The following is a 111,125-nucleotide window of genomic DNA, read 5'->3' as shown; positions in this document are numbered from 1 at the left end:
GGCTCGGGCCTCAGCGGCGCCGACCTGGCGGCCATCAGGCAACATCTGCCTCCGGCGGGCTGTCCCTTTCCTGAGGTTCCCCGGCTGCGGGAGCGCTTCGGCGGCGATCCGGGGCCGGTGGTCTGGGTGGAGCCCCGGCTGACGGTGCGGGTGGCCTTCACGGAATGGACGGAGGAAGGCCGGCTGCGGGACCCGGTGGTGGTCGGGTTCAGCGCGGAACCCCCTGCGGCGGCGGTGATGCCGTGAGTGACGCTCGAAGGAGGGAGACCCTATGACGGAGCAGGAGGGGCAGATGGAGCACGGCCCGGCGGAGCCGCTGTCTCAGGATCCGGGGGCAGCGGCCCGGGTGCACGGGGGGTACGCGCCGCCCCGGGATTTCGTCGTCGCCTGGTTTGCCGATGAGGGCGCGGCGCGCGGCTGCGCCCGCAGTCTGACGGCCCGCGGCGTGGAGGTCGCGCTGACCGGCCTCGCCGGGGCCCCCGACGACGACGCCCACGGCCGGGACGCAGGCGACGCCGGTTCCCCGCAGGAACGGGGCATGGGGAGCGGCGCCGTGGTCGGCGCCACGGTGGGGGCCACCGCAGGACTCCTGGCGGCGTCGTATCTGGTTCCGCCTGCGGGCGGTTCCATGGCCACGGGCGCCATGCTGACCACGCTGGCGGGAGCCGGCCTGGGCAGCTTCCTCGGCGGCCTGGCGGACCAGGCGCCGGAACCGGCCGGTAGCGATGGCGGCCCGACCGCAGCCCCTGGCCGGGCGGAAGTGCGGCTGGAGGCCCGGGTGGAGGCGGCGCGGGCGGATGAGGTCCTGGCTGTGATCGCCGCCTGGGGGCCCCGGGAAGTGAGGCGGGTGCCGGCCGGGGGTGCAGCGCCAGGTGCCGGGGATGAGGCCGCGGGCGGCGCGGAGGCCACCGGGGATGAGGCCGGGGGAACCTGGGAAGTGACGGACGCCCGGTGAGCAGAACGCAGAAACGGTGGGTGCGGGTGGCGGGCCGGGAACTGGCCGTGACCAACCTGGAAAAGCCCATGTGGCCCGGCGACGGGCTGACCAAGGGCGACCTGATCGCCTACTACGTGTCTGTGGCCCCGTACCTCTTGCCGCATCTGCGGGGCAGGCCCATCGTGCTGACCCGGTACCCGCACGGCATCGGCGGGGAGTGGTTCTACCAGAAGGATGCCCCGCCCGGCCTGCCCGACTGGGTTCCCACCTGGGAGGACCGGGCCGAGGACGGGCGCGTCCTGCGCTACCTGCGCATCGAGGAGCCCGCCGCCCTGGCCTACGTGGCGAACCTCGGGGCCATTGAGATCCACCCCTGGCTGTCGTCCTGCGCCGCCCCCGAGCAACCGGACTGGGCGGTGATCGACCTGGATCCCGCGGAAGGGGCCACCTTCGCGGACGTGCTGCTCGTCGCCCGGCTGGTGCGGCGAATCCTGGAGGAGGTGGGGGTGCAGGGCTTTCCCAAGCTCTCGGGGGCCACGGGCATCCACATCTTCTGCCGGGCGGAACCGGGCATGACCTACGCCGAGACGGCGGCCTTCTGTGAACTGGTGGGCCAGGTCCTGCTCCGGGCCTACCCGGAGAAGGTCACGCTGGAGCGCACGGTCGCCAGGAGGGCCGGCAAGGTCTACGTGGACTACCTGCAGAACCGGCGGGGCCAGACCATCACCAGCGTCTACGGGGTGCGGCCGCTGCCGGGCGCGCCGGTCTCGGCGCCGGTCACCTGGGAGGAGATCGAGGGGGAGCCGCCCCGCTTCACGATGCGCTCGCTGCCCGCCCGGCTGGAAGCGGTGGGCGACCTGTTCGCCCCCATGCTCAGCGCCCCGCAGGACCTGCGGGGCGCGGCGGAGCGGCTCAGGCGGTTTCTGGAAGGCGAATGAAAGGGCCGGTGCGTCCGCACCGGCTCCACGCATTTCGGGAGGGGGGTATCAGATCAGCGAACGGGCCTGCGCCTTCTCCAGGTACTCGCGCATGCCGTGCATGAAGTAGTCCACGAGCCCCTTGGCGAGGGAGGGCAGGAGCTTCTGCGCGCCGCGGAACTCGATGTCCCCCTCCCAGGTGACCAGGGTGCCCTCGCCGTCGGGATGGAAAAACAGGTCAGCCTCTGCTTCAGCCGTGCCGTTGTGGGTTTCGGCCGCGATGCGCAGGTGGAACCGCTCGTTCGGAACCCGGTCGGTGATCTCCAGGGTCCCGTGGTAGATCAGGGCGAACCCGCCGATGCCTACTTTCAGGGTCGCAGCCCAGCGGTCAGGGGCGATCTCTTCCAGTGACTGCAGGCCGATGGTGGCGTTGAGGAGCGCTTCCTTGTTGGTGAAGAGCTTGTACATGATCTCAGGCGGCGCCTTGAAGCGAAACTGACCGGCAACCCGCATCGTGCATGACCTCCTTCCGCCGCGCCGTGGGCGGGCGCTGCGGCCCGCCTCGTGCTCGTCCTGCTGCTCGGTGGTGTGCGAGACGGGGGCTGTGGGCATCGGCCGAAAGCACCTGTTGTCTGATTCGGCGCGGAAGCCGTACGTTCCTGCGGTATCCAGACGGCCAGGATCCCGGCGCGCAGCCGCCGGGGCGCCGCGGTCTCCGGTTCGACCGCACGTCGAGACGGCCCTGCAGGCATCCACAGCCAGCAACCCCCGAATGACGGCCGCGTGCCACGACCGGTATAATCTAACGCGAACATTACGCCTGTAAATATGTCGGGGGTGGACCTGTGGACCGGCGGGGGTGGAGGCTCTGGATCGCGCTGCTGATGATGGGCTTGCTGGTGGCGGGGACCCCGGCGGCGGGCTCGCCCCGCCTGCCGGCGGGTGCGCTGCCCGCCCCCGCGGCCCTGCAGTCTGCAGAACGGTGGGTGCTGCCCGACCTGGCCGGCGACGGCTGGGTGGTGCTGACGCCCGAGGAGCCGCCGGCCGAGTTGCCGCCCGGGGAAGAGCCAGGACCGGTCGTGGTGGCCTACTACGCCGAGGACTGGCAGGGCGACACGCGCGCGCTCGCCGCGCTGCGCGAGGCCGGCGCACACGTGGACCGGGTCGTGAACTTTGCCCTGCAGCTGCACGCGGACGGCTCCATCACCACCCGGTCGTACCCCGAGCTCGCCGAGGCCGCCGAGGCGCTGGGCATCCCCGTCTACGGCCTGGTCCACAACATGGAGAACGGCATGTTCAGCGCGGAAATCGCCCGGTCGGTTCTCTCCGATCCGGCGCGGCGGAGCCGGGCGGTGGCCGACATGCTTGCGATCGCGCAGGCGCATGGCCTGGCGGGCATCGACATCGACATCGAGAATGTGCCGGGCGACCTGCGGCCCCACTACACCGCCCTGGCGACCGAGGCGGCCGCGGTCCTGAAGCCCCACGGCATCCGCCTCACGCTCTCTGTGCCGGCGAAGACCTGGGATGACCGGACGTCCAACTGGGGCGGGGCCTTCGACTACGCCGCGCTGGGCGAGGCGGCCGACCAGGTGGCGATCATGGCCTACGACGAGCACACCTACGGCCTGCCGGCCGGTCCCGTGGCCTCCCTGCCCTGGGTGGAGCGGGTGGCCGCTTACGCCGTGACGCAGATTCCGCCGGAGAAGATCCTGCTGGGCATCCCCGCGTACGGGTATGCCTGGGTCTCAGGGACCCGGCACGTGGTGAAGGGCTTGTCCACCGCCGGGGCGTACCAGCTCGCCGCCCGGCACGGGGCCGAGGTCCGGTGGGATGCCGAAGCGCAGGTGCCCTACTTCACGTACACCGAGGGCGGCGTCTCCCACGTCGTCTACTTCGAGAACGGCCAGTCCGCCGCGGCGAAGCTGGAGGTGGTGACCCGGTACGGGCTCGGGGGCATCGCCATCTGGCGGCTGGGCCTCAACGAACCGGCCCTCTGGGAAGCCGTCGCGGACGCATTCCAGGCGCGCTAGAGCTTCAAGGCGGCGAGGGAGGCCTGCAGTTCCTCCGCCATCGTCCGGAGCTCGTCTGCGGCGGCGGCGACCTCTTCCACCGACGCCGTCAGCTGTTCCAGGAAGCCGGACACCTCCTGGGCGGCCCGCTCGTTGGCGCGGGCCGTCTCGTCTACCTGTTCCATGGCGCCCGAGACCTGCGCGGTGGAAGCGTCCATCTCCTCGGTGGCGGCGGTGTACTCCTCAGAGAGCGCCGCGACCGTCTGGAACGCCTCCGCCAGCCGGTCGATGCCGGTCTCGATGGACCGCACGCTGCGGGCGATCTCCTGCACGTCCGCGGCCGCAGCCTGCACGCCGCCGAGGATCTCCCGGAGGGCCTCGCCTGCGGCGGCGGCCCGGGCGCTGCCATCCTCCACCTGCTGCATGGCCGTCTCCATGGCGGCCGCGGCCTCCGCGGTGCCCGACTGGATGCTGCCGATGCGGGCCGCGATGTCCCCCGCCGCGGCGGCGGAACGCTCGGCAAGGCTGCGGATCTCCTCGGCCACCACGGCGAAGCCCCGGCCCTGCTCACCGGCCCGGGCGGCCTCGATGGCTGCGTTGAGGGCGAGGAGGTTCGTCTGGCCCGCGATGGCGCCGATGACCGCCGTGATCTCGCCGATCTGGGCGGACAGCGCCTCCAGGTTGCGCATGCGGCCGGCGGAGTCCGCCACCGCCGCCTGAATCCGGTGCATGGCGGCCAGGGACTCCTCCACGACCCGTGCGCCTTCCCGGGCCACCTGCTCCGTGCGCGTCGTCTGCGCGGAGATCTCGCCGGCCCGGGCGGCGACGGCCGCGGCCGCCCGCGCCGAATCGGCAAGCAGATCGCCGGCGCGCGCCATCTCCACGGCGGTCGTCTGGGCGCCCTGGGCGATCTGGTGGCTGGTCTGCTGGAACTCCCCCATGATCTGGCGCACGTCGCCCGCCGCGGCGGTGAGCGCCGTCGCGCGGGATGAGATCTGCGCGGCCATTTCCGCCGCGTTCTGGGCCCCGCTGGCCGACTGGGCCGCCGCAGCGGCCAGCCCCCGGGCCGAGTCCATCACCGAGGCGGTCACGTCCTGCACGCGGGCGACCAGCGCGCGGAACCGCTCCACCATCCGCTGCATCGAGCGGGCCATATCACCCAGTTCGTCGTGGCCGGCCCGGATGGCCCCGTGGCGGAGGTCGCCCGCGGCGATGCGCTCCGCGGCGGCCGCCACATCGTGCACGGTGCGGGCCACCCCGCCGGACACGCGGAGCGCGGCGATGAGCCCCAGCGCCGCTGCAACGGCGCTGACGGCGAGGACGATGGACACCGACTGGTCTGCCCGGCTGCGGGCCAGCAGAGTCTGGTCGCCCACCAGAAGATCGGTCTGCTCCTTCACGGCGGCCGCAGCCGCAACGACGTCGGCGCGCAGCGGCTTGAGCTGCTGCGACAGAATCCAGCTGGCTTCCTCCTGGCCGTAGTGCGCCCGCTTCAGCAGGTTGCGGGAGACGGTTTCGTAGGCCTGTACCCGGGCGCGCAGTTCGTCCACGAGTTCCGCCGTCTCTCCGGCCGCGAGCGCGGCGAGTTCGTCCAGCGCAGAAGCCACCTGCGCCGAGGCCGTCTCGAACTCCTCAGCGTAGGCGGCTTCCCCGGTCAGGAGGTAGCTGGCGATCGCGCGGGCCTCGTCCTGGACGCCCGTTTCAATCTCGCGGGCCCGCATGGCACTGGCGTCGACCCGGTGGACCACGTCATCGTAGCGGGCCGTGGTGTCGTGCAGGCTGGTGACGCCGGCGTAGGCCACCACGCCGAGCAGGACCACGACGCTGCCGAATCCTGCCATGAGCCTGTGACGTACTGTGATTCGCATAGGCTGCCTCCGAAGATGAGAGTATCGCGGTGGGCTGCTGGAACCGATCGAAAGCCGCCGGTGCAGAGCGGGTCAACCATCGCGCACTTCATCCATTATACAGAACTTGGGCGTTTTTTCCAATCAGTCAATGAACCCATAGACCCATATAGGTGCGCGTGGGGATCCGTTCACTCGCCGTCTTCGTGTTGCGCATGGCCGGGCAGCAGGGGCTCCGGCGACAGCATCTCGCTCAGGGTGACCAGCCGGTAGCCCCGGCTCTGCAGCAGGTCGATGGCCTGCTCCAGCACCTTCACGGTGTTGGGCTTCGGGTGCATGAGGATCAGGTCGCCCGCCTTGGCCTTGCGGAACGTCTCCAGGATGCGCTCGGGCGTGGCATACTGTTCGTTCCAGTCCACCGTGTCGAGGCTGTAGAGGACCGTGCGCAGGTTGAGGTCGGCCGCTGTCTGCAGGATCGCCTGATCGACCTCCGCCTTGTGCGGCGCGTAGTACTTCACCGTCTGGCCGGTGATCTCCTCGATGACCTTGACCGACTGCGCGATGTCGTCTTTCAGCCGGCCCGCCCGGGCCAGGGCCTTGGGCCCGTGGGTCAGGTTGTGGCCGTGGGTGGCCACCTCGTGGCCGTCGGCGGCGATGAGCCGGGTCAGGTTGGCGTTCTGCTCGGCCCAGCGGCCCGAGAGGAAAAAGGTCGCCCGGGCATCCTTGCGCTTCAGGATCGGCAGCATGCGCGCCAGCTCGTCGGTGCCCCAGTCGACGTTGATGAGAAGGGCCACCGCCTGCTTCTCGCTGTTGCCCTGGCGGATGGCGCTCAGGGGCAGGTCGGCCATGCGGGTGGGCGCGGGCTCCACCCGCACGGCCGGCTCCACGGCCGTTCCCGGCGGCGCCGTGGCCAGCCGGAGCCACGTGCCCTCCACGTCGAGCTCGTACCCGTTGAGCTCGGGCACGGTGTAGGGGATGCCCTCCGCGGACTCGAACCGGCGCGCGGACACCGGCAGTGCGCGGTAGCCGGTGGCCAGCTCCTCCAGCCGCTCCCTGGCCTCGCGCTCGGACATCCCTGAGAAGTCGAACCCCAGCAGGGTCACGCCCTGAGCGACCCGCAGCCCGCCCCTGTCCGCGGCGCGCCCGGGCAGGCCCCAGGGGAGGGCCAGGACGGCCAGGAGCAGCGCCGCCAGGCCGGCCGCCCACCAGCGGTTGACCCGCACGACGATGAACTGCGCCCGAGAGGACCGGTACATCGTTACCACCCCACATCTGGCTTCGCTTCACGGTATGTCCTGCATGTCCGCACTATGCGAAACCGCCCGCAAAGGCGTGGTTCGGCGCAGGGAAACCGGTCCCCGGCGCCGAAAGGTGTCACATGCCCCACCAGGGTCGTTCAGGAGGGATCGTTACGTGAAGATGATCGTGGCCGTGGTGCGCGACGAGTACGCCGGACCGCTGACGGACGCGCTCACCCGCAAGGGGCTGGGTGCGACCAAGCTGTCCTCCACTGGCGGCTTCCTGAAGGCTGGCAACACCACCTTCCTCATCGGCGTCCGGGACGATCAGCTGGAGGAAGCGCTCGATGCCATCCGCGGCGTCTGTCCCGGTGTGCAGGTGGGTCAGGGAAGTCCGAAAGCCGGCAAGACCACGACGCAGCACACCGCGACGGTTTTCATCCTCGGCGTGGAGCGCATGCTGCGGGTGTAGCGCCAGGCAGACTGCGGGGCGTCCCCGGCGGATGGGGGACGCCCCTTTGCGCGCCCTTGTCCGCGGACGAGGGCTGAATTTGTCCCACCCGGCATATGCATCGCGGGCGGGGGGGTTGCAGCCGCATGATGAACCTGGTCTGGCTCGGTCTCATCCTGGCCGGTGTGGCCGTGGCGGCCGCAAGCGGCAGGGCCTCGGAGGTGACCGACGCGGCGTTTGCAGGGGGGAAGCTGGCCGTCGAGACGGCCATCGGACTCGCGGGACTGATGGCCCTGTGGATGGGCATCATGAAGATCGCGGAACGGAGCGGACTGATGGAGGGGCTGGCGATGCTGCTCAGGCCCGTGGTGCGCTGGCTGTTCCCGAGCGTGCCCCGCGATCATCCGGCGATCGGCGCCATGTTAATGAACATCTCGGCCAACATGCTCGGGCTGGGTTCCGCCGCCACCCCCTTCGGGCTGAAAGCCATGCAGGAGCTCCAGAAACTGAACAAGGACCCGGAGACCGCCTCCGAAGCCATGTGCACGTTCCTGGCGCTGAACACCGCATCCATCACGCTGGTGCCCGGCACCATCATCGCGCTGCGGGCCACGTACGGGTCGGTGAACCCGGCGGAGATTGTGGTGGCGACGCTGATCGCCTCGGTGGCCGCGGGCGTGTTCTCGGTCGGGCTGGACTGGGCGGTGCGCACGGCGCTGCGCGCACGGAGGAGGTAGGCGCGATGTCGCTCTTGAACTCGCTCTCGCTCTGGGCCGTGCCGGGGATGCTCGCGCTGATCCCGCTCTGGGGGGCCATCCGCCGGGTGCCGGTGTACGATGCGTTCATCGAGGGCGCGGAAGAGGGGCTCTCGATCGCGGTGAAGATCATCCCCTTTCTGGTGGGGATGCTCATGGCCCTGTCCATCTTCCGCGCCTCCGGCGCGATGGAGCTCCTGGCGGAGGCCCTGAGCGGCATCACCGGGGCGCTGGGCTTCCCCCCGGAAGTGCTCCCGCTGATGATCGTGCGGCCGCTGTCGGGCGCAGGCGCGCTGGCGGTGACCGCAGACCTGCTCAAGACCCACGGGCCCGACTCGTTCATCGGGCGGCTGGCCTCCATCATGCAGGGCTCGACGGACACCACCTTCTACGTGCTGACGGTGTACTTCGGCTCCGTGGGGGTCCGGCGGGTGCGGTACGCGGCCGCCGTGGGGCTGGCGGCCGATCTGATTGGTTTTCTGGCCGCGCTTTACGTGTGCCAGTGGTTTTTTCGGTGAGCTTATGGTAAAAATAGAGCGGATCGAACCCATCGGAGGAGGCACTCGCAGCACATGAGCGCAGAACAGAGGTTGCAGGAACTGGGCATCACCATTCCGGAGGCGCCGAAGCCGGTCGCGGCTTACGTCCCCTTTGTCCGCAGCGGTGACCTGGTCTTCACCAGCGGCCAGATCGCGGTGGAGGGCGGTCAGCTGAAGTACAAGGGCAAGGTCGGCAAGGATCTGACGCCCGAGGAGGGCTACCAGGCGGCGCGCCTGTGCGCGATCAACACCCTGGCCGTGCTGAAGGCGGCCGTGGGCTCGCTGGACAAGGTGGCGCAGATCGTGAAGGTGGTCGTCTTCGTCAACAGCGCCGACGGCTTCACGGGACAGCCGGCGGTGGCCAACGGGGCTTCGGAGCTGTACCAGCAGGTCTTCGGCGACGCCGGCCTCCACGCTCGTTCCGCCGTGGGCGTATCGGAGCTGCCCATGGACACCGCGGTCGAAGTCGAGGTTATCGCCCGCATCTCCGAATAGGCGGCGCGCACCGGCGGCAGGCTGCTCGAGAGCAGCCTGTTCTTTCATCCGTCGCCCAGGAGCCGGGTGACGTCAACGATGTACCGTCCGGGGGCGACGCATTCCAGCCGCACCCGGGGGTCGTCCAGCGCGAACTCCTTCGGCGGGCTGCCCTCCCGCAGCAGGCGGGCGGCGGCAGACTCGGCCAGGTCGGAGAGCTGGAGGAAGCGGTTGGTGCGGATGCCCCAGATGACGGGGCCCTCCGGGGGGACCGCCACGGGGGTCAGCAGCGCCTGGCGGGCGCCGTTCCGGCCGATGCTGGCCGCCTCCAGGTCGACCTGGCAGAGGTGCGTGCGGCCTGTGGCGGCCAGCCGGGCGCCTGCGCCGATGGTGATCCGCAGGTGGTACTCATCCCGCCCCAGGGAGCGGCGGACGCTGCCGGCCGCGGTGGCGATCCAGGTCTCGAAGAACGTGCCCAGGTTCAGCTGGACCGGACGGCGGGCGGTGAGCTCCATCCCGAGTTTCACGGCAGGCTTCCCTCCCCGGACGCGGCGGAACCGCGGCGGCCATCCTGATGAAGTACCCCATCCTATGACTCGCGGCAGAGCATGGTGAGGTGTATCCCATGGCAGATCAGCACCGCAAACCGGGGCGCAGCGCCAGCCCCGGCGGCAGGCGGGAAGGGAAGGCCGGGACCCGGGCCCTCGGCGTGTCCGGCGGCCGTTTCGCTTCGGTGGACGAGCAGCTGCGCTACCGGCTGGAAAGGGGGCTGCTCTCCCGCCGGCCCCGGCGCAAGCTGAAGCCCGCGGCGGGCGGAGGCCCGAAGCCGGGCGCAGGCCGCCCGTTCACCGCGGCGGAGGCCGAGGTAGCCGAGCGGCTGCAGAAGGTGATGGCCCGCGCCGGCGTGGCGTCGCGCCGGCACAGCGAGGCCCTGATTCAGGCCGGCCGGGTGACCGTAAACGGGCGTGTGGTCACGGAACTCGGTACGAAAGTGGTGCCGGGCCGGGATGTGATCGAGGTGGACGGCCGTCCGCTCGGGCGGCCGGAGAAGAAGGTTTACGTGCTGCTCAACAAGCCGAAGGGCTACGTGACGACCCTGTACGACCCGCAGGGGCGGCCGAAGGTGACCGACCTGCTGGAAGGCGAGGTGGCCGAACGGGTGTACCCGGTCGGGCGGCTCGACTACGACACCGAGGGGCTCCTGCTCCTCACCAACGACGGCGACCTGGCCCATGGCCTCATGCACCCGGCGCGCATGGTGAAGAAGACCTACATCGCCAAGGTGCGCGGGGTGCCCGGCCCGGGCAAGATCCGGGCCCTGCGGGAGGGCATCGAGCTGGACGACGGGCCGACGGCGCCGGCGGACGTGAAGGTGCTGGAGGTGCGGGCGCCCAACAGCGCCACCATCGCGCTGCGCATCCACGAGGGGCGCAACCGGCAGGTGCGCCGGATGTTCGCGGCGCTGGGCCATGAGGTGATCCACCTGCGGCGCACCACCCTGGGGCCCCTGAAGCTGGGCGACCTTCCCGTGGGCGAGTGGCGCTACCTGACGAGCCAGGAGGTGGCCGACCTGTACAAGGCGGCAGGCCTCAGGCTGGGCGGCAAGCCCCGGGGCAGGAAGGCGGGGCGCCGCTGAACCGGCCCGTGAACGGCTTCCCCGTCCCACAAGAGGAAATGGCAGGGCGCTCCCCGAATGTGGATAGCGGGAGCGCTTTCCTGCGTCATCCGCAAAGAGGAGGTAACGCGTTGGCCTACACCTTGCAGACGTTCATCCACCGCAAGGTCTTCGGCAACTACCTGTCCAAGTGCCGGCCGCTCACGTACCGCAAGGACGACTGGCTGCAGCTCACCCGCGGGCGGGAGCGCAGCGTGCGGCTGATCATCCGCGCAATGCTGGGCGTGCCCAGCGCGCACCTCGGTCCGAACGAGCACGCCATGTGGTGTTTCCAGCTGCCGAGGGGTTCGCTGATCACCGTCTACCTGCACCGGGGGACGGTGGCGGAGATCAGCACCTACGAGGCGGACCGGGCCGAGCTGGAGGAGGCCGTGGACTATCTGCTGGAAGAGGTCGCCGCCAGGCTCCGGCAGCTCTGAACGCGCCGGGGCCGCCCGCCTTCATGGGAGGAGGATCGATTTGCACTGGTGGGAGGAGACGGAGGCGCGCATCCACCGGACGGCATCGGCTGCGACGCTGGGCCAGGCGCTCTGGCAGCGGCTCGTCCAGGCGGGCATCGAGCCGGATGCGGCCTACCTGACCGGCTACGATCTGGCCGCGCTGCAGCTGCTCTGCGCCGATCTGGTCAAGCTGGTGGACAGCCTCCTGCAGGTGGCCGACGGCGACACGCCGGCCTTTCGGCGGCACGCCCTGGCGCTCCTGCGCTGGACCCGCACCGCGGAGTCCTGGACCCGGGAGACGGCCGGGGCGTTCAACCGGCTGCTGGACAGCCTGGACCTGGAGCCCGCGACGCTGGCCGACCGGGAGGAGGTTGAGGCGGATCTGCCGGCCGGCGCGCGCTCTCCCGAGGAGGAGGCGAAGCTGGACGGCCGCTACCGCCACTGGCACCTGCTGTACGAGCGGCTGGACCTGAAGCTGGCCAGCATGGGGCTGGACGCCCAGGTGCAGCGGGGGCTGGCCAGGGCGCTGGCGCGCCTTTACGAGGAGGCGGTGGTGACCTTCCGCCTGCTTTCAGGGTTGAGCCGGGACAGCGCGCCGCGCTACGGCAGGACGGCGGACCTGCTGCTGCAGGTCAACACCACCTGGCATTTCGACCTGGGCCCGTACCTCCTGGGGCCGGGCCAGGCGCGCCCGGACGGGCGGAGCACGCTGGGGCTGGCCACCTGGCTGCTGCTGGCGTCCCGGGATCCGGACATGCACATCCCTTAATGCGCAATTCTCTTAACCTTGACAGAAAGCGCCCGGCGGGTTATCATCAAGAGAGGTCCGCCCTCTGTGTGCGAGCCATTGGTTGTACGATAGATGTGCTGTTACCCAGGCCAGTTGGTAACCACGGGCATCTGCCCCGTGTTTTGCTATAGAAATGTCTCCTAAGGGACTGCTGTACCTGCTGTACCTTAGGGTTTGTCATGACAGGCAAAACCGATCTGGTCGACAACCCGCGCGCCGGCCGCAGGGACGGCGTGTGCTGTATATGGCGAGCACGGAGTACGGACCGGTCTGTGGTCCGTTTTTCGTTTTCCTCAGACGGCGAAACTTGAACACGCAGACGGACAGGAGGTGAAGGCAATTCTCTATGCACTTGTTGGTGTCATCGCGCTGATCATCGGCGCCGCCATCGGCGCGGTCGCCGGGTACCAGTGGTTTCAGCGTGAGTCCCGGATGAGGCTGAACTCCGCCGACGCGCGTGCCCGCCAGATCCTGGACGAGGCCCTGCGCGAGGCGGAAGCTAAGAAGAAGGAAGCGATCCTCGAAGCCAAGGAAGAGGTTCACAGGCTCCGGACCGAGGCCGAGCGGGAACTCAAGGAGCGGCGCGCGGAGCTCCAGCGGCTGGAGCGCCGGGTACTGCAGAAGGAGGAGCAGCTCGACCGGAAGGTGGAGCAGCTGGAGCGGAAGGAAGAGTCTCTGAGCCGCAAGGAACGGGAGCTCGACCGCAAGAACCAGCAGGCGCAGGAGCTGGTGAACAGGCAGCTGGCCGAGCTGGAGCGTATCTCGCAGCTGACGATGGAGGAGGCGCGCCAGCTGTTCCTGAAGCAGGTGGAACAGGAGGCCCGCGCCGACGCCGCGAAGCTGATGCGGGAGATCGACGCCGAGGCCCGGGAGAACGCCGAGAAGCGGGCCCGGGAGCTGGTCGGCCTCGCCGTGCAGCGGGTGGCCGCCGACCATTCGTCGGAGCTGACCGTCACGGTGGTCTCGCTGCCCAACGACGAGATGAAGGGCCGCATCATCGGCCGGGAAGGGCGGAACATCCGCACCCTGGAGACGCTCACCGGAGTGGATCTCATCATCGACGATACCCCCGAGGCGGTGGTGCTCTCCGGGTTCGACCCGGTGCGGCGTGAGGTCGCGAAGATCGCCCTGCAGAAGCTGATCCAGGACGGCCGCATCCACCCGGCCCGCATCGAGGAGATGGTGGAGAAGGCGCAGAAGGAAGTGGAGGCCCGCATCCGCGAGGAGGGCGACGCCGCCTGCTTCGAACTGGGCATCCACAACCTGCACCCGGAGCTGGTGAAGCTCCTGGGGCGGCTGAAGTTCCGCACATCCTACGGCCAGAACGTGCTGAAGCACTCCGTCGAGGTGGCTCACCTGGCGGGCATCATGGCTGCCGAGCTCGGCGTCAACGTGGAGGTCGCCAAGCGGGCCGGCCTCCTGCACGACATCGGCAAGGCGGTGGACCACGAGATTGAAGGTTCGCACGTGGCCATCGGCGTGAGCCTGCTCCGCAAGTACAAGGAGCACCCCGACGTCATCCATGCGATGGAATGCCACCACGGCGACGTGGAGCCGCGCTCGGTGGAGGCCCACCTGGTGACCGCGGCGGACGCCATCTCGGCGGCCCGGCCCGGCGCCCGGCGGGAGACGCTGGAGACGTACATCAAGCGGTTGGAGAAGCTGGAGGCGCTGGCGGACAGCTTCGACGGCGTCGAGAAGTCCTACGCCATCCAGGCGGGGCGCGAGATCCGGGTGATGGTGAAGCCCGAGAAGATCGACGACTATGCAGCGCTGAAGCTCACCAAGGAGATCGCGCGGAAGATCGAGGACGAACTGGAGTACCCCGGCCAGATCCGGGTCGTGGTGGTCCGGGAGACGCGCGCGGTGGAGTACGCCCGCTGAGGCCGAACCTTTCCCACGCCTCAGACGTCATACATGAGGGAGCGCGCACTGCGCCGACACTCGCCAAGAGGTGTCGGCGCAGCGTTCCTCGGGCAGCAGCTCGTTCGGGGACACTCGCTTCCCCGGTGAAGGAGGCATGATGGGGTGATCAAGCGCAGGGGGGACGAGCCCTCGGCTCGCACCATTCAGCTGCTGATCAGCTATGCCATTCGCTACCCCGAAATCGCCACGGTGCGGTACGATCCGGAGCGCCAGGCCCTGCGTCTCTCCTTCCTGGTGAAGGGCCCGCTGACGGATGACGAGTTCTCGGCAGCCGCAGGCCGCATTCGGGAGACGCTGGAGGTCTACCACAAGATGAACCAGCGGGTGGCAGACCTCATCGACGTCCGGCAGACGGCGTTCGGCGAGCTGAACACCATCGCCGTCGAACGGGACGTGCAGAGCCTCAGCCCCGAGGAGCTCTACACCGTGGTGGCGGTGATGCGGAGCCTCTTCCCGCAGCGGCTCCTCACGGAACCCGCGGAGTACTTCGGCGAGGAGGAGCTGATGGCGCAGGACGAGCTGATCGAGGAGGTCATGGCCTCGCTCAGCAACCAGCGGCAGCAGCCCAACCTCATCGCCATCCGGGAGAACGGCAGACTGATGATCTTCCACAAGTAGCCGCGCGGCACGCTGCTGCGCGCACACGGCGGGCCGGCCGCCGCCTCGCAGGAGGCGCGGGCCGGCCCGCTGGCTACTTCAATAGATGGGCGCCGGCGAGTCGCCACGCCATAACTTTCTTGTGGGAGTTGCGAACTTTTGTGCTGCCGCATGCGTATAGATTGGTGAGCGCACGATGCAGATTCCAGTCACGCCCAGACCTGACCGGTCGGGTATAATAGACATATCGCGACCGTGGGAAAAGTGGGCGAAAGACTGGAGGCGCTGCGCTTTGCGCATTCTGTTTTTTGGTGACGTGTACGGGCGAGTGGGGCGGGAGGTGGTAGCGCGGCGGCTGTCCCCGCTGGTGAAGGAGACCGGCGCGGATGCGGTGATCGTCAACGGTGAGAACGCCGCAGGCGGCAAGGGCATCAGCCCGCAGATCTGCCGGGAACTGTTCTCGCTGGGGGTCGACGTGATCACGCTCGGGAATCACGCCTTCGACAAGCGGGAGATTGCCACGTACATCGATGAAGAGCCGCGCCTGATCCGGCCGCTGAACTATCCGCCCGGAACCCCCGGGGCCGGCTCGCACATCATCCGCCGCGGCGGGGATGCCGTGCTGGCCGTGGTGCAGGTCCAGGGGAGGGTGTACTCTCCCCAGCTGCTGGAGGACCCGTTCCGGGCGGTGGAGGAGGAAGTGGAGCGGCTCAGGCAGGCAACGCCGGCGATCCTTGTCGACTGTCATGCGGAAGCCACGTCTGAGAAGCAGGCGCTGGGTTGGTTCCTGGACGGTCGGGTAAGTGCCGTCATCGGTACGCACACCCACGTGCAGACCGCGGATGAGGTCATTCTGCCGGGGGGTACGGCCTACGTGACGGACGTGGGCATGTGCGGTCCCTGGGTATCGGTGATCGGCGCCGACCGCGAGCTGGTGCTGGAGCGCTTCCTGACGCAGCGGCCCGTACGGCTGGAGGCCGCCAGGGGCCCTGCGATTCTGTCGGCGGTGGTCGTGGACGTGGACGAGTCCACCGGCAGGGCGACCAGCATCCAGCGGATATTGGAAAGAGAAGTGGCGACAGAACCACTTGCTAGTCTCTTTGGAAGATGGTAGGATATTAGCAACTCATCAACCACCAAATACCAGTGGAGGGGACATTGGTTATGGAAGTGCTAAAGGTATCGGCGAAGTCGAGCCCGAACGCGGTGGCGGGCGCTCTCGCGGGCTGTCTGCGTGAGCGTGGCTCGGCCGAGATCCAGGCAATTGGTGCAGGAGCGCTCAACCAGGCGGTCAAGGCGGTGGCGATCGCCCGCGGGTTTGTGGCACCCAGCGGCGTTGATCTGATCTGCATCCCGGCGTTTACCGATCTGAAGATTGATGGCGAGGAGCGCACCGCCATCAAGCTGATTGTCGAGCCGCGCTAAGCCGATTTACCGGAGGCCGTAACCGAGGGTGAGTGAGTGAGAGGCACATAAGCCGCCCGGCCCGAGAGGGCCGGGCGGTACTGCTTCCGGGGCGATTTCCCGCCGGGGGGAGGGGTTTCGCCCAGGAAGATGGAAACACTCCTAACGGCAACTCGCGCAGGAGGGAACGCACATGGGGCACCTGGAGGAGGCAGCAGCGCTGCACCGCCGCTGCCCGGTGGTTGACGGGCACGCGGATTCGATTCTGATGGTCCTGGCCGGCGAACGGACCCTGACGCAACGGTCGGAGAAGGGGCACATCGACTGGCCCCGGGCCCGTGAGGGCGGCCTGACCTGCACGGTCCAGGCTGTCTGGGTCGACCCGGTCTACTATCCGGTGGCGCCGCGCCGGGCGCACGAGGGCATCGACGGGCTGCTGACCCAGATCGCCGGGGCCGAGGGCGTGCGGCTCGTCCTCCGGGCCGACGACGTGAGCGCGGCCCACGCGGCGGGCGAGGTGGCGGTCCTGATCAACATCGAGGGGGCGGAGGCGCTGCAGGGCTCGCTGGCCCTGCTCCGCAACTACTACCGCCTCGGCGTGCGGATGATGGGGCTCGTCTGGAACCACCGCAACGAGGTCGCCGAGGGCGTGGGCGAACCCGAGTCCGGGGGCGGCCTGACGCGCTTTGGCCGGGAGGTCGTGCGCGAGATGAACCGGCTGGGCATGCTGATCGATCTGGCGCACATCACACCGGCGGGCTTCTTCCAGGTGCTGGAGCTGTCGGAGGACCCGGTCCTGTTCACCCACGGCAACTGCCACGCGCTGTATCCCCATCCTCGCAACCTCACCGACGAGCAGATCCGGGCCCTGGCCGACCGGGGCGGCGTCTTCGGCGTATCGTTCGTGGCCAGCTTCATGGGGAAGGAGACCGCCACGGTGGAGACGGTCGCCGACCACATCGACCACGCATGCCAGCTGCTGGGCAACGCCGACCACGTGGGCCTGGGGTCGGACTTCGACGGGGCGTCGACGCCGCCCGGGCTGGAGGACGTGACCTGTCTGCCCCGCCTGACCGCGGCACTCATGCGCAGGGGGTACGGCGAGGAGGACCTGGCGAAGATCCTGGGCGGCAATTACCTGCGGGTGTTCCGGCAGGTGCTGGGGTAGCCTTTCCCGCGCGAGACCACTCACCGGAGGAGGCATGAAGATGAAGGTCGAGGTTTCCGGTCAGTCCCTTACCGAGATCACAGTGGACGTGCTGATTCTGCCTCTCACGGAGGGAACGGCGGCCCCCGCTGAGGTGAACGAGGCCCTGGGCGGGCTGTGCGCGCAGGTGGTGGGCGCGGACTTCAGGGGCGAGATGGGCCAGACCGCCCTGCTGTACACCGGCGGCCGGATGCCGGCGCGCAAGGTGCTGCTCCTGGGGCTCGGCAAGGCGGCGAAGGTGAACAACCGGTCGCTGCGGCGCGCCGCCGGTATCGGGGCCCGGAAGGCCCGGGAGAGCGGCGCCCGTTCGATCGCCTTCGCCCAGCCGAGCGCCGTGGACATGGAAGCCGGGGCTGCGGCCCGCTTCATGACGGAGGGGGCGCTGCACGGCCTGTACCGGCTGCCTGACTGGAAGAGCGAGAAGAAGGAGAAGCCGGAGGTCGAGGCGGTCTACATGCTGGGCGGCGATGAGATCGCCGCCGCCGTCGAGCACGGGCGGGCGGTTGCCGAGGCCGTCAACCTCGCCCGCGCCCTGGCCTGGACGCCGGGCAACCACCTGACGGCGACGAAGCTCGCCGAGCGGGCGGCCGAGATGTGCCGGGAAAACGGCATCGAGGTGGAGATCTACGATCGGAAGGGCTGCGAGGAACTGGGCCTGGGCCTCCTGCTGGCGGTCAACCGGGGCTCCCGGGAGGAGCCGCGCTTCATCGTGATGCGGTACAAGGGGGCCGGCGGCCAGGGGCCGTGGCTGGGCCTGGTGGGCAAGGGGCTCACCTTCGATTCGGGCGGCATCTCCATCAAGCCGACCGAAGGCATGTGGAACATGAAGATGGACATGGGCGGCGCCGCGGCCGTGATCGGCGCGATGCAGGCCATCGCCCGCCTGAAGATCAAGGCCGATGTGATGGCGGTCATCCCCTCCACCGACAATATGCCGGACGGCGGCTCGTACAAGCCGGGCGACGTGATCGCGGGGCTGTCGGGCAAGACGGTGGAGATCCGGTCCACCGATGCGGAAGGGCGCCTGATCCTCGCCGACGGCCTGGCGTACGCGGCGAAGCAGGGCTGCCAGAAGATCATCACGGCCTCGACGCTCACCGGCGCGTGCAACATCGCGCTGGGGCCGATCCGGTTCGGCATGGTGGCCAACGACGACGCCTGGGAGGAGGAGGTCTTCCAGGCGGCGGAGGCGGCCGGCGAGCGGGGCTGGAAGCTGCCCCACGACGAGGAGTACTACGAGCTGATCAAGTCCCCGATCGCGGACATGATCAACGGCACGAAGAACCGGGCGGCGGGCACCGTGGCGGGCGGCCTCTTCCTCATGCGGCATGTGGGCGACACCCCCTGCGTGCACATGGACATCGCCGCCGTCGCCTGGAAGCAGAGCGGCGACGCGTACGAGGATGAGGGCGCCACCGGTGCCGGGACCCGCACCTTCGTCGAGGCGGCGCGCCGCTTCGCCGAGGGCCGGCGGTAGATGGTGCGGGTTCCGATGCCGCCGCCGGCCGGGCGCGCCGACCTGCACAACCACACCCGCGCTTCCGACGGGACGCTCAGCCCGGCGGAACAGGTGAAATGGGCGGCCAGCCAGGGGCTGGCCGCCGTGGGCATCACCGACCACGACACCATCGCCGGGTGGGCGGAGGCCCGGGCCGCGGCGGAAGAGGCCGGGATCGAGTTCGTCCCCGGGGTCGAGCTCTCCACCGAGGTGGGGAAGACGGAGGTGCACATCCTGGCCTACTACTTCGACCCGGAGGAACCGGCGATGGCCGAGCTGCTCCGGCGGATGCGGGGCGGCCGGCGGAAGCGGGTCGAGGCGGCGGTGGCGAGGCTGCACGAGCTGGGGTACAAGGACGTGTCGCTGGAGCGCATCCTCGCCCGGGGCGGGGAGTCGGTCGGCCGGCCGCACATCGCGGCGGAGCTGGTGGACCTGGGCGTGGTGCGCACCATCGCCGAGGCGTTCGAGCGCTTCCTCGCCCAGGGCCGTCCGGCGTACGTGCCCCGGCCCAAGCTGGAGCCGGCCGAGGCCATCGCCGTCGTGAAAGCGGCCGGCGGGGTGCCGGTGCTGGCGCATCCGGGGCTGATCGGCGACGACCGGTGGGTGCGGGAGGCGATCGCCGCCGGCGTCATGGGCATCGAGGCGTACCACACCGACCACAGCGAGCTGCAGCGCCAGTTCTACGCGCGCTGGGGCCTCGACGCCGGCCTGGTCGTGACCGGCGGCACCGACAGCCACGGTCCGCAGGGCACCCGCACAGTGGTGCCGGGATCGGTGAACGTCGGTCTGGAGGTCGTGGAGCAGCTGAAGGCGCTCTCCCCCTGGTACCGGAAAACGGGCGGGTCGCTGGCATAATGTCTCTCCGCAGGCGGTAAACTACCCTGGAGCACACCGTTCCAGGGGGGGCGAACGTGGGGTACGACGAGGTGCAGGCCTTGCGCGAGCGCATCCGCGTGCTGGAGGAGCGGGTGCGGGGGCTCCGCACGAGCCGCCGGATCCTGATGAACCTGCTGGCCGCACAGGAGCGCGAGCGGCGGGCGCTCATCGCCCGCCTGGAGGCGGAGAACGGCCGCCTGCAGCGGAAGAGCGCCCGGTTCGCCCGGGCGGTGCTGGAGCGGAACATCCGCATCGTGCGCCTGGAGGAATCGCTGCGCCGGCGGACCGACGCCTCCTCCGGCTAGAGGAACGGTCCATGCCCGTCTGCTGCGGCCGGCAGACACAGCAGGGCGCCCCCGGGGCCATCCCGGGGGCGCCGCCCTTTATGTCTTTCGACGTTTCGTTTGCTTCACAACGCCGAAGCGAATCTGCCTGTCGGGACGAGGGGGTTCGGGGCGGGATTCCCAGTCAAAGAAGGGATCGCCGACGAAGGCCGGGGGTTCATCCCGCCAGCCGTGAGGAACGACTTCCTTCAGGCTCAGGACGGAGCCGCCGTTCCGGGACTGCTTGCGCTTCACGGTCACCAGCTCCACCTCCTGTTCGCTCCTTCTGAGGTCATTGTACCAAGCCCCGTGCATCAAGTGAAGGTTCCAGGTGAAACCAGCTTGCGGTGTTAGTCTTCACTTTCCCTGAACGGTTCATGCTGCCGTCACGTCCTTTGGAATAAGCACAGGAACGGCTACGGTCAGGAGGCAGCGAGATGGAGCAGATGGCACAGGTGGCGGCACGCATCCGCGCCAACATGGAGAAGGTGCTGGTAGGCAAGGGCGAGGTCATCGAACTGGTGCTGGTGGCCCTGGCGGCCGGCGGGCACGTGCTCATCGAGGACGTGCCGGGAACGGGCAAGACGCTGCTGGCGAAATCGCTGGCGCGGTCGCTGGATCTGTCGTTCCGGCGCATTCAGTTCACCCCGGACCTGCTGCCTTCCGACGTGACTGGCCTCTCCTACTTCAACCAGAAGACCGGCGAGTTCGAGTTCCGCCCGGGCCCGGTGTTCGCCCAGGTGCTGCTCGCCGACGAGATCAACCGGGCGACCCCCCGCACCCAGTCTGCCCTGCTGGAGTGCATGGAGGAGCGGCAGGTGACGGTGGAGGGCGTGACCCGGCCGCTGGCGCGCCCCTTCCTGGTCCTGGCGACGCAGAACCCGGTGGAGCAGGAGGGCACGTTCCCCCTGCCCGAGGCGCAGCTGGACCGCTTCCTCCTCAGGCTGCCGGCCGGGTACCCGACGGCGGACGAGGAGATGGCGATGCTGGACCGGTTCCGGAGCGGCGACCCCTTCCAGGAGCTGGCGCCCGTGGCCGGCGCGGAGGAGATCCTCGCGCTGCAGCAGGCCGTGCCGCAGGTGCACGTGGCGCGGCCGGTGCAGCAGTACATCGTGGACCTGGCGCGCGCCACCCGCAGCGCGGAGGGGATCGAACTGGGGGTGAGCCCCCGGGGTACCCTGGCGCTCCTGCGCGCAGCGCAGGCCCTGGCGGCGGTGCGCGGGCGGGACTACGTCCTGCCCGATGACGTGCAGCACCTGGCCCGGCCGGTGCTGGCCCACCGGCTGGTGGCCTCGACCCGGCTCCGGCTGCGGGGGCGGGGCGCGCAAGAGGCGCTCGACGCCATCCTGGCCGCCACCCCCGTGCCCGCGGAACCCCTGCCGAAGGGGGCGGTGTAGGTGCGTCCCGGCGGGTCAGAGCTCCGCTGGCTGGCGGCGGCCGCCCTGCTGCTGGCGGCGCTGAAGCTGCAGAGCGCCGTGCTGCTCCTCGCCGCGTGCCTGGTTGCCCTGGTGCTGGGAGTGGTGGCCCTCTGGAGCCGGTTCGGGCTTAGCCGGCTGACCTACGAGCGCCGCTTCGCGGAGACGCGCTGCTTTGCCGGCGAGGCGGTCACACTGGTGACCGCCGTGACCAACCGGAAGGTGCTGCCCCTCACCTACGTCGTCGTGGACGAATCGGTCCCCGTGGCCCTGCAGGTGGAAGCCCGCCGCCTGCATTTTCAGAGCCGGAGCCGGGAGCGGCTGCGGCTGCGCTTCAGCCTGGGCGGATACCAGCGGGTGGAGCGCCGCTTCACGCTCCGGGCCGTGCGGCGCGGCGCCTACCGTCTGGGTCCGGCGGTGGTCAGCACCGGGGACCCGTTCGGCTGGGCGGAGCAGCGCATGGAGGTCGGCCCGTCGGACCTGCTCCTGGTCTACCCGCGGGTGCTGCCGCTGGAGGAGGTCGGGCTGCCGGCCCGGCGGCCCTTCGGTGACCTGGCCTCCCGCGACCGGCTCTTCGCGGATCCGCTCCGGTTCGCCGGGGTGCGGGAGTACCGGCCGGGGGACCCGCTCAACCAGGTCCACTGGAAGGCCACCGCCGCGGCCGGAGAGCTCCAGGTGAAGCTGCTGGACCCCTCGGCCAGCCTGGGCCTCGCCGTCTTCCTGAACACGTGGTCGTACACCCACTTCTGGGAGGGCGACGACGCGGACGCGCTGGAAGCGGGGGTGACGCTGGCCGCCTCCGTCGTGAACTGGGCCCACGAGCACGGCCTTCCGGTCGGCCTCTACGCCAACGGCCTGGTCTACGAGTGGGGCTTCAGCCTCCGCCTGCCGCCTGCCCGGGGCGATGCCGTCCTGGTGCAGGCCCTGGAGGGGCTGGCGCGGCTGCAGACGGGTTCGCCGCAGCCGCTCTGGGAACTGATGGCGGCAGAAGTGCCTGCCCTGCCCTACGGCACGTCGCTGGTGGTCATCACCCGGCAGGTGGGCGCCGACCTGGGCGGTGCCATTCTGCGCGCCCATCGCTCCGGGCGGCCGGTGACGCTGGTGCTCACCGGCGCTGACCCGGTGGACCTGCCGGACCTGCCGGGCGTGCGGGTTTACCGCACAGGCGGAGAGGAGGGGCTGCACGGTGCGGTTCTGGCCCAGTAGGGGGATGTGGCTCCGCTGGCTTCTCGCCGGCCTGGTCGAGATGGCGGCGGTGCTGCCCTGGATGCTGCTCCTCTACGCCGCAGATGGCGGCGAGGCGTGGCTGGAGGCGGTGCCCGGCGCCTGGCTGCCGCTGGCTGTCTTCCTCGTCGCCGCCCTGTGGACTTCGGGCAGCCGCGCCGAGTCGCGCCTGTCCCGGATCGGCGCCCTGCTGGCCGGCACGTTCCTCGCCTACCTGCTGGCCTACGCCGTTCTGCCCGCCCCGCTGCAGTCCGGGCTGCTGCGGCCGAACCCGGCGCTGGCCTTCGTGCCGCCCGGCGCCTACCTGTGGTACGCGGGCGCCCGTTCTGCGCTGGAAGGGCTGGAGTACGGCCGCCTCTTCGGGCGCGCCTGGGTTCCCTTCGGCGCGCAGTTGGTCGGCATCATCCTGCTGCTCGTGCTGGGGGAGGGCGGGTCGGGCCCGGTGCAGCTGATGCTGGCGTGGGCCGTGGTGCTCCTCTTCGGGGCCGGCCTGTCGCTCCTCATCCTCACGCGGGAGCGGGCCCTGCTGGGCGATGCCGACGCGGACGAACAGGTCGCCGAGCCCGTCTCGCCCGCCGTGACCGGGTTCGTGCTCGCCCTGGTCGCGGGCACGGTGGCCGCTTCCTCGGTCCTGACCGTCGACCGGGTGGCCGCGGCCCTGCGCGGGGTCGGCCGGGCGCTGGCGCCGGCGTACCTTCTGTTTGCCGAGGCGGTGGCCGCCGTCGCCATGGCGATCGCGCGGCTGGTGGAGCCGCTGTTCCAGGTCTTGCGAGGCCTGGCCGCACGGGTGGAGCCGGGTCAGCAGGGCGGTGGGGAGGAGCTGGAGCTGGGGCGGCCGGATCTGCCCGCGCCCTCAGGCCCCGGCCTGGACCTGGAACCCCTGCTGCGGGCCGGGCTGATCCTTCTGGTGCTGGCTGTGCTGGCCCTGTGGCTGTGGCGTGCCAGTGGCGTGCGCCGGCGCACGGCGGAGGTGGACGAGGAACGGACCAGCCTGGGGTTCTGGGCATCCCTCTGGCAGGATCTGCGGTCGCTGCTGCAGGCCCGGCGGGGCACGAAGGGGGAGGGGCAGGCGGCAGGCGAGGAGCCGGTGCCGGCCGGAAGCGCCCGCGACCTGTACCGGCGGCTGCAGCGGTGGGGAGCGGCGAAAGGGCGCCCGCGCCGGCCGTCAGAGACCCCGAACGCGTACAGGTCGGCCCTTTCGGCCGCGCAGCCGCACGCCGCAGAGGCCGTGGCCGCCGTGACGGCCGTGTACAACCAGGAGCGCTACGGGTCCGGCCCGCCGGAGGCGGAGGCCGTCGACGCAGCCGCGGCGCTCATGAAGGCAAAATGCGGTGAAGACTTCTCTCTGTAGGCCCCTTAACCTATAATGAATGGGAAGGCTACCGCGGCCTTCCCATTCTTCGTGTGAATCGGACTGCCCCGGGCAGCGAGAGCCGACCGGGAGGGGGAGTTACATGCTGCTTCAGCACCTGTGCACGTTCTGCCGCGTGGTGGAGGAAGGGTCGTTCACCCGCGCCGCGCAGATGTTGAACCTGACGCAGCCTTCCGTGACGAAGCAGGTGGGCGCCCTGGAAGACTACCTGCAGGTGCAGCTGTTCACCCGCCAGGGAAAGCGGGTGCACCTGACCCCCGTGGGCGAGCTGGTCTACGACTATGCCCGTCAGGTCATCCACCTGGTGGCCCAGTGCGAGGCGGCGGTGCAGGAGTACCGCTCGCCGGGCAGCGGGAGTGTGACGGTGGGGTGCGTGCATACCATCGGTCTGTTCACCCTGCCGGACCTGCTGGCAGCCTATGTGCGGCAGCACCCGCGGGTGAAGATCAACGTCAAGACCGGCAACAACCGCGAGACGGTGCAGATGCTGCTGCACGGCGAGGTGGACGTGGGCCTGGTGACCACGCCGCAGGTGCACGAGCGCATCGACGTGGTGCCGCTGTTTGAGGATCCGCTGGTGGTGGTGGCCGGGCCGAGCTTTGCCGCGGACCTGCCGCCGGTGATCAGCGACGCCGAGCTGGCGCAGCTGCCGTTCATCGGCTACGTGCGGGGGGCGCGGTTCCGGATGACCACGGACCAGGTGCTGGAGGAGATGGGCATCCAGCCCAAGGTCGTGATGGAGTTCGACAACCACGAGGCCATCAAGACCATGGTGGCCCTGGGCTTCGGCATTGCCCTGGAACCGGTCTCGGCCGTGCAGCGGGAGCTGATCTCCGGCCAGCTGGTGCGGCTGAACGTGCCGGGACTGCCCCGTTCCAGCCGCACGACGTCGCTCATCCTGCGGCGGGGCGAACGGCGCAGCGACGCCGTGAGGGCCTTCCTGGCGCTGCTGGAGGAGCGCTACGGCGTCATCATCCCGGAGTGATCGGGGGGGCCTCCGGGTCCGCCGCCCGGCCGGGGATGGGGAAACCGGCGCCCACGGGGTTGCCCCCTGTGGCGACGTTGTGCCGGAGGAAGTGGATCAGGTCGCGGAACTGCCAGGACCGGTGGTGAAGCCCGTCGTCGAACTGGTAGAGGCGGGTCCTGCCGTTCGGGTCGGTGACCTCCAGCTCGAACAGGGTGTGGGCGTCGCGGCCGGTGGGACCGTTCAGCACTTCGGCGTCCCAGTTGACCTGCGCATAGCGAGCCTTCAGCTGCGCACGGTCGGGCTCGGAGAGCCGGCCGTGCGCACCTGCCACGGCCCGGCTCCGGTAGTGCCAGTTTCCGTCGCCGTCCACGGAAAGCTCGAAAAGGGGTACGCCGGTGACCGCCCCGCGGGCCCTGAGCGTCAAGTGCACGTCTGTCAGACCTCCTGTCGCGCGAAGATCGCGTCATGTAGTCTTCGCCGCCGGCGGCGGTGTTATGTCGCGCCGCGCAGGGAAGACTACGGCAGGAGGAGGTGTGCATATGCCGGGCAACAAGATCGGCAAGCTAAAAGCGGGGCAGGGGTTGCGGCGGATTCTCGCCCAACGGAGGGGCGGCTGGCGCGACGCAGAAGCCAAGTCCAGCTACGAGGTCGGATCCGAGCTGGAGCCCGGTGCGGGAAGCCCGGGAAGGCCAAGTCGGGCAGGCCGCTGGGGCGATCCGCACCGCTGAGGCAAAACAAATGTAAAACAGGGGTTGCATTTTCCGCCGAAAAGGCGTACCCTGTCATTGGTTAGCGGCTTGGTGAGCGGTGCGCTGGTTTGCCGAACTACGGGCGAATTCCTCGCGTCTCCCTCCCGAACGCGAATCCAAAAATCCTGAGACGATGGGAGAGAGAATGCGAATGACGAAGACCCTGTACTTCGGCAACCTTCCGTGGGCCGTCACGCCGGAGGACCTTCACAACGCCGTGTCGCAGCATGCAGAGGTGCTCGGCGCCCGCATCGCGACCGACCGGGAGACCGGCCGCAGCCGCGGCTTCGGTTTCGTTGAGGTCCCGGCCGACCAGGCCCAGGCCGTCATCGACGCCCTGAACGGCGCCGAGTGGGCTGGCCGTGCGCTCACCGTGAACGAGGCCCAGCCTCGTCCGGAGCGCGGCAATCGCCGCTAGACAGCGGAGCAGAGAAGGGCGCCCGGTGCATGAGCACCGGGCGCTTTCATCTGTTTTGGGTCCCCTTGCCAGGGCGTTCGTCAAGGGATAGAATGGCGGTTGTCAGAACAGCGACGCAAGTCAGCTGTCGGTTGCGGCTGTTCGTCTCGGATGATCCGTACTCGGCGGTTCACAGCCGTGGCGGGTCCTTTCGGCGGCTGTTGATCGGGCTGCGCCGCCGCGGTAGAATGGCGATTGGTTGTCGGAATGGTGGGAGAAATGCGCGGTCAGGATGCACAGGTGACGATGGAGGGGGCCCAAATGTCGGTGGAAACGGTGTCGCCGCAGAAAGCGGAACCCAGGCGCTCTACCCGGAGGGTGCTCACGGTGCTGGGGGTCGCCGCCGCGCTGGTCGCGCTGGCGGCGGGGAGCCTGGTCTTCAGCGTGTACCTGCACCCTCCGCTGCGTTTCGGCTTCTCGCCGGTAGCCCGGACGGGAGAGGCCGGCGAGTGGACGACCGCGGCGTGGCAGCTGCTCAACGATGGACGCTTTGCCGTGCGGATCCGGGAGGTCCGGTTCGACCTGTACCCGGACCAGCCGGCGATCCCCGTGTGGGTGATGGGCGGCATCAGCCCCCACGGCCGGCTGGTGGCCGGGAGCCTGTCGGACAACCCGACCGACGACGGCATTATCCTGGTCCCCATCGGCGATTTCGTCATTCCGCCCGGGCACCGGTACCGGATGGAGGTCACGCCGGAATCCAGAACGTTCGGCACCCCCGACCACTACGGGCTGATCGCCCGCTATTCCTTCCGGGAGAGCGGGAAGAGCCCCATGGGCCGGCTCACCGTTCGCTACACGTACTTGGGGCTGCCGCTTACCCTGCAGGGCGAGTTCCGGGATGACGACTGAGCAGCCTGATGCGGCGGAGAAAGGAGATCAACCATGCGCGCCTTGCTGGTTCAGCAGTACAAGTACGGCGGCAGGAAGCACTACAGCTATCCCGTGCACCTCATCGAAGAGCGGCCGGACGTCATCATCGTCCACGGCCCGTACGGCCGGCCCCTCACCCATCCCGGGCGGGGGTGGGTGGACTGGCCCGTGCCCAACGAGTCCATCGAGTTTCACTTCACCGCCCGGCCATACACGATTAGTGCCGGCTGGAACGGCGACGGCTCCTTCCGGCACTACTACTGCAATGTGAACACGCCCGCCACGCTCCAGGACGGTGTGCTCTCCAGCGTCGATCTGGACCTCGACCTGCTGGTGACGGCGGACCTCTCCTGGCGGGTGGAGGATGAAGACGAGTTCGAGGCGCACCGCCGGGAGTGGGAGTACCCCGCTGAGATCGTGGAGCTGGCCACGACCGCGCTGGCGGAGCTGATCCGGATGGTTGAGGAGCGGAGCTTCCCCTTCGACAGAGCGGCTCTCCGCCTGCGGGCGCAGCTGTCCCGGTAGCGGGCCTGGTCCGAGCGGGGCCGGTCACAGGCTGAGGGCGATGCGCTTGGCCACCGCCATCGCCTGGCCGCCGGCCATGACCAGGCTCTGGTAGGCGGGCGGGGTGCAGACGTCGCCCGCCGCGAAGACGCCCGGGACCGAGGTCTGGCCGTACCGATCGGTGACGATGTAGCCCTGGGGGTCCAGCTCCACCTGTCCCGCCACCAGCTGGCTGTTGGGCTGGTTGCCGATGTAGATGCAGACGGCGTCGACCTCCAGCTCCCACCGCCGCTCCCCCTGAACGACCTCCAGCGTGACGGCCTCGCGCCGGGGCAGGAAGCGGGCGACTCTGGCCCCCTCGTGGTGGGCCACCTTCTCGCTGGCCAGCACGGGGGCCGACAGGTCCGGGCGGGCCCTGAGCGGACTCCGGCTCAGGAGATGGACCCGGCGGGCGACGGGCAGGAGGAGGCCGGCATTCTCGACCGCCCGGTCGCCGCCGCCGATCACGGCCACGCGCCGCCCGCGGAACCAGGGGAGGTCATGCGACGGGCGGCGGACCCATCCGCCCGCGTAGAGCTCCTGCTCGCCCTCCACCTCGAGCCGGCGGGCCCTGAGGCCGGTCGCGATGACCAGGGCGCGGCCCTCCACCGGTCCCTCGGAGGTGGTACAGGTGCGCGTCGCCGCCGACACGGCGGTGACCGGCAGCCCCAGCCGCACCGCCGCGCCGGCTTCCGCCGCCTGGCGGAGCAGCCGTTCCGTCAGGGCCTGCCCGCTGGGCAGGTCGAGGCCGGGGTAGTCGAAGATCCGCCCGCCGATCTGGTTGAGCTGGCCGCCGGCCCGGTGCTCCCGCTCCAGCACCAGCGGCTCCAGCCCCAGGCGTCGGGCCCAGATCGCCGTCGCCAGCCCCGCCATCCCGGCTCCGACGATGACCACGTCCCAGCGGCGATCGCCTGCCATCCTCGGCACACCCCCTCCCGGCGCCCACTTGGGCGCCGGTTTCTGTGCGTTAGTCAAAGAGCTTCCGGAACTCGCCGTACCCTTCCTTCTCGAGGTCCTCCTTCGGGATGAACCGCAGGGCCGCGGAGTTGATGCAGTACCGGAGCCCCGTCGGCGTCGGGCCGTCGGGGAACACGTGGCCCAGGTGGGAGTCGGCGCCCCGGCTGCGCACCTCGGTGCGGACCATGCCGTGGCTGAGGTCCAGCCGCTCCACGATGTTCTCCGGCACCAGCGGCCGGGTGAAGCTGGGCCAGCCGCAGCCGGCGTCGAACTTGTCCCTGGAGCTGAAGAGCGGCTCGCCGGACACCACGTCGACGTAGATGCCCTCCTCGAAGTGGTTCCCGTACTCGCCGGTGAAGGGCCGCTCCGTGGCGCCCAGCTGCGTCACCTCGTACTGGATGGGCGTGAGCCGCTGTCGCAGTTCCGCGTCCCGCTTCGGGTCCCGCCAGTGGCGGCGGATGAAGTCGTCCCGGCCCGAGGCGGCGCGGTAGCGCTGGTAGTGGGTCGGGTTCTTGCGGTGGAAGTCCTGGTGGTACTCCTCGGCGGGGTAGAAGGGGCCGGCGGGGAGGATCAGCGTGGCGATGGGCTTGTCAAACCGCCCGCTGGCCTCCAGGTCCGCCTTGGACTTCTCCGCCAGGCGGCGCTGCTCCTCGTTGTGGTAGAAGATCGCCGTGCGGTACTGCGGCCCCCTGTCGTGGAACTGCCCCCCTGGATCGGTGGGGTCGATCTGCCGCCAGAAGAGGTCGAGCAGCCGCTGGTACGGGAACACCTCCGGGTCGAAGGTGATCTGCACCGCCTCGAAGTGGCCGGTGGTGCCGGCGCAGACTTCCTCGTAGGTGGGGTTCTCCTTGTGGCCCCCGGTGTATCCAGAGACCACCTTGTGGATGCCGGGCTGCTCCTCGAAGGGGCTGACCATGCACCAGAAACAGCCGCCGGCGAAGGTGGCCAGTTCAAGACCCACGTCGACATCCCTCCCTGCTCTTCTGGACGAAGCCTGCGGTCTGTGCGGTACTGCAGGTCAGTCTGCCCAAAGGTACGGGCGGCCCGCACGGATTCGCCGGCCGGGGCCCCGCGGCGGATTCCCTTTTGGGCAGCCGCCGACTTGTGGTACACTACACTAGATGCACATTCCGTAGATCACTGCCCCAAAGGGGGATCCATACATGACGCTCAAGGACCATAGGGCAGAAGACCTTAACGCTATTCTCGACCGCGTGGAACAGATGATGAAGGAAGGCACGCTGGAGGAGCTGCCGATGGCCGCGCCCGGCGCAGGCGACGACCTCACGCCCGGCGGCTTCGACCACCTGGAGCCGGGCGGCGTGGCCCGGATGGAGATCGACCCCGAGGCCGGCCGGCGCATCCACGGCAAGCCGGAGCCCCGGGTGCACATCGAGACCTTCGGCTGCCAGATGAACGAGCACGACAGCGAGATCATGTACGGCATCCTCGCCCAGATGGGCTACGTGAAGGCCCGGGGACCCGAGGACGCCGACCTGCTCCTCTTCAACACCTGCGCCGTGCGGGAGTCGGCGGTGGAGCACGCCTTCGGCCGCATCGGCCAGCTCAAGCCGCTGAAGTACACCAACCCCGACCTGATCATCGGGGTGTGCGGCTGCGTGCCCCAGGTGGAGGGACAGGTGGAGCGCATGAAGCGCATCTTCCCCTACCTGGACCTGATCTTCGGCACCCACAACATCCACCGGCTGCCCGAGCTGGTGGAGCGGGCCCGCAGCGAGCGGGAGACCGTGGTGGACGTGTGGGAGTCCATGGGCGACGACTTCCCGGACATCCTGCCGGCGGCCCGGGAGGGCGACCTGAAGGCCTGGGTCACGATCATGTACGGCTGCGACAAGCACTGCACGTACTGCATCGTCCCCACCACCCGCGGCAAGGAGCGCAGCCGGCCCTACGAGGTCATCCTGGCCGAGGTGCAGGAGCTGGGCCGGCAGGGGTTCAAGGAGATCACGCTGCTGGGTCAGAACGTGAACGCCTACGGCAAGGACCTCTACGGCCGCCACGGCGAGGGGGCCTTCGACTTCGGCGACCTGATCGAGCTCATCGACCGGAACAGCCCCGGCATCGAGCGCATCCGCTTCACCACCAACCACCCCAAGGATTTCACCCGGAAGATGGTGGAGCAGATCGCCCGCGCCGAGAAGGTGTGCGAGTGGTTCCACCTGCCGGTGCAGTCGGGCGCCGACAGCGTGCTCCGGCGCATGAAGCGTTCCTACAACCGGAAGCAGTACCTCCGCCTGGTGGGCTGGATCCGGGAGCTGATCCCCGACGCCGTGATCACCACGGACATCATCGTCGGCTTCCCCGGCGAGACCGAGGAGGAGTTTCGGGAGACGCTGAGCCTGGTGGAGGAGGTCCAGTTCGACGCCGCCTTCATGTTCATGTACTCCGAGCGGGCCGGCACCCCGGCCGCGGAGATGGAGGACCGGCTCAGCGTGCCCGAGAAGAAGGAGCGGCTGCAGCGGCTGATGGAGGTGCAGAACCGCGTCGCCCGGGCCCGGAACGAGGCCCGGGTCGGCAAGGTGTACGACATCCTGGTGGAGGGGCTGGACAAGGGCAAGCCCGACGTGGTCTTCGGGCGCACCCGGGGGAACATCCTGGTCACCTTCCCCGGCGACGAGTCGCTGCGCGGGCAGATCGTGCCCGTGCGCATCACCCGCGCCGGCACCTGGACGCTGGAGGGCGAGCTGGTCGAGAGTCCGGTTTCTCTGGCCTAGTCAGCACGATGGGGGGAGATGCCGTGTCGGTTGCGACACGCCGCGATGTGTGGATGCTCGCCCGGGAGCTGGCCGAGGCCATCGCGGAGACGCCGGAGCTGCAGGAGTACCGGCGGACCGAGGACGCGGTGCTGGCCGATCCCGAGGCGGTGGCGCTGATTCGGGAGTACGAGGCCGCCAAGCGCGCCGTGAAGCTTTCCCGCGGCCGCCCGCCCGCGGAGCAGCAGGCGCTGGTGGAGCGGTTTCTGGCCGTCGAGGAGCGGTTCAACGCGCACCCGGCCATCCAGGCCTACTGGAACGCCCGGGTGGCCCTGGACGCCTTCATGGAGAAGCTGAACGCGGTGATCACCTACCCGATCACCGGGGAGACGGCGCCGAAGGCGCGGGGCGGCTGTGGCTCAGGCGGCTGCGGCTGCGGGGGATAAGGGATGAGGTATCCGGAGGGGGGCGGCCGCCCCCCTCCGGATTTCGATGAAGGAACCGCGCCGTCAGGTGCCGAACAACAGCCGGAAGGACCGCGCGGGCCGAGCGGGACAAGCCGCGCGGATTGAGGAGGACTTGCGGCAAGTGGACCCAGCCAAGGCAACACCGATGTTCGCCCAGTACCTGCAGGTCAAGGAGCAGTACCCGGACTGCATCCTGTTCTACCGGCTGGGCGACTTTTACGAGACCTTCCTGGACGACGCGGAACTCGTGGCCCGGGAGCTGGAGCTTGTGCTCACCGGGCGGGACGCCGGCAAGGAGCTGGGGCGGGTGCCCATGGCCGGCATCCCCTACCACGCGGCGGAGGGCTACATTGCCCGCCTGATCGAGAAGGGCTACAAGGTCGCCATCTGCGACCAGCTGGAGGACCCGAAGAAGGCCAAGGGGCTCGTGAAGCGGGACGTCACCCGCGTGGTGACCCCCGGCACCCTGGTGGAGCCGCGCCTCTTGCCGGAGAAGGCCAACAACTTCCTGGCGGCCATCTCGTGGTCCCGGGCGGGGTTCGGGCTCGCCGTCGTCGACCTCTCCACCGGCGAGTTCGCCGCCGCGCAGCTGAACGGGGCGGACAGCCTCCGGCTCCTGCTGGAGGAGATCGGCCGGCTGGAGCCCCGGGAGGTCATCATGGAGCCGGGGCTGGCGGCGGAGCCCTCGGTCACCGGCCCGCTGAAGGCCGCGGGCATTGCCATCTCGGTGTTCGAGGGGCGCCACTTCCAGCACGCCGCCGCTTACCGGCGGCTCACCCAGCACTTCGGCACGGCCAACCTCAGCGGCTTCGGCTGCGAGCACCTGGAGCTGGCCACCTCCGCGGCCGGCGCGGCGCTGGCCTACCTGGAGGAGATGCACAAGTCGAGCCTGGGCCACGTGAGCGGCCTCGCCGTGTACTACCCCGGCGACTACATGGTGCTGGACCCCGCCACGCGCCGGAACCTGGAGCTGACCCGGTCGCTCAGGGACGGGGGACGGCGGGGCACCCTGCTCTGGGTGGTGGACCGCACCGTGACGGCCATGGGCGCCCGCCTGCTGAAGAGCTGGCTGGAGCGGCCGCTGCTGGACCTGGGCCAGATCCGGGCGCGCCACGAAGCGGTGGGCGAGCTCCTGGAGCGGCCCGTCATGCGGGCGGACCTCAGGGCTCTGCTGCAGGAGGTGCACGACCTGGAGCGGCTCGCCGGCCGCGTGGCCGTAGGGACGGCCAACGCCCGGGACCTGGTGGCGCTGAAGGCGTCGCTGGTAGCGCTGCCGTCGATCCGGGTGGCCCTGGAGGAGGTCACGTCGCCCCGGCTGGTGGAGCTGCGGGACCAGCTGGACATGCTGGACGACGTGCGGGACCTGATCGAGCACGCCATCGCCGACGAGCCGCCGGCCGCGCTGACGGAAGGCGGCATCCTGAAGGACGGCTACCACCCCGAGGTGGACGAGCTGCGGCGCATCGCCCGGGACGGCAAGGCGTGGATCGCCCAGGTGGAGGCCCGGGAGCGGGAGCGCACGGGGATCAAGTCGCTGAAGATCGGCTACAACAAGGTCTTCGGCTACTACCTGTCGGTCACGAAGCCCAACCTGCCCCTGGTGCCGCCCGACTACATCCGCAAGCAGACCCTCGCCAACGAGGAGCGGTTCATCACGCCGGAGCTGAAAGAGCTGGAGGAGAAGGTGCTCCATGCGGCCGAGCGGGTGATGGGCCTGGAGTACGAGCTGTTCGTGGAGATCCGGGAGCGGGTGGCTGCCGAGGTGACCCGCATCCAGCGTTCCGCCCGGGCGGTGGCCGAACTGGACGTCCTGGCCTCCTTCGCGGAGGTGGCGTCGCTTTACGGCTACTGCCGGCCGCTGGTGGACCACTCCACCGTGCTGGAGCTGAAGGGCTCCCGCCACCCGGTGCTGGAAAGGGTGATGGAGGAAGGGGCGTTCGTGCCCAACGACCTCATGGTGGACACCGGCGAGAACCGGATCCTGCTGATCACCGGGCCGAACATGGGCGGCAAGTCCACGGTGATGCGGCAGGCCGCCCTGGCGGTGATCCTGGCGCAGGCGGGCTCCTTCGTGCCCGCGGACTCGGCGCGCATCGGCCTGGTCGACCGGGTCTTCACCCGGGTCGGCGCCTCCGACGACCTGGCCACCGGCCGGTCCACCTTCATGGTGGAGATGACGGAGGTGGCCAATATTCTCCACAGCGCGACCGAGCGGTCGCTGGTGGTGCTGGATGAGGTCGGCCGGGGGACGGCCACCTTCGACGGCCTCTCCATCGCCTGGGCGATCACCGAGCACATCCACCAGGCCATCGGCTGCCGGACGCTGTTCGCCACCCACTACCACGAGCTCTGCGAGCTGGAGGGGCTCCTCTCCGGCGTCAAGAACTACTCGGTCGCGGTGATGGAGAAGGGGGAGGAGATCATCTTCCTCCGCAAGCTGGTCCGGGGCGGGGCCGATCGCTCTTACGGCATTCAGGTGGGCCGCCTGGCGGGCTTGCCGGCCTCTGTGGTGGAGCGGGCGCGGGAGATCCTCGCCACGCTCGAGGAGCAGGAGGGCGAGCGCAAGTCGCGCCGGGAGGCCGCGGCGCAGCGGCTCCGGCGGCAGCCCGCGGTGCAGCTCACCTTCTTCGAGCCGAAGAAGGACCCGGTCGTGGAGGAACTCCTGGCGCTCAACGTGCTGGCGCTCACGCCGATCGAGGCGCTGAACACGCTGTACCAGCTGCAGGCCAAGGCGAAAGAGAACCGCTGACGCGCAGCCGCCCCCCGGTGCGTTCCGGGGGGCGGTGCTCCTGCCCGGGCAGGCGGACCCCGGCGCTGCATCTGCTTCTACGCCGCACGGGCGCGCCGGGCGCACAGGATCTCACGGGTCAGGGTGAGGATCTGGAGCACCGGTGTCACGCGGAACGCGCTGCGCCGCCGGCCCGCTGCCTAGCCTCCCTGCTGGAAAAACCGCTTGATGATCGCGATATGCCCGTAATGGGAGGCCAGGTGGAACGGCAGGAGGTGCAGGAAGAAGGTGAGCGGCTGGGGCCGTCCCCCGGGACGGAAGGGGAAGGTGCGCTCCAGGTCGGCCGGGGTGAGCTGCTCCAGCAGCGCCTGAAGCTCCGCCCTGGCCCGTTCCAGCTTGCCCGTGAGCGATTCGGCGGTCTCGCCCGGATCCGCGGGCGGGATCGGCGCGCCGGGAGCGGGCGTATACCGGTCCAGCAGGACGGCCCGGCGCAGCTCCTCCGAAACCGGGCGGCCGGTAAACTGCTCGACCACCACCAGCTCGGTCGCCGCGACGTGCAGTACCAGGGTGGCGATGCTGTTGGCCAGGCCGGGGGGCACGAAGGCCAGCTGCTCCGGGGTGAGGTCCCGGATGGCCCCTTTCAGGATCCGGAGACCGAACGCAAGCTGCTCGGAACAGGCGCGCGCTTCAGGGATCATCGGTTCTACCTCCTTCTTTTTCAAGTCGATATTCGAGGGCACAGGTCAGAATCCTCCGGCACTCCGGTCCGCGGCGTCGCGCCGGGGCCGCAGCGGGCGGCATGGCGGGCCGGAGCGCGGGAGATACTGACTTCCGGACAGGCGCTGCGCCGGCCACGGCAGCGCCTGAGCGAAGCGGACGAGGAGGAGAGAACGTGGACCTGATTCCGTGGCATCCCTTGCGCGAGCTGGAGCGGGTGCGCACGCCGCTGGAGCGCCTTTTCACCGACCCCTTCTTCGGGACGGGAGTGCCCTTCGGCGGCGCGATGACCGCCTTTCCGGTGGAGGTGGTCGAGCAGGGGGACGACATCCTGGTGCGCTGCGAGCTGGCAGGCATCGACCCCCAGGACGTGGACGTGCGCATCACCGACCAGGGCGTCACCATCCGGGGCGAACGGAAGGCCGAGGAGGTCGACCGGCAGCGGGGCACGTACCGGTCGGAGCGGTTCTACGGCGCCTTCATCCGCACGATCGGGTTCCCCGTTCCGGTGGACAGCGAGCAGGCCACGGCCACGTTCCGGCACGGCCTGTTGGAGGTGCGCGCGCCGAAGCGCAATCCCGACGCCGGGCCGGATGGGCGCCGGCTCAACATCACGCCGCTGCACTGACATCCGGGGCTGGGTCCAGCCCCAATCTTTTTATGTGTAGGACCATTTCCCCGCACCTGCCAGGCCTTTTCCGGCGTCACACCAGTAAAGGGGAAAAGGAGGAGGGCCCTGTCCGGACGGGCGGGGACCTGTCAGACCGGGGGGAACGACGGCGGCATGGAGCGAGTGCGCGGGCGGAGGGCCCTGGGCTACCTGTGTATCTTCGGCGCGGCTTCGCTGTGGGGGACCATCGGGATCGTCAGCCGGGACCTGTACGGCAGCGGTCTGGCGGCGCAGAGCGTCGTCACGCTGCGGGCCGCGTCGGCAGCCCTGCTGATCGTGGCCGTGCTGGCCGCGCTCCGGCCGGGCGCGCTGCGGGTCAGGCTCAGGGACCTGCCGCTGTTTGCCGCTTACGGACTGGTCAGCGTCGCCGCCTTCTACCTGCTGTACTTCCTCACCATCCAGTACCTCTCCGTGGCGGCCGCGGCGGTGCTGATGTACAGCGCGCCCGCCTTCGTGACACTGGCTGCTGCCCTGACCCTGGGCGAACGGCTGACCCGGCCCAAGCTCCTGGCGCTGGTCCTGACGCTGGCGGGCTGCGCCCTCGTCGCCCGGGCCTACGAGCCTGCGACCTTCCGGGGTCAGCTCATCGGGGTGCTCACCGGCCTCGGGTCCGGGTTCACCTACGGCATGTACTCGATCTTCGGCAAGCACGCCCTGAAGCGGTACAACCCGTGGACGGTGCAGGCTTACTCCCTCGTGGCCGGGGCGGTGCCCCTGGCGCTGCTGTTCGGGCGTGACGCGGTCCAGGCTCTGGCCCGCACCCCGGAAGTGGTTCCCTCGCTGGCGTACCTGGTGCTGGTCACGACCGTGGGGGCGTACACGCTCTACCTGACCGGGCTGCGGTCGGTGGAGGCGAGCCACGCCAGCATCATCTCCACCGTGGAGCCGGTGGTGGCGGCCGTAGTGGGGTTCTTGTTCCTGCACGAGCCGCTGGAGGTCCCCCAGATCGTCGGGATCGCGCTGGTCCTGGGCAGCGCCGTGATGCTCAACGCCCAGCCCGCGGAGGATGCGCCGGCGGCTCACTCTGCACAGCCGGCTGTACATGCGGCGGAGCCGGGTCCGGCGGCGGCGCCTGCCGAGGCGGCTGGTGCGGCAACGGCTGTGCGGCCGGTGGCAGCGCGTACAGAGTCTGCTCGCCGCACCCCAGGGAGCGCCCCGTGAGCGCGGCGATGACGGTGCCGTGGCAGACGACGATGACGCCGTCGGGTTGGGCGTTCCGCCTGAGCACGTCCAGCACCCGTCGGCGCACCTGCGAAAGCGGCTCCCAGCTGCGCGACGCTCCCTCCGGCCACTCGCCGCCGCAGCGGGCCATCTCCTCCGCCGCGTCGGCCACGACTTTGCTGGAGTCGTAGGTCTGGGTGAGGTCCGGCAGCCACTCGTGCAGGTCAAACTCCACCGCCAGCGGCAGGTCGAGCCTCCGGCTGAGGATGGCCGCCGTCTGCAGCGCCCGCGTCATCGGCGAGGAGAGGATCAGGCGGGCGGAGGTGCCCTTCAGCCGGGCAGCCGCCGCCTCGGCCTCTTCCACGCCCCGGGGCGAGAGCGGAACCCAGTCCCGCATGCCGCCCCGCAGCCTGCGCGCCTCCGCCAGGTCGTAGCTGGCGCTGCCGTGCCGAACCAGGATGAACGCGCCCACAGCCCATCCTCCTCTGCGTACCCGGAATCCGTCATGCTCTGGCATTTCGCCGTCCGCAGTCCGTCATCCTGCGCGAAGCCACCGCCGGCCTCCGGACCCGGCGCCGAACCTGCCCGGCATCTCTTCCGGGGCCTCTCCGCGAAGTGCCCCTCGCCTGACGAAATCCGTCAACGGAAAGGCTTGCCTCTGCATAGGAGACATGCCACAATGTGACGGAGGGGAGATTCCCTGGAGGAGTGAACAATCGCTGTGTTTACCTGGTGGCAATGGCTTCTCATCGTACTGGCTGCTCTCGGTCTGGCCTTCTTGATTCTCTGGCAAACACCCTGGTTCAAGATCCGCAAATACGCCATCGACATGAAGCGGCTCTATGACAAGCACAAGCTCCAGGAGAAGGCTGAGCAGGCGCAGGCGCTCGGCCAGAACCCCAACGTGAATCCGGTTCTCCTGCGCAAACCGCTGCGGGAGATCATCTCCACCTACGAGGCCTTGATTGCGGACATGAACAAGCTGAAGGTCCCGCCCAAGGCCCAGCGGCTGCATGAGATGTCGCTCACCGCCGCGAAGGAGTCGCTCGCCATGTATCAGATGGCGGCGGCCGGCGGCTTCCGGCAGAAGGCGATCCTGAGCCGGCAGAAGAAGGTCATGCAGCTGCAGGAAGAGATTGAGGCGGAGATGGAGAAGCTGTACGGCAAGCCCAAGCAGCCCAGGAAGTCGTGATCCTGACGGGCGGCGCCTCCGGCCTGGAGGGCGCCGCCGCACTGTCAGCGCGTCCTGACGGGCCTGAGGTCGGAGGTGGGAGATTGGCCCGGATTCACCTGCTCGACGAGCAGACGGCCAACCAGATCGCCGCGGGCGAGGTGGTGGAGCGGCCCGCCAGCGTCGTGAAGGAGCTGGTGGAGAACGCCCTGGACGCCGGGGCGAAGCGGATCGTGGTGGAGGTGAGCGGCGGCGGGCGGGAGCTCGTGCGGGTGAGCGACGACGGCATCGGCATGCTCCCCGAGGACGCCCGGCTGGCCCTGCAACGGCACGCGACCTCCAAGATCCGCACGGCCGAGGACCTGCACGCCATCACGACCCTGGGGTTCCGGGGGGAGGCGCTCCCTTCCATCGCCGCCGTCTCCGAGTTCGAGCTGATCACCCGGCCCCATGACCGGCTGGCCGGCTACCGGATCGTCGTGCAGGGTGGGCAGGTCGTGTCCGAGGGGGAGCACGGCTGCCCCGCCGGCACCCGGGTGACGGTGCGGAACCTGTTCTACAACGTCCCCGCCCGGCTGAAGTATCTGAAGACCAACGCGACGGAGATGGCCCAGATCGGCGACATCCTGACGCGGCTGGCCCTGGCCAACCCCGGGGTCGCCTTCCGCTTCCACAGTGGCCCGGCCCAGGTCTTCGCCACCCCGGGCACCGGCGACCTCATTGGCGCGGTCACGGCGCTCCTGGGCCGGGAGGTGGCGAAGGAGCTGATCCCCGTCGACTACCGGAATGACGCGGCCCAGGTCCGGGGCTTCGTGGGCCGGCCCGCCATCGCCCGGGCCGGGCGGACGCACCAGTACTTCTTCGTCAACCGCCGGGCCGTGCGCACCATCGCCGCCCGCTACGCGCTGGAGGAGGCGTACGCCCATCTCCTGCCCGGCGGCCGCTACCCGGTCTGCGTCCTGTTCATCGAGGTGGATGCGCGGGAGGTGGACGTGAACGTCCACCCGACCAAGGCCGAGGTGCGGTTTCAGCGGGACCGGGAGGTGCGGGCGGCCGTCTACCAGGCGGCACGCCAGAGCCTGGGCGCTGCCCTGCTCATCCCCGGCACCGAGGTCTCGCCGGACGGCGAGGTGCGGGTGCCCGACCGGGCCGGGGAGAAGGCGGCCCTGCAGCGGGGCTGGGTGCCCCCGGGCGCCGGGCGGCCCGGTGAGGGGGGCGGTCGGGCCGCACCTCCTCCCTGGGGGGTATCCGCCGCCGGCGCGGACGCGCAGAATACCGCCCGGGAAGCGGCACGGACGTACCAGCCGCGCGGTGGCCCCTCCCCGGGAGGTCCCCAGCCGGGCAGCCCGTCTTTGGGCAGCCTGCCGCCGGGCGGCCTGCAGGCTGTGCTGGCGGACCGGGCCGGCAACGAGGTGGCCGCAGCTGGCGCGCCGGTGGCCGACCTGGCGGAGGCCGGCTTCGTGCCCCGCCCTACCGACCCCGCCGGGCTGATCCGGTCGCTCAGGCCCCTGGGCCAGGTGCACCGGTCCTACATCGCCTGCGACGGGCCGGAAGGGCTCTACCTGATCGACCAGCACGCCGCCCATGAGCGCATCTTCTTCGAGCGGCTCTACGCGGCGGCGCACGAGCAGGCGGCCAGCGTGCAGCGGCTGCTCTTCCCCTTGACGCTGGACCTCACCCCGGCGCAGATGGCCATCTGGCGGGAGAACGCCGCCATCTTCGCCGAGAGCGGTTTCGAGGCGGAGCCCTTCGGCGGGAACACGCTGCTGATCCACGGGGTGCCCGCCGGACTGGGGACAGACCACGTGGCCCGGCTGGTCTCCGACTTCCTGGACCGGCTGCAGGAGGACCAGGTCGCGCCGGGCACGCCGGTGACCGACCGGCGGCGGCGGGTGCTGGCCGCCATGGCGGCCTGCAAGGCGGCCATCAAGGCCCGGGATGCGCTGCAGCCCGAGGACATCGCGGCGCTCATCCAGGATCTGGCGGCCTGCGCAGCGCCCGAGACCTGCCCGCACGGGCGGCCGACCATCATCTGCGTGTCTGTATCTGAACTGGAGAAGAGGTTCAAGCGGTGAAGCTGCCACTTCTGGTGCTGGTGGGCCCCACGGCGGTGGGCAAGACCGCCCTCTCGGTGGCGGTGGCCCGGGCCGTGGGGGCCGAGATCATCTCCGGCGACTCGATGCAGGTCTACCGGGGCATGGACATCGGCACCGCCAAGATCCGGCCGGAGGAGGCGGGCGGCGTGCCCCACCACCTCATCGACATCAAGGAGCCGGACGAGGACTTCTCGGTGGCCGAGTTCCAGGCCCGGGTGGACGAACTGATCCCGCAGATCTGCGCCCGGGGGCGGCTGCCCATGCTGGTGGGAGGCACCGGCCTCTACGTCCGGGCCGTGGTGGAGAAGTACACCTTCACCCCGATGGAGGCAGATCACGAACTGAGGGCGCGCCTCCGGCAGGAGGAGGAGCGGCACGGTCCGGGCTATCTCCACGCCCGGCTGCAGCAGGTGGACCCCGTGTCGGCCGCACGGCTGCACCCCAACGACCTGTTCCGCATCATCCGGGCCCTGGAGGTGTACGCGCAGACGGGCGTGCCCATCTCTGCCACGCAGACCGCGGCGGATGCAGAGCCCCGGTACGATGACCTGATGATCGGCCTGACGATGGACCGGGCGCAGCTCTACGCCCGCATCGACGAGCGCGTCGACGCCATGCTGGCCGCGGGGTGGCTGGAGGAGGTGCGCCGGCTGCTCAGCCGTTACCCTCCGCACGTGCGCGCCCTGCAGGCGCTGGGGTACCGGGAGCTGGTGCTTTACCTGCGCGGTCTGCTCACCTGGGACGAGGCGGTGGCCCTGATCAAGCGCAACACCCGGCGCTTCGCCAAGCGGCAGTTCACCTGGTTCCGGCGGGAACGGCGCCTCCGGTGGCTGGATGTGACCGACCCGGAGGCCCGGAACCGGGCGGCCGGGGAAATCGTCAGACTGGTAAGGGAGAAATGGCCCTGTAGAGAGAGGAAGGGGCGGATCGAGTGACGAGGGCGTCAGCCAGCCTGCAGGATGGATTCCTCAACCTGCTTCGTAAGGAGAACATCCCGGTAACGATCTATCTCGTCAACGGATACCAGCTGAAGGGACAGATTCGCGGGTTCGACAACTTCACGGTGGCCGTGGAGCTCGACGGCAAGGTCCAGCTCGTGTACAAGCACGCGCTTTCGACCATCACGCCGATGCGGCCGCTGCCCGCCACGGTGGCGCAGATCATGCGGGGAGACGCCGAAGAGGAGCCTGAGAGCGCAGAGTGAGGGGGACCGCCAGCCAGGCGGTCCCCGTTGTTTTCTCACCCCTCACGGCCCGTTCGTGTCCCACCGCCAGGACCGGCCGGCTGCTGCCGCCACGGCGTCCTCCAGGTCGGCGCGGGTGATCGCCATCAGCTCCGCCCGGGTCGCGTCCGGCCGGTCGACCAGCCGCAGGGCCTGGCAGCGGATCGCACGCTCGATCAGGTTGCGCACGGCCCGGGCATTCCCGTGCTCGCCGGCGGTCAGCCAGCCGCGGCCCCGGAGGATCTGCCGCAGGGCGGCCCGCCCGTCCGGGGTGAGCTGGTAGTCCCGGCGGTGCAGCATCATCTCGGCGATGGCCACCAGCTCCTCCGGCGTGTAGTCGGGGAAGTGGATCGTCAGCGCGAAGCGGGACCGCAGGCCGGGGTTCTGCCGCAGGAACCAGGCCATCTCGTCGGGGTAGCCGGCCAGGATCAGCACCAGCTCGCCGCGGTGCTCCTCCATGGCCCGCACCAGGAAATCGATGGCCTCCTTGCCGAAGTCCCGCTCGCCGCCCCGGGCGAGCGAATAGGCCTCGTCGATGAAAAGCACCCCGCCCAGGGCGCGCCGGACCACATCGCGGGTGCGCTGGGCCGTGTGTCCGATGTACTCGCCCACCAGGTCCGCTCGCTCCGCCTCGACCATGTGGCCTTTCGGGAGTACGCCCATCTCCTTGAAGAGCCGCCCCAGCAGGCGGGCCACGGTCGTCTTGCCGGTGCCGGGGTTGCCGGTGAAGATCATGTGCAGGCTGCTGGGCTGGCTGGCCAGGCCGGCCCGCGCGCGGCGCAGCTGGATCGCAATGTAGGCCTGCAGTTCGCGGACCAGCTGCTTGACCGGCTCCAGGCCGACCAGCCCGTCCAGCTCCGCGATGACCGCCCGGACCCGACGCTCCCGATCCTCGCCGGCGTCCGCGGGCCTGGGCTGCGCCCGGGGCGCCGCGCGCCGCCGCCGAAGGTCGATCGCCATCTGCAGGGCGTCGGCCGGGGTGATGCGGCCCTCACGGAGCCAGTTGCTGATTTCCTCCATCCGCTGTGGCTGTCGCACCCTGGCCATCGCAATCCACCTCGTGCAAGCATACGCACCCGTCCTGCCGTCCAGCATGAGGGGGAACGGAACTGCCGAAAAGTGGGAGGGCATACCGGAAGTGGGCGCGCTGTCGGACCAGTTACAGCCGCTGGCAATTGTGATATACTATTGGCAAGAGGGGTGGCCACTCCGTTCCCAGAGCGGAGTGGCTCCGTATGCGCGGAAAAATCCGGCAGAGGCCGCCGGTGAACATCTCCTTGCGAAAGGTCGTGATGCCATGGTACGTGCACGTCCGCCATCCGAGATCGAGCACATGCGGTCGCGGATCGCCAGCCGGCTGCGCGTGCTGGAAGAGCTTCTGAACACCCAGATGGAGGAGTACTTCTCCAGCCCGGGCAGCGAAGGTCTCGCCTACAGCGTGCGCCCGCACCTGCGCCGCTACGTGGAGGTGGCGAGCCAGCTGCTGGAGCGCATGGGGGAGCAGGGCGACGACGCGGCCCTGGACGTCGTGTTCATGGATATGCCGGTGACCCTCGTGGACGAGACCGACGGCACCGAGGAGGTCTACACCGTGGTCCTTCCGGATGAAGGCGATCCGGAGAAGGGACACATCTCCTGTCTATCGCCCCTGGGGCTCGCACTGCTGCTGAAGCGCGTGAACGAGCGGGTGGTGATCGATGCGCCCGGGGGCCGGTTCACCTACCGGATTGCGGCGGTGGGAACCAGACCATGAAGGGTTGAGGAGCGGCGGGGAGCACCCCGCCTTTTCGTATTTTTGTGCTATGGCGCACCGGGTCACCTGCGGCGGTCGGCTCGGCCTAGTACCTGAATCAGGCAGAGAGCCGAGGGACAAAATGGTCTCGCGGACCACGCATGCGCCGGCGCGGCCACGCGGGGGCGGCCCTGTCGGTGCGTGTGCCGCGCGAAAAGCCGGCGGCGCCGTCTGGGCGTCCGCCTTTCAGCCATGGAACGGCCGCCGGTTCGAGCATCTTGCCTGTGCGCCCGGTGGTCGAAGGGACTAGCCGGGAAAAGCCAATAGGTGCTTTCGCAAGCGGGTACCAGAGGCGGATAGCGACTACAGCAGCGAAACAAGTATGCTCGAGGCAGGACAATCAGAAGGAGGTGCACCCTTTCTTGGTCTGGTTGCAGCTGCTCGTCGTACTTGTATTCCTCTATCTGGGCGTCCGCCTCGGCAGCGCCGGTATCGGTCTTGCCAGCGGCGTCGGCCTCGCAGTGCTGGTCTTCGTATTCAAACTGGAACCGACCTCGCCCCCGATCGACGTCATGCTGATGATCCTGGCGGTCGTCTGTGCCGCTTCGGCGATGCAGGCGGCCGGCGGCCTGGACTACCTCGTCCGGCTGGCTGAGCGCATGCTCCGCAGCAACCCGAAGTACATCACGTTCCTCGGCCCGTTCGTGACCTACACGTTCACCTTCTTCGCGGGCACCGGTCACGTGGCGTACTCGGTTCTGCCGGTTATCGCCGAGGTGGCCCGCGAGACCAAGATCCGCCCCGAACGGCCGCTTTCGATCTCGGTCATCGCCTCGCAGTTCGCCATTACCGGCGGCCCGATCTCGGCGGCCATGGTGGCCATGCTGGGTCTGACCGAGGCCATGGGGATGACGCTCCCCAAGCTCATGCTGATCACCGCGCCGTCCACTTTCCTGGCCTGTATGATCACGGCGTTCATCTGTAACTTCATGGGCAAGGAGCTGGAGGACGATCCCGAGTATCAGCGGCGGGTCAAGGCCGGCCTGATCGAGCCGGTGAAGCCCAAGTCCCGCGAGGAGCTCATGGCCTACAAGGCCCCGCCCGGCGCCGTACCCTCGGTCATCATCTTCCTGGTCGCCGCCATCGCGGTGGTCATCCTGGGCGCCGTGCCCTCGCTGCGGCCGACCTTCGCCAGCGGTGCGAGCCTGCAGATGTGGCACGCCATCTGTATCGTGATGCTGGTCGCTGCCACGGTGATCCTCTGGGTGACCAAGGCCGACGTGGGCTCGCTGGTGAAGGGTTCCGTCTTCCAGGCGGGCGCCAACGCCCTCATCGCCATCTTCGGCATCGCCTGGGCCGGCGACACCTGGTTCAGCGGCAACCAGGCGGTCATCAACGCCCAGCTGGGCGGCGTCGTGCAGTCGGCTCCGTGGCTCCTGGCCATCGTGCTGTTCTTCTTCTCGGTGCTGGTCAACTCCCAGGCCGCGACCACCCGGGCCATCATGCCGCTGGGCATCGCCCTGGGCATCCCGGTTCCCTTCCTGGCGGCCATGTTCCCCGCCGTGAACGGCTACTTCTTCCTCCCCAACTACGGCCCGATCATCGCCGCCATCAACTTCGACTCCACCGGCACCACCCGGATCGGCAAGTACGTGCTGAACCACAGCTTCATGATCCCGGGCCTGATTGCCGTGACGCTCAGCGTGATCTTCGGCTTCATCATGCAGGCCATCGTCTTCTGATCTGCTGCGAAGCCTGCCGGCCCTTCCCCCAGCGGGAAGGGCCGGTTTTTCTGCGCATTTCTTTGTTCTGGCAGTGAACTTTTTGCCCCGCTCAGGCGTCGGACCGGCGGGTGATGCAGATGAAGGACAACGCCTTTCTGGAAGTGTGCAGCGTGGCCAAGGGCTTCGGCGGGCGGCCGGTGCTCACCGACCTGAGCTTCACCGTGGCCCGGGGCGAAATCGTCGGCTTCATCGGGCCCAACGGTTCGGGCAAGACGACTACGGTGCGGCTCCTCAACGGCGTGCTGGACCCCGACGCCGGCGAGATCCGCGTGGGCGGGTACGACCCCCGGGCGGACGGCGAGGCGGTGCGGCGCATGTCGGGGGTGCTGACCGAGTCGGCCGGGCTCTACCTGAGCATGACCGGCCGGCAGAACCTGCGATTCTTCGCCGAACTGTACGGCGTGGACGACCCGGGCCGTCCCGACGCCCTGCTGGCGGCGTTCGGCCTGGACGACGCCGCCGACCGCAAGGTGGGCGCCTACTCGACCGGCATGAAGAAGCGGCTGGGGCTGGCGAAGGCGATGCTGCACCGGCCGGAGATCCTGTTCCTGGACGAGCCCACCAACGGCCTCGATCCCGAGGGCATCCGGATGGTCCTGGCGTACATCCGCGACCTGAACGAGCGGGAAGGCACCACGGTGATCATCTGCTCCCACCTGCTCCAGCAGCTGGAGATCGTCTGCCACCGCTTTCTTTTCCTGCTGGGCGGCCGGGTTGTGGAGCAGGGCACCCTGGAGGAACTGGAGGCGCGGTACTTCCCGGCGGTGACGCTGGAGGTGGAGACGGATCTGCCGTTGACCGGCAGCGAGTACCGCGGGATGCCCGCCAGGCGGGTCGGCCCGGGGCGGATCGCGTTCACGGTACCGGGACGGGAGGCGGTTCCCGGGCTCCTGCGCAGCCTGGCGCAGGAGGCGGCCGTCTACAGCGCCGCGCCCGTCCGTCAGGACCTGGAGGCCCTCTACTTCAAGATCACGGGAGGTGCGGCGCGTGAATAGGAGAGCCGTGCTGGCCATCGCGCGGAAGGATATTCAGGCGATCACCGCCAACCTTCAGGTCTGGCTGCCGATGCTGGTCGTGCCGCTGATCCTGGGGGTGGTCGTGCCGGTCGGGATGGTGCTGGCCTTCCGGTTCGGCGCCGGGGCGATGGCGCCGTCCGACGTGGAGCTCGTCATCGGCTGGGTGGAGAAGCTGCCCCCGGGGGAGCTGGCGACCGTGCTGGCCGGGCTCCCGGAGCTCAGCCAGCGGCTGATCTACGTGGGCGCAAACTACTTCCTGGCGCCGTTCTTCCTCCTGATCCCGCTCATGGCCGCCTCGGTGATCTCCGCCGACTCGTTCGCCGGCGAGAAGGAGCGGGGCACGCTGGAGACGCTGCTGTTCGCCCCGGTCGACATGCGGTCGCTGTTCGCCGGGAAGGTGCTGGCGCCCTTCGTTCCGGCGATCGGGCTCTCGCTGACCACGCTGCTCCTGTGCACGGCGGCGGTGAACGCCGCGGCCTGGCCGCTGTTCGGCCGCCTGATCTTCCCACAGGCGAACTGGATCCCCCTGGTCCTTCTGGTCATCCCGGGGGTGGCGCTGCTGGCGATCCTGCTGAACGTGTTCATCAGCGCGCGGGTTGCGACGTTCCAGGCGGCGTACCAGCTGGGCAGCATGGTGGTGCTGCCGCTGCTCCTGCTGGTCGCGGGGCAGGTGACGGGCGTGCTGGTGTTCAGTCTGCCGGTGGTCCTGGCCGTCGGGGCGGGCCTGCTCCTGCTGGACGGGCTGCTGCTGCGGCAGGTGCTGCGCCGCCTGAACCGGCAGCAGCTCTTCGCCAGCCAGGTCCGCTGAGGCCGGCCGCATACCACGGACGGGCGGGTGAGGCCCTTGGATGAAGCCGATCTGATCCGGAAAGCGCGGCGGGGCGACGCGGCCGCGCTGGCGCTCCTGCTGCAGCAGAACTACCTGCCGGTGAAGAAGTACCTGGTGACGGTTACCTTTGACCGCGCCCTGGCGGAGGACCTGACCCAGGAGACGATGATCCGGGCGGTGGAGCGCATCGGCCAGTTCGAGGGCCGCTCCCGCTTCAGCACCTGGCTGATCTCCATCGCTACCCGGCTCTACCTGGACTGGCTCCGGCGGGAAAAGCGGGAGCGTCGGGCGGCGGTGCGGGCGGCGGGGGAGCAGCCGCTCTGGCACAAGGCCCCGTCGGCCTATGTGCAGGGCCTGATGGCGGCGCTGCAGGCGCTTCCCCGGGACGTCGCCCTGCCTGTGGTGCTGAAGCACTACTACGGCTACACGTATGAGGAGATCGCCCGGTGGATGGAGATCCCGGTGGGAACGGTGAAGTCCCGCATCCACGGCGGGGTGCGGGCCTTGCGAAGGGGGCTGGGGCAGGATGACGCGTAACTCGGAGCCCTGGGAGCGGACCCTGCGGGAGGGACTGGATGCGCTGGCTGGCGCGGTGGACGATGAACGACCGCCCGAGATCGGGGCGATGATCCTGCTGGTCCGGGATGTGCAGCGGCAGCAGAGAGAGGCGCTGCGCCGCGACCTGCTGCGCTTCCTGGCGGTCGCGGGGCTCATCCTCTGCGGCTGGCTGTGGGCGTCGCTGCGGTTCCCGGCGTACTTCCTGGCCGCCCAGGCGGTGCTGGCCGTGGCGGTGGCGGCCGGCGCGGCGCTGGTGCACGCCGGGGGGAGGAGGGTCAGCCATGAATGATCCGACACAGGTGCCTTGGTATGGATGGGTGCTGATCGCCCTGCTGCTGGGCGCCCAGGGGACGCTGCTCTTCCTGGACGCGCGGCGCCGGGGCGCCAGGGCCTGGTTCTGGGGGCTGCTGGGGCTGATCCAGTTCCCGATGCCCACCCTGTTCTACTGGCTGCTGGTGGTGCGGCCCCGGAGGCGGCAATGATAAAATGTACGGTATGCTGTGCATTGCTGCTTATTGGAGGTTGCGCCCTTGAACATCTGGAACCAACTCATCCCCGACTGTCCCGCGGCCATCGCCAGGGCCGCTGACGCCGCCCTGGAGCGCGTCCGGCCCGTGTGGGCCGGGATCGACGAGCTTGTGCTCCGCAACCAGGCCCGGGTGCTGGCCGCCTTCCAGGAGGCGGGCGTCTCGGAGGTGCATTTCGCGGAATCCACGGGCTACGGGTACAACGATATCGGCCGTGAGAAGCTGGACGAGGTCTTCGCCCGCGCCTTCGGGGCGGAGGCCGGTCTGGTGCGCGTCCAGTTCGCCTCGGGCACCCACGCCATCGCGACCGGGCTCTTTGCGGCCCTGCGCCCCGGCGACCGCTTGATCGCCGCCGCCGGGGCGCCCTACGACACGCTGCAGCAGGTGATCCGCGGCCGGGCCGGCAGCCTGGCGGAGTGGGGCGTGGCGTACGAGGAGGTGCCCCTGCGGCCGGACCAGACGGTGGACGTGGAGGCCGTCGCGAGGGCGGTGCAGAAGCCGGACGCCCGCTGTCTGTTCATCCAGCGGTCGCGCGGGTATTCGCTGCGGGCGCCCCTGACGATGGCCGAGATCGGGGAGATCATCCGCGCCGCCCGGGAAGCCAACCCGGGCATCACCGTGCTGGTGGACAACTGCTACGGCGAGTTCGTGGAGGCGCAGGAGCCGCCGCAGGTGGGGGCGGATCTCACGTGCGGGTCGCTGATCAAGAATCCCGGCGGGGGCATTGCCCCCACAGGCGGGTACATCGTCGGCCGGGCCGACCTGGTGGAGCGGGCGGCCGCGCAGCTGTTCGCGCCCGGCATCGGCGCCGAGGTGGGGGCGAACGCCGGGGCCAACCGCCTGCTGTACCAGGGGCTCTTCCTCGCGCCGCACGTGACCGGCGAGGCCCTGAAGGGCGCGCAGTTCACGGCCGCCTTCTTCGAGATCCTGGGCTTTGCCGTACGGCCCGCCTACGATGCGCCGCGCTCCGACCTGGTGCAGGCGGTGGAGCTGGGCACGCCGGAGGCGCTGATCGCCTTCTGCCAGGCGGTGCAGAAGGCCAGCCCGGTGGACGCCCACGTGCGGCCCGAGCCGTGGGCCATGCCAGGCTACGACGACCCGGTGATCATGGCCGCCGGCACCTTCATCCAGGGTTCATCGATCGAGCTTTCCGCTGACGGGCCGGTGCGTCCGCCGTACGTCGCATATTTTCAGGGGGGTCTCACGCGGGAGCACGTCATGCTGGCCGCCCTCCGGGCCGCGAACGATCTGGCGGCCGCCGGCATTCTGAAGGTGTAGAGGGAGTGGTGACATGACCGGGCAGTGGATCGCGTTCCTGATCGCCGTCGTCGTCATGCTGGTGGGCGTGGTGGGCACGTTCATCCCGGCGCTGCCGGGGCTGCCGGTGGTGTTCCTGGCCATGCTGGGCTACGGCGTGCTGGAGGGGTTTCGCGAGATCACGCCCGGCTTCCTTGTTGTGGCCCTGCTCGTGGTGGCCGCGACGCAGGTGGCGGAGCATTACGCGCGGGCCTGGGGCGCCAGGCGCTTCGGCGCCGGACGGGCCGGCGCGTGGGGCGCCGTGATCGGTTCCATCGTCGGGCTCTTCTTCATGCCGCTGGGGCTCCTGCTCGGGCCCTTCCTGGGGGCCGCGCTCTTCGAGCTGTTCGCGGGCCGCTCCGGCGGGGAGGCGGTCAGGGCGGGGTTCGGCGGGCTGGTCGGCGTGCTCGGTTCCGTGGTGGTGAACGTCGTCGTGGCGCTCGGGCTGACGGTGGCCTTCATCGTGAAGGTGCTGGTGTAGGCACGGCGCCGGGCGGCCGCGCCTCTGCGCGCCCGGCCGCCGATCCGGCCGAGGAAACGAAAGCGGCCCTGTGTGAGCGTCTGGCTCACACAGGGCCGCTTCGCTTGCCTGTTCAGACCATCCGGCGGACCAGGCCGACCACCTTGCCGAGGATCTGACAGTCCGGCACGATGATCGGGTCCATGAACCGGTTCTCCGGCTGCAGCCGGATGTGATCCTGCTCCTTGAAGAACCGCTTGACCGTGGCCTCGTCCTCGATGAGCGCGACGACGATGTCGCCGTTGTTGGCGTGCTGCTGTCGGTGCACCAGGACGTAGTCGCCGTCGAGAATGCCCGCGTCGATCATCGAGTCGCCCTGCACGGTGAGGAAGAAGAGCTCGGACTCGTCGGCCCGGACGAAGTCGGCCGGCAGCGGGAAGTGGTCTTCAATCGCCTCCTGGGCCAGGATGGGCTGGCCCGCGGTCACCCGGCCCACCATGGGCACCGCAATGGTGCGCTTCAGCTGCGTGTGGCTGCCATCGAGCACCTCGATGGCCCTGGGCTTGGTGGGATCCCGGCGGATGTACCCCTTCTCCTCCAGCCGGGTCATGTGCCCGTGAACGGTGGAACTGGAGCTGAGGCCGATGGCCTCGCCAATCTCCCGCACCGACGGCGGGTAACCCTTGGTGCGGATCTCATCCTTGATAAACTGCAGGATCTGGCGCTGGCGCTCCGTCAAGGGTTCCGGCATGCAGCGACACCCCCTGTAGTGAGGGCGGGAGCCCGTCCCGTCAGAGCTGCCCCACCCCGATCTCTCCGGCGCGCGGTCCGGTTGGGTAGATTGTACCACATGTCCGCCGTTCTGCAAACGCCTGTTCGAAAAATGCGCAGACGGCCTTGACGGGAACATCCATTCGTGGTAGGCTGAAGACGAACACAAGTTCCGAAGGAACCAAAGAGCCGTTCGGTGCAGGGAGGGATGGCGATGGCGGCGCACAGCGCCCAGTCACGGGTCCGGGTGGTTCGGCGGCGCACGCCCAAGGCGGTCCGCAGGGCCCGCACGCTTGCCGTGTTGTTCGTGGTGACCGTCGCCGCAGCCGTACTGCTGTTCCCCCGCCTCGTGCACACGCAGCCCAGCGAGCCGCCCGCGGGCGTTCACCACACCGTCGCGCCCGGCGATACGCTGTGGGACATCGCCGTCGCGCACGCGGGCAACCGTGACGTGCGCGAGCTCATCTACGAGATCCAGCAGCTGAACGGACTTTCCTCCGCGGAGATCTATCCCGGCCAGGTGCTGTTCGTCCCGACCGACATGCGCTGAGGGGAGGGGGACGGAGATGGGGGTTGTCGTCCAGAGCTTCGAGGGCCGGATGCCCGGTGACCTGTATGCGCGGCTGCTGCGGCTGCGCAGGCGCCATCGGGCGGTGCTGCAGGCCGCGGCCGCCGGCGACTTTTCCGACGAGGCGCAGCTGCACGCCCTGAGCCGGCGGCTGGGCCGCATGCTGGCCGAGACGGCCCGCAAGCCGGTGGAGGAGCGGGGCGGTCTGCGGATGCTCGAGATCTCGCTGGCCGTTGACCGGATGTTTCCGGAGCTCAGGGCCTGGAACCAGCAGGCGGCGTTCCGCTACCCCGCGAGTCGCCGTGCTGCCCGGCCCGGCTCGGCTTGATCCCCGCGCATCGGGCGATATCGGGTCTGCACCTGAGCGTGCAGACCCGTTACTGTCTGGCACTTCCGATCCACGCAGGATTGACCTTATTGGGTGACACTTTGTTATAATCGGGAGTACGTGGGCCGCGGTCACGCAGGTATCCACGTCACCATCGGAAGCGACTGTATTCACGGGGTGAGGCGTTTGGCCAAGCACTGTCCGGCGTGCGGGAACGAGCTCCGGGCCGAATGGCGGTTCTGCAGCGCCTGCGGCTGGGACCTGCGGGCGGCGGAAGCCGCCCGGAAGGCCGCTGAACTGGGGAAGCGTCCCGCCTGGAAGCGCTGGGTCTCGGGCGTATCGCTCGGCATCATGGCGGTTCTGGTCCTGTTCATGCTGCTGGTGCCCCGTACCGACGCCAGCGCGGTGCCGGAGGTGGGCTCGCCGGCGCCGGACTTCGAGATTCCGGCGCTGGACGGCGGCACCGTCAGGCTCTCCGACCTCAGAGGCCAGCCGGTGATCCTCAACTTCTGGGCGACCTGGTGCCCGCCGTGCCGCAAGGAGATGCCCGACTTCCAGGAGGTCTACGACCGGTACCGGGCCGACGGACTGCAGTTCTTCGCGATCAACGTCGGCGAGTCCCGGGTGGCCGTGCGCGACTTTGCCGACCGTCTCGGGCTCCATCTGCCGATCCTGATCGATGCGGACGAGGAGGCCCAGAGCGCCTACAACATCCTGCCGCTCCCGGCCACGTTCTTCATCGACCGGGAAGGCGTCGTGCGCGCGGTCTACCAGTACCAAATGTCGCGGGCGCAGATCGAGTTTGAGGTGCAGCGGTTGATGGCCCGCTGATGAGGAGAGTCGATGGCTATGGCTTCGCCGAACCTGTTCCTGGCCTTCGGCGCAGGGGTGCTCTCCTTCGTGTCGCCCTGCGTCCTGCCGATCTACCCGTCGTTCCTCAGTTACGTCACCGGCGTTTCGGTGGACCAGCTTTCCGAAGGCAGCCGGGCTGTGCGCGCGCGTGTGCTGAAGCACAGCCTGGCGTTCTTCGCGGGCTTCTCAGTGATCTACATCGCCCTCGGCCTCACCGCCAGCGCGCTCGGCTCCTTCTTCTACAGCAGCCGCTCCTGGCTCCCGATCGTGGGCGGGATCTTCATCATCGTCATGGGGCTGCAGCTCCTGGGCATCCTGCGGCTGCCGTTCCTGATGCGCGACACCCGCCGGCAGCTCGCGAGCCGGCCTGAGGGCTACCTGGGCTCCGCCCTGGTCGGCCTGACGTTCGCCGCGGGATGGACGCCCTGCATCGGGCCCATCCTGGGCGCCGTGCTCGCGCTGGCCGCGACCAGCCCGGGGTACGGCGGGCTGCTGCTCCTGGCCTACTCGGTGGGCTTTGCCCTGCCGTTCATCGGCATGGCGTACGCCCTGGGGTCCGTGCGCAGGCTCGCCCGGTACTCGCTGCTCATCGAGCGGGTGGGGGGCGCGGTCATGGTCGTGATGGGGCTGCTGCTGGCCACCGGCGGCCTGGAGCGCATGTCCGCCTGGCTGCTGGAGGTCACCGGGTTCACGGGATTCTGAGGGGGACCCTGGCGCAGGTTCTGGCAGGGGATGTAGGGGGATGAGCTGGCAAGGGGGGAGTTTCGTTCTGGCCGCAGTACACGCAGCCAACTGTCCGGACTGCCAGCGCCCGCTGCCGGCCGGGGCCCAGTTCTGCCCGCACTGCGGGCTGGCGCTGGGAGACCGGCCCCGGGCGCAGGGGCCCAGGGGGCCGAACCCCTGGCTGGTCTGGCTCGACCGGACCTGGGATTTCTTCGCCTCGACGAAGGTGGCGTCGTGGATCATCATCGTCATCGCCGTCGTGTCGATCCTCGGCACCGTGATCGAGCAGGAATCGATGTACCAGGACTGGCGGCCTCCGCATCTGTATTACCCCGACCGGTACGGGGAGTTCTGGGGCAACCTCTTCCTGCGGCTGGGGCTGACGCACACCTATTCCTCGTGGTGGTACGCCACGCTGATCCTGATGCTGGTCGTCAGCCTCATCATCTGCTCGCTGCACCGGCTGGTGCCGCTGCACCGGATGCTGACCCGGCCGCAGGTCTGGAAACTGCCGCACTTCCTGCGCAGGCAGCAGGTCGTCCTGGAGGTCCCGGGGAGCCTGGCCGAGGCAGAGGCGAAGCTGAAGCGGGCGGGCTACCGCATCTGGCGGGACCGGGAGTGTCTTTACGCCGAGAAGGGCAGGCTGAGCCGCTACGGGCCCTATATCCTGCACATCGGCCTCCTGGTGGTCTGCTTTGCCGCATTCGCCAAGGCGCTGCCGGGCTGGGACGAGGTCCGGGACGTCTGGATTCCGGACGGGCAGACCGTCAAGGTGCCCGGCGAGAACTTCGCCATCACCAACCACAAGTTCACGATGGAGTTCTACGACAACGGTATGCCGTCGCTGTACGCGACCGACGCCTCCATCATCGTGGACGGTCAGGAGGTCCTGCGCCGGACCATCGAGGTGAACAAGCCGCTCTCGTACGGCGGCTGGGAGATCTACCAGGCGTCGTGGCGGGAGGAGCCCGGCGTGGCGCACCTGCGGATGGTCGAGGCCGATACCGGGAAGGTGCTCACCACGATCCCGTTTGACCTGCGGGATCCGGCGCCCGAGTACCCCATCGAGGGGACCGGCCTGAAGCTGGTCGTGCGCACCTACCTGCACGACTTCATCCTGGATCCCGAGACCAACGAGCCGACCAACGCCTCGTATGAGGTGCGCAATCCGGTGCTGTTCGCCGAAGTGGTGGAGACGGACGTGGGGGAATCGGTCGGTCTCATCGCCCTGGCCCTGGCCCGGGGGCAGGAGCCCGTATTCCAGGGGCCCTACTATCTGGAGCTGGAGCGGGTCGACAGCCGGTGGTACACCGCCCTGAAGCTGCACCACGACAAGACCGTGCCCTACATGTACGCCGGACTCGCCGTCGTGTTCATCGGCATGGTGGTCACGTTCTTCATCTTCCACTGGCAGGTGTGGGTCCGGGAGGAAAACGGGCAGATCCTGGTCGGCGCCAGGGCGTACAAGAACCGGTTTGCACTGACTCGGGAGATGAAGCGACTCTTCACCGCACCCCAGGGGGAGGGGCTGAGCTGAGATGAACCCGTTTCTGCTGGACGCCGCGCAGTGGCTGCTGTTCGGCGCCTTTGCCTCGTATCTGGCCGCGTTTCTGCTGTACGTCTCGGGCACGCTGGGCCGCAGGATCTCCGGTGGCACCCGGTTCAGCCGGACGCCGGCCCACGGCACCGTGGCGAACTTCATCGGCGTGGTCCTGCACGGCCTGGCCATCGTGGCCCGCTGGCAGGGGTCGGGCTTCTGGCCCACCTCCAACATGTACGAGTTCATCGGCTTCATGGCGTTCTCGAGCATGGTGGCGTTCCTGGTGCTCCACCGGATGTACCAGCTTTACGTGCTCGGCGCCCTGGTCACCCCCGTGACCATCGCGCTGCTGGCTTACTCCTATGTGTTCCCGCCCGAAGTCCAGCCGCTGATCCCGGCCCTGCAGTCCATCTGGCTGCCGCTGCACGTCAGCCTGGCCGCGCTGGGCGAAGGCTTCTTCGCGGTGGCGTTCGGCGCCGCCATGCTCTACCTGCTGCGGGTGCGCGGGCTGGAGCTGGCTGAGGCGAGGGCAGCGAGCGAAGCGGCGGGCCTGGAGGGCGGCGCCGTTCCCGGACAGGCTGCGCCTCACGCGCCGAGCGGGGTCAGCCGCTGGGAGCGCATTATCGGCGTACGGGCGATGGAGGTCGTGTTCTACCTCATCCTCGTGGTCGTCGGCTTCACCGTGCTGGCCCTGGTGCTGCGCTACGCCGGGTTTGCCTGGGTGTTCAACAACGGCATGACCACCTACCACCTGCCGCCCATCATCGGACCGTACGGCGCCGTGGTGGGGGAGAAGGGGTCCTTCCTGGGGATCCCCCTTCCGCTGTTCGTCGTGCCCTTTGGGTGGAGAGGTAAGCACCTGAACACCCTGCTCTACTCGCTGGTCATCGGCGCGCTGCTCTACTGGTTCATCCGCCGGTTCATCGCCAAGGGCCGCATCGGCGACGCCCTGGCGGTGCGGGTGGGCGGCGACCCGGATCTGCTGGACGAGATCAGCTACCGCGCGGTGGCCATCGGCTACCCGATCTTCACCCTCGGTGGCCTGATCTTCGCCATGATCTGGGCGAAGGAAGCCTGGGGCCGCTACTGGATGTGGGATCCCAAGGAGACCTGGGCGCTGATCGCCTGGCTCGTGTACTCGGCCTACCTGCATTTCCGGATCACCGCCGGCTGGGAGGGCCGCCGGTCGGCCTGGATCGCGGTGATCGGCTTCGGGGTGGTGCTCTTCACGCTGGTCGGCGTGAACCTGCTGATCGTCGGCCTGCACTCCTACGCCGGCGGCGACTGACGAGCGCAGTGGCGAAAGATAGCAAGCGGGATCCGCCTGTTCGACGGGCGGATCCCGCTCGCTTTATCGGGGCTGCAGGACGATCTCCTGCTGCACGGGCGTCGCCTGGGCGTACGCCTCGTGGAACTCGTCCTGGCTGCGGTACGGCCGATCGGGGAGGACCCGCGCCGGCCAGCGCAGGACGATGCGCTCGGGGGCAAACGGCCACGGGTCCACCTCGAAGGTCCGGGCGTCCGTGCCCCGCAGGTAGAGCGCCACATCCTCGCCGCCGGGCTCAGTGGGCACCGCGCAGAGAAACCGGTGGGGGGTGCTCTCCGGGCTCAGCATGCAGCAGAAGAGCGAGAGCATGTCCCAGAGCTGGAACCAGCGGTAGTGCGTCCAGAGCACGGCGGGATCCGGGCGGAGGGCGGCGGTGAGTTCGGCCTGCACGGCGTCCTGCTCCGCCAGGAAGCGGTCCACGGCCTCCCGCCACTGGGGCGCGACCGGCCGTGCGGCGATGTGGGGCAGGTAGCCGTAGCGGTTCCGGTAAAGGCCGGCGCTGTGCAGGGAAGTGAGCAGCCCGGCGTAGGGATCGGCCCGCCGGGCCCGGCGCACCGTACGGGTGTGGGCAGCGACGTGAACATCCTGGGGAATGTCCAGGAACGAATAGGGGCGTCCGGTCTCCGGATTGACTTCCGGCCGGGCGTCCACCTCGGCCCAGCCGGCGTCGTGCAGGGCCGCGGCGAGCCGGACGGACTCCAGCGGCGCCACCGGGGTGCAGAAGCCGCCCCAGCCGTCGACCAGTTCGGCGCTCAGGCGCGCGTGTACCACCTGCTCCGTGAGCCAGAGTTGCCCGTGTTCCGCCCGCACGATCATCGTCGCATACCTCGCTTTCGTCATGCAGAAACTAGCGCCGGAGCGCGGCCGCCGGCCGGCGGCCGACATACGTGGATTTCGGCGCTGAGGCGGCCCTTCCCTGTTCGCCAGGGAGGTGGCAGGAGGAGGATGCAGGTATGACGGTACACGGCGATCTGGAGCGCGCCATCGCCATGGCGCAGGCGGCCAAAGGCAACTACTTGCTGTTCGCCTCCCAGTCGCAGGATGAAAGGGCGAACCAGATATTCAAGCAGATGGCGGAGGACATGGAGCGCCACGTGATGATCCTGGAGTCGCGCCTGCAGTACCTGGGGCAGTACAACGCCCTGGTGAAGCACGCACAGGGCCGGCAGGGGGGCGGCCAGGGCGAGCGCGGCCAGCAGCCGGGGCAGCAGGCGGGACACCAGGCGCAGGGCAACCCGCACCAGGGGCACGGAGTCCAGCAGCAGGGTCAGGACACGGCGCACGCGCCGGGGCAGAACCAGGGACAGGGCTGGATGCAGAACCAGGCCCAGAGTATTGGCCAGTACCAGGGGTACAACCCGTGGCAAGGCCCGGGGCAGGGCCAGGGCCCGGGACAGGGACAAGGACAAGGACAGGGACAGGGACAGGGACAGGGACAGGGACAGGCACAGGGACAAGGGCAGGGGCAGCAGGCGGCGGGCTGGGCCGCCGGCCAGACCGGGGGACAGGGCCAGTGGCAGCAGCAGCAGTGGGCCAACGGTCAGGGGGGCGGACAGGGCGGCGGCCAGAATCCGGACGGCGGGCAGAGTACGGCGCAGGAGAACCCCGCGGTGCAGACCACCGGGGCCGGCGCAGACCTGCAGGGGCAGGGGCCGTGCGGGAGTGTGCAGCAGGCCCAGGGTGGCCAGCAGAGTCAGCAGGCTCAGGGCGGCCAGCAAGGCCAGCAGGGCCGGCAAGGCCAGCAGGGCCAGCAGGGACAGCAGGCGCAGGGCAGGCAGCCCCAGGGCGGCCAGGGACAGGGCGGCCAGCCGCAGGCGCAGCAGTAGGCAACGGGGCGGGTGGTGGCGGAGGCCGGCGTGGGCCCTCGCCGCGGGGGAGGAGGCCGGCGGCACGGCGGCGAATGGTTACGCCGGTGAAAAGCGTTGGATACTGCCCAGCACGAGGAACAGCACGAGCGCAGGCGGGCGGCGGCGTTGGCCGGCCGCCTGCTGGAGTGGTACGGGGCGAATGCGCGGGACCTGCCGTGGCGCCGCACCCGTGACCCGTACCACATCTGGGTCTCCGAGATCATGCTGCAGCAGACTCGCGTCGAGACGGTCATCCCCTACTTCGAGCGGTGGATCGCCCAGTTCCCCACGCCTGAGGCGCTGGCGGCAGCACCGGAAGAGCAGGTGCTGAAGGCCTGGGAGGGACTGGGCTACTATGCGCGCGCCCGCAACCTACAAGCCGCCGTGCGGGAGGTGGTGGCCCGCTACGGCGGGGAGGTGCCCGCGGATCCCGGGGCACTCTCCAGGCTGAAGGGCGTGGGGCCGTACACCGCCGGGGCGATCCTTTCCATCGCCTTCAACCTGCCCGTGCCCGCCGTCGACGGCAACGTGCTGCGGGTCATGGCCCGACTGTACGCGATCGCCGACGACGTCTCCCGCCCCGCGACCCGCCGCGCCATCGAGGCGCTGGTGCGCGCCCTGATGCCGCCGGATCGGGCCGGGGATTTCAACCAGGCCCTCATGGACTTCGGGGCGGTGATCTGCACGCCCCGCAGTCCCAAGTGCCTGCTCTGCCCCGTCCGGGAGTTCTGTGAGGGCCGAAAGGCCGGGAAGGAAGCCCGGCTCCCGGTGAAGGGGCGGGCGAAGGCCCCCCGGCCCGTGGAACGGGTCGCGGCCATCATCGAGCGGGACGGCCGGGTCCTGATCGTCCGCCGGCCCGCCGGGGGGCTGCTGGCGGGCCTGTGGGAGCTTCCCGGCGGCGATGTGCCGGCAGAAGCGAGCCCGGAGGAGGCGCTCCGGGCCCTCCTGCGGGATGCGCTGGGCGCGGAGATCTCCGTAGGGGAGCACGTGGCCGACGAAACGCACGTGTTCACGCACCTGGTCTGGCACCTGCGCTGCTTCCGCGCGTGGCTGGCGCCGGGGGCCGAGGTGGCGGAGGGGGAAGGGGTGCGCTGGGTCAGGCCCGGGGAACTGGCCGCCTACGCGTTCCCGTCCATCTACCACCGGATCTTCGCCCGGGTGTTCCCCCAGAGATCGTGAAGGCATGCGCCGCGCGTACCCTTGGCCAGGTCACCTGGGACGGCATTACCCGCAATCGCCAGCGGGTCAGAACGAGCCCGGATGGTTGGTACATTCTGCCAGCTCTGCGTGTTGGGGTATATCGGAGGCGCGAAGCTTGGGCACGCGCCGTTGCGCCCTCGCCGCACGATGGACGCGCCACCCCGGCGGGACGCCTGGCCCTGCGCGATCGGACGGGCGTCCGCATGAACGGTGAGCCGCCGGCGTAGGTATGAACGGACTGGACATACAGTCGGGGCATACCGGGGGTGTCGTGCGTGAGCGAGGAGATGAGGCGGCTGCTGGTGGAAGCGGCCCAGACGGAGCAGCGGGTGCTGATCGACCCGTCGGAGGACGAGCTGCGCGCCGCGGCGGAGCGGCTGCGGGCCGAAGGGAAGCTGTACTGCACGCGGTGCCGCAAGCTGATCCAGGACGACGGGTTTGTCACACGGCGGATCAGCTTCGGACCGCGCCTGCAGGCGGTGGTGAACCTGCATCCGGAATGTGACGAGCAGGCGCGCGCATCCGGAGCGGCCGATCCCGCGCCGGCGGAGGGCGGCGGCACAGAAGACGGGGAGAGCGCTACATAACACCGGACGCCGGACGCCAGCCCCGGGGACAGGGGAGGCGTCCGGCGGCATGTTTGCAGGCCGTCCGACGGAAACACAACGTCCGATAATATACGTTATGTGAAGACAGAAGGGGCGAAATCCGGAGGGGGGCCCTTGAGCTGGCCGCGGTTGCCAGCCGCCCGGCCTGACCGACTGGTCACGTACGGCGCCGATTATGGTTCCCGGAAACGGTCAGGGGTTTCCGGCGCCGGCGAAGGGCGCGGAGCCCCTCCGCGGCAATATGCGGCCTGTTGGGCTCCGGCATCGCGGAAGCGCCGCCGAGGGGACTTCGCGGACGTAACCGAATCGGGGCGCGTATCGTTTATGCGGGTGGGCCGCGCGGGCGACCTCAACCAGGCCGCTCGTCTGGGGCGGACCCTGTTCGGCGGGCGCAAATCGCGCAGCCGTTTCGCCGCTGCCGGCCTGGATTTCAAACGGTAGACGTGAACGGGAGGTGACACCATGCGCGATCTCCTTGTGCTCGCGCTGACGCTCGCCACCGCGGCGCTCATCGCAGCGGCAGTGGTCCAGGGCGTGCGGATGCGCAGACGGTCCCGTACCGCCTGGGGGTGGCTCGGCGCCGCCCTCCTCCTCGTCGGCCTGGTCGGCCCACGGCTGGGCCCCAGCGGGTTGGACCGCTTCTCGGGCGACGCGCGACGCCACGCCGAGCTGGCCCTGGCGCATGCCGCCGCCTCGCTGTCGTCTCCGCCGGGCCCTCACCTCCTGGGCGGGCCCCTGCGGGTCGCTGCTCTGCAGCCGCTGCCGCCGGAGACGACGGACCATCTGGGCACCGGCCCCTGCGCGTATGAGGTCGTCTTGCGATCCTACGGGCCGTTCTGGATCCCGGCCCGAACCGTCAGGGCCCGGTGCGGGACGCTTCAGGTGCAGCCCTGATCTGCTCGCCTGGCCGCGGCCAGGCGGCTGCAGAGGTCGACAACGGCTGAATCGCACAGCCGGGTTGGGCTCACACTGGACAGAGGGTCGATTCGCTGCGGGAATGCGCGTTCCCTTCGAACCGCTGTCCCAAGATTCTGCTTGCCAATGGCCCGCAGGACCCTTATCATGGAAGAACGCCCCAACCGACCGAGAAAAGGAGCGGATATGATGGCTGTGCGCATTACCCCGTACATCGTGCTTGACGGCAACGCCCAGGAGGCCATCCAGTTCTACGCCGAGGTGCTCGGCGGCAAGATTGAAGGCATCATCCGATTCGGCGACAATCCGTTTCCCGGCATGCCCGAAGAGGCGGAAAGCCGCGTGATGCACGCCCACCTCACGGTCGGCGACTCGGCGCTGATGTTCTCGGACACCTACCCGGGGCAGGAGCACACGGTCGGAAATCAGGTGACCATCGCCCTTGTCGTGGACACGGTTGAGGAGGCTGAGCGCATCTACGCCGCCCTCGCCGAGGGCGCCCGGAAGATCGAGATGGAGCTGCAGGAGACCGACTGGAGTCCCGCCTACGCCTCGCTCATCGACCGGTTCGGCGTGCCTTTCCAGATTAACACCCTCACGGAACACTAGCCCGAACGCGCAGTCGGGCCCGCCGGGGTGGCCGGCGGGCCCGACCGCGCAGAGGACCACCCTTCCCGGTGGTCCCGCGGTGCCCCATCTATTTACCCTCGGCCTCCGGGCGCTCCGGCGGGAACGCCCGGCGGGTGCGGAAGCTGAGCCGGTAGCCGTCGGTCAGCAGGTGCACCTTCAGCCCGCCCGGCCGGTCGTCGCTGGGCGTGCCCCGCTCCCAGGGGTCCAGGACCGTCACGGTCGCCTCACCCAGCACCTTCGCCTCCCCGTCGCTCACCAGCACCGCCGTGCGGGTGTCGAGCCCGATCCCCATCATCGCCGCCGCCTCGGGCGCCGACATCGCCCGCACCAGGCGGCTGAAGCGGCGGGCCCCGCTGAACCCGGCGTCGATGAGCAGCGCGGGCAGAAGGCCCAGCCCGACGGTGATGCCGTCGTCGGCCTCGTGGGGGAACAGGCGGCTTCCCAGGATCGCCCCCCCGGCGTCGATGCCGACCAGCAAGCGCCCGGCCTGGACGTGCTCCCGCAGGGCTGTCGCCGCGGCCGTGGCCTGCAGGACGTGCAGGCCGCGGGCGGGGCTGTCGCCGCACAGCACGATGGCGTCGTACTCGCGCAGGCGGGCGACCCATTCGGGGTCGGCGGCCTTCTCGGTGTGCCCGGCATGGGCGCTGACTTGGCGGTGAAAGTCCGCTACGGGCGAGGCAGCACCAGCCCGTTAGCCAAAGGCAAGGGTGTCCGTCGTGAGGCGGAATCTGAAGGAAGCCCGAGGCAAAGCCACGACCCGAGGAACACGAACCCCATAGGAGGCTGTGCCGCTCGGGTGAGCTGGCCGAACACAGCAAAACCCGAAGCTGCCAAAGGGCGGTGCGGTAGATGGGGCGGGTGCGGGGTGAAGGTCAGCGTTCTTACCCGGGGAGATCTGCCGGGAACGCCAGCAACGCTGGTAACCTGCGTCGGGAGACGCAGCTGAACCGGCAGAAGTCAGCAGGGGCCATAGTACCGGCAGGGGGACGCCCCAACCGGGAAGGGCCGAACGTCAGGAAAGGGGTGAACCCGTTGCGTTCGAGCAGCCCGCGACAAACGCAGAAGACCCCGAACGGGACCTGCTCGCCGGAGGTAGCGGTGAAGCCGCAAGGGACGGCGAGAGGGCGGAGTGGGCATCCGGCACAAGACGGAACGTCACCCCGCGGGGAGCACAGCAACCTGATGGAGCAGGTGGTGGCCAGGGAGAACATGCTGGCCGCCCTGAAACGGGTGGAGCGGAACGGAGGCGCTCCCGGCGTGGACGGTGTCCCCACCGGACGGCTGCGGGACCAGATCCGCGCGGAGTGGGAGCGCATCCGTGAGGAACTGCTCCGGGGGACCTACAGACCGCAGCCAGTCCGCCGGATCGAAATCCCGAAACCGGGCGGCGGCAAGCGGATGTTGGGTATTCCCACCGTGATGGACCGCCTGATCCAGCAGGCACTCCTGCAAGTACTGACGCCAATCTTTGACCCGACATTCTCCGAATCCAGCTACGGCTTCCGGCCGGGGCGGCGGGGTCATGACGCGGTCAGGAAGGCACGTCAGTACGTGGAGGAAGGGTACGACTGGGTCGTGGACATGGACCTGGAGAAGTTCTTCGACCGGGTCAACCACGACGTGTTGATGGCCCGCGTGGCACGGCGGGTAACGGACAAGCGAGTGCTGCGGCTGATCCGGCGGTACTTACAGGCTGGGGTCATGCTGAACGGGGTGGTTGTGGCGACGGAGGAAGGGACGCCGCAGGGCGGTCCGCTGAGCCCGCTGCTGGCGAACATCCTGCTGAATGACCTCGACAAGGAGCTGGAGCGCCGCGGGCACCACTTCGTCCGGTACGCCGATGACTGCAACATCTACGTCCGCAGCAAACGGGCGGGAGAACGGGTCTACAGGAACGTGCGCCACTTCCTGCAGGAGCGGTTACGGCTGAAGGTCAACGAGGAGAAGAGCGCAGTAGACCGGCCGTGGAAGCGGCAGTTCCTCGGATTCAGCTTTTACAAGAACCGGGGAGTGCGCATCCGGCTGGCGCCGAAAAGCCTGAAGCGAGTGAAGGACAAGCTTCGCACACTGACGGACCGCAACCGCAGCCAGAGCATGGAAGAACGAATCCGGCGCCTGAACGCTTATTTGCGGGGCTGGATCGGGTATTACGCGCTCTCGGACGCGAAGTCAGTCTTCGAGACGCTCGAAGGATGGCTGAAGCGACGGCTGCGAGCATGCGTATGGAAGCAGTGGAAGCGTGTACGCACGCGCTTTCGGGAGTTGCGCGCCCTCGGTTTGCCCGAATGGGTAGTCTACCAACTCGCCAACAGCCGCAAAGGCCCGTGGCGAATGGCAGGTGGCCCATTAAACAACGCCCTGGGCAACGCCTACTGGCGTGCCCAGGGGTTGCTCAGCCTGACCGAATGCTACGAAGCGACTCGTCAATCCTGGCGAACCGCCGGATGCGGACCCGCATGTCCGGTGGTGTGAGAGGACGGGGGCTAGCCGCCCCCTCCTACTCGATCGGCTGTCCAGCATCAGCGGTTCCACGTGCTTCATGCCGAAGCGGGTGAAGGCCCGTGCCGCCGCGGCTGCGGCCTCTTCCGTGCTGCCGCCGGCTGCCGCAGGCACCACGGCCACCCGGGCGGACCGGCCGCCGCCGAGGTGCACGGCTGCCACCACGGCCTCATCCGGGACCGGCATTCCCCCCATCAGGATCACCGGACCCGCGGGAAACTCGGCGGTGGATACATCCAGATCACGTTCAGGACGCCCCTCGGGACGCCCGTTCTTGTTGCGCGGGTTGGCAGAGCGATGGCGGGCGAACCAAGCGCGCAGGCCCCCCTGCGGCACGACGATGGACTTCAGCAGGCTCGTCGAGAGTTCCGATGTAATGGAACCCAGGCGTTCCAGGTTCACCGCGCACTCACCTCCTGTGGGCTGCCACTCGCTCTAAGTCTATTGCGGCGGTCGGCGCAGATTCCCCTCAGATCCATTCGATCTCGGCCTCGTCGCCGTCGGCAATGGGGGTGATGAACTCCGCCTCACGGCCGTTGAGGCGCATGATCAACTGCCGCTTGCCGGGCGGGGGCGTGGCCGACACGCCGGCTGCCACCAGCAGGCTGGCGAAGATGGGCGCATCGTCTGTGGCGGTGATCACGATCTGGTCGCCCTCCCGGATCGGGTCGGAGGGGCTCGCGGGAACCCCGTTGCGCACCACCCGCAGGCCGCCGGCGGGCACCGGACAGACCTCGCCGTTGAGGCGAACCCGGATCTCCCGGGCGCCGCCCAGCCGCTCGATGAGCTGGCCGGCGGTGAGCGGCGGGTGGTCACGGACATCGAAGCTGTCGCCGTCGCGTACAGGGGCCTCCAGCGCCGCCGGATCCGCCGGCACGCCGTTGACCAGCACAGTGTGGCGCGGCCAGACGAGGGAACCGGGGCTTCCATTCAGTGTATACCGAATGACCTGCCCTGTCGACACATCCGGGTACCCGAGGGCGCTGAGCGCATCCTCCACGGTGCGCAGCGGCCGCACCACCACCACGTCGTTGTCCGCGAGCTCCCGGTCAGGCGGCGCGGGCTCGCCGTTCACCGTCACCAGCGGGGCCAGGGTGCGGGGCTCGCCGTTCAGCGTGACGGTGAGCTGTACCGCGGCCTCCGGCGCGACCTCGGCCACCGTGGCCCGCCCCGGTTCCCCCGGGGTGCCGGGCTCCACGTCGACCCGGTCGTGGTGCTGCACAGGCGTTTCCAGCCCAGCCGGTTCGCCGTTGAGAAGGATGCGGGCCGGGCGGCCGAAGGTCCCGGGCACCATGCGCAGCTCGCCGTTGACCGTGATGGTCAGCCCCTTGCCGATGCTTCCCTGCAGCTCACGGATGGATACCCCGGCGGCCAGCAGCGCATCCGCCACCGTCACCCGGCCCGGGCGGAACAGCCGCACCCCGCCGCCGTTGACGTAGACGTAGGAGAAGCCCAGCGTGGAGTGGTCCCGCGCGGCCACGGCGATACCGATGGGCGTGATGGCATCGGGCCCTTTGAGCAGGTTCCGGGCCCCCTCCACCCCCGCAATCGCGTCCCGGCCCCGCACCGCCACGCGCTGGGCCGGCAGCCCCAGCTCGGCCGCCAGGTATCCGGGCAGGCCCGGGGTCAGCGAGCCGCCGCCCACCAGCAAGACCGCCTGGGGCGGCTGGCCGCCGTTGAGGGCCAGGATCCGGTGGGCGATCTGCTGCGCCAGGCGCCGGGCGGCCGGCTCCATGGCCTCCACCAGTTCGGCGCGCGACTTCACCAGCGTCTGGCCGAGGATGTCGTTGAAGCGAACGGAATCCGACGTGCCGGTCTTGCGCTTGACCGCCTCGCCGACCTTGAAGTCCAGCAGAAACGCTTCGGAGAGCGCCTCGGTAACCTCGTCGCCGGCGATGGGCACCATATCGTAGGCCAGGACGGCGCCGCGGGCGGTGAGGGCGATGTCGGACGTGCCCGCGCCGATGTCCACCAGCGCCAGGTTGAGGTGACGCATCGACTCGGGCACGGCCACGCTCAGGGCCGCGATCGGCTCCAGGGTGAGGGCGACCATTTCGAGATGGCAAGTCTCGAGCACCGACTGCAGCGAATCGACCACGCCCCTGGGCAGGAACGTGGCGATGACCTCGATCTGCGCGGCGGTGCCGCGCTGCCCGACGAGATTGCCCAGCGGGAAGCCGTCCAGGAGGCAGCGGGTCACCGAATGGCCGACGTAATGGTAATCCTGCGGCCGCTCGCCCTCCCGCAGCACCTCGCTCAGCGCTTCCTGCGCAGACTGCACCGCCTCCAGCTCCAGGCTGAACACCTCGTCGGCGGTCAGCTGTGTCAGCCCGGACAGTTGCCTCTCGGCGTGGCCGCGCACCGTTCGCAGCGCCCGGCCGGCCGCCGCCACCGCCACCTCGCGCAGGGGTTCGCCGGTGCGCTTCTCGAGGCGCGCGACGATGCGCGAAACCACGCCCGCCACGGCGGCGACGTCGTGAATCTGGCCGTCGAGCATGGCGCGGGTGTCGTGCTCCATGACCTCTGCCGCGATGATCTTCAGCCCCCTGGGGCCCGGCACCGTCACGAGCCCGGCCACCTTGCGGGTGCCGATGTCGAGTGTAAGAAGCGGGCGAGTTGACAACTTCAGGACCTCCTCGCACCACGCAATTCCGGGGGTAGGCAAAACTGGATATAGATTCGACAAGTTGCCCCGTCGCTCCTTCGTCGTTGGCTGGCGGGCACTGCCGATGCCGCGGATTGGTAGACATAACGGAGGCCACGGCGGCCAACACTAACGGCGTAAAACCGCAGGAGGTGGTGCTCCGTGGCTCAGTTCACGCGCACCCGCCGAGTTTTACCGCATGAGCTCCTGGACCGCTTCAAGTGGGAGGTCGCCGAGCAGGCGGGCCTCACCGAACAGATTGTGCAGCATGGCTGGCCCCAGATGAGCTCACGCGCCTGTGGCCACATCGGGGGCCGGATCGGCGGCCGCATGGTGAAGGTCATGCTGAAGTACGCCGAGCAGGCCCTCGCCGAAGGCTCCGCTACCCTGAAGTAGCGGGGCGCCTCACCAGGCGGGGGGCGCGCACCCCGCCGATGACATATCGAACAGGCCGGCGTCTCTGCCGGCCTGTTCCGCTTCAGGCGCCCAGCGCCTGGTTATAGGTCTGCAGGGCCTCCTCGGCGCGGCCGAGCCGCTCCAGGCACGCACCGATAGACCACAGATACTGCTTGTTGTTGGGCTCGGTGGCCACGGCGAGCCGGTAAGCGGCCAGGGCCTGGTCGTAACGCCCCAGCGCGAAGTAGCACGCGGCCTGGTTGGCCAGGGCCGCCGTGTCGTCCGGCGCCCGCTTCAGGGCCTCCTCAAAGCAGGCCAGCGCCTCCCGGTACTGCCCGGCCTTCAGGAGCAGGTGGCCCTTGTTGTTGAGCAGGGTCGGATCGCCGGGCGCCTTTTGCAGGGCGGCGTCCAGCAGACGGGTGGCTTCGGCCGCCATGCCGCCCTCGAAGAGCGCAGCGGCCAGGTTTCCGAGGGTCAGCGGGGAATCGGGTTCCAGGGCGCTGGCCTGCCGGTACGACTCGATGGCCTCGCGCGTGCGGCCCGCCCGCAGCAGGGTGTAGCCCACATTGTTCAGGAGCGTCGGGTCAGAAGGCCGCAGCCGCACGGCGCGCAGCAGGGCCCGCAGGGCCTCGGCGGTCTGGCCGGTCTTCTGCAGGGCCAGCCCCAGGTTGGCCCACACGGCGCCGTCGGTCCGCAGCAGGCGCGCGGCCCGGCGGTACGCTTCGGCGGCCTCCTGCAGCCTGCCCAGCTCGTTCAGGCAGAGGCCGCGGAGGTTCCACAGGGCGCCGCTGCGGGGCCGGCCGGCCAGCGCGCCGTCGATGAACACCAGGGCCTCCTCGGTTCGCCCGAGGGCCAGCAGCGTCCTGCCCTTGGTGATCCAGAGCTCCGGCAGGCTGGGGTTTGCCCGCAGCCCGGCATCCAGGTGCGCGACGGCCGCGTCGGGCATGCCGCTTTTCAGCAGCGCTTCCGCCAGCCAGCGCCGCAGGTGGGGGTCGTCGGGATCGCGCTTGACCGCCGGGGCCAGATGGTCCACCGCCTCCTGCGCAGCGGACTCGCCGCCGGCCTGCAGCAGCATGACGGCGAGGCGCGCTCTCACGTCCAGCCGGTCGGGCTGCGCGTCTGCCAGGGCCCGGCAACGGGTCAGGGCCCGTCCGACGCGCCCGGTGACCAGCGAGAGCGCAACTGCCGCCCAGCCCAGCGGCGGACGCTCGTGCCAGGGCAGGGTGGACAGGTCTGTCAGCAGACCGATACCGCCGATCCGTGCGGACTTCGAGGCAGCAGCTTCCGTCATTGCCGTTTCCTCCCGGAAATGAGCCTGCTGCCCCCTATATTTGACCCGCCGCACCGCCATTCCTGCCCAGGGTTTCCATAAATCGGTCGACAATGATGACGGTTCTTGTCAGTTCTTGTCAGTGACGATGTCGATCAACCGCTCTGTCCGGTAGCCCGCTTTCGTGAGTTCCGCCAGCACCAGCCGGGCCGCATCCACCCCGCCGGCCGCATCCAGCGGGACCAGGATGACCGCGCCCGGGCGGAGCGCCCGCAGGGCGTGCGCGGCCAGTTCCTCGGGGCTCGCGGCCTCACCGGGGGGCGTCAGGGCGTTGGACCAGAGGACGAGACGCATCCCTTCCTCCTCCGCCATGCGGCTGAGCCGGCGGTCGAACCGCCCCAGCGGCGGGCGGAAGAGCACCGGCGGTTCGTCTGCCGCCGCCGCCACCGCCTGCCTGGCCCGGCGCAGCGCAGCGCGCGCCTCCCCCGGCGTCAGGCTCCGCATGTCCACCTCCCGGTAGCCGAGGCTGCCGATGTCGTGACCGGCCGCGCGGATGCGCTGCAGGTCCTCCGGACGGCGCTCGGCCCCTTCCCCCGTGACAAAGAAGGTAGCCCGGGCGCCGTACTGCTGCAGATCCTGAAGCAGCGCCGCCAGCGCCGCCGGCGGGGGCAGATGGTGGAACGTCAGGGCGGCTGCCTGCGGCGCGGCGGTCCGCAGGTCGACGGATCCTGCGCCCGCCCGGGTCGGAGCGTCCTGGCGCCGCTGGGCGGCGTCGTAGACCGTCAGACTCGTTGCGGAGGGCCACCCTCCGTAGCGCTCGGTGACGCCGGCCGGCTCGGGCGGATGCGGTCTCTCACCTCGCGCAGCCGGCTGCGCCGGGGAGGGCACCGCTTCTTCGCGCAGGGCGGACACCGTCATGCGGCCCGCCAGCCCGTCCACGTCGAGCCCGTAGTGGCGCTGCGCAGCGATCACCGCGGCCTCGGTGAGGGGGCCGAAGATGCCGTCCACGGGGCCGGGATTGAAGCCGCGCTGGCGGAGAAGCGCCTGCAGCTCGGCTACGGCGGGGCCGGTGTCGCCGTAGCGCAGGGCGCGCACGTTGACCACCTCGGTCAGCGGAGCGGCAGAAGGGGCGCGGTAAGCCATCGCGCCGGCCGGCAGCGCGATGAGCAGCGCCAGCGCGGCCAGCCATGCGGAGCACCTCACGGGGCTTTCCTCCCTTCCAGGTTCTCTCAGCCTGGAAGTCTGCCCCGTCGGCTCGTTTCGTAAACCGGTCCGCCGGGTCACCGGCGGCTGACGGCCATGGCTGCGATCCCCGCCACGGCCCCGGCAGCCGCCCCGAGCCCGAGCCCCCGCGCCAGCCCGAGGAGGCCGGGGAGGTCCCGGAAGATGCCGATCAGCACCGTTACGGCGGCCATCAGCGCGATGCCGGCCGCCAGGCCGTGCAGGAATCCGCCCCGGCCCGCCACCCAGGTTGCCCGGAGGCCGGCCACCGCGGCGGCAACGCCCTGCACGATCAGCGTCCGTGCGGCCTCCGCCTGGGGTTCGGGCGGAAAGCGGAAATCCAGCACCCCCAGCACCAGGGAGCTCGCCACCATCAGGAGCAGGCCCCACAGCACGCCGGAGGCCAGCCCACCCCAGTCGAACAAGGGCTCTCCACCTTCTGTCCCGCGCACGCTCCTCATCACTCCCCTCCCACGGCTTGACCCATCTATATGGGTGCCGGTTGAGGGGTATGCAAAGGCCCCGCCGGCCGGCGGGGCTTCGATGCGATCTGATCAGCGCCGGGTCACGCCGGCAAGCCAGGGCTGCACCTTCTCGTCCCACTTCCTGAGGACGACCAGCCACGGGCCCAGCACCACGTAGGCCGTGAGCGGCATCAGGATCACGGCCCAGGGGTTCCAGCCGGCGGCGAACAGCAGCGCGGCCAGCGCCAGCACCGGACCGACCACCGGCCAGAACTGGAACCCCGCCCCCTTGGGCCGCTTCTTGAAGTCCGGGTACGGGATGGAGGACGTCATCAGGTATCCCAGGATCACCATCACGGCCGGGATGACGTGGGGCGGCGGCGGGGCGGTGGTCTCCTGGAGGAAGTAGAAGGCCATGGTGGAGAGCAGGGTGCCCGCCGCGGTGATGGGCACGCCCAGGAAGTAGCCGTCGTTGCTGAGGATGTTGAAGCGCGCCAGCCGCAGCGCTCCGCACAGGGGGAAGAAGAGCGTGACCGCCATACCCGGGAAACCCAGGTCGCGCAGGCTCATCTGGTAGAGCAGCACGGCGGGCGCCACCCCGAAGGCCACCACGTCGGCCAGCGAGTCGAGCTCACGGCCGAAAGCGCCGTCAGCCTTCATCAGCCGGGCCAGCCGGCCGTCAAGCCCGTCCGCGATCAGCGAACCCACCACCATCAGCGACGCGGCCCGCCACTGGCCGTCCATGGTCAGGAGGAGACTCCCGATGCCGAAGGAAAGGTTGGCCAGGGTGAACAGGTGGGGCAGGCTGGAGAGGCCCTTCTGCCCCCTCTCCCTGAACCACTTCCCGCCGCGGACGGCGCGAACGCGCCACCGCGGCCGCTGCCGGTATCTGGCCATACGTCCGATCACTGCGGAAGCCTCCCTACTACCGTTTGACCGCCAACCACACGATCCCCGGGTTTCACGCAGATCTCGCTACCCGGGGGAAGCCAGAGCTGCGTACAGGAGCCGAAGCGGATCAGCCCGAACCGCTGACCGCGGTCCAGCCGGTCGCCCACGGCGGGCCAGGTCACGATCCGGCGGGCGACGAGACCGGCCACCTGGCTCACCAGCACCCGCTGGCCGTCCGCCGTCACGAGGCCCAGGTAGGCGCGCTCGTTGACCTCGCCCACGGCGTCGTCCCACGCCGCCAGGAACTTGCCCGGCACATGCCGGCGGTACGCGACCTGCCCGGCCACCGGCGACCGGTTGATGTGTACGTCGAACACCGACAGGAAGATGGAGATCATGACCGCGGGCCCGCCTACGAAGTGCGGCTCCTCCACCTCACGGACGAACATCACACGGCCGTCGGCGGGGGAGACCACCAGCCGGTCCTCCTGCGGAACCGGCCGCTCGGGGTCGCGGAAAAACCACATGATGAACACGGCGAGCAGCGCGAACACCAGCGCCAGGCCCCAGTGCAGCAGCCAGGCCAGCGCGGCCAGCACGAGCGCTGCGCCGACGAAGGGCCAGCCTTCACGAGCGATCATCGGTCGTCTCATGCCCAACACTACTCTCTCTATAAGAATGACATGATGGCGGCGGCGTTCGGCAAATCCGCCTCAGAAAGACAGCTCCCACCCGCGAAGCCGTTCCATCTGGTCGTAGCGGGTGAGGTCGAGGTGCACGGGGGTCACCGAGATGTACCCCTCCTCCACCGCGGCCACGTCGGACTCCCGGTCGTTGGTGACCTCGGCCAGCTCGCCGGCCAGCCAGTAGTACTCCCGGCCGCGCGGGTGCACCCGGCGCACCCACTGGTCGCGGTAGACTCGCCGCCCGACCTTCGTCACCCGCACCCCCTTGATCTCGTCCCGGGGCAGGGCGGGCACGTTCACGTTGAGCAGCGTGCCCTCCGGCAGCCCCTCCTCCAGGACCCTGAGGGCCAGCTGGGCGGTGAAGTCTGCGGCGGCGGCGTAGTCCTGGGAGGTCAGCGAGTCCAGGGACACGGCGATGGCGGGGATGCCCAGGATGGGCCCTTCCAGCGCCGCGGCCACGGTGCCGGAATAAAAGATGTCGGTGCCCAGGTTGGCACCCCGGTTGATGCCCGAGATCACCAGGTCGGGCCGCCGGGGCAGAATGGCCTCGATGGCCAGCTTGGCGGAGTCCGCCGGCGTGCCCGTCACCGAGATGCACGGCGCCACCGCGCCGGGGATGTCGACCCGCACCGGAAACAGCGGGCGGTACATGGTGATGGCGTGCCCGCTGGCCGACCGCTCCCGGTCGGGCGCCACCGCCCAGACCTGCAGGCCGGGGATCTGCTCCATGCGGGCGCGCAGGGCGTTGATGCCGGGAGCGAAAATCCCGTCGTCGTTGGTCAGGAGCACCAGCGCCATCCGTCTACTCCTTCCGTCGGTCAGGTGTACTCCGGTAGTCTCTCCGGTCGCGCCTAAGCCTCGTCAGGCAGATTGAGCCACGCCCAGGCCCGCCGGAGCACCTCCTCGGTGCTGCCCCGGAAGACCGCGGGGCCGGGCAGCGACCGCAGGAACTGCGTGCCGTAGCGGGTCACCCGCGGCGAGAGCCGGTTGTCCAGCACAATGACCACGCCGCGGTCGTTCCGCGTTCGAATCAGCCTTCCGAAACCCTGCTTGAAGCGGATGACCGCCTGGGGCAGGCTGAGGTGGACGAAGCTGGAAAGGCCGCGCCGCTCCAGGTCCTCGATGCGCGCTTCCATCACCGGGTCATCCGGCGGGTTGAACGGCAGCCGCACCAGGATGACGGCGGAGAGCTCGTCGCCGGGGATGTCGACGCCCTCCCAGAAGGAAGCCGACCCGAAGAGCACGGTGCGCCCGCCGGCCCGGAACTCGGCCACCAGCCGGCTGCGCGCGCCGTCGAGCCCCTGCCCCAGGAGCACCAGCCCCTCGCCCTCCAGCTCCTCCTTCAGTGCATTGTAGACCTGCCGGAGCTGCCGGTGGCTGGTGAACAGCACCAGCGTGCGTCCGCCGGCCTGCAGGAGGAAGCGGCGGAGGAACGCCGCCGTCGCCTCGGTGAAGCCGCTCCCCTCTTTCGGGCTGGGGAGATCCTCGGGCACCAGCAGCAGCGCCTGCTGCCGGTAATTAAACGGCGACGAGAGCACGCCTTCCCGCAGCCGGTCGGGCGGAAGGTGCGCCAGCCCGAGCCGGTGCTTCAGGTGGTCGAAGCTGCCGCCCACGGCCAGGGTCGCCGAGGTCATGATGACCGACCGGAGCCGGCCGAACAGCTCCGCCCGGAGCACGTCGCCGACGTTGACCGGCGCGGACCGGAGCGCGACGCGCAGCCGCTCGCCCCGCTGGGCGGACTCGATCCAGGTCACGTCGCCCTCGGCGGGCTCCAGGAGCACGCTGTCGATCGCTTTGGTACTTTGAATAAGAATACCATTCTGCTTCTGGATGTCAACCAACAGCCCGTCCGCGTCCGTCAGCGGCGGGTCCCGCAGCTCCACCGCCTCGCCCAGGATGGCCAGGCCGGCGGCCAGGGTGCGGAGTCGTTGCACGGCGTTGGCCCGCGCCTGTTCCAGGGCGTCCCACAGCGGTCCGCTCCGGACGGCGTCGGTAAGCCGCAGGGCCCGGGTCCCGCCCTCCGCATCGCTGCCGCCCCGGGCTTCCACCAGCTCCGCGCAGAGCCGGAAGAGCTCGTCGGCCGCAGCCCGGCAGTGCTGGATGAGCGCCACCAGCTTGTCGATCAGGTCCTCGTGCGGAAGCCCCACGGGCGGACGGGCGGGGATCACTTCCCCCTTCCGCAGCCTGCGCCTGAGCTGAGGCAGCAGCCCCTGCCCGGGCGCCCGGTAGAGGAACAGCAGGGCGCCGGTGATGTCCCAGCTCTCCAGGTTGACCCCGAGGTTCTGGGTGGCCACCGCCTCCAGGTGGTGGGCCTCGTCGATGACCAGCTGCCGGAAGGGCGGGAGGATCTGGTTGCCCGTTGCGATGTCGGCGAAGAGCAGCGCGTGGTTCACGACGAGCACCTGGGCGTCCCTCGCCCTCCGCCGGGCGCGGAAGGCGAAGCAGTGGTGGCGGAACCACTTGCACTTGGGGCCCAGGCAGGTCTCGGTCTCCGACTGCACGGTGCGCCAGAAGCGCTCCTCTTCGCCGGTCAGGTTCAGCTCCGAGCGGTCGCCGGTCTGCGTGTGGGCCAGCCAGCCGGCCAGCCGGATCATGAACCGACGCTCCTCGAGGGAGGTCAGGAAGTCGGCCCCGACGGCCGCTTCCTCCCACTTGCGCAGGCAGACGTAGTTGCTCCGCCCCTTCACCAGCGCCGCCTCCACCCCCTCCAGGGGCGTACCGGCCAGGGCCGACTGCAGGAAGGGGATGTCCTTCTCCCACAGCTGCTCCTGCAGGGTGATGGTATGGGTGGAGATGGCGACCTTTTCGCCGTTGGCCCTGGCCCACGCAAAGGCCGGCACCAGGTAGGCCAGGGACTTGCCGGTGCCGGTGCCGGCTTCCATGAGCAGGTGGGCGCCGTCGTTGAAGGCGCGGGTGACGGCTTCCGCCAGCTCCAGCTGCTGCGGCCGGTGCTCGTACTGGGGAAAGGCCTCGCTGATCACGCCGCCGCGGCCGAGCACCGAGAGGACCAGGTCGGGATCGATGGGGGCCGGCTCCCCTGGCTGTTCCTCCTGCTCCGGCCGGTGCAGGGGGCCGGAGAAGGGGCGGATCCACTCGGTGAGCGGGCTCGGCCGTTCGCCCCGCGCCTCCCGCGCGGAGAGCTCCGCCCGGAAGAGCGGAGCGAGGGACCAGCCTGCGGGCTCGCCCACGGCCAGCGCAAACTGGAGCAGGCCCATGTCCATCCGGCCGAGCCGGTCGAGGAGCGCGAGGAAGAGGCGGCCGCACGCCCGCGCGTCGTCCTCGGCCCGGTGGTGGCGTTCCAGGGGAAGGTTCAGCAGCCCGGCCAGCGTGGCCAGCCGGTGGTTCCGGGCCAGGGGCAGGACGATGCGGGAGAGCTCCGCCGTGTCGTAGCTCCAGTTGGGCAGGCTGCGGCCGGTCTGGGCGAAGGCGGCTTCCAGGAACGCCACGTCAAACGGCGCGTTGTGGGCCACCAGCGGCAGGTCGCCGATGAGCTCCGCCAGCGCGGGCACAACCTCCGCAATGCGGGGCTTGCCCGCCACCATGCCGGGGTGAATGCCGGTCAGGCTCTGGATGCGCGGGGGAATCGGGCACTCGGGGTCGATGAGCTGGGAGAGGCACGCGGTCTCACGGCCGTCCTCAAAACGGACGGCCGCCACTTCGATCAGCCGGTCGTGCCCGGGCGAGGTTCCGGTGGTTTCCACATCTATCGCGACGAAGGAGCGCAGCCCCATGCGGGCTGTACCCCCTTTCTTCACGCATACCCATCCTTTAGTCTTTCGAGTTCGCCCTGCACAACTCCTTTGCTGTGCCCCGCGCGCCGCTCGGCCGGCCCCGCAGCGGATCTGCCGTTCACTCCAGGCGCTCCCAGAGCCAGCCCGCGGCCGCGCCTGAGGCGGTGAAGGGCAGCGCCATCCACAGCGCCGCGGGCCAGACCCTGGGCAGCGCGCCCTCCCAGCCGCCCCAGCCGGGCAGGTGGCCCGAGACCAGGGCCGCCATGTAGCAGGCGGCCAGCACCGCGCCGGCGATGGCGCCTGCGGCCGCAGGGGGCAGACCGTAGAGGTGGACGATGGCCCGCCCCGCGGCCACCGCCCCTGCGGCCAGCAGCACGAAGAGCAGCAGGAGCCGCCAGAAGGCCGGGGTCACGGCGAACGCCTGAAAGGAGCGCCAGAAGGCGTGCGGCCGCTCGACCGCCGCGGCCGCCGCCAGGACGCCGCCGAAGGTGAGCAGGCTGCCGGTGATGGTGCACGACAGGAAACGGGCCCACCGGGGCATGGACAGACACCTCCCCGATGAGGCTATGCCCGGCGGTCGCGATACAGTACGGGCGCCGGCAGAAACTGGCCGCCCCGGCGCGCGGGGTGTATAATTGCGTTAGTTGCTGAGGCGGGAGGCCTGAAACATGCGTGCCGACGTGTATCCGACGGTCGTGAACATCCCCCCTGCGGAGGAGCTGGCCGGCCGCGCCGCGGTGGTGATCGACGTCCTGCGCGCGACCACCACCATCTGCACCGCCCTGGCCAACGGGGCCGACACGGTGGTCCCCATCCTGACGCCGGAGGAAGCCTTCCAGGTGGCGCGCGACAACCCCGACCGGCAGTTCCTGCTGGGCGGGGAGCGCAAGGCGGTGGTGATTCCCGGCTTCCACTGTGGCAACTCGCCGCTGGAGTACACCGAGGCGCGGGTGAAGGGGCGGCCGATCCTCTTCACCACCACCAACGGCACCCGGGCGATCCGGCGCGCCGCCGGGGCCGAACGGGTCTACATCGCCAGCCTGCTCAACGCCCCCGCCGTCGCGCAGGAGCTCCGGCGGCTGGAGATGGACGTCGCGATCTGCTGCGCCGGCACCCACGATCAGTTCTCGCTGGAGGACACGGTGTGCGCCGGCGCCATCCTCGAGTTCCTGGCCGGGCCGGACCAGCCGGTGGAGACCAACGACATGGGCCTGGTCGCCCGGGAGCTGTTCCGCCGCTACGACGGGCGGCTCGCCGATCTGCTCCACCTCTCCGCCCACGGGCGCAACCTGGTCAGGCTCGGCCTGCAGGACGACATCGTCTTCTGCGCGCAGCTGGGCACCATGACCCTCCTGCCCGTCTATACGGACGGCCAGGTCGTACTGCTGAACTGACAGGACAGGCCGGTGCGGGGAAGCGCACCGGCCTGTCGCCGTTCTCACTTGGTGAACGGCAGATCGACGTCCACCGCCTCACCGATGATCTTGTACACGTCGCTGAGCAGCGTGCCCAGCCGCTGCTCGGCCATCAGGTAATCGCGGATGTCCAGGTCCTGCACCAGCACGCTGTAGAGCCGCTCCAGCCCCTCCTTCTGCTCCGGGGTGAGCTCCTTTCCCTGGAGCACCTGGGTCTGCAGCTCCATCTGGCGCTTGTGGAAATCGGCGATCATCTTCTCTGCGGCCGGCTTGCCCTTGATCTTCTCCCGGGCGGCCTGAAAGCTGCGGTACTCCTGGCTCTCCTTGAGCGCGCGCGCCAGGCTGTGGGCATGGTCGTAGACGTTGACCACGGTCGCGCCACCTCCCAGCGGTTCATTTTCGCCCGCGGCCGCCCATTCCCTTCCTGGCGGCCGTCGTTTACTCCCACTGGTAGACGTAGATGTTCGACGTGAAGCCGCCCCGCGCGCGCTGCCGCGCAGGGGTCAGCGAGAGCCGGGAGACCAGCAGCTTGGTCCCGTCCGGCGAGAAGTGCGGGTGGAAGAACATGCCCCGGGCATCGTCGGGCAGAACGCGCCGGGCGGACTGCGCGGCGAGGTCCAGGACGTAGATGCCGCTGTCCCCGCGGGGATTGCGGTAGGCGACCAGCTTCCCGCCGGGATGCAGTCCGGGCATGATGCCGCCGCCGCTGGTGAGCTTCTCGGGCTCCCCGCCGCCGGCGGGCAGGCGGTACAGCTCGTACTCCACGCCGGCCCCGGTGCGCGGACCGCCTCCGAACAGCAGCCACCGGCCGTCCTGCGTGACGGCCAGGCCGCCGGAGATGAGCTCCCACCCTTCCGGCGCCCGGAAGACCTCCGTCCTCCGCCCGGTGGACGGCTCAAGGCGCAGGATCCGGTCGTTGGTCGTGTAGTAGAGGTACGCACCGGTGGGGTCCCACGCCAGGTAGCCGATGGCGCCCGGCTCGTCGGCCAGCGTCTGCGGCGTCTCCGGCTGGCCGCCGCCGCGCGGGAGCGGCAGGACCATGACCTGCGCCCCGCTGTCCCGGGTCGAGAGCCGCACAAACGCCAGGGCCCGGCCGTCGGGCCTCCACACCGGGCCGGCGTCCCACGCCCCCGGCTGCGTGGTGAGCACCCGCACCGGCCGGCCCTGAGGCGTGGTGAGCAGGATCTGCCCATCCCGCATGAAGGCGATCTCCTGGCCGTCGGGCGACCACGCGGCGAAGCCGTCCATCGCCGCCGTCTGGGTGAGCGGCGTCAGCCGGGCCGCCCACTCCGCCTCAGGCAGGGCGTCGTCTGCCCCGCCGGGGACTGCAGCGGCCACGCTTCTCGGCACCGCGGTGAAACCGCTCCGCACAATCCCCCCCAGCAGCAGCGCCAGGCCGAGGAGGAGCAGGAACGCGTAGGCGCGGGCCCCGGGCGCCGCCCGGCCGGAATGGCTGGTGTACATCGGTCCTCGCCCCCCTGTCCCTCACTGGATATTCAGCGGGCCGGGGGGCTAGTACACCCGGCATGACCCAGGGGTGGACGGGCGTATGGAACAGCAGGAGGATGTGCGATGGGGTATGTGCTCTTTCTCGCCGGGACCGCCGGGCTGGTGGCCGCGGTGCTCTGGCTGGGCGCCGACCGGTCCGACCGGCTCAGCCACACGCTGGTCCGCCCTGCGGTCATGGCCCTGCTGAGCCTCCTGCTCCTGGTGCTGCTGGCCGAGGCTGAACACTGGGCCTACGGCCTGGCGGCGGCGGCCGCGGCGGTCGGCCTCTGGGAGAGCTACACGGGCGCGTACCAGCTTATGTCCGCACCCATCAGCCGGACCGGCCCCGTGGCGCAGGTGCGCACCACGGGCCGCTGGCTGCTCAATACCCTGGCCAACCTGGTGCTGCTCAACCTCTCCGCGCAGCTGGCCTTCCCGCACACGTTCGAGTGGCGGGACCTCCCGGCCACGGCGCTGGACGTGGCCTACTTCACCCTCCTCACCTTCGCCTCGGGCGGATACGGCGACGTGATCCCGGGAAGCCCGCTGGGCAAACTGCTGGCCATGCTCACCAGCCTGAGCGGGCTGCTCTTCGCGACGATTCTGTTCGCGGCGCTGTTTCACCGGCTGCGGGCGGAGTGAAGCCTGACCGGCGCACCTGGGCTGTCGGCACAGGACCGCGGGCGGCCGGAAAAGCGAACCGGCCGGGCGTGACCCGGCCGGTGGAGCGGCTCAGCGGACAAACGGGTCCGAGAGCTGCGTCACACGGTCCATGACCTCCTGCGGCAGCGCGACGTCGCAGGCCGAGACGTTCTGCAGCACCTGCTCGGGGCGGCTGGCTCCGACGATCGCGGCGGTCACGCCGGGGCGGGCCATCACCCAGGCCAGGGTGAGCTGCGCCAGGGTGACGCCGGCCTCACGGGCGATCTCCTCCATCGCCTCCGCCAGGTCGAAGTTGGCGTCGGTGAACCACCGCTCGGCAAAGCGCGGCCCCTGCTTCGCCGCCCTGGAATCGGGAGGCGGCGCCTGGCCCCGGCGGTACTTGCCGGTGAAAAGGCCGCCGGCCAGGGGGAAGTAGACGATCTGGCCCACCCCCTCCGCCAGGCAGGCGGGGATGACCTCCTGCTCGATGCGCCGGTTGACCGGCGAGTACTCGGGCTGGTTGGAGATGAAGCGGGTCCAGCCGAACCGGTCCGCCACGGCGTTGGCCTTGACGATCTGCCAGCCGGCGAAGTTGGAGCAGCCGATGTAGCGCACCTTGCCGGAGCGCACCAGGTCCTCCAGCGCCCGCATCGTCTCCTCGATGGGGGTCTCGGGATCCCACTGGTGCATCTGGTAGAGGTCGATGTAGTCGGTCTGCAGCCGGCGCAGCGAGGCGTCCACCGCGTCCATGATGTGCTTGCGGGAGGTGCCGCGGTCGTTGGGCCCGTCGCCGGTGGGGTACCAGCACTTGGTGGCGATGAGGGCCTTCGACCGCCGGTCCTTCAGCGCGAGGCCGATCATCCGCTCGGACTCGCCCTGCCCGTACATGTCGGCGGTGTCGATCAGGTTGATGCCCGCGTCCAGCGCCGCGTGGACGATCCTGACAGCCGTCGCCTCGTCGCAGCGGGTGCCGAATGCGTTGGTGCCCAGGGCCATCTGCGAAACCTTCAGCCCGCTCCTGCCCAGATTGCGGTATTCCATGACGCGTCTCACCTCTGCCGTATGCCTTCGGCAGGAAGGGGAAACCTCCTGCCGGCGGGGCGCCGGAAGGCCGTGCGCCCGGGCGCGGCCGGACCTGCAGGAAGAACCCGCACAGGCCCAGGACGCCGGGGATGCCGGGGCCACGGGACGGGGTGTGCGGGAGCCGGCTGCGAGCGTTGCCGTGCAGGCGCTCCGCTAGCCCCTCACCAGCCGGGCAGCCGCCTCGCGGGTGCGGGCCATGATCTCCCGGCCGTCCATGGTGGTCAGCTGGCCGTCCTGGTAGACGATGCGCCCGTCCACGATGGTCATCACGACGTCGCTGGGCAGCGCCGAGTAGGCGATCAGCGCGTACACGTCGTGGTTGGGGGTCAGGTGCGGCCGCTCAGTGTCGATCAGGATGATGTCCGCCCTCTTGCCGGGCTCGAGGGAGCCGATCTCGGCCTCCATGCCGAGCACGCGGGCGGCTTCGACCGTGGCCATGGCCACGGCGTCCCAGGCGGTGAAGACGGCCGGATCCCCTTCCAGCTCCTTCGCCTGGATGGCGCCGATGCGCATCTCGGAACCCAGGATGTGCAGCATGTTCTCGGAGGAGGCGCCGTCGGTGCCGAACCCCACCGCGACGCCCTGCCGCCGCATCTTCGCGACCGGCGTGCGGCCCGAGGCCAGTTTCAGGTTGGAAACCGGGCAGTGGCAGACGCCGGTGCCGGTCTCGGCGAGGATCGCGATGTCGTCATCGTCGGCGTGGACGCAGTGCGCGGCCACCACGTGCCGCCCCTTCATCAGGCCGAGGTCGTACACGTGCCGGATGGGGGTCTTGCCCCACTGCCTGCGGGCCTCCTCCACCTCGCCCGCGGTCTCGGAGAGGTGGATGTGGATGCCGACGCCCAGCTCGTCCGCCAGCTCCGCACAGGCCAGGAGCGTGTCGGGCGGGCAGGTGTACGGCGCGTGGGGGCCGACCATGAACGTGATGCGGCCGCCGGCCTTGCCGTTCCAGCGGTGGAAGGCCTCCCGGCTCTCCTCCAGCCGGGAGACCGCCTCCGACGGTCCCCCGACGGCGATAATGCCCCGGGCCACGATGCCGCGGATGCCGGTCGCCTCGATGGCCCGCGCCACCGGGTCCGCGGGGAAGTACATGTCGAGAAAGGTGGTGATGCCGCCCGAGAGCATCTCGTAAGCCGCCAGCGCCGTGCCCCAGAACACGTCGTCCGGGGTCATCTTCGCCTCCGCCGGCCAGATCTTCGTCTGCAGCCACTCCATCAGCCGCATGTCGTCGGCGTAGCCCCTGAGGAGGGTCATCGCGGCGTGGCAGTGGGTGTTGACGATGCCGGGCATGACGATGCGGCCCGCGGCGTCGATGCGCCGGGCCCCGGGGAACTCCGGTGCGCCGTCCTTCGGGCCGGCGTAGACGATCCGGCCCGCCTCGGCCAGGACCACGCCGTTTTCGTAGACCGCTTCCTTTCCGGTCATGGGAAGAACCGTTCCGCCCTCGATCAAGAGCCGCTCCATGGATGACTCCTCCTCGTCCGTCGCTCGCGGGCTTGCCAGGCCCGTCCAATTTCAGGACTAGTTTATCTGACCCGCCACAGCCGGGCAAGACCGCCGCGAAGGCGCGGCGCGGCTGCGGATTCGGGGATGCTGATAGGCAGACGCCGGGGCCGGGACGGCGACAGGCAGGAACGCCTGCGGTTCAGGCGGAATAGTACAGGGAAGCCCGAAGCGAACGGGAGTGTGAAACGAACTTGAACTCTGCCGAAGCAGCCAACCCACACAGCGCAAGCAGCATCATCATCATCCCGGCCCTGGAGCCGCCGCCCGCCCTGGTGAAGTACGTGCAGGCGCTGATGGCGCGCGGCTTTCAGCGGATCGTCGTCGTGGACGACGGCAGCAGCGCCGCCTGCCGCGCGATCTTCGACAGCCTGGCCGCGCTGAAGGGCTGCGTGGTCCTGCGCCACGAGGTGAACCGCGGCAAGGGCGCGGCGCTGAAGACGGCCCTGCGCCACTGCTTGCAGCAGGGATGGCAGCGGCTGTATCGCCGCGTGATCATGGTGGACGCGGACGGGCAGCACGCCGTGGAGGACGTCTGCGGCATGGCCAGGGCCTCCCACGAGAATCCCGAGGCCTACGTGCTCGGCATCCGCGACTTCAACCAGAAGATCGTCCCGGCCCGCAGCCGCTTCGGCAACCGCCTGACCAGCGGCGCCTTCCACCTCTTCTACGGCCGCTACCTGCGGGACACCCAGACGGGGCTCCGGGCCCTGCCCATCAGCCTCTGGGAGTGGGCGACCGAGATCGCGGGCGACCGCTTTGAGTACGAGACCAACTGCCTGGTCCAGGCGATGAAGCTGGGCATCCCCATGGCGGAGATGCCCATTCAGACCCTCTACTTCAACAAGAACGAGGGGACCCACTACCGCACCCTGCGCGACTCCTGGCCGATCTTCAAGATCCTGATCAGCCACCTGGGGGCCTATGCGCTCGCAGGGGCGCTGGCCTCGCTGGCGGCGCTGGCCGTCTTCGCGTGGGTGGATCTGGTCTGGCTGAAGGCGCTGGCGCCGGCCGCGCGCCTTTTCGCCGCGAGCACGGTGAGCGCTGCGGCGGGCTCGCTGGTGCGGCTGGTGCTGCACTGGCTGCTGCGGGTCCGCACCGAGCGGAACATGACCGACGCCACCGCCAAGTACTACCTGCTGGTGGCCGCCCAGATGCTGGCCTCCTACCTGGTGGTCCTCGCAACGCACGTCCTCACCCGCTGGACCGCCGTCTGGATCAAGCTCGTGGCCGACATCGTCCTTGCGGTGGTGGGCTACCAGATTCACCCCCGGTGGCTGTTCAAGTCCCACCGCGGAATCGAGGGAGCATGAGATGTCCTTCTACGGAAAGCTGTTCCGGTTCTGCCGGGCGGCGCTGCGGCTCGTAGCCCCGCGCTACACCGTCGTCCATCCGGAGCGGCTGGTGGAGCCCGCGGTCTACCTGTGCCGGCACGCCGACATCTATGGGATCGTGCTCAACCTCCTGTGGCTCCCCGTGCCTGTGCGCACGTGGGGGCTGCATCAGTTCGGCGACCGAAAGGCCTGCTATGTTCACCTGCGGGACATCACCTTCGGCGCCCGCTACGGCTGGCCCCGCTGGAAGGCCAACCTCCTCGCCTGGCTGGCCGCCTTCGGCCTCGCCGCCCTCTACCGCTCGGCGGGGTGCATCCCCGTCTACCGGGGATCCGCCCAGATCATCACCACCTTCCGGGAGAGCACGGAGGCGCTGAAGCGGGGCGAGAGCCTCCTGATCTTCCCGGACAAGGACTACGCCAGCACCGACAGCGAGGTGTCGGAGCTGTACGAGGGCTTCCTCAGCGTCGACCGGTTCTACCACCGGGCGACGCGCCGTCACATCCCCTTCGTGCCGCTGTACATCGACCGGCAGGCCCGCACCATCACGGTCTGTGAGCCGCTGGCCTTCACCGACGACCGGGACCGTAAGGCCCAGACGCCGGAGCTGATCCGGCAGCTCCAGGAGCGGCTGGGCGGACGGGGCTGCTGAGGCCGGGTCGGGCGATCACGGGCAAGGCGCCTGGGTGAGGCACAGCTCCGGGCCGGGGCGGCCGATGAGGTATCCCTGTGCGTAGTCGACGCCGTACGCCCGCACCAGGCGCAGGCTCTCCTCGGAGTCGACGAACTCCGCGACGGTGCGCTTGCCCAGCTCCCGGCAGACGTTCGCCAGAGCCCGCACCAGGTGCTGGTCGGCGGTGTCGTGGGGCAGGTTGCGGATGAAGGCCCCGTCGATCTTCACGTAGTCCACCGGCAGCCGCTTCAGGAAGTAGAGCGAAGCGAAGCCGGCGCCCACGTCGTCCAGGGCGAAGCGGCAGCCCAGGGCCTTCATCTCGCCTATGAACCGCTCCGCCTGCTCCAGGTCGCGGATGGCCGCGGTCTCGGTGATCTCCAGCACCAGGCTCGCCGGATCCACGCCCCGGTCGGCGAGGCCGCGGCGGATGAGGCCGGGCAGCTCGGGGTCGGTGAGCGTCCTTCCCGAAAGGTTGACCTCCAGCACCTGGCTGCGCCCCGCCCTGCGCAGGGCGGCCAGCTGCTGCAGCGCCCGGTCCAGCACCCAGCGGTCGATCTGCTGGATCAGGTCGAACCGCTCCGCGACCCCCAGGAACTCGCCGGGGGAGATGAGCTCGCCCCCTTCCCCCACCATGCGCAGCAGCGCCTCATGGTGGGTGACGGCGTTCCGCCTGAGGTCCAGGATCGGCTGGTAATGGAGCACGAACTGGTCCTGCGCCAGCGCGTCGCTGATGCGCCTCCGCCACAGCAGCCGCGCCTCCATCTCCTGCTGCCAGCGGCTGTCGGGGGTGAACAGGGCCCAGTTGTCGCGCCCGCTCTCCTTCGCTTCCGACAGCGCCATGTCCGCCTTGCTCAGCAGCTCCGTGACCGTTTCGCCGTGGTCGGGGAAGAGCACGACGCCGACGCTGGCCGTGAGCGCGACCGGGGTCTCGCCTCCGGCGAACCGGGCCCGGCGGATCGCGGCGAGCAGCCGGTCGGCCAGCCGGGCCGCCTGGCGGCCATCGGTGTGCGGCAGCACGATCGCGAACTCGTCGCCGCCCAGCCTGGCTGCGGTGTCGCCGGGGCGCAGGGTGCTGCGCAGGAGGGCCGCCACCTGCTGCAGGACCTCGTCGCCCGCCGGGTGGCCGAGGGTATCGTTGATGTGTTTGAACATATCCAGGTCGATGAAGAAGAGCGCCCCGGCCGTGCCCGCGCGGCGGGATTCGGCGAGGGCCTCCTCCAGCACCTGCTGAAACCGCCGGCGGTTGGCCAGCTCGGTCAGGGAGTCGACGAGGGCCAGGCGCACCAGTTCCGCCTCGTACCGCTTGCGGTCGGTGACGTCCTGCAGCTGCAGGATGTAGGTGGTCTCCCCCCGCCGGTCGCCCATGGCGGCGGAGCTCAGTTCCACCCAGATCGTCTGTCCGTCCCGGTGGCGCAGCGCCACACAGGTCGCGGCCGTCTGCAGCGCGGCCAGGTCGGGCAGCGCGGCGGCATCGAGCAGGAAGGCGGACAGAGGCCGGCCGATCACTTGCCCGGCCTCGCACCCCAGCATGGCGCAGAGCGCGCGGTTGGCCTGCTGGATGACCCCCTGCCCGTCTGTGAGCGCCACACCGATGGGGGCGTTTTCGAACGCCAGACGGAACCGCTCCTCGCTCTCCCGCAGCCGCCGCTCGGTCTCCTTGCGCTCCGTCAGGTCCTGCGCCACGGCGAGGAAGAGGGTCTCATCCTCCACCGTCACCCGGGCGATGCCGATCTGGACGGGGAAGACCTCGCCCGACTTGCGCCGGGCGGTGAGTTCCTGCCGCTCGGCCATGGTGCGCTGCTTCACCGGGCCCCGGCCGAAATCGGCAACGAAGCGCCGGTGACGCGCCGCAGTGCCCGGCGGGAGGAGGATGTCCAGGGGTTTGCCCAGGACCTCGTCCCGGGTGTAGCCGAAGATCTTCTCGGCCATCTCGTTGAAGAGCACGATGCGCTGGTCGGCGTCGATGGCGATGGTGGCGGCAGGGGTGATCGCCAGCATGCTGGCCAGGCGCGCCTCCGACCGGGCCAAGGCGCGCTGGACTTCCACCGCCGGATCGGCGCCGCGCTCGTGGCTGCGCATAGGATAACCCCCCTCGATTGCGAGCCCTTACCATTGACGTTACCAATGGACCTTGGCGGTGCATATGGCACCAAAGGTGCATGGCCAAACGTCGGGACAGGGCCGATCGGGGGGGTACTTTGTGCCGCTCTGCCAGCTACTGCACCAGGGCCGCAGCCCACGCATGGCTGGCCTCCAGTTCGTCGGGGGGCACCGCGCGCGGGTCGTGCTCCAGCACGATCACCGCGTCCGGGTGCGCCTTCACCACCAGGCGGGCGATGTCGGCAGAAGGGGTCACCCCGGGCCAGCGGTCGCGGGTGTGGCTCCCGTTGGTGGGAATCCGGCTCCGGAACCGCCCCTCGGCATCCCACCGCGCGGTATGCAGGTGGACATACCGGGTCCAGGGCAGCCAGCGCTCGGCCAGGCTCACCGGGTCCTGCCCGTGGGTGCGGGCCAGGAGCCCCAGGCGGCCGGTGTCGATGCAGAGCGAGAGCTCGGGGAACTCCGCAAACAGCCGGCTGTACAGCTCGCCGTCGAAGAAGTACGGGTTCGGCCCGTCGATCTCGAGCACGACCCGGATGCGCTCCCGCTCCTGCAGCTCGGCCAGCCGGTCGAAGCAGTGGCGGCTCCACTCGTAGAGGTCCGCCTCGCGGGGCCAGGCCTCCGGCGGGAGCGGCTCGGCGTCTTTGAACTTCCAGCCGAGGGCGGCGTAGTCGACGCCGGGCATCTGCAGGGCCGGCCAGGGAAAGTGGAACAGGATATACCGGGCGCCCAGCCGGTGCACCGCCCGGGCGGCGCTCCAGGCGATCTCCAGGGCCTCGGAACGCACGGCCCGGTCGGGGTCGAGGAACCGGCACCAGGCCGGCCCCCCCTCCCGGTGGGTAGGATGGTGCGCGCCGATGACCCACTCGTAGAACTCGGCCTCGGCCACGGCGCCCAGCACGTCCGGGAGCGTGTCGCAGAGGCCGATCTCCGCCCCCTGCCAGTGGGGCCGCTCCAGCGACTCGCCGTAGCTGTTCACGCCCGAACCGGCGATGGCGCCGAAGGCGCCGTGCAGCGGTACGAAAAGCTGCGCCATGGACCTACACCTGCCACGACCGGACGTACCGCTCCTGTTCCGGGGTCAGCCGGTCGATCTCGACGCCCAGCGCCCGGAGCCGGGTCTCCGCGACGCGCCGGTCGATCTCCGGCGGCACCTGGATCACCCGCTTCTCCAGCCTCCCCCGGTTCTCCAGGAGCCAGAGGTGGGTCAGGATCTGCACGCCGAAGGAGAGGTCCATGACCTCCGCCGGGTGGCCGTCGCCCGCGGCCAGGTTGGCCAGGCGCCCCTCGCCGATGAGGTAGAGGCGGCGGCCGTCCGGCGCCGTGTACTGGTCGACGTTGGGCCGCACCCGGACCGGCTTGCCGCCGAAGGCCTCCAGGTCGGGCTTCCAGATCTCGACGTCGAAGTGGCCTGCGTTGGCCAGGATGGCGCCGTCCCGCATCACCTCGAAGTGCTCCCGCCGGATCACCTTCTCGCAGCCCGTGACCGTGACGAAGATGTCGCCCAGAGCCGCGGCGCGGGCCATCGGCATGACCTCCAACCCGTCCATCAGGGCCTCATTGGCCAGCACCGGGTCGACCTCGCAGACGATCACCCGCGCGCCGAGCCCCTTGGCCCGCATGGCGACACCCTTTCCGCACCAGCCGTAGCCGGCCACCACGACCCGCTTGCCGGCGATGGAGAGGTTGGTGTTGCGCATGATCGACTCCATCGTCGACTGGCCGGTGCCGTACCGGTTGTCGAACAGGTGCTTCATCCGGGCGTGGTTCACGGCCACCATGGGGAAGCGGAGCACGCCTTCGGCCTCCATGGCCTTCAGCCGCTGCACGCCCGTCGAGGTCTCCTCCGACCCGCCGATCAGGTCGGCGGCCAGGTCCTGCCGGCTGGTGTGCAGCAGGTAGGTGAGGTCGCCGCCGTCGTCCAGCAGCAGGGTGGGGCGCGCCGCCTCCAGGGTGCGCACCAGGTGCTGGGTGTACTCCTCACCCGTCGCTCCATGCCAGGCGTGAACCGTCACGCCCCGTTCTGCAGCCGCGGCCGCGACGTCGTCCTGCGTCGACAGCGGGTTGGAGCCGGTGAGGAACACCTCCGCGCCGGCCGCCGCGAAGACCAGCGCCATGTAGGCCGTCTTGGCCTCCAGGTGGATGGACATCGCCACCCGCTGGCCGGCCAGGGGCCGGCTCGCGGCCAGCTCCCGCTCCAGCTGGTTCAGGATCGGCATGTGCGCCTTCACCCAGTCGATCTTCTGGTGCCCGCTCGGCGCCAGGGCCGGGTCCCGCAGGGTCGAGACCGAAACCTTGCTCTGCACGCCGGTCACCTCCTACACCTTCAGGGCCGAGTTGTTCTGGCTGCAGGCGCACCCCCGGTGCACGGGAATCTGCTTCAGGGTGGTGAAGAGCAGCTTCTTCAGGTTCTCGCCGTTGGCGGCCATGACCTCCAGCACCTCTTCGTGGGTCAGGGGATTGGGCGAGATGCCGGCGCCGAAGTTGGTCACCATCGAGACGGTGGCGTAGCAGAGCCCGGCCTCCCGGGCCAGCACCGACTCCGGCACGTTGGTCATGCCCACCACGTCGCCGCCCAGCTGGCCGTACATCCGGATCTCCGCCGCGGTCTCAAAGCGAGGGCCCTCGGTGCAGACGTAGGTGCCCGTCGGGTGCGCGGTGACACCCACCTCCTGCGCCGCGGCGATGAGCACCTTCCGGAGCTCGGGGCAGTACGGCTCGGTGACGTCGGTGTGCACCACCCCGGCCTCGCCGCCCTCGAAGAACGTGGAGACCCGGCCCTTGGTGAAGTCCAGGAACTGATCCACCACCACGAAGTCGCCGGGCTTCATGTCCCGGTTGCAGGAACCCACCGCGGTCGTGGCGACCACCCGCTCCACCCCGAGCATCTTCAGGGCGTAGATGTTGGCCCGGTAGTTGATGAGGTGCGGGGGCACGGAATGGTCGACCCCGTGCCGGGCCATGAAGGCCACCTCCTCCCCCTCGTAGGTGCCGATGCGCACCTTGGCCTGCCCGTACGGGGTGGTGATGACCTCCTCCCTGATGTTCTCGAGGATGCGGGGGTCGTAGACCCCGGTGCCGCCGATGATCGCCAGACGAACCTTCTTCTGCGTCATATGCGCACACCCACCTTTCTGGTGACATAAGCTGGTCTTACAGGGGCGGAAACATCCGGGAGCCCCGACGGATGCGCAGCGAGGTGGGGCTCGGATGACGGAGCACGGGACACACGGTGAAGGAGGAATGGAACAGCAGTACCACCGGCGGTGGCGCGGCGGCGGGCTCGGGCGGCTCCTCATGGTCGCCACCGGCGACGTCGACCTGGACGGCGCGCCCGAGATCGTCGCCTGTGCCGGACGGGAACTGAAGGTCTACCGCTGGACGGGGGACACCTACGTCCTCGCGGCGGAGGCCCCGCTGCCCAAGGACGCGCTCTCCCTGGCTGTCGGCCAGGTGGACCCGAGCGGCCCCGGCACCGTGGCGGTGGGCACCCGCGACAACGTCCTGCTGTACGCGCTGACGCCCAGCGGGCTGGTGGCCCTGTGTCAGACCCTGCTCTACCCAAACGCCTACTTCCGCTCGCTCAGCCTCGACGACGTCAACGACGACGGCCGGGCTGAGGTCATCGCCGGCGCCTCCGGGGCGCAGACGATCTACCTCTACCAGGTCATGGCCGTGGGGCGGGAAAGCCGGCTGGAGGAGCTGGGCCGCCTTTACGTGGGCGGGCTGGTGGCCGCGCGGCCGACCCCGGGGGGCGAGCTGGTGGCGGCCACCAAGGACGGCTGGGTGGATGTCTACGTGCCCTGCGCACTCCTGCCCCGGGAGACCCAGACGGTCTACACGGTGCGGCGGGGCGACAGCCTGTGGCGGCTGGCGAAGAAGTTTGCCACCTCGCCCGGGGCCATCGCCAAGGCCAACAAGCTCACGGAGCCCTATCAGCTCACGCCCGGGCAGGTGCTCATCATCCCCGGCCGGCGCAGCCAGAAGGGCGACCCGTGAGCGGCGCGGGGAGCACGACATAGCATGTGGCGCTGGTGACCTGCGGTCACCAGCGCCGTCGCGCGCGGACGGAACCTCAGCCCTGGGGGAAGACCCAGCGGTCGACGGACCGCTCGTAGGAGGGCCCGACCTCGCCGAACCACAGCTTGATCTCCCGCTCGGCGTTCTCGGGGCCGTCGGAGCCGTGGACGACGTTGAACGAAACGTCGCAGGCGAAATCGGCCCGGATCGTGCCCGGCTCGGCGTTGGCCGGGTTGGTCGCTCCCATGGTCTTGCGGATGGTGGCGATGGCGTTGGGCCCCTCCCAGACCATCGCCATGACGGGGCCCGAGGTGATGAACTCGATCAGGTTCGGGAAGAAAGGCTTGTCCTTCAACTCGGCATAGTGCTGCTCCGCCAGTTCCCGCGAGACCCGCATGAGCTTGGCGGCGACCAGCTTCAGGCCGCGCCGCTCAAGCCGGCTGATGACCTCCCCCACCAGGCCCCGCTGGACGCCGTCGGGCTTCACCATGACAAAGCTGCGCTCCATACGCGTCTATACCCCTTTCACGACGTGGGACGCTCCCCAGAAGTTGCCTTAGTGATTGTACCGAAAGGGGGAATCTTTGGCAAGGAGGGCGCAGCGCGCGATCGCAGAATGGCCTGTGCGGCCCCGTGGGCAGACTTGCGAGGGAAAGCGGCGCCGGCCCCGGCAGGACCCGGCGGTGCAGCACGCCGCCCGCGACAGACGGGGCGCCGCCTGTGGCAGCGCCCCGCAGCTGTCCCTGTCGATTATCGCTCGCAGGCGATGGCGTGCTGAGAGAGGATCCGATCCACATCCTTCGGGGGCCAGCCGGCCAGATAGGCGGGCGCTCCGGTCTCGATGTTCTCCCGGATCCGCTTGACCATCGCCTTGGCGCTGATTCCCCTGAGGCTGACGCGCAACATCCTGCGGCCGCTGGCATCGAAGACGGCCACGTGGCCCGCGTCGGACACGTCGATGTAGAACAGCCGGCCCGACGGGCTGCGCACCTCAGTGCGGGTGATCTGCTCCTTCATATCGGCATCCCCCCAATTCAATGTTATTGTCGCAGAAGTTGCCCGCGGTGTGCAAGGTCAGTTTGCCCCGCGGCTGGCAGCAGATGGGAGCCGCCCTTCCATTTGGACAACCCTCGGGAGGTACCGCCGTGTCACACCTCGATGCAGCCCGGTTTCAGATGGCCTACTCGCTTTTCTTTCACATGATCTTTGCCGCCCTCGGGGTCGGCATGCCGGCCCTGCTGGCCGCGGCGGAGCTCCTCCGGCTGCGCACCGGGGACAGGGGGTACGAAAGCCTGGCCAGGACGTGGGCGCGGGCCACCGCTGTGCTCTTCGCGATCGGCGCCGTGAGCGGGACCGGCATCGCCTTCGAGCTGGGCCTGCTCTGGCCCGAGTTCATGCACTTCGCCGGCAGCACGGTCGGCCCGGCCTTCACGCTGGAAGGCTACGCGTTCTTCACCGAGGCGATCTTCATCGGCCTGTACCTCTACGGCCGGGAGCGGATGCACCCCGTCGCCCACGCCCTCACCGCCGTCGCGGTGGCGGTGAGCGGCGCCGCCTCTTCGTTCCTGGTGACGGCGGCCAACGCCTGGATGCAGAACCCGGTCGGCATCGACACGCTCCGGACCCAGCCTGAGGCGCTCAGCCCCTGGGTCGTCTTCACCAACCCCCACTGGCCCGTCATGGCCGTCCATTCGACCCTGGCGTGCTACGCCGCCACCGGCTTTGCCGTGGCCGGGGTGTACGCCTGGGGCATGCTGCGCGGGCGCACCGACGCGCTGCGGCAGAAGGCGCTCCGGATCGCCATGGCCATGGGGCTGCTGGCGGCCGTGACGATGCCTTTCACCGGCGACCTGTCGGCCAAGGTCGTCGCGCGGCACCAGCCGGAGAAGCTGGCGGCCATGGAGGCGCTGTTCGTCACCCGCACCCGGGCGCCGCTGCTGATCGGCGGGCTGCCGGATCCCGCTACAGGGCGGGTGTGCTGCGCCCTGGAGGTGCCGGGGCTGCTCTCTTACCTGGCCCACGGCAGCTTCGAGGCGGAGGTGATGGGGCTCGACCAGGTCCCCCGGGAAGAGTGGCCCAACCTGCCGCTGGTCCATCTCTCGTTTCAGCTCATGGTGGGCGCGGGCATGGGCATGGTTCTGGTGGGCCTATACTATGCCTGGGTCCGCTGGCGCAGGCCCGAACAGCTGGCGCAGAACCGGCGGCTCCTCTGGCTGCTGGTGATCGCATCGCCGCTGGGGTACCTGGCGCTGGAAGCGGGATGGATCGTGGCCGAGGTCGGGCGGCAGCCCTGGACCATCTGGAAGGCGATGCTGACCGCGGATGCCGTGACCCCGTCGGGAAACATGGCGCTTTCGATGGCGGGGTTCTCAGCACTTTACGCGGGCCTTGCGGTGGCCCTGGTCCTGCTGCTTTCCCGCCTGCGCCACGAGTGACCGGAGGAGGTGACCGAGCGCCATGCAGACCTGGCTGGGACTGGACCCCGTGGTGGCCGCGGCAGGGGTGATGCTGCTGGCCCTCATGGCCTATGCGGTGCTGGGCGGCGCCGACTTCGGAGGCGGCATCTGGGACCTGCTGGCGGCGGGCCCCCGGCAGGATGAACACCGGAAGGCCATTGCCCGGGCGATGGGGCCGGTGTGGGAGGCCAATCACGTCTGGCTGATCTTCGTCATCGTGATCCTCTTCACGGTGTTTCCCACCGGTTACCGCGCCCTGGGGATCGCCTTCTTCGGTCTGTTCCACCTGGTGTTGATCGGCATCGTCCTCCGGGGCGCGGCGTTTGCCTTCCGGGCCGGCGCATCCTCCGACTCCCGGCAGTGGCGGCTCTGGAGCCCCGTCTTCGGGGCATCCTCGGCGGTTACCCCCTTCCTCCTGGGCCTGGCGGCCGCGGCGGTCTCCGGCGGCGGGATCCGGGTCGGGCCGGGCGGAGCCGTCCGGGTGGACGCCAGCCGCACGTGGTTCAGCCCGGCCGCGCTGCTGACGGGCCTGCTGACCACCGCGATGTGCGCCTACCTGGCGGCGGTGTTCCTGACGGTGGAGACCCGCGGCGAGGTGCAGGAGGACTTCCGCCGCCGCACCCTGTGGTCGGGCGCCGTCCTGGCGGTCCTGGCGGCCGCACTGCTGGCCCTCCTGCCGCCATCGATGCCGCACCTCTGGGCGCACCTGACCCGGCCATCCTCCGGGCCGCTGCTCCTGGCGGGCGCTGGGCTGGCAGGGCTTTCGGCCGCAGCCGTCTACACGCGCCGATACCTGTCGGCCCGGGTCCTGGCCGTGGGCCAGGTGGTGGTGCTCCTGACCGGCTGGGCCCTCGGTCAGTGGCCCTATCTCCTCTATCCCGACATCACGTTCCACGCCGCCGCCGCCCCCGGGCCGTCCGCGCTGTTCCTGCTGCAGACCCTGCCTTACGGCCTGCTGGTCCTGCTCCCTTCCCTCTGGCTGCTCTTCCGGGTCTTCAAGGCCGCGGTGAGGTAGGGTCCAGGCCCGAACAGGCCCCTGGTTACTTGGGGCCAGCGCTCCGGTGCAGCCGTGCCGCAGGTGGGGACGGCCGGAGCCTTTTCGGACCGGTGCGGATGGGTAGTGTTCGCCGCCCTGAGCGTAGCGGATAATGGTGGCTGAGGAGGTGTGATCCATGGATATTTCCACTCGTGTGCAGCAACTGGAGCCCGAACTCGTCAAGATGCGGCGCGACCTTCACGCGCACGCGGAGAGCGGCTGGACGGAGTTCCGCACCGCCACCCTGGTGGTCGAACGCCTGACCGCGCTGGGCTACGAGGTCAAGTACGGTCCCGAGGTCCACAACCCGGAGCACATGGCAGGCCTGCCCTCGCGGGCCGACCTGGACCGGCACCTGGAGCGTGCCATCGCCCAGGGCGCGAACCCGGAGATCGCACGCAAGATGGCCGGCGGGTACACCGGCGTCGTCGGCATCCTGCGCTGCGGCGAGGGTCCCACGATCGCCCTGCGCTTCGATATGGACGCCCTGGACATCACGGAGAGCACGGATGCCGACCACAGACCCCAGCAGGAAGGCTTCGCCTCGAAGAACGCAGGCGCCATGCACGCGTGCGGCCACGACGGCCACACGGCGATCGGGCTGGGGGTGGCGACCCTGCTCGCGGAGATGAAGGATCAGCTGCGCGGCACGATCAAGCTGCTCTTCCAGCCGGCTGAGGAGGGCGTCCGCGGCGCCCGGGCGATGGTGGAGGCCGGCGTCTGTGACGACGTGGACTACCTGCTGGGCGCCCACCTGGGCTTCAGCGCAAGAGAGGTCGGCACCATCATCACGGGGGCCGGCGGCTTCCTGGCCACGTCGAAGATGGACGCCATCTTCACCGGTGTTCCCTCCCACGCGGGCGCGGCGCCCGAGGCCGGCCGCAACGCCCTGCTGGCCGCGGCTGCGGCGGCCCTCAACCTGCACGCCATCGCGCGCCACTCGGCCGGCGCGTCCCGCATCAACGTCGGCGTCCTGCAGGCCGGGTCCGGGCGCAATGTCACGCCCGCCCAGGCCATCATGAAGCTGGAGACGCGCGGGGAGACGACAGAGATCGACGCCTACATGAAGGAGAACGCCGAGCGGATCATCCGGGCGGCGGCCGACATGTACGACGTGAAGGTCGAGATCAAGCCCATGGGAAGCGCCGCCGGCGGCACCAGCGACCCGGAGCTGGCCGAGATCATCGGGCAGGCCGCGGCCGAGACCGCCGGGGTCACCAAGATTCAGCCCACCGGCGATCTCGGCGGCAGTGAGGACTTCGCCTGGATGATGGACCGGGTGCAGAAGCGGGGCGGCAAGGCCGCGTACATGATGATCGGCAGCAAGATCGCTGCCCCGCACCACGACTCCCGGTTCGACTTCGACGAAAGGGCGCTGCCCATCGGTGTCGAGCTGATGGCCCGGACGGTGCTGCGGCTCGCCCGCGCTTAGCCCCGGGGCTCAGGCGGCGCACCCCCGCCCACCGTGCCGGGGGCGCCGCCTTCTGGGGCATCCACATTTGGGAGGAGGCCGTGCGGCGGACCGGTGCCTGTGTGCCAGGAACTCTGACGGCCCAAAGGACCAGGGAACCTGCGACAGGTCCAGCCGTATGCCTCATTCAGAGTCTAGCCGACCACTTGCTACACTTACGGCAAGGTGCAACGTTCGCTTGCCCTCGCAGGTGGAATTTCGGGGAAGAGGTGACCGCTGTTGAGCGAACGCAGCCGCATTGTCGATACCTTTCTCACGCTGGTGACGACGGACACGCAGACCCGCAAGGAAGGCCGCATGGCCGACCTGCTCCAGGCGCGTCTGGAGGCGATGGGCTTCACCGTACAGCGCGACAACGCCGGGGAGCGCATCGGCGGCGAAACGGGCAACCTCATCGCCAAGCGCAAGGGCAACCGCGGGAGCGCGCCGCTCTGCCTCTGCGCCCACATGGACCGGGTCTCCCCCGGCATCGGCATCAAGCCGCAGATCAAGGACGGCGTGATCACCAGCGACGGCACCACGATCCTGGGCGCAGACGACGCCGCGGGGCTGGCCGCCATTCTGGAGGGCATCCAGCGGGCGATCGAACAGGGCGTGGACATGCCTGACCTCGAGGTGGTGTTCACCATCGCCGAGGAGGGCGGCCTGAACGGCTCCAAGAACATGGACTTTTCGCTGCTGACGGCCCGGGAGGCGTACATCATCGACTCGTCGACGCCTGTCGGCACGATCATCACCAAGGCGCCGGCCCAGACCAAGGTCACCTACAAGGTGATCGGCAAGGCCGCCCACGGCGGCGTCGAGCCCGAGAAGGGCATCAGCGCCCTCGTGGTTGCGGCCCATGCCCTGACCCGCATGAAGCTCGGCCGCATCGACGAGGAGACCACGGCCAACCTGGGCCTCGCGCAGGGCGGCTCCGCCACCAACATCGTCATGGAAACCTTTGAGATGCGGGGCGACGTGCGCTCGCTGGTCACCGAGAAGATGGAGGCGCAGATCCGCCACATGACCGAGGTCTTTGAGCGCACCGCCGCCGAGTTCGGCGCCCGGGTGGAGGCCGACATCCAGTTCGCTTACGGCCCGGTCAACCTCGGCGAGAATGACATCGTCGTGCAGCGGGCTTCGGCGGCCATCCGCCGGGCGGGGCTGACCCCCTCGCTGCGGGCGACAGGCGGCGGCAGCGACGCGAACGTGTTCAATACCCGGGGCGTCATGGCCTGCAACCTGGGCACCGGGTACCGCGGGGCGCACAGCCTCCAGGAGCGCATCGAGATCGCAGAGCTGGAGCGCATCGGCGATGTGGTCTTTGCGCTGATCCAGGAGTACGCTTCGGCCTGAGGTGGAAGGTGATCACGGCGAGGGCCGGTCTTGCCTTGCCGATCACATAGTCCCGACGCAGCAAAGGAGTGTGGTGCACGCATGCTGCCATGGATTGGAGTCCTCATCGTCATCCTGACCATCTACGCGATCCTGAAGAAGTACGAAACCCGGATGGTCCTGTTCACTGCCGGCCTCGTGATGGCGATCATCTCCCTGCAGCCGATGAAGGCGTTCGCCCAGTTCCAGACTTCCATGACCAACGCGGGCCTGATCAGCGCGATCTGTTCGGTGATGGGCTTCGCCTACGTCATGAAGCTGACCAAGTGTGACCAGCACCTGGTGCACGCCGTGGCCAACACGGTCTCCAAGGCCCGGGCCATCCTGATCCCGGCGACCACCATGGCCACCTGGCTGATCAACATCGCCCTGCCCAGCGCCGCCGGCTGTAGCGCGGCCGTGGGTGCGGTCATGATCCCCGTCCTGATGGCCGCGGGCGTCCACCCGGCCGTGGCCGCCGCCGCCGTCCTGGCAGGCACCTTCGGCTCCGTCCTGAGCCCGGGCAGCGCCCACATCAACATGGTGGCCGAGATGTCGGGCCGTTCGGTGGTCGAGACCATCGCCGTCGTCACCCCCGCCGCCGTCGTATGCGGTCTCATCGGCGCGATCGTCCTGACGATCCTGGCCTTCATCCGCAAGGAGGACCGCGGTCACAAGTCCGACGTCCTGGCCGGCTCGGAGCAGTTCCGGCCCAATCCCCTCTACGCCATCGTTCCGATCATCCCCCTGGTGCTGCTGATCCTGGGCGCCACTGTTCCGGCCATGAAGAGCTGGGGCCTGACGGTGCCGGCGTGTATGGTGATCGGCGCCATGATCGCCCTGGCGGTCACCCGGACCAACCCCGCCGAACTCACCAAGTCGTTCTTTGACGGCATGGGCAAGGCGTACGCCGACGTCATCGGCATCATCATCGCCGCCGGCGTCTTCGCAGCCGGCCTCACCCAGGTGGGTCTGATCGACCTGCTGCTGGACGCCGCCACCGGCGCCAAGGGCGCGATCGGCGCCGCCGGCACGTGGGGTCCGATGCTCGTCGCCATCCTCAGCGGTTCCGGCGACGCCGCCACCATCGCCTTCAACGAGGCGGTCACGCCGCACGCAGCCACCTTCGGCCTCACGATCGAGCGGCTCGGCACCCTCGCCTCCCTCGCCGGCGCGCTCGGCCGCTCCATGAGCCCCGTGGCGGGCGCCGCGATCATCGTGTCCGGCATCGCCAACGTCAACCCGATGGAGGTTGCCAAGCGCAACGCGCCCGGCATGATCATCGCCAGCATCGTGGCCTTCATCATGCAGGGCATCTAAAGCGATCCGCCGTACGCGCGGCGGGGTCCTGCGCACCGGCCGCAGGACCCCGCCGGTCTATCACTGCCCAGAGGAGGAGTCTCCCGTGCCTGTTCAGCCTGCACGTATCGAGCGAGACCTGAACGCCTTCGCGGCCTTCGGCAAGTCCGGCCCCACCGCCGTCACCCGGCTGGCCCTGACGCCGGAGGACCGCGCGGCGCGGGCCCACTTTATTGCGCTCTGCCGCGCCGAGGGCCTTGAGGTGCGCATTGACCGCTTCGGAAACATCGCCGCCGTCCTGGGCGAGTGGGACCGGCCCGCCCTGCTCATGGGTTCCCACCTGGACAGCGTGCCCAACGCGGGCCGCTTCGACGGCGTGGTCGGCGTGGTCGCCGCGCTGGAGGTCATCCGGGCGCTGAAGGAGGACGGCCAACTGCCGCGGGTGCCGGTCGGGGTCGTCAACTTCACGTCGGAAGAGTCCTCCCGCTGGGGGCGGGCCACGCTGGGCTCGAAGGCCCTGGCGGGCGTGATCCCCGAGGATGAGCTGATGGCCTACGCAGACCGCGACGGCATCACCTTCGGCCAGGCCTTGCAGGAGAACGCCGGGTACGATCTTGTCGACGGTCCCCGGGACTTCGGTCCCATTGCCGGCTTCTTCGAGATGCACATCGAACAGGGGCCCGAGCTGCTCTACGCCGAAAAGCCGGTCGGCGTGGTCAGCCACATCGCGGCGCCCTCCCGCTACAAGGTGTTCGTCAAGGGCACGGCCGCCCATTCCGGCGCAACCCTGATGGGCCGGCGGAAGGACGGCCTCGTGGCCGCCTCAGAGCTCGTGCTGGGGCTGGAGCGTCTTGCCAAGGAGGTCGGCGACGCGGTGGTGGCCACGGCGACGATCTTCAGCGTGAAGCCGGTCTCCATCAACGTCATCCCCGGCGAGGTGGAGCTGGGGGTCGATATCCGCGGCATCGAGAAGGAGAGCATCGGCCGGGTCACCGACGGCTTCCGGAAGCTGGTGGCGGACGTGTCGGCCAGGCGGGGGATCGAGATCGAGATCGAGACCCTCTCCGAGGAAGCGCCGGTCACGCTGGACGCCGGCATGGTGGAACGGCTCTGCCAGGCGTGCGAGCAGAAGGGCATTCCCTACCTGCGCACCGTGAGCCGCGCGGGGCACGACGCCATGTACGTGGCCCGCATCGCGCCGACGGCAATGCTCTTCGTCCCCAGCAAGGACGGCCTGAGCCACAACCCCGCGGAATTCACGTCGCTGGAGGAGATCGCGCTGGGGACCGAGGTGCTGGCGGAAGCCGTGCGCTCGTTCCGCTAGTCCCTCTCCCCTTTCACGAGCCATCACCCCTGTGGGCTGAGCACCGCCCGCCCGGCGGCGCTCAGCCCACCTGCGTCACAGCGCGGCGCATGTTGCGTCTTGCGGCCGACCGTAGAGGCCCGCGGTCCGGCGCGCGGCGGTCCGGCCGGATCAAACCGGCCGGACCGCAAGGTTTTCCGCTCAAATGCTACCGCTCGTAGAAGGGCGGCGGCTCGATGCCCAGCATGCGCAGGTAGGTGTAGCCCTGCCCCCGGTGGTGGATCTCGTTCTCCAGGGCGTAGATGAAACGGCTCAGGTTGGTCTGCGGCGTGGGGTCGAAGAAGGGGTCGCTCTCCTCCGCCAGCAGCCGCTCCACGGTGATCTTCGGCCACAGCTCAAGCGTCCGCCTGCGCACGGCGGCGCAGGCATCCAGCAGCGCCTGCTTGGTGTTCAGCCCCTTGTGGGGATTGAAGACCCACTCCCCCGTGGCCACCCCGCGCACGTATCCGTCCTCGATGTCCAGGATCTCCTTCACCATGTCGGCGAAGGGCCTCATCGCTTCAGCGGCCTTGAAGCGGAACAGCGCTTCCTCGGGAAACGCCTCGATCGTGCGGAGGGTCAGCCGGCGGTTGCCCTCCATCATCTCCAGCAGGGACGCGGGCGTGAGCAGTTCGCCCATGTGATCCACCTCCCAGCACTTGGGCGCGTCCTCGCGCCGCCGGGAAGATTTCCACATCTGCCGCCCGCAATCCTCCGTCCGGGTACGCCTGCGCCCCGGCGGCAACACCGGCCTCCCGGTCCGCGCCGCGCCCCCGCAGCGGCCGCGCGCAAAGGCGGCGGCGTCCCACGGGGGGACCCGCCGCCTGCGATGTGCGGTTACTCGATGATCGGCTCCAGATCGCCCAGCTGGAACTTGTCGTGGACCGCCCGCACGGCCTCCATGGCCCGGGAAGCGCGCACCAGGCAGGAGATCTTGATCTCGGAGCCGGTGATCAGCTCGATGTTGATGTCCTTCTCGGCCAGCGCCTCGAACATCTTCGCCGCGACGCCGTAGTTGGAGGCGACGCCGGAGCCCACGATGGACACCTTCGCCACGTCCGTATCGTACACGACCCGGGCGCCGGGGAACTCCGGCAGGATCCGGTTGCAGACCTCCAGTGCGGTGTCGAGATCGTCGCGGGCACAGGTGAAGGAGATGTCCGCGGTGGGTCCGTTGCCACAGCCGGTGCCGGCCGACTGCACGATCATGTCGAGGTTGATGCGGGCGTCGCCCAGCGCCTTGAACGCCTTGAAGGCCACACCAGGCTTGTCGGGCAGTCCCAGCAGCGTGATGTGGGCCACCTTGGAATCGAGCGCCACGCCCGAGACGATGCGGTTGTTCCGCGGGCTCAACTTCGCCACCACCTTCGTGCCCCGCTCTTCGCCGCCCTCATCGGGCAGCGGGGCGAGGGAACTGAGTACTTCAAACTCCACCCCGTACTGCTTGGCCAGCTCCACGGAGCGCAGCTGCATCACCTGTGCGCCCGCCGCGGCCAGCTCCAGGATCTCGTCGTACGAGATCTCGTCCAGCCGCCTGGCCGTCGGCACCAGGCGGGGATCGGCCGAGTAGACGCCGTCGACGTCCGTGAAGATCTGACACTCGTCTGCGTTCAGATAGGCCGCCAGGGCGATGGCCGAGGCGTCGGACCCGCCCCGCCCCAGCGTCGTGATGTCGCCGTGTTCGTCGAGGCCCTGGAAGCCGGCGACGATGACCACCTTGCCCTCGGCCAGCTCACGCCGGATGCGGGTGGTATCGATGTTCTTGATCTTCGCGGCCCGATGGTGATCGTCGGTCTGAAAGCCAGCCTGGGGGCCCGTAAGCGAGACTGCCTGCACCCCCAGCTCGTGCAGGGCCATGGTGAGCAGCGCAATGGAGATCTGCTCGCCGGTGGCCAGCAGCACGTCCATCTCCCTGGCCGACGGCCGGTCCGTGATGGCCCGTGCGCGTTCGATGAGCTCATCCGTCATGTCTCCCGGGGCGCTGACCACGACGACCATGTCATTTCCCTGCTTCTTCTTCCAGGCGATGCGCCTGGCCACCCGGCGGTACTTTTCGGGTGTGGCGACCGAAGAGCCGCCAAACTTCTGCACGACAATACCCAAGAGCGCCCCTCCTCTTCTGACGACTCGCGTGTGATTCCGAGGTCAGGGGCTAGTGAGGTGGGCTCCGCGCTGCACTCGAGTGGTCAGAACAGCCTGTTTGCCTGCTTTCCCCGAGTTGTCCATGGATCCCACCTCCTCTGTATCAGGTGCAGGTATAATGTCCTTAATTATACACCTGTCCCCCGTGACCGTCTACGGCTGAAGGGTGGGTTCTTCCTCCAACTCCCGCAGGAAACGGCCGATCGGCTCCTCAATCAGATGGAAGTCCACCAGGAAGGCGTCGTGGCCCCAGGGGGAATCCATCTCCAGGTACTCCGCCCGCCCGCCGGCCGCCTGCACCAGCGCGACGGTCTCCCGCTGCAGGTACGTCGGAAAGAGCAGGTCCGAGCGGATGCCCACCGCCAGCACCCTGGCCCGGATGCGCCTGTGGGCCTCCTCGTAGGAGCCCCGGCCCCGGCCGAGGTCCATCAGGTCCATCGCCCGCGTGAGGTAGAGATACGAGTTGGCGTCGAACCGCTCCACCAGCTTCTGCCCCTGATGGTGCAGGTACGACTCGACCTGGTAGGCGACCGCGAATCCCTGCTGCAGCGGGTCTGCTCCGCTCCGCATGTCCCGGCCGAACTGCGCCCACATCGACTCGTCGGAGCGGTAGGTGATCATGCCCAGCATCCGGGCCGTGGCCAACCCCCGGACGGGCCCCGGCGTGCCGTAGTACTGCCCGCCCCGGAAGTCGGGGTCGTTCAGGATCGCCTGCCGCTGCACCTCGTTGAAGGCGATGCCCTGCGGGTGGAACCGGCCCGCCCCGCCGATGGGGATAATGCCCCGCATCCGGTCGGGGTATGTGGCAGCCCACTCCAGCGCCTGCATGGCCCCCAGCGACCCGCCGACCACGGCCAGCAGCCGCCGCACGCCGAGCAGGTCCAGCAGCCGGGCCTGCGCCCGCACCATGTCACGGACCGTGACGATCGGGAAGTCCAGGCCATACGGTCGTCCGGTTTCGGGGTTGACGGACGAGGGGCCCGTCGACCCCTGGCAGCCGCCCAGGACGTTGCTGCAGATCACGCAGTACCGGTCCGTGTCCAGGGCCTTGCCCGGCCCCACCGCGTCGTCCCACCACCCCGGCTTGGGGTCGTCCGGCCGGTAGCGGCCGGCGACGTGGCTGTCCCCGGTCAGGGCGTGACAGACCAGAATGGCGTTGTCCCCCTCCGGGTTCAGCCGGCCGAACACCTCGTAACACAGGGTCACATCGGTCAGGGTCTGCCCGCTCTCCAGAATCAGCGGGAACTCCGGCGTCGCCACCCGCGCGTACTGCCGCCGCGACAGCAAGGTCGGAACCGGTGCCGCGTTCACGCCCCCACCCCCTCGATTTCACTCACCTCTATGGATGCCTCAGGGCTCGCCATGCCCGGTGCAACGCCGGTCGATCGCCCCACGACTCGCACGCCGGCGGCAGAGGTCTGGGCCAAGTCCGGCTGACAGCGGCGGCAGAGGCCGAACCAGGAAGGCCGCCCCCGATAAGGGAGCGGCCTGCAATGCACGAATCTCTCCGTCCGTCCGCTCTCTTATCTTCCGGCGGCCAGCTGCCGCCGGTGGAATTGGCACCTTCAGACGCCGCCGAGCGTCCTGGGTTGCCGGGTTTCATCGGGCCAGTTCCCTCCACCTCTCTGGATAAGAGCCCGCCGGAAGCACCCTTCCGGTGGGATGCATGCGGTATGCAGTTGTGGCAGCTTTGGCACCGATACTACCACGGCGCCAGGACCTCTGTCAATATTTCCTCCTGCGGAAGTGACGTGCGTCACGTAAGATTCCGGCTTCATGGGTATCATTGGCCACAGCGACCCGACAAAGGTGGTGTGAGCGCATGACCCTGAAGGAAGTCGACGTGCGGCCTCTTCCGCCCGCGCAGCGGCACCCGCTCATCTTCCAGACTTTCGCGTCCCTGGCCCCCGGCGAGGCGATGCGGCTCGTCAACGACCACGATCCGAAGCCGCTGTACTACCAGTTCGCCGCGGAACTCACCGGTCAGTTCGACTGGGAGTACGAGGAGCAGGGGCCCGCGGTCTGGAAGGTGCGGATCACGAAAAAGTAGCAGGCCTGCGTGGAAACCGGCGGGAGGGGGGCTGCGCCCCCCTCCCGGCTTAGATGATGATGCAGATCAGCCCGCCGGAGCCCTCGTTGATGATCCGGCTGAGCGTCTCCTGGAGCTTGAACTGTGCGTCCTCGGGCATGCGGTGGAGCTTCGCCCGGATGCCCTCCTGCACCAGCTCGTGCAGCGACTTGCCGAAGATGTCGAACTCCCAGAGCTGGCGCGGGTCGTCCTCGAACCGCTCCAGCAGGTACTGCACCAGCTCCTCGCCCTGCTTGGCCGTGCCGATGATCGGCGTGACCTCGGCCGAGATGTCGGCCCGGATGAAGTGCAGGCTGGGCGCCGTGGCCTGCAGCTTGACGCCGTACATGATGCCCTGCCGCACCAGCTCGGGCTCCTCGAAGGTGATGTCCTCGATGGCCGGCGTGACGACGCCGTATCCGGTGGCCTTCACCTCCTCCAGGGCGTCCTTGATCTTGTCGTACTCCCGCTTGGCCTGGGCGTACTCCCGGAGGAGCCGGACCATGGTGTGCTTGCCCTCCAGCGGCACGCCGGTGATCTCCTCCAGCACCTGATAGTAGAGATCGTCCCGGGCCTCGGTCTGCACGTGGGCGACGCCGGATCCCATGTCGATCGACTGCAGGTTGACGGCGGCCATGAACTCGTACGAGCTCAGGCGTTCCACCGCCGCGTCGACGTCCCGGATCTTCTGGATGCCCTGCAGCGCCTCGGCGATGGCCTCTTCAAACTGCACACGGACCGGGTGGGCGCTGTCCAGCTCCTCCACCCACCGCGGCAGGGCGATGTTGGCCTCCCGGACCGGGAACTCAAAGAGCGCCTGTTCCAGGATGAGGTGCACGTCATCCTGGCTCAGCTCGCTGGCGTCCACAGGGATGACCGGGGCGTTGTACTTGACCTCCAGTTCACCGGCCAGCTCCATCGTCTCCTGGGCGTACGGCCGGGTGGTGTTCAGCACGATGACAAACGGCTTCCCCAGGGCCTGCAGCTCGGACACGACGCGCTCCTCGGCCTCGATGTACTTGCCCCGGGCCAGGTCGGTGATCGTGCCGTCGGTCGTCACCAGCAGACCGATGGTGGAGTGCTCTGCGATGACCTTCCGGGTGCCGATCTCCGCGGCGTCGTGGAAGGGGATCTCGCCCTCGAACCACGGCGTGCGCACCATGCGGGGCGAGCCGTCCTCGGCCTGGTAACCCAGCGCGCCCTCCACCGCGTAGCCCACCGAGTCGACCAGCCGCACGCGCACCGTCAGCCCCTCGCCCAGCGTGATCTCGATCGCCTCGTCGGGCACGAACTTGGGCTCCACCGTCATGATGGTCCGGCCGTTCCCGGACTGCGGCAGCTCGTCGCGGATGCGGGCCTGCTCGTACTCATCCTCGATGTTGGGCAGAATCACCTGCTCGGCAAGTCGGCGGATGAAGGTGGACTTTCCGGTCCGGACCGGGCCCACCACACCGATGTAGATGTCCCCTCCGGTCCGCCTCGCGACGTCCTCAAAGATGTCAATCCTCTCCACTCCAGCACCCTCCCTAGGTCGCCGCGACGCCAGCGGCCGCCCTTTCGCCGCGGCATGAGTTCTCAGAATGTGGCTCGGGTCCCGTGTCCTACCGCTAATGCTATGAGGGGTCCGGGGAGGGTATGTCTACCAGCCCATCATCCGGTAGAGTCCAAGCAGGGTGAGCAGAACGCCGTGCAGGGCGGTCCAGCGGCCGTGCAGGCGCAGCGGCAGGTGCCGCGCCAGGAGGGCGCCTGCGGTCAGCAGCGTGAACGAGGCCGCTGCGGCCGCGAGCGGCAGGCCCACCGGGGAGAAACCGGTCATCGCCGCGCCCAGCCCCGCGGCCACCGAATCGAGCGCCAGGGCCACCCCCAGCAGCACCGCCTCAGCCGGGTTAATGTGCCCGGAGCGGTCCAGGTCCGCCGCAGAGGGCTCCCGCAGGATCTCCACCACAATCCCCACGGAGCCGAACCGGAGCCGCCAGACTCTGTGCACCGCCGCGGGAGCCCGCCGCCCGGGCGGTGCGCCGGGCCGCGCCCGGAGCGTCTGCGCCGTGATCCAGAGGCCGGTGAGGGCCAGGATGGCGGCGCCGACCCGCTGCGCCACCCCCGGCGGGAGGCGTGCAGCCAGGAGCGCGCCGGCCCCCATGGCCGTAGCCAGCAGAAGGCCCGTCGCCAGGCTGACGATGGCGGCCGCACCCCAGGGGACGCGGATGCCCCGCAGGCCGTAGAGCAGGCCGACCATCAGCGCGTCCAGGCTGAGCGCGGCGGCCAGAAGCACCAGTGAGACGGAATCCAAGTCCCGCGCACCCCCTCGGAACCGGGTCTGAGGGCATCCTACGCCGGGCGGGGGAGCGGGGTGCGTAAGGCCCCCGGCAGGGAGCCGGCCGGGCACGGGAAAGGCCTGCGGCAGGACGGATCCTGCTGCAGGCCTTCATGTCTTCGCTTCGGGCGGCTCCAGCTTCGCCTCCGCCACCTCTTCCAGTTCGTGCGCCCGGGGCCGGGCCATCAGCTGCTTCATCGCGGAAAGAGGCGGCAGATCCTCGTAGAGCACCCGGTAGATGGCTTCGGTGATGGGCATGCGCACGCCGAGCCGGCGGGCGAGCTGCCGGGCGGCTCGGGTGGTGACGACACCCTCCACCGTCAGACCCGTTTCAGCCAGGAACGCGGCGATGGACTGCCCCCGCCCGATGGCCAGCCCGGCCCGCCGGTTGCGGGAGCTGTCGCCCGTGCAGGACAGCACCAGGTCCCCCATGCCCGAGAGCCCGGCGAAGGTCAGGGGGTTGGCCCCCATCGCCCGGCCGAGCCGGGCCATCTCCACCAGGCCCCGGGTGATCAGCGCCGCACGGGCGTTGTCGCCCATCCCCAGCCCGTCGGAGATGCCGGCGCCCAGGGCGATGACGTTCTTCAGCGCCCCGGCCAGCTCCACACCGACCAGGTCGGGATTGGTGTAGATGCGGAACCGGTCGGTGATCAGGATCTCCTGTACCCGGTCGGCCAGGGCCAGGTCGGGGCAGGCGGCCACCGCCCCCGTGGGCAGTCCGGCCGCCACCTCGTGTGCAAAACTGGGTCCCGAGAGTGCGACGACGCGCGCCGCGTGCCCGGGCAGCTCTTCCCCCACCACCTGGTGGACCAGCAGGTGCGTCTCCGGTTCGATCGACTTGGTGACGGTCACCACGATGGCGTCCGGGCGGAGGTGCGGGCGCACGAGCCGGCAGACGGCCCGCAGCCCGGCGCTGGACGGACTCAGGATGACCAGGTCGGCGCCCTTCACCGCGGCCTCCGGCGTATCGCAGGCCGCGACGTTCTCCGGCAGCCGCAGACCGGGCAGGGCCGGATGGCCCCGGTCCCAGTTCCGAGCCCAGCCCGGCGCGCGGCGCCAGAGCCTGACCCGGTTGCCGCCCGCCGACGCGGGCACGGCCAGCGCCGTTCCCCAGGCGCCGGCCGGCAGGATGCCAATCTCTACGGACACCGACGACCCGCCCCCTCGCTTACGCCCGTGGCTAAAATCCGCATCTCTACTCCGCGCGCGGCCGCGCCCTGGCCCCCAGCCGGTTCTCCGTGCCGGCCGCGATGCGCTTCATGTTCTCCCAGTGGCGGACGTAGATCACCACGGCGAGGGCGACCACCAGCGCGCGGTGCGGCAGCGGCGTGCTGGTCAGGAACAGCTGCAGGACCACCACCGCCGTGGCGGTGAGCGATCCCAGCGACACCCAGCGGGTGGGGACGACGGCCAGGGCGCCGGCGACGATGCCGATGAGCACCGCCAGCGGATAGTGCAGCAGCATCACGCCGCCGCTGGTGGCTACGCTCTTGCCCCCGCGGAACCGCAGCCACACCGGGTACGAATGGCCCAGGGAAGCCAGCAGCCCGGCGGCGGCGAACCCCCATTCGCCGGCCCAGCGCTGTCCCAGGTAGGCCGCCAGCAGCCCCTTGCCGATGTCGCAGATGACGGTGAACAGCGCGGCGCACGGGCCCAGCGTGCGCAGCACGTTGGTGCCGCCGGTGGCGCCGCTGCCGTAGCGGCGCACGTCGATGCCCCGCAGCTTGCCCATCAGAAAGCCGACGGGAATCGACCCCAGTAAGTAGCCCACAATCGCGACAGTGACCAGCTCCGCCACGGCCCGCCTCCTCCTTCTCCTGACCCGGCGCGGATGGGTCCGGAATCGGGTCAGCGATCACTAATTCGCCGTCCGTGGGGTTATTCCTGGTGCTAAGATGAGGTTCTATACGCAGGATTCACGCAGGCGCGCATTCCCTACTCGGTGGAGCGCTTGCGCGCGGCACGGCGGATCTCCCGCGTCTCGCCGCCGGCCAGCACCCGCCGCACGCGCACGGCCCGCTCGGTGAGCTTCACCTTCTCCCGCGTGCGGAAGTAGAGGTTGATCGGCGTGCCCTCAAACCGGTAGGTCTGGCGCAGCTGGTTCTCCAGGTACCGCTGGTAGGAGAAGTGGACCAGTTCGCTGTCATTCACGAAGAAGACGAACCCCGGCGGGCTCACGTGCGGCTGGGTGGCGAAGAAGATCTTCAGCCGGCGCCCCTTGTCCGAGGGGGGCGGGTTCAGCATGACGGCCTCCCGCACCACGTCATTGAGCTCCCGGGTGGGAATGCGCCGGGCGTGGTTCTCCGCGGCCTCCTTGATCAGCGGCAGCAGCCGGTGCACGCGGGCGCGGGTCTTGGCGGAGACGAAGTGGATCATCGCGTAGTCCATGAACGCCAGGCGCTGCCGGACCTCCTCGGTCATCTTCGCCATGGTCCGGTCGTCCTTCTCGATCAGGTCCCACTTGTTGACCACAACGATGCAGGCCTTGCCGTTTTCGTGGGCATAGCCGGCGATGCGCTGATCCTGTTCCGTCACGCCGTCCTGGGCGTCGATGACCATGAGCACCACCTGCGCCCGCTCCACGGCCCGCAGCGCGCGCAGGACCGAGTACCGCTCGACCGGCTGGTCGACCTTCGCCCGGCGCCGCATGCCGGCGGTGTCGATCAGCAGGAAGCGGTCCTCGCCCCGCTCCACCAGCACGTCAATCGCATCCCGGGTGGTGCCGGGGACGTCGGAGACGATCACCCGCTCCTCGCCCAGGATGGCGTTGACCAGCGAGGACTTGCCCACGTTGGGGCGGCCGATCACCGCCACGCGGATGGGGCCGTCCTCCTCCGGCTCGGGCTCCGGAAGCTCGGGAAGGGCCGCGACCACGGCGTCCAGCAGGTCGCCGGTGCCCAGCCCGTGCTCGGCCGAAACGGTGATCAGCGGCTCCAGCCCCAGCGACCAGAACTCCAGCGCCTCGTCCTCGCGCTTGAGGTTCTCCACCTTGTTCACCGCGACGACCACCGGCTTGCGGACCCGGCGCAGCCGCTCGGCCACCTCCAGGTCGGGGGCCGTCACGCCGTCGGTCACGTCCACCACGAAGATGATGGCGTCCGCCTCCCGGATGGCCAGTTCGGCCTGGCGGGTGACGTGCGCCTCAATCGTGTCGCCTTCCTTGTCCAGCTGAATGCCGCCCGTGTCCACCAGGGTCAGCGCGCGGCCGTTCCACTCCGTGTCCGCGTAAAGCCGGTCGCGGGTCACCCCTGGCTGATCCTCCACGATGGCCTGCCGGCTCTGGGTGAGCCGGTTGAACAGCGTCGACTTGCCCACGTTGGGCCTTCCCACGATGGCTACGATGGGTTTCATTGACTCTTTCCTCCTGTCTCTCCCACCCTGCACATTATCCAGGATCGCCCAATCGCGGTCAAGACGTGGGCAGATTCGGCCCCGCGGCCGTCCGGGACTCCACCGCGCCGAGCTGGAGCAGCTCCGTCAGGCCCAGAGCCAGCACGCCCGCGACCAGGGCCGTGCCGTGGAATCCCCCGCCGCCCATGCGGTACACGATGTCCGGGTGGTGTGCGGCCACGAAGTGCACGTAATGGTACACGTCGGCACCCAGGGAGCCCCACACGGCCGCCGCGAAGGCCGCAGCGCGCGTGTGGCCGATGACACAGCCCAGCGTGCCCGCGACCGCCGCGTACAGGTACTGCGCGTCCAGGTAGAAGAGGTTCAGTTCGGTGGGCAGGCCCGGCGGGAACCAGAGGCTGATCAGGGCCAGGCTCGCCGCGGCGGTGGCCGCCCCGCCGACGGCCAGCACCGGCTCCCACCATCGCCGCATGGCCTTCAGCAGGTAGAGCGACAGGCCGAGGGGCACCAGTCCCGTGCCCAGGTTGAGCGTCAGCCGGGGCGCCAGGTCCAGCTCCACCGGTGACCCGGCCAGCATGGCGGCGAGAACGATCAGCGCGCCGCGCACGCTGAGGCCCGTGCGGCGCAGCGGAGCCTCCAGGAAGCCGGCGGCGGCCAGCACCGTCAGGAGAACCAGCAGAATCGGACCCACGGGCATCACGCGGCGAACCCTCCCGGCCAGGCAAGCCCCCAGCAAAGACTGGCGGGCTTTCCATATTCATTGCGTTAGCTTTGGCCGGGGCTGGCCTCGCTATACAGAACCCGCCGACCGACAGCCGCCGGCGCGGGGCATAATCGCCACGGGGTTCTGCCAACCTATGGCTGTCATCACCCTGTGGGAGGGTCCCGCACGATGCAACTCGACACAGCGGCATGGGTCTACCTGGTGGCCGTGGGACTTCACCTCCTCTTCTTCCTTCTTTTCCTGCGCCTGTTCTGGTGGAAACGTTACGCCGACACTCGCTATTGGAAGCGGCGCCCGACGCTCTCGCTGGAGCGGCTCACCGCCCGGGCCCGCGCGCTGGGGCAGCCCCTGCCCCGCTTCTCCCTCATCGTGCCGGCCCGCAACGAGGCCGACGTCATCGAGCGCACCGTCGATCACCTGGCTGCGCTCACCTACCCGGCGCACCTGTACGAGGTGCTGGTGGTGACCGACGAGAAGGAGGCGCTGGCCGCGGAGCAGAACCGCGCGGCCGCGGTGGCCGCGGCCGCCCGGGCACTGCGCAGCGGGACCGAACCGCCCGGCCCCGAGACCCGGGCCGGCGGCCTCATCATGGCGCTCGTGGCCGCGATGGCGCTCGAGGGGATCAGCGAGGTCTCCCGGCGGCTGGGGCCCAACGAGGGGCTGCGGTACCTGAGGCGCATCCCGGCGCCGCTGCTCCGGCCCCTCATCTGGGATGCCGCCTGCCGGCTGCTTCGAAAGCGCGCGCGGGGGACGGAGCACCAGTTGATCCGGTCGCTCCGGAACCGGCTCCCCGGCCTGGGGCCGGAGCCCCTGCAGCGCGCCTACGCCGCGCTGCTCTCTCTGGCCATTCCCTGTGCGGTCGCCTTTGCCTCCCTCCGCGGCGAGGACGGGGCCGCGCTGGGCCGCCGCCTGGCGACGCTGGCCGCCCAGGCCCACCATTCGCTGACGCGGGAGCTCATCCAGTCGCTCTGCGCCGCGCTCGCGGCCCACCTGACCGGCCGGCTGGAGGCGCTGGCGGAGGATCCCGGCCTGGAGGAGCGGCTGGCGGCGGCGTACCGGGAGGTCTACCCCACCACCCAGGACATCATGGAGCGGAAGGTGGTCGAGTACCGCCGGCGGAGGGGCGCTCCGCCGGTTCGGCACGTGGTGGTGCCCCCGGACTTCGACGGCGAGCTGGGCGGCCGCTGCCTGGGGGTGACGGTGCCCTCCACCAAGGGCCGCGCCCTCAACTGGGCCCTGGGATTCATCGACGGCCGGTCGACCTGGTGCGGCTTCTACGACGCCGAAAGCCGCCCGGACCGGCGGGTGCTGCTCTATCTGGCGCACCGGGTGCTGGAGGCGCGGGCGACCGGCGCACCGCTCCCCCGCATCTTCCAGGGGCCCGTGTTCCAGGTCCGCAACTGGTACGACATGGGGGCCTTCTGCAAGCTCGCCTCCCTCTTCACGGCGCTCAGCCACGAGTGGCACCTGCCGGTGGTCTACCGCACGATTCCCTTCGTCGGCGGCACCAACGTCTTCGTCGAGACGAAGCTGCTGTTTCAGATCGGCGGCTTCGACTCCTCTACCCTGACCGAGGACCTGGAACTCGGCACCCGGGCCTGGCTGAAGGCCCGGGCTTGGCCGGAATACCTGCCGTATCCCTCCAGTGAACAGACGCCGCCGACGTTCATGGGCTTCTTCCGGCAGCGGCTGCGGTGGGCCAGCGGCCACATCCAGGTGATGCGCAAGATCAGAGCCGAGGGCAGCGGCTCGCCCGAGGCCCGGCGGCTGCTCCGGTCGCTCTGGTTCAAGGGCCAGGGGCAGTGGATCTTCTACCAGGCAGCCACCCTGGTGCCCCTGACCGTGCTGGTGCTGTGGGCGCTGGGGCTGGTCGATCCCACCGTCCTGCCGCCGGCCTGGCGCTACGGCCTGCACATGGTCTCCACCGTGTACATCGGCTTCGCCATCTACATCTTCCTGCGCTACATGCGCTACGTCGACCCGGCCAGCCGGCCGATGATGTGGCTCGGCCAGCTGGGCGCCGTGGGGCAGATTCTCGTGCTGCCCCTGGCCGGCTTTCTCTTCCCCGTGCCCTACTTCAGCGCCATGGTGCTGTCCGCTGTAGGCAAGGGGCCGAGCCACTGGGTGAAAACGCCGCGTACGAGGGAGTGATGCGGGTGCGCAGAACCGGACTCCGGCCCGCGGGCGTGCGGACCCAGGCTGCGGCCCGCACGCCCGCGGCTGTTCGCCGGCGCCTGATGCTCTTTCTCCTCTCCCTTCCGCTGCTGGCGGCCTGCTCCGCACGGCCGCTGCCGGTGCGGCCCGCCCAGGCGGTGGAGGCCGCCCTGGGGCACCCGGAGGTTGCGGCCTGGTACGAGGCCCATTCCGCCCCCCGGGTGCTGGAGGGGCTGAACCCCGCCGCGGCCCGGGGCCTGCAGCGCTTCCGGCCTGACGCCCTGGTCGACCTGGCCCCCGAAGGGCTGGTCGTGCGGTTCACATCGGCGCTGGGGCCTTCCCCCCGCCGGGTGGACGTGCTGATCGACCAGGACGACGGCCGCGTGCTGGCGGTACGGCTGGGCGGCGTGGGCTGGCGGGGCTGGCGCTAGC

General features: G+C 69.7%; 114 protein-coding genes, 1 pseudogene and 1 riboswitch (2 of these 116 only partly in view). Of the genes and pseudogenes, 72 read left to right on the top strand and 43 right to left on the bottom strand.

All coding sequences use genetic code 11. The features are described 5' to 3' along the window. The 3 genes in view from ligD (ACZ5UM_RS14080) to ligD (ACZ5UM_RS14070) are tightly spaced (at most 25 nt apart) and all read left to right on the top strand, a layout consistent with a single transcriptional unit that may run on beyond the window. Positions 1–246 carry the final stretch of a non-homologous end-joining DNA ligase gene (ligD, locus tag ACZ5UM_RS14080; protein ID WP_464844927.1) on the top strand. It extends 693 nt beyond the left edge of the window, so 246 of the gene's 939 nt are visible here — the last part of the coding sequence; its start codon lies beyond the left edge, outside the window; its stop codon occupies positions 244–246. A 25-nt stretch (positions 247–271) separates the two neighbouring features. Next, on the top strand, positions 272–955 hold the full coding sequence (locus ACZ5UM_RS14075) for a hypothetical protein (RefSeq protein ID WP_464844926.1): 684 nt from the start codon (positions 272–274) through the stop codon (positions 953–955). Beyond that, entirely contained in the window at positions 952–1,875 is a 924-nt protein-coding gene (gene ligD / locus ACZ5UM_RS14070) for a non-homologous end-joining DNA ligase (protein ID WP_464844925.1), read from the top strand. Before ACZ5UM_RS14075 ends, ligD (ACZ5UM_RS14070) begins: the two co-directional genes overlap by 4 nt. 48 nt (positions 1,876–1,923) lie before the next feature. Here the strand turns inward: ligD (ACZ5UM_RS14070) and ACZ5UM_RS14065 are convergent, their stop codons facing one another. Continuing rightward, a complete protein-coding gene (locus tag ACZ5UM_RS14065) occupies positions 1,924–2,367 on the bottom strand; it encodes a CoxG family protein (RefSeq protein WP_464844924.1) in 444 nt (147 codons plus the stop codon). A gap of 332 nt (positions 2,368–2,699) precedes the next feature. Between ACZ5UM_RS14065 and ACZ5UM_RS14060 the strand changes: the two genes are divergently transcribed. Then, positions 2,700–3,887 (top strand): glycosyl hydrolase family 18 protein, encoded by a 1,188-nt coding sequence (locus ACZ5UM_RS14060; RefSeq protein WP_464844923.1) that lies wholly within the window; start codon positions 2,700–2,702, stop codon positions 3,885–3,887. Here the strand turns inward: ACZ5UM_RS14060 and ACZ5UM_RS14055 are convergent. Together ACZ5UM_RS14055 and ACZ5UM_RS14050 are read right to left on the bottom strand one after the other, a co-directional pair. Beyond that, positions 3,884–5,734: a methyl-accepting chemotaxis protein gene (locus ACZ5UM_RS14055; RefSeq protein ID WP_464844922.1), complete on the bottom strand. Its 1,851-nt coding sequence runs from the start codon at positions 5,732–5,734 to the stop codon at positions 3,884–3,886. The genes ACZ5UM_RS14060 and ACZ5UM_RS14055 overlap by 4 nt on opposite strands. 170 nt (positions 5,735–5,904) lie before the next feature. Beyond that, on the bottom strand, positions 5,905–6,969 hold the full coding sequence (locus ACZ5UM_RS14050; protein WP_464844921.1) for a polysaccharide deacetylase family protein: 1,065 nt from the start codon (positions 6,967–6,969) through the stop codon (positions 5,905–5,907). A 163-nt stretch (positions 6,970–7,132) separates the two neighbouring features. On the opposite strand from ACZ5UM_RS14050, the gene ACZ5UM_RS14045 reads away from it, so the two are divergent. The 4 genes from ACZ5UM_RS14045 (at position 7,133) to ACZ5UM_RS14030 (ending at position 9,191) form a co-directional block, all read left to right on the top strand. Further along, positions 7,133–7,423 (top strand): cyclic-di-AMP receptor, encoded by a 291-nt coding sequence (locus ACZ5UM_RS14045; protein WP_464848389.1) that lies wholly within the window; start codon positions 7,133–7,135, stop codon positions 7,421–7,423. Positions 7,424–7,548: 125 nt separating this feature from the next. Next, on the top strand, positions 7,549–8,139 hold the full coding sequence (locus ACZ5UM_RS14040) for a nucleoside recognition domain-containing protein (RefSeq protein ID WP_464844920.1): 591 nt from the start codon (positions 7,549–7,551) through the stop codon (positions 8,137–8,139). Between the two features lie 5 nt (positions 8,140–8,144). Continuing rightward, complete coding sequence (locus tag ACZ5UM_RS14035; protein ID WP_464844919.1) at positions 8,145–8,675, top strand: spore maturation protein; 531 nt, start codon at positions 8,145–8,147, stop codon at positions 8,673–8,675. A 54-nt stretch (positions 8,676–8,729) separates the two neighbouring features. After that, positions 8,730–9,191 carry a RidA family protein gene (locus tag ACZ5UM_RS14030; RefSeq protein ID WP_464844918.1) on the top strand — a complete coding sequence of 154 codons (462 nt, stop codon included), beginning with the start codon at positions 8,730–8,732 and terminating at the stop codon, positions 9,189–9,191. Positions 9,192–9,235: 44 nt separating this feature from the next. Here ACZ5UM_RS14030 and ACZ5UM_RS14025 read toward each other — a convergent pair whose 3' ends face one another. Next, positions 9,236–9,697 carry a hypothetical protein gene (locus ACZ5UM_RS14025; protein WP_464844917.1) on the bottom strand — a complete coding sequence of 154 codons (462 nt, stop codon included), beginning with the start codon at positions 9,695–9,697 and terminating at the stop codon, positions 9,236–9,238. 98 nt (positions 9,698–9,795) lie between these two features. Here ACZ5UM_RS14025 and ACZ5UM_RS14020 point away from each other — a divergent pair, with 98 nt between their 5' ends. From ACZ5UM_RS14020 to ACZ5UM_RS13970, 11 genes are all read left to right on the top strand, one after another. Beyond that, positions 9,796–10,806, top strand: a complete 1,011-nt coding sequence (locus tag ACZ5UM_RS14020; RefSeq protein WP_464844916.1) for a pseudouridine synthase — start codon at positions 9,796–9,798, stop codon at positions 10,804–10,806. Between the two features lie 110 nt (positions 10,807–10,916). Then, positions 10,917–11,264, top strand: a complete 348-nt coding sequence (locus tag ACZ5UM_RS14015; protein ID WP_464844915.1) for a hypothetical protein — start codon at positions 10,917–10,919, stop codon at positions 11,262–11,264. 40 nt (positions 11,265–11,304) lie between these two features. After that, positions 11,305–12,054, top strand: a complete 750-nt coding sequence (locus ACZ5UM_RS14010; RefSeq protein ID WP_464844914.1) for a hypothetical protein — start codon at positions 11,305–11,307, stop codon at positions 12,052–12,054. Between the two features lie 351 nt (positions 12,055–12,405). Continuing rightward, on the top strand, positions 12,406–13,959 hold the full coding sequence (gene rny / locus ACZ5UM_RS14005; protein ID WP_464844913.1) for a ribonuclease Y: 1,554 nt from the start codon (positions 12,406–12,408) through the stop codon (positions 13,957–13,959). A 144-nt stretch (positions 13,960–14,103) separates the two neighbouring features. Then, a complete protein-coding gene (locus tag ACZ5UM_RS14000; RefSeq protein WP_464844912.1) occupies positions 14,104–14,619 on the top strand; it encodes a hypothetical protein in 516 nt (171 codons plus the stop codon). Between the two features lie 271 nt (positions 14,620–14,890). Continuing rightward, complete coding sequence (locus tag ACZ5UM_RS13995) at positions 14,891–15,712, top strand: TIGR00282 family metallophosphoesterase (RefSeq protein ID WP_464844911.1); 822 nt, start codon at positions 14,891–14,893, stop codon at positions 15,710–15,712. A gap of 50 nt (positions 15,713–15,762) precedes the next feature. Then, on the top strand, positions 15,763–16,023 hold the full coding sequence (locus ACZ5UM_RS13990) for a stage V sporulation protein S (RefSeq protein WP_043713843.1): 261 nt from the start codon (positions 15,763–15,765) through the stop codon (positions 16,021–16,023). A gap of 172 nt (positions 16,024–16,195) precedes the next feature. Beyond that, positions 16,196–17,170: a dipeptidase gene (locus ACZ5UM_RS13985; protein WP_464844910.1), complete on the top strand. Its 975-nt coding sequence runs from the start codon at positions 16,196–16,198 to the stop codon at positions 17,168–17,170. Between the two features lie 40 nt (positions 17,171–17,210). Next, positions 17,211–18,686: a leucyl aminopeptidase gene (locus ACZ5UM_RS13980; protein WP_464844909.1), complete on the top strand. Its 1,476-nt coding sequence runs from the start codon at positions 17,211–17,213 to the stop codon at positions 18,684–18,686. Further along, positions 18,687–19,562 (top strand): PHP domain-containing protein, encoded by an 876-nt coding sequence (locus ACZ5UM_RS13975; protein ID WP_464844908.1) that lies wholly within the window; start codon positions 18,687–18,689, stop codon positions 19,560–19,562. Between the two features lie 56 nt (positions 19,563–19,618). After that, positions 19,619–19,888 carry a translation initiation factor 2 gene (locus ACZ5UM_RS13970; protein WP_464844907.1) on the top strand — a complete coding sequence of 90 codons (270 nt, stop codon included), beginning with the start codon at positions 19,619–19,621 and terminating at the stop codon, positions 19,886–19,888. Between the two features lie 78 nt (positions 19,889–19,966). Here ACZ5UM_RS13970 and ACZ5UM_RS13965 read toward each other — a convergent pair whose 3' ends face one another. Further along, positions 19,967–20,176: a hypothetical protein gene (locus ACZ5UM_RS13965; protein ID WP_464844906.1), complete on the bottom strand. Its 210-nt coding sequence runs from the start codon at positions 20,174–20,176 to the stop codon at positions 19,967–19,969. 167 nt (positions 20,177–20,343) lie between these two features. On the opposite strand from ACZ5UM_RS13965, the gene ACZ5UM_RS13960 reads away from it, so the two are divergent. The 4 genes from ACZ5UM_RS13960 to ACZ5UM_RS13945 all read left to right on the top strand — a co-directional run bounded on the left by ACZ5UM_RS13960 (position 20,344) and on the right by ACZ5UM_RS13945 (position 24,902). Further along, positions 20,344–21,303: an AAA family ATPase gene (locus ACZ5UM_RS13960; protein ID WP_464844905.1), complete on the top strand. Its 960-nt coding sequence runs from the start codon at positions 20,344–20,346 to the stop codon at positions 21,301–21,303. Next, complete coding sequence (locus ACZ5UM_RS13955; RefSeq protein WP_464844904.1) at positions 21,304–22,527, top strand: DUF58 domain-containing protein; 1,224 nt, start codon at positions 21,304–21,306, stop codon at positions 22,525–22,527. It abuts the gene before it with no gap. 4 nt (positions 22,528–22,531) lie between these two features. Next, positions 22,532–23,896: a DUF4129 domain-containing protein gene (locus tag ACZ5UM_RS13950; RefSeq protein WP_464844903.1), complete on the top strand. Its 1,365-nt coding sequence runs from the start codon at positions 22,532–22,534 to the stop codon at positions 23,894–23,896. A 103-nt stretch (positions 23,897–23,999) separates the two neighbouring features. After that, positions 24,000–24,902: a LysR family transcriptional regulator gene (locus tag ACZ5UM_RS13945; RefSeq protein ID WP_464844902.1), complete on the top strand. Its 903-nt coding sequence runs from the start codon at positions 24,000–24,002 to the stop codon at positions 24,900–24,902. On the opposite strand, the gene ACZ5UM_RS13940 is transcribed toward ACZ5UM_RS13945, so the two are convergent. Further along, positions 24,889–25,314, bottom strand: a complete 426-nt coding sequence (locus tag ACZ5UM_RS13940) for a hypothetical protein (RefSeq protein WP_464844901.1) — start codon at positions 25,312–25,314, stop codon at positions 24,889–24,891. The two genes, ACZ5UM_RS13945 and ACZ5UM_RS13940, sit on opposite strands and share 14 nt — an antisense overlap. Before the next feature lie 109 nt (positions 25,315–25,423). Here ACZ5UM_RS13940 and ACZ5UM_RS13935 point away from each other — a divergent pair, with 109 nt between their 5' ends. The 4 genes from ACZ5UM_RS13935 (at position 25,424) to ACZ5UM_RS13920 (ending at position 27,488) form a co-directional block, all read left to right on the top strand. After that, positions 25,424–25,612, top strand: coding sequence for a hypothetical protein (locus ACZ5UM_RS13935; protein WP_464844900.1), 189 nt, complete (start codon positions 25,424–25,426; stop codon positions 25,610–25,612). Positions 25,613–25,784: 172 nt separating this feature from the next. Continuing rightward, on the top strand, positions 25,785–26,051 hold the full coding sequence (locus ACZ5UM_RS13930) for an RNA recognition motif domain-containing protein (RefSeq protein ID WP_464844899.1): 267 nt from the start codon (positions 25,785–25,787) through the stop codon (positions 26,049–26,051). A gap of 300 nt (positions 26,052–26,351) precedes the next feature. Beyond that, positions 26,352–26,942 (top strand): hypothetical protein, encoded by a 591-nt coding sequence (locus tag ACZ5UM_RS13925; RefSeq protein WP_464844898.1) that lies wholly within the window; start codon positions 26,352–26,354, stop codon positions 26,940–26,942. A gap of 33 nt (positions 26,943–26,975) precedes the next feature. Further along, on the top strand, positions 26,976–27,488 hold the full coding sequence (locus tag ACZ5UM_RS13920) for a DUF402 domain-containing protein (protein ID WP_464844897.1): 513 nt from the start codon (positions 26,976–26,978) through the stop codon (positions 27,486–27,488). 24 nt (positions 27,489–27,512) lie between these two features. Here ACZ5UM_RS13920 and ACZ5UM_RS13915 read toward each other — a convergent pair whose 3' ends face one another. Both ACZ5UM_RS13915 and msrA read right to left on the bottom strand, forming a co-directional pair. After that, complete coding sequence (locus ACZ5UM_RS13915; RefSeq protein ID WP_464844896.1) at positions 27,513–28,424, bottom strand: NAD(P)/FAD-dependent oxidoreductase; 912 nt, start codon at positions 28,422–28,424, stop codon at positions 27,513–27,515. A gap of 49 nt (positions 28,425–28,473) precedes the next feature. Then, positions 28,474–29,424, bottom strand: a complete 951-nt coding sequence (gene msrA / locus ACZ5UM_RS13910; protein ID WP_464844895.1) for a peptide-methionine (S)-S-oxide reductase MsrA — start codon at positions 29,422–29,424, stop codon at positions 28,474–28,476. A 370-nt stretch (positions 29,425–29,794) separates the two neighbouring features. Between msrA and miaB the strand changes: the two genes are divergently transcribed. The 3 genes from miaB to mutS all read left to right on the top strand — a co-directional run bounded on the left by miaB (position 29,795) and on the right by mutS (position 34,393). Continuing rightward, on the top strand, positions 29,795–31,198 hold the full coding sequence (gene miaB, locus ACZ5UM_RS13905) for a tRNA (N6-isopentenyl adenosine(37)-C2)-methylthiotransferase MiaB (protein ID WP_464848388.1): 1,404 nt from the start codon (positions 29,795–29,797) through the stop codon (positions 31,196–31,198). 23 nt (positions 31,199–31,221) lie between these two features. Continuing rightward, complete coding sequence (locus ACZ5UM_RS13900) at positions 31,222–31,623, top strand: YlbF/YmcA family competence regulator (RefSeq protein WP_464844894.1); 402 nt, start codon at positions 31,222–31,224, stop codon at positions 31,621–31,623. Between the two features lie 166 nt (positions 31,624–31,789). Next, positions 31,790–34,393: a DNA mismatch repair protein MutS gene (gene mutS, locus ACZ5UM_RS13895; RefSeq protein ID WP_464848386.1), complete on the top strand. Its 2,604-nt coding sequence runs from the start codon at positions 31,790–31,792 to the stop codon at positions 34,391–34,393. 179 nt (positions 34,394–34,572) lie between these two features. On the opposite strand, the gene ACZ5UM_RS13890 is transcribed toward mutS, so the two are convergent. Then, on the bottom strand, positions 34,573–35,070 hold the full coding sequence (locus tag ACZ5UM_RS13890; protein ID WP_464844893.1) for a DinB family protein: 498 nt from the start codon (positions 35,068–35,070) through the stop codon (positions 34,573–34,575). A 194-nt stretch (positions 35,071–35,264) separates the two neighbouring features. Between ACZ5UM_RS13890 and ACZ5UM_RS13885 the strand changes: the two genes are divergently transcribed. Both ACZ5UM_RS13885 and ACZ5UM_RS13880 read left to right on the top strand, forming a co-directional pair. After that, positions 35,265–35,717, top strand: coding sequence for an Hsp20/alpha crystallin family protein (locus ACZ5UM_RS13885; RefSeq protein WP_464844892.1), 453 nt, complete (start codon positions 35,265–35,267; stop codon positions 35,715–35,717). Positions 35,718–35,873: 156 nt separating this feature from the next. Then, positions 35,874–36,920: a DMT family transporter gene (locus tag ACZ5UM_RS13880; RefSeq protein ID WP_464844891.1), complete on the top strand. Its 1,047-nt coding sequence runs from the start codon at positions 35,874–35,876 to the stop codon at positions 36,918–36,920. A gap of 16 nt (positions 36,921–36,936) precedes the next feature. Here ACZ5UM_RS13880 and ACZ5UM_RS13875 read toward each other — a convergent pair. After that, positions 36,937–37,437, bottom strand: a pseudogene (locus tag ACZ5UM_RS13875) (histidine phosphatase family protein); the annotation flags it as partial. Between the two features lie 204 nt (positions 37,438–37,641). Here ACZ5UM_RS13875 and ACZ5UM_RS13870 point away from each other — a divergent pair. The 4 genes from ACZ5UM_RS13870 (at position 37,642) to hfq (ending at position 41,391) form a co-directional block, all read left to right on the top strand. Beyond that, positions 37,642–38,112 carry a hypothetical protein gene (locus ACZ5UM_RS13870; protein ID WP_464844890.1) on the top strand — a complete coding sequence of 157 codons (471 nt, stop codon included), beginning with the start codon at positions 37,642–37,644 and terminating at the stop codon, positions 38,110–38,112. 83 nt (positions 38,113–38,195) lie between these two features. Continuing rightward, the gene (gene mutL, locus ACZ5UM_RS13865; RefSeq protein WP_464844889.1) at positions 38,196–40,166 is read left to right on the top strand and encodes a DNA mismatch repair endonuclease MutL; all 1,971 of its coding nucleotides are present in this window, start codon (positions 38,196–38,198) and stop codon (positions 40,164–40,166) included. Continuing rightward, positions 40,163–41,122, top strand: a complete 960-nt coding sequence (miaA, locus tag ACZ5UM_RS13860) for a tRNA (adenosine(37)-N6)-dimethylallyltransferase MiaA (RefSeq protein WP_464844888.1) — start codon at positions 40,163–40,165, stop codon at positions 41,120–41,122. Before mutL ends, miaA begins: the two co-directional genes overlap by 4 nt. After that, the gene (gene hfq / locus ACZ5UM_RS13855; protein ID WP_464844887.1) at positions 41,119–41,391 is read left to right on the top strand and encodes an RNA chaperone Hfq; all 273 of its coding nucleotides are present in this window, start codon (positions 41,119–41,121) and stop codon (positions 41,389–41,391) included. Before miaA ends, hfq begins: the two co-directional genes overlap by 4 nt. Positions 41,392–41,433: 42 nt before the next feature. Here hfq and ACZ5UM_RS13850 read toward each other — a convergent pair whose 3' ends face one another. Continuing rightward, complete coding sequence (locus tag ACZ5UM_RS13850; protein ID WP_464844886.1) at positions 41,434–42,456, bottom strand: AAA family ATPase; 1,023 nt, start codon at positions 42,454–42,456, stop codon at positions 41,434–41,436. Positions 42,457–42,706: 250 nt separating this feature from the next. Between ACZ5UM_RS13850 and ACZ5UM_RS13845 the strand changes: the two genes are divergently transcribed. From ACZ5UM_RS13845 to ACZ5UM_RS13805, 9 genes are all read left to right on the top strand, one after another. Beyond that, on the top strand, positions 42,707–43,162 hold the full coding sequence (locus ACZ5UM_RS13845; RefSeq protein WP_464844885.1) for a GreA/GreB family elongation factor: 456 nt from the start codon (positions 42,707–42,709) through the stop codon (positions 43,160–43,162). Positions 43,163–43,563: 401 nt separating this feature from the next. Further along, positions 43,564–44,883: an anaerobic C4-dicarboxylate transporter family protein gene (locus ACZ5UM_RS13840; protein WP_464844884.1), complete on the top strand. Its 1,320-nt coding sequence runs from the start codon at positions 43,564–43,566 to the stop codon at positions 44,881–44,883. A gap of 113 nt (positions 44,884–44,996) precedes the next feature. Beyond that, positions 44,997–45,920 (top strand): ABC transporter ATP-binding protein, encoded by a 924-nt coding sequence (locus ACZ5UM_RS13835; RefSeq protein WP_464848384.1) that lies wholly within the window; start codon positions 44,997–44,999, stop codon positions 45,918–45,920. Continuing rightward, complete coding sequence (locus tag ACZ5UM_RS13830) at positions 45,913–46,749, top strand: ABC transporter permease subunit (protein ID WP_464844883.1); 837 nt, start codon at positions 45,913–45,915, stop codon at positions 46,747–46,749. Before ACZ5UM_RS13835 ends, ACZ5UM_RS13830 begins: the two co-directional genes overlap by 8 nt. 36 nt (positions 46,750–46,785) lie before the next feature. Then, on the top strand, positions 46,786–47,307 hold the full coding sequence (gene sigY / locus ACZ5UM_RS13825; protein WP_464844882.1) for an RNA polymerase sigma factor SigY: 522 nt from the start codon (positions 46,786–46,788) through the stop codon (positions 47,305–47,307). Next, the gene (locus tag ACZ5UM_RS13820) at positions 47,297–47,617 is read left to right on the top strand and encodes a YxlC family protein (protein ID WP_464844881.1); all 321 of its coding nucleotides are present in this window, start codon (positions 47,297–47,299) and stop codon (positions 47,615–47,617) included. The genes sigY and ACZ5UM_RS13820 overlap by 11 nt, the downstream gene beginning before the upstream one ends. Then, positions 47,610–47,810: a sigmaY antisigma factor component gene (locus ACZ5UM_RS13815; RefSeq protein WP_464844880.1), complete on the top strand. Its 201-nt coding sequence runs from the start codon at positions 47,610–47,612 to the stop codon at positions 47,808–47,810. The genes ACZ5UM_RS13820 and ACZ5UM_RS13815 overlap by 8 nt, the downstream gene beginning before the upstream one ends. A gap of 48 nt (positions 47,811–47,858) precedes the next feature. Then, the gene (locus tag ACZ5UM_RS13810; protein ID WP_464844879.1) at positions 47,859–49,133 is read left to right on the top strand and encodes a methionine gamma-lyase family protein; all 1,275 of its coding nucleotides are present in this window, start codon (positions 47,859–47,861) and stop codon (positions 49,131–49,133) included. A 13-nt stretch (positions 49,134–49,146) separates the two neighbouring features. Further along, a complete protein-coding gene (locus tag ACZ5UM_RS13805; RefSeq protein ID WP_464844878.1) occupies positions 49,147–49,632 on the top strand; it encodes a DUF456 family protein in 486 nt (161 codons plus the stop codon). Positions 49,633–49,744: 112 nt separating this feature from the next. Here ACZ5UM_RS13805 and lexA read toward each other — a convergent pair whose 3' ends face one another. Then, the gene (gene lexA / locus ACZ5UM_RS13800; RefSeq protein WP_464844877.1) at positions 49,745–50,362 is read right to left on the bottom strand and encodes a transcriptional repressor LexA; all 618 of its coding nucleotides are present in this window, start codon (positions 50,360–50,362) and stop codon (positions 49,745–49,747) included. Between the two features lie 234 nt (positions 50,363–50,596). Here lexA and ACZ5UM_RS13795 point away from each other — a divergent pair, with 234 nt between their 5' ends. The 6 genes from ACZ5UM_RS13795 (at position 50,597) to ccsA (ending at position 55,681) form a co-directional block, all read left to right on the top strand. Next, the gene (locus ACZ5UM_RS13795) at positions 50,597–50,932 is read left to right on the top strand and encodes a LysM peptidoglycan-binding domain-containing protein (RefSeq protein WP_464844876.1); all 336 of its coding nucleotides are present in this window, start codon (positions 50,597–50,599) and stop codon (positions 50,930–50,932) included. Positions 50,933–50,948: 16 nt separating this feature from the next. Continuing rightward, positions 50,949–51,278: a hypothetical protein gene (locus ACZ5UM_RS13790; protein ID WP_464844875.1), complete on the top strand. Its 330-nt coding sequence runs from the start codon at positions 50,949–50,951 to the stop codon at positions 51,276–51,278. Between the two features lie 186 nt (positions 51,279–51,464). After that, the gene (locus tag ACZ5UM_RS13785; protein ID WP_464844874.1) at positions 51,465–52,109 is read left to right on the top strand and encodes a redoxin domain-containing protein; all 645 of its coding nucleotides are present in this window, start codon (positions 51,465–51,467) and stop codon (positions 52,107–52,109) included. Positions 52,110–52,127: 18 nt separating this feature from the next. Continuing rightward, a complete protein-coding gene (locus tag ACZ5UM_RS13780) occupies positions 52,128–52,832 on the top strand; it encodes a cytochrome c biogenesis CcdA family protein (protein ID WP_464844873.1) in 705 nt (234 codons plus the stop codon). Positions 52,833–52,872: 40 nt separating this feature from the next. Further along, positions 52,873–54,390 (top strand): cytochrome c biogenesis ResB family protein, encoded by a 1,518-nt coding sequence (locus ACZ5UM_RS13775; protein WP_464844872.1) that lies wholly within the window; start codon positions 52,873–52,875, stop codon positions 54,388–54,390. Between the two features lies 1 nt (position 54,391). After that, complete coding sequence (gene ccsA / locus ACZ5UM_RS13770) at positions 54,392–55,681, top strand: cytochrome c biogenesis protein CcsA (protein WP_464844871.1); 1,290 nt, start codon at positions 54,392–54,394, stop codon at positions 55,679–55,681. A 63-nt stretch (positions 55,682–55,744) separates the two neighbouring features. On the opposite strand, the gene ACZ5UM_RS13765 is transcribed toward ccsA, so the two are convergent. Then, positions 55,745–56,536 (bottom strand): DUF3891 family protein, encoded by a 792-nt coding sequence (locus ACZ5UM_RS13765; protein ID WP_464844870.1) that lies wholly within the window; start codon positions 56,534–56,536, stop codon positions 55,745–55,747. A 137-nt stretch (positions 56,537–56,673) separates the two neighbouring features. Here ACZ5UM_RS13765 and ACZ5UM_RS13760 point away from each other — a divergent pair, with 137 nt between their 5' ends. The 5 genes from ACZ5UM_RS13760 (at position 56,674) to ACZ5UM_RS13740 (ending at position 60,899) form a co-directional block, all read left to right on the top strand. Continuing rightward, entirely contained in the window at positions 56,674–57,546 is an 873-nt protein-coding gene (locus ACZ5UM_RS13760) for a DUF1657 domain-containing protein (protein ID WP_464844869.1), read from the top strand. A 96-nt stretch (positions 57,547–57,642) separates the two neighbouring features. Continuing rightward, positions 57,643–58,746 (top strand): A/G-specific adenine glycosylase, encoded by a 1,104-nt coding sequence (mutY, locus tag ACZ5UM_RS13755; RefSeq protein ID WP_464844868.1) that lies wholly within the window; start codon positions 57,643–57,645, stop codon positions 58,744–58,746. 296 nt (positions 58,747–59,042) lie between these two features. Next, positions 59,043–59,354, top strand: a complete 312-nt coding sequence (locus ACZ5UM_RS13750; RefSeq protein WP_464844867.1) for a hypothetical protein — start codon at positions 59,043–59,045, stop codon at positions 59,352–59,354. A gap of 483 nt (positions 59,355–59,837) precedes the next feature. Beyond that, positions 59,838–60,269 carry a hypothetical protein gene (locus ACZ5UM_RS13745; protein ID WP_464844866.1) on the top strand — a complete coding sequence of 144 codons (432 nt, stop codon included), beginning with the start codon at positions 59,838–59,840 and terminating at the stop codon, positions 60,267–60,269. A gap of 210 nt (positions 60,270–60,479) precedes the next feature. Beyond that, positions 60,480–60,899: a VOC family protein gene (locus ACZ5UM_RS13740; protein ID WP_464844865.1), complete on the top strand. Its 420-nt coding sequence runs from the start codon at positions 60,480–60,482 to the stop codon at positions 60,897–60,899. A gap of 88 nt (positions 60,900–60,987) precedes the next feature. On the opposite strand, the gene ACZ5UM_RS13735 is transcribed toward ACZ5UM_RS13740, so the two are convergent. Next, positions 60,988–61,512, bottom strand: coding sequence for a Type 1 glutamine amidotransferase-like domain-containing protein (locus ACZ5UM_RS13735; protein ID WP_464848382.1), 525 nt, complete (start codon positions 61,510–61,512; stop codon positions 60,988–60,990). Between the two features lie 590 nt (positions 61,513–62,102). Between ACZ5UM_RS13735 and ltrA the strand changes: the two genes are divergently transcribed. Further along, entirely contained in the window at positions 62,103–63,392 is a 1,290-nt protein-coding gene (gene ltrA, locus ACZ5UM_RS13730; protein ID WP_464844121.1) for a group II intron reverse transcriptase/maturase, read from the top strand. Between the two features lie 496 nt (positions 63,393–63,888). On the opposite strand, the gene ACZ5UM_RS13725 is transcribed toward ltrA, so the two are convergent. Next, complete coding sequence (locus ACZ5UM_RS13725) at positions 63,889–65,985, bottom strand: cell division FtsA domain-containing protein (protein WP_464844864.1); 2,097 nt, start codon at positions 65,983–65,985, stop codon at positions 63,889–63,891. Positions 65,986–66,225: 240 nt separating this feature from the next. On the opposite strand from ACZ5UM_RS13725, the gene ACZ5UM_RS13720 reads away from it, so the two are divergent. Beyond that, on the top strand, positions 66,226–66,459 hold the full coding sequence (locus ACZ5UM_RS13720; protein WP_464844863.1) for a small, acid-soluble spore protein, alpha/beta type: 234 nt from the start codon (positions 66,226–66,228) through the stop codon (positions 66,457–66,459). Between the two features lie 82 nt (positions 66,460–66,541). On the opposite strand, the gene ACZ5UM_RS13715 is transcribed toward ACZ5UM_RS13720, so the two are convergent. The 8 genes from ACZ5UM_RS13715 to ACZ5UM_RS13680 all read right to left on the bottom strand — a co-directional run bounded on the left by ACZ5UM_RS13715 (position 66,542) and on the right by ACZ5UM_RS13680 (position 75,263). Continuing rightward, complete coding sequence (locus ACZ5UM_RS13715) at positions 66,542–67,750, bottom strand: tetratricopeptide repeat protein (RefSeq protein ID WP_464844862.1); 1,209 nt, start codon at positions 67,748–67,750, stop codon at positions 66,542–66,544. 108 nt (positions 67,751–67,858) lie between these two features. Beyond that, positions 67,859–68,932: a polysaccharide deacetylase family protein gene (locus ACZ5UM_RS13710; protein ID WP_464844861.1), complete on the bottom strand. Its 1,074-nt coding sequence runs from the start codon at positions 68,930–68,932 to the stop codon at positions 67,859–67,861. Positions 68,933–69,009: 77 nt separating this feature from the next. Continuing rightward, entirely contained in the window at positions 69,010–69,375 is a 366-nt protein-coding gene (locus tag ACZ5UM_RS13705) for a TIGR04086 family membrane protein (RefSeq protein WP_464844860.1), read from the bottom strand. A 129-nt stretch (positions 69,376–69,504) separates the two neighbouring features. Next, positions 69,505–70,323 carry a CDP-diacylglycerol--serine O-phosphatidyltransferase gene (pssA, locus tag ACZ5UM_RS13700; protein WP_464844859.1) on the bottom strand — a complete coding sequence of 273 codons (819 nt, stop codon included), beginning with the start codon at positions 70,321–70,323 and terminating at the stop codon, positions 69,505–69,507. Continuing rightward, positions 70,320–70,946: a phosphatidylserine decarboxylase family protein gene (locus tag ACZ5UM_RS13695; protein WP_464844858.1), complete on the bottom strand. Its 627-nt coding sequence runs from the start codon at positions 70,944–70,946 to the stop codon at positions 70,320–70,322. The genes pssA and ACZ5UM_RS13695 overlap by 4 nt, the downstream gene beginning before the upstream one ends. 72 nt (positions 70,947–71,018) lie before the next feature. Continuing rightward, positions 71,019–71,789, bottom strand: a complete 771-nt coding sequence (surE, locus tag ACZ5UM_RS13690) for a 5'/3'-nucleotidase SurE (protein ID WP_464844857.1) — start codon at positions 71,787–71,789, stop codon at positions 71,019–71,021. Between the two features lie 53 nt (positions 71,790–71,842). Next, positions 71,843–74,746, bottom strand: coding sequence for a helicase C-terminal domain-containing protein (locus tag ACZ5UM_RS13685; protein WP_464844856.1), 2,904 nt, complete (start codon positions 74,744–74,746; stop codon positions 71,843–71,845). A gap of 94 nt (positions 74,747–74,840) precedes the next feature. Next, positions 74,841–75,263: a hypothetical protein gene (locus ACZ5UM_RS13680; RefSeq protein ID WP_464844855.1), complete on the bottom strand. Its 423-nt coding sequence runs from the start codon at positions 75,261–75,263 to the stop codon at positions 74,841–74,843. 127 nt (positions 75,264–75,390) lie between these two features. On the opposite strand from ACZ5UM_RS13680, the gene ACZ5UM_RS13675 reads away from it, so the two are divergent. Then, positions 75,391–76,116, top strand: coding sequence for a 2-phosphosulfolactate phosphatase (locus tag ACZ5UM_RS13675; RefSeq protein WP_464844854.1), 726 nt, complete (start codon positions 75,391–75,393; stop codon positions 76,114–76,116). A 44-nt stretch (positions 76,117–76,160) separates the two neighbouring features. Here ACZ5UM_RS13675 and ACZ5UM_RS13670 read toward each other — a convergent pair whose 3' ends face one another. Both ACZ5UM_RS13670 and ACZ5UM_RS13665 read right to left on the bottom strand, forming a co-directional pair. Continuing rightward, positions 76,161–76,508 carry a YlbF/YmcA family competence regulator gene (locus ACZ5UM_RS13670; protein ID WP_464844853.1) on the bottom strand — a complete coding sequence of 116 codons (348 nt, stop codon included), beginning with the start codon at positions 76,506–76,508 and terminating at the stop codon, positions 76,161–76,163. A gap of 67 nt (positions 76,509–76,575) precedes the next feature. After that, entirely contained in the window at positions 76,576–77,601 is a 1,026-nt protein-coding gene (locus ACZ5UM_RS13665) for a TolB family protein (protein WP_464844852.1), read from the bottom strand. Positions 77,602–77,709: 108 nt separating this feature from the next. Between ACZ5UM_RS13665 and ACZ5UM_RS13660 the strand changes: the two genes are divergently transcribed. Beyond that, positions 77,710–78,267 (top strand): potassium channel family protein, encoded by a 558-nt coding sequence (locus ACZ5UM_RS13660; protein WP_464844851.1) that lies wholly within the window; start codon positions 77,710–77,712, stop codon positions 78,265–78,267. A gap of 90 nt (positions 78,268–78,357) precedes the next feature. On the opposite strand, the gene ACZ5UM_RS13655 is transcribed toward ACZ5UM_RS13660, so the two are convergent. Together ACZ5UM_RS13655 and ACZ5UM_RS13650 are read right to left on the bottom strand one after the other, a co-directional pair. Next, complete coding sequence (locus ACZ5UM_RS13655; RefSeq protein WP_464844850.1) at positions 78,358–79,308, bottom strand: aldo/keto reductase; 951 nt, start codon at positions 79,306–79,308, stop codon at positions 78,358–78,360. Positions 79,309–79,503: 195 nt separating this feature from the next. After that, positions 79,504–80,814 (bottom strand): amidohydrolase family protein, encoded by a 1,311-nt coding sequence (locus ACZ5UM_RS13650; protein ID WP_464844849.1) that lies wholly within the window; start codon positions 80,812–80,814, stop codon positions 79,504–79,506. 233 nt (positions 80,815–81,047) lie between these two features. Between ACZ5UM_RS13650 and ACZ5UM_RS13645 the strand changes: the two genes are divergently transcribed. Together ACZ5UM_RS13645 and ACZ5UM_RS13640 are read left to right on the top strand one after the other, a co-directional pair. Next, the gene (locus ACZ5UM_RS13645; RefSeq protein ID WP_464844848.1) at positions 81,048–82,166 is read left to right on the top strand and encodes a glycosyltransferase; all 1,119 of its coding nucleotides are present in this window, start codon (positions 81,048–81,050) and stop codon (positions 82,164–82,166) included. A gap of 1 nt (position 82,167) precedes the next feature. Further along, positions 82,168–82,839 carry a lysophospholipid acyltransferase family protein gene (locus ACZ5UM_RS13640; RefSeq protein ID WP_464844847.1) on the top strand — a complete coding sequence of 224 codons (672 nt, stop codon included), beginning with the start codon at positions 82,168–82,170 and terminating at the stop codon, positions 82,837–82,839. Between the two features lie 15 nt (positions 82,840–82,854). Here the strand turns inward: ACZ5UM_RS13640 and ACZ5UM_RS13635 are convergent, their stop codons facing one another. From ACZ5UM_RS13635 to mtnP, 4 genes are all read right to left on the bottom strand, one after another. Then, the gene (locus tag ACZ5UM_RS13635) at positions 82,855–84,939 is read right to left on the bottom strand and encodes a putative bifunctional diguanylate cyclase/phosphodiesterase (protein WP_464844846.1); all 2,085 of its coding nucleotides are present in this window, start codon (positions 84,937–84,939) and stop codon (positions 82,855–82,857) included. Positions 84,940–85,075: 136 nt separating this feature from the next. Then, positions 85,076–85,996: a sugar phosphate isomerase/epimerase family protein gene (locus ACZ5UM_RS13630; protein WP_464844845.1), complete on the bottom strand. Its 921-nt coding sequence runs from the start codon at positions 85,994–85,996 to the stop codon at positions 85,076–85,078. Between the two features lie 4 nt (positions 85,997–86,000). Next, on the bottom strand, positions 86,001–87,266 hold the full coding sequence (locus tag ACZ5UM_RS13625) for an adenosylhomocysteinase (protein ID WP_464844844.1): 1,266 nt from the start codon (positions 87,264–87,266) through the stop codon (positions 86,001–86,003). Between the two features lie 12 nt (positions 87,267–87,278). Beyond that, positions 87,279–88,076, bottom strand: a complete 798-nt coding sequence (gene mtnP / locus ACZ5UM_RS13620) for an S-methyl-5'-thioadenosine phosphorylase (protein ID WP_464844843.1) — start codon at positions 88,074–88,076, stop codon at positions 87,279–87,281. Positions 88,077–88,203: 127 nt separating this feature from the next. Between mtnP and ACZ5UM_RS13615 the strand changes: the two genes are divergently transcribed. Continuing rightward, positions 88,204–88,959, top strand: coding sequence for a LysM peptidoglycan-binding domain-containing protein (locus ACZ5UM_RS13615; protein WP_464844842.1), 756 nt, complete (start codon positions 88,204–88,206; stop codon positions 88,957–88,959). Between the two features lie 76 nt (positions 88,960–89,035). Here the strand turns inward: ACZ5UM_RS13615 and ndk are convergent, their stop codons facing one another. Both ndk and ACZ5UM_RS13605 read right to left on the bottom strand, forming a co-directional pair. Beyond that, a complete protein-coding gene (gene ndk / locus ACZ5UM_RS13610; protein ID WP_464844841.1) occupies positions 89,036–89,488 on the bottom strand; it encodes a nucleoside-diphosphate kinase in 453 nt (150 codons plus the stop codon). A 242-nt stretch (positions 89,489–89,730) separates the two neighbouring features. After that, positions 89,731–89,997, bottom strand: a complete 267-nt coding sequence (locus tag ACZ5UM_RS13605) for a hypothetical protein (protein WP_464844840.1) — start codon at positions 89,995–89,997, stop codon at positions 89,731–89,733. Positions 89,998–90,125: 128 nt separating this feature from the next. Between ACZ5UM_RS13605 and ACZ5UM_RS13600 the strand changes: the two genes are divergently transcribed. From ACZ5UM_RS13600 to ACZ5UM_RS13575, 6 genes are all read left to right on the top strand, one after another. After that, positions 90,126–91,415, top strand: coding sequence for a cytochrome ubiquinol oxidase subunit I (locus ACZ5UM_RS13600; RefSeq protein WP_464844839.1), 1,290 nt, complete (start codon positions 90,126–90,128; stop codon positions 91,413–91,415). A 22-nt stretch (positions 91,416–91,437) separates the two neighbouring features. Next, positions 91,438–92,451 (top strand): cytochrome d ubiquinol oxidase subunit II, encoded by a 1,014-nt coding sequence (locus ACZ5UM_RS13595; protein WP_464844838.1) that lies wholly within the window; start codon positions 91,438–91,440, stop codon positions 92,449–92,451. A gap of 157 nt (positions 92,452–92,608) precedes the next feature. Next, positions 92,609–93,904 carry an amidohydrolase gene (locus ACZ5UM_RS13590; protein WP_464844837.1) on the top strand — a complete coding sequence of 432 codons (1,296 nt, stop codon included), beginning with the start codon at positions 92,609–92,611 and terminating at the stop codon, positions 93,902–93,904. 258 nt (positions 93,905–94,162) lie between these two features. Then, the gene (locus tag ACZ5UM_RS13585) at positions 94,163–95,281 is read left to right on the top strand and encodes a M20/M25/M40 family metallo-hydrolase (RefSeq protein WP_464844836.1); all 1,119 of its coding nucleotides are present in this window, start codon (positions 94,163–94,165) and stop codon (positions 95,279–95,281) included. Between the two features lie 81 nt (positions 95,282–95,362). Next, positions 95,363–96,619, top strand: a complete 1,257-nt coding sequence (gene dcuC, locus ACZ5UM_RS13580) for a C4-dicarboxylate transporter DcuC (protein WP_464844835.1) — start codon at positions 95,363–95,365, stop codon at positions 96,617–96,619. An 85-nt stretch (positions 96,620–96,704) separates the two neighbouring features. Further along, on the top strand, positions 96,705–97,922 hold the full coding sequence (locus tag ACZ5UM_RS13575) for a M20 family metallo-hydrolase (RefSeq protein ID WP_464844834.1): 1,218 nt from the start codon (positions 96,705–96,707) through the stop codon (positions 97,920–97,922). Positions 97,923–98,109: 187 nt separating this feature from the next. On the opposite strand, the gene ACZ5UM_RS13570 is transcribed toward ACZ5UM_RS13575, so the two are convergent. The 3 genes from ACZ5UM_RS13570 to metX form a co-directional block, all read right to left on the bottom strand. Beyond that, positions 98,110–98,580, bottom strand: coding sequence for a DinB family protein (locus ACZ5UM_RS13570; RefSeq protein ID WP_464844833.1), 471 nt, complete (start codon positions 98,578–98,580; stop codon positions 98,110–98,112). 197 nt (positions 98,581–98,777) lie between these two features. Beyond that, entirely contained in the window at positions 98,778–100,043 is a 1,266-nt protein-coding gene (locus ACZ5UM_RS13565; RefSeq protein WP_464844832.1) for an aspartate kinase, read from the bottom strand. Between the two features lie 192 nt (positions 100,044–100,235). Then, entirely contained in the window at positions 100,236–101,393 is a 1,158-nt protein-coding gene (gene metX, locus ACZ5UM_RS13560; RefSeq protein ID WP_464844831.1) for a homoserine O-acetyltransferase MetX, read from the bottom strand. 209 nt (positions 101,394–101,602) lie between these two features. After that, a riboswitch (SAM riboswitch) is annotated at positions 101,603–101,718 on the bottom strand. A 186-nt stretch (positions 101,719–101,904) separates the two neighbouring features. Between metX and ACZ5UM_RS13555 the strand changes: the two genes are divergently transcribed. Further along, positions 101,905–102,132, top strand: a complete 228-nt coding sequence (locus ACZ5UM_RS13555) for a DUF2249 domain-containing protein (protein WP_464844830.1) — start codon at positions 101,905–101,907, stop codon at positions 102,130–102,132. Positions 102,133–102,181: 49 nt separating this feature from the next. Here ACZ5UM_RS13555 and spoIVA read toward each other — a convergent pair whose 3' ends face one another. The 6 genes from spoIVA to ACZ5UM_RS13525 all read right to left on the bottom strand — a co-directional run bounded on the left by spoIVA (position 102,182) and on the right by ACZ5UM_RS13525 (position 108,515). After that, entirely contained in the window at positions 102,182–103,663 is a 1,482-nt protein-coding gene (gene spoIVA, locus ACZ5UM_RS13550; RefSeq protein WP_464844829.1) for a stage IV sporulation protein A, read from the bottom strand. Between the two features lie 126 nt (positions 103,664–103,789). Beyond that, on the bottom strand, positions 103,790–104,440 hold the full coding sequence (gene ytaF, locus ACZ5UM_RS13545; RefSeq protein WP_464844828.1) for a sporulation membrane protein YtaF: 651 nt from the start codon (positions 104,438–104,440) through the stop codon (positions 103,790–103,792). A 135-nt stretch (positions 104,441–104,575) separates the two neighbouring features. After that, positions 104,576–105,613 carry an NAD(P)H-dependent glycerol-3-phosphate dehydrogenase gene (locus ACZ5UM_RS13540; protein WP_464844827.1) on the bottom strand — a complete coding sequence of 346 codons (1,038 nt, stop codon included), beginning with the start codon at positions 105,611–105,613 and terminating at the stop codon, positions 104,576–104,578. 46 nt (positions 105,614–105,659) lie between these two features. Next, positions 105,660–106,262: a glycerol-3-phosphate 1-O-acyltransferase PlsY gene (plsY, locus tag ACZ5UM_RS13535; RefSeq protein WP_464844826.1), complete on the bottom strand. Its 603-nt coding sequence runs from the start codon at positions 106,260–106,262 to the stop codon at positions 105,660–105,662. Positions 106,263–106,399: 137 nt separating this feature from the next. Next, entirely contained in the window at positions 106,400–107,815 is a 1,416-nt protein-coding gene (gene der / locus ACZ5UM_RS13530; RefSeq protein WP_464844825.1) for a ribosome biogenesis GTPase Der, read from the bottom strand. 58 nt (positions 107,816–107,873) lie between these two features. Beyond that, the gene (locus ACZ5UM_RS13525; protein WP_464844824.1) at positions 107,874–108,515 is read right to left on the bottom strand and encodes a hypothetical protein; all 642 of its coding nucleotides are present in this window, start codon (positions 108,513–108,515) and stop codon (positions 107,874–107,876) included. Positions 108,516–108,707: 192 nt separating this feature from the next. On the opposite strand from ACZ5UM_RS13525, the gene ACZ5UM_RS13520 reads away from it, so the two are divergent. Next, on the top strand, positions 108,708–110,690 hold the full coding sequence (locus tag ACZ5UM_RS13520) for a glycosyltransferase family 2 protein (RefSeq protein ID WP_464844823.1): 1,983 nt from the start codon (positions 108,708–108,710) through the stop codon (positions 110,688–110,690). Between the two features lie 5 nt (positions 110,691–110,695). After that, positions 110,696–111,124, top strand: a complete 429-nt coding sequence (locus ACZ5UM_RS13515; RefSeq protein WP_464844822.1) for a hypothetical protein — start codon at positions 110,696–110,698, stop codon at positions 111,122–111,124. Here the strand turns inward: ACZ5UM_RS13515 and ACZ5UM_RS13510 are convergent. Next, on the bottom strand, positions 111,121–111,125 hold the 3' end of the coding sequence (locus tag ACZ5UM_RS13510; RefSeq protein ID WP_464844821.1) for a carboxylesterase family protein. The gene runs 346 nt beyond the window's last position; only the last 5 of its 351 coding nucleotides appear in the window; the start codon falls outside the window, past its right edge — the gene reads right to left on this strand; its stop codon occupies positions 111,121–111,123. The two genes, ACZ5UM_RS13515 and ACZ5UM_RS13510, sit on opposite strands and share 4 nt — an antisense overlap.

It is taken from the genome of Symbiobacterium ostreiconchae (assembly GCF_055396975.1).
The sequence above is the reverse complement of the archived record's forward strand: the minus strand, read 5'-3'. Positions and strand labels throughout refer to the sequence as shown.

Bases quoted from the DNA above. Each gene is read 5' to 3' on its own strand.
- ACZ5UM_RS14075 (WP_464844926.1), top strand. From the start codon at position 272: ATGACGGAGCAGGAGGGGCAGATGGAGCACGGCCCGGCGGAGCCGCTG.
- ACZ5UM_RS14065 (WP_464844924.1), bottom strand. From the start codon at position 2,367: ATGCGGGTTGCCGGTCAGTTTCGCTTCAAGGCGCCGCCTGAGATCATG.
- ACZ5UM_RS14055 (WP_464844922.1), bottom strand. From the start codon at position 5,734: ATGCGAATCACAGTACGTCACAGGCTCATGGCAGGATTCGGCAGCGTC.
- ACZ5UM_RS14050 (WP_464844921.1), bottom strand. From the start codon at position 6,969: ATGTACCGGTCCTCTCGGGCGCAGTTCATCGTCGTGCGGGTCAACCGC.
- ACZ5UM_RS14045 (WP_464848389.1), top strand. From the start codon at position 7,133: ATGATCGTGGCCGTGGTGCGCGACGAGTACGCCGGACCGCTGACGGAC.
- ACZ5UM_RS14040 (WP_464844920.1), top strand. From the start codon at position 7,549: ATGATGAACCTGGTCTGGCTCGGTCTCATCCTGGCCGGTGTGGCCGTG.
- ACZ5UM_RS14035 (WP_464844919.1), top strand. From the start codon at position 8,145: ATGTCGCTCTTGAACTCGCTCTCGCTCTGGGCCGTGCCGGGGATGCTC.
- ACZ5UM_RS14030 (WP_464844918.1), top strand. From the start codon at position 8,730: ATGAGCGCAGAACAGAGGTTGCAGGAACTGGGCATCACCATTCCGGAG.
- ACZ5UM_RS14020 (WP_464844916.1), top strand. From the start codon at position 9,796: ATGGCAGATCAGCACCGCAAACCGGGGCGCAGCGCCAGCCCCGGCGGC.
- ACZ5UM_RS13990 (WP_043713843.1), top strand. From the start codon at position 15,763: ATGGAAGTGCTAAAGGTATCGGCGAAGTCGAGCCCGAACGCGGTGGCG.
- ACZ5UM_RS13985 (WP_464844910.1), top strand. From the start codon at position 16,196: ATGGGGCACCTGGAGGAGGCAGCAGCGCTGCACCGCCGCTGCCCGGTG.
- ACZ5UM_RS13980 (WP_464844909.1), top strand. From the start codon at position 17,211: ATGAAGGTCGAGGTTTCCGGTCAGTCCCTTACCGAGATCACAGTGGAC.
- ACZ5UM_RS13975 (WP_464844908.1), top strand. From the start codon at position 18,687: ATGGTGCGGGTTCCGATGCCGCCGCCGGCCGGGCGCGCCGACCTGCAC.
- ACZ5UM_RS13960 (WP_464844905.1), top strand. From the start codon at position 20,344: ATGGAGCAGATGGCACAGGTGGCGGCACGCATCCGCGCCAACATGGAG.
- ACZ5UM_RS13950 (WP_464844903.1), top strand. From the start codon at position 22,532: ATGTGGCTCCGCTGGCTTCTCGCCGGCCTGGTCGAGATGGCGGCGGTG.
- ACZ5UM_RS13945 (WP_464844902.1), top strand. From the start codon at position 24,000: ATGCTGCTTCAGCACCTGTGCACGTTCTGCCGCGTGGTGGAGGAAGGG.
- ACZ5UM_RS13935 (WP_464844900.1), top strand. From the start codon at position 25,424: ATGCCGGGCAACAAGATCGGCAAGCTAAAAGCGGGGCAGGGGTTGCGG.
- ACZ5UM_RS13930 (WP_464844899.1), top strand. From the start codon at position 25,785: ATGACGAAGACCCTGTACTTCGGCAACCTTCCGTGGGCCGTCACGCCG.
- ACZ5UM_RS13925 (WP_464844898.1), top strand. From the start codon at position 26,352: ATGTCGGTGGAAACGGTGTCGCCGCAGAAAGCGGAACCCAGGCGCTCT.
- ACZ5UM_RS13920 (WP_464844897.1), top strand. From the start codon at position 26,976: ATGCGCGCCTTGCTGGTTCAGCAGTACAAGTACGGCGGCAGGAAGCAC.
- ACZ5UM_RS13915 (WP_464844896.1), bottom strand. From the start codon at position 28,424: ATGGCAGGCGATCGCCGCTGGGACGTGGTCATCGTCGGAGCCGGGATG.
- miaB (WP_464848388.1), top strand. From the start codon at position 29,795: ATGGAGATCGACCCCGAGGCCGGCCGGCGCATCCACGGCAAGCCGGAG.
- mutS (WP_464848386.1), top strand. From the start codon at position 31,790: ATGTTCGCCCAGTACCTGCAGGTCAAGGAGCAGTACCCGGACTGCATC.
- ACZ5UM_RS13890 (WP_464844893.1), bottom strand. From the start codon at position 35,070: ATGATCCCTGAAGCGCGCGCCTGTTCCGAGCAGCTTGCGTTCGGTCTC.
- ACZ5UM_RS13880 (WP_464844891.1), top strand. From the start codon at position 35,874: ATGGAGCGAGTGCGCGGGCGGAGGGCCCTGGGCTACCTGTGTATCTTC.
- ACZ5UM_RS13850 (WP_464844886.1), bottom strand. From the start codon at position 42,456: ATGGCCAGGGTGCGACAGCCACAGCGGATGGAGGAAATCAGCAACTGG.
- ACZ5UM_RS13845 (WP_464844885.1), top strand. From the start codon at position 42,707: ATGGTACGTGCACGTCCGCCATCCGAGATCGAGCACATGCGGTCGCGG.
- ACZ5UM_RS13835 (WP_464848384.1), top strand. From the start codon at position 44,997: ATGCAGATGAAGGACAACGCCTTTCTGGAAGTGTGCAGCGTGGCCAAG.
- ACZ5UM_RS13820 (WP_464844881.1), top strand. From the start codon at position 47,297: ATGACGCGTAACTCGGAGCCCTGGGAGCGGACCCTGCGGGAGGGACTG.
- ACZ5UM_RS13815 (WP_464844880.1), top strand. From the start codon at position 47,610: ATGAATGATCCGACACAGGTGCCTTGGTATGGATGGGTGCTGATCGCC.
- ACZ5UM_RS13805 (WP_464844878.1), top strand. From the start codon at position 49,147: ATGACCGGGCAGTGGATCGCGTTCCTGATCGCCGTCGTCGTCATGCTG.
- lexA (WP_464844877.1), bottom strand. From the start codon at position 50,362: ATGCCGGAACCCTTGACGGAGCGCCAGCGCCAGATCCTGCAGTTTATC.
- ACZ5UM_RS13795 (WP_464844876.1), top strand. From the start codon at position 50,597: ATGGCGGCGCACAGCGCCCAGTCACGGGTCCGGGTGGTTCGGCGGCGC.
- ACZ5UM_RS13790 (WP_464844875.1), top strand. From the start codon at position 50,949: ATGGGGGTTGTCGTCCAGAGCTTCGAGGGCCGGATGCCCGGTGACCTG.
- ACZ5UM_RS13780 (WP_464844873.1), top strand. From the start codon at position 52,128: ATGGCTTCGCCGAACCTGTTCCTGGCCTTCGGCGCAGGGGTGCTCTCC.
- ACZ5UM_RS13775 (WP_464844872.1), top strand. From the start codon at position 52,873: ATGAGCTGGCAAGGGGGGAGTTTCGTTCTGGCCGCAGTACACGCAGCC.
- ccsA (WP_464844871.1), top strand. From the start codon at position 54,392: ATGAACCCGTTTCTGCTGGACGCCGCGCAGTGGCTGCTGTTCGGCGCC.
- ACZ5UM_RS13765 (WP_464844870.1), bottom strand. From the start codon at position 56,536: ATGATCGTGCGGGCGGAACACGGGCAACTCTGGCTCACGGAGCAGGTG.
- ACZ5UM_RS13760 (WP_464844869.1), top strand. From the start codon at position 56,674: ATGACGGTACACGGCGATCTGGAGCGCGCCATCGCCATGGCGCAGGCG.
- ACZ5UM_RS13745 (WP_464844866.1), top strand. From the start codon at position 59,838: ATGCGCGATCTCCTTGTGCTCGCGCTGACGCTCGCCACCGCGGCGCTC.
- ACZ5UM_RS13740 (WP_464844865.1), top strand. From the start codon at position 60,480: ATGGCTGTGCGCATTACCCCGTACATCGTGCTTGACGGCAACGCCCAG.
- ltrA (WP_464844121.1), top strand. From the start codon at position 62,103: ATGGAGCAGGTGGTGGCCAGGGAGAACATGCTGGCCGCCCTGAAACGG.
- ACZ5UM_RS13715 (WP_464844862.1), bottom strand. From the start codon at position 67,750: ATGACGGAAGCTGCTGCCTCGAAGTCCGCACGGATCGGCGGTATCGGT.
- ACZ5UM_RS13695 (WP_464844858.1), bottom strand. From the start codon at position 70,946: ATGATCGCTCGTGAAGGCTGGCCCTTCGTCGGCGCAGCGCTCGTGCTG.
- surE (WP_464844857.1), bottom strand. From the start codon at position 71,789: ATGGCGCTGGTGCTCCTGACCAACGACGACGGGATTTTCGCTCCCGGC.
- ACZ5UM_RS13680 (WP_464844855.1), bottom strand. From the start codon at position 75,263: ATGCCCCGGTGGGCCCGTTTCCTGTCGTGCACCATCACCGGCAGCCTG.
- ACZ5UM_RS13675 (WP_464844854.1), top strand. From the start codon at position 75,391: ATGCGTGCCGACGTGTATCCGACGGTCGTGAACATCCCCCCTGCGGAG.
- ACZ5UM_RS13665 (WP_464844852.1), bottom strand. From the start codon at position 77,601: ATGTACACCAGCCATTCCGGCCGGGCGGCGCCCGGGGCCCGCGCCTAC.
- ACZ5UM_RS13660 (WP_464844851.1), top strand. From the start codon at position 77,710: ATGGGGTATGTGCTCTTTCTCGCCGGGACCGCCGGGCTGGTGGCCGCG.
- ACZ5UM_RS13655 (WP_464844850.1), bottom strand. From the start codon at position 79,308: ATGGAATACCGCAATCTGGGCAGGAGCGGGCTGAAGGTTTCGCAGATG.
- ACZ5UM_RS13650 (WP_464844849.1), bottom strand. From the start codon at position 80,814: ATGGAGCGGCTCTTGATCGAGGGCGGAACGGTTCTTCCCATGACCGGA.
- ACZ5UM_RS13640 (WP_464844847.1), top strand. From the start codon at position 82,168: ATGTCCTTCTACGGAAAGCTGTTCCGGTTCTGCCGGGCGGCGCTGCGG.
- ACZ5UM_RS13635 (WP_464844846.1), bottom strand. From the start codon at position 84,939: ATGCGCAGCCACGAGCGCGGCGCCGATCCGGCGGTGGAAGTCCAGCGC.
- ACZ5UM_RS13630 (WP_464844845.1), bottom strand. From the start codon at position 85,996: ATGGCGCAGCTTTTCGTACCGCTGCACGGCGCCTTCGGCGCCATCGCC.
- mtnP (WP_464844843.1), bottom strand. From the start codon at position 88,076: ATGACGCAGAAGAAGGTTCGTCTGGCGATCATCGGCGGCACCGGGGTC.
- ACZ5UM_RS13615 (WP_464844842.1), top strand. From the start codon at position 88,204: ATGGAACAGCAGTACCACCGGCGGTGGCGCGGCGGCGGGCTCGGGCGG.
- ndk (WP_464844841.1), bottom strand. From the start codon at position 89,488: ATGGAGCGCAGCTTTGTCATGGTGAAGCCCGACGGCGTCCAGCGGGGC.
- ACZ5UM_RS13605 (WP_464844840.1), bottom strand. From the start codon at position 89,997: ATGAAGGAGCAGATCACCCGCACTGAGGTGCGCAGCCCGTCGGGCCGG.
- ACZ5UM_RS13595 (WP_464844838.1), top strand. From the start codon at position 91,438: ATGCAGACCTGGCTGGGACTGGACCCCGTGGTGGCCGCGGCAGGGGTG.
- ACZ5UM_RS13590 (WP_464844837.1), top strand. From the start codon at position 92,609: ATGGATATTTCCACTCGTGTGCAGCAACTGGAGCCCGAACTCGTCAAG.
- dcuC (WP_464844835.1), top strand. From the start codon at position 95,363: ATGCTGCCATGGATTGGAGTCCTCATCGTCATCCTGACCATCTACGCG.
- ACZ5UM_RS13570 (WP_464844833.1), bottom strand. From the start codon at position 98,580: ATGGGCGAACTGCTCACGCCCGCGTCCCTGCTGGAGATGATGGAGGGC.
- ACZ5UM_RS13555 (WP_464844830.1), top strand. From the start codon at position 101,905: ATGACCCTGAAGGAAGTCGACGTGCGGCCTCTTCCGCCCGCGCAGCGG.
- der (WP_464844825.1), bottom strand. From the start codon at position 107,815: ATGAAACCCATCGTAGCCATCGTGGGAAGGCCCAACGTGGGCAAGTCG.
- ACZ5UM_RS13520 (WP_464844823.1), top strand. From the start codon at position 108,708: ATGCAACTCGACACAGCGGCATGGGTCTACCTGGTGGCCGTGGGACTT.